Genomic DNA, 112,813 nt, shown 5'->3' with positions numbered 1-112,813 from the left:
GAGGTCACGAGCGGTCTCGTTGGCGTAGGAGATCGAGCCGGCCGACTCGAGTTCGGCGACCGCGTCGTCGATCTCGGCTTCGGTGACCGCGTCGACGTCGTCGGTGTCGACCAGGTCGTCGACGTCGACACCGCGCTCGCGGGCGTGGACGGTGATCAGCGTCTGTTTGTTCTCGACGAGATCGCTCCCCCGCTGTTTCCCGAGTTGCTCGCTTGGCACCGTCAGATCGAGGACGTCGTCCTGAATCTGGAAGGCCCGGCCGATATCGAGACCGTAGCCGTAGAGTGCGTCGATCGTTTCGTCGTCGGCTCCGAGCAGGATCGCCGGGAGACACGCCGAGGCGGCGTACAGCACGGCCGTCTTCTGTTCGACCATCTCCAGATACTCGTCGGGCGAGACATCGGTCCGTTCCTCGAAGGTGACGTCAAGCGATTGGCCCTCGCAGATCTTCGTACAGGTCGTCGCGAGCACGCCCAGGGCCTCGACGATGCGATCCGGCTTCGCTCCCGTCTCGAGCATGATCTCGAAGGCCTTCGAGTAGAGCGTGTCGCCGGCCAGAATCGCCGTCTCGAGGTCGTACTCCTTGTGGACGGCGGGGACCCCACGCCGGAGATCGTCGTCGTCCATGATGTCGTCGTGGATCAGCGTAAACGACTGGATGACCTCGACGCTGACGGCGGCTGCCATCATGTCGATCGGTCCGCTCTCGTCGAGCGCGGGAAACGAGCGGTACTCCGTCGACAGCGGCTCGGTGTCGGCGAGCGCCTCCGCAGTCGTCAACAGAACGGTCGGCCGCAGTCGTTTGCCACCCGCGTCCAGCAGGTATCGTGAGGCCTCGTAGAGCCGTTCCGGTCGCTTGATCGGCAGCTCGTCGGGAATCGCCTCGTTGACCTGCTCGCGGCGCTGTCGGACCGCCTCGAGTACCGCCTCTTCGCGTGCCTCGGGGCTCGTCATATCAGTCGACCAGCTGAATGAGGTTCCCGTTGCGCGTGACGTGGAGGTCTCGGCCCATCTTGTACCCCTCGCTCTCACAGAGGTTGACGTAGCTCGAGTAGCCGCTCATGTCCTGGTGTGCCGGGATGACGTGCTGGGGCTGGAGGGCGTCGAGCATCTCGTAGTGGCCTTCCTGGTTGAGGTGCCCCGAGACGTGGATGTCGTCGTAGACCCGTGCGCCCTGCATGCCGAGTAGTTTCTCGGCCTGATAGCGCTGGCCCTCGTTGGTCGGTTCCGGAATGACGCGAGCCGAGAAGACGACCTTGTCGCCGTCGTCGAGTTCGTAGGGGGTCTCGCCGCGGGCCATCCGGGTGAGCATCGCGCGGGGCTCGCCCTGGTGACCGGTGACGACGGGCAGGTACTTCTCTTTCCCCTCGTTCATGATGCGCTTGAAGGTGCGGTCGACGGACTTGCGGTGGCCGAACATCCCGAGATCCGCGGGGAAGTCGATGAAGTCCAGTCGTTCCGCGGTGCCGGAGTACTTCTCCATCGAGCGCCCGAGCAAGACGGGCTGGCGGCCGATGTCGTCCGCGAACTCGACCAGCGATTTCACGCGGGCGATGTGACTCGAGAAGGTGGTGGCGACGATGCCGCCGTCGTAGTCCTCCATGCTGTAGAGGACGTCCCGGAGGTGTTCGCGGGCGACGCTCTCGGAGGGCGTCCGCCCCTTCTTGTTGGCGTTGGTACAGTCCTCGATGTAACAGAGGACGCCCTCTCCCTCGCGGCCAATCTCGCGGAAGCGCTCCATATCGATCGGGTCGCCGATGACGGGTGTATGATCCATCCGCTTGTCCAGCCCGTAGACGATCGCCCCTTCGGGCGTGTGGAGGACGGGGTTGATCGCGTCGATGATCGAGTGGGTGACGTTGACGAACTCGAGTTCGTTGCGGTCACCGATCGACATCGTCTCGCCGGCCTCCATCTTGACGAGGTCGTTCTCGACGCCGAACTTCTGTTCGCCCTCGATCTGCTGTTTGACCAGCTCGATCGTAAACGGCGTCGCGACGACGGGGGCATCGTACCGGTGGGCCAGCTTGCTAATCGCGCCGATGTGGTCGAGGTGGCCGTGGGTCGGCACGATCGCTTTGACGTCGCCCTCGAGGTCGCTCATGACCCGATCGTCGGGAATAGCGCCCATGTCGATCAGATCGAGACTGTGCATCTGTTCGGTTTCGACGTTGTCGTGGATCAGGACCTGCGAGAGGTTCAGACCCATATCGAAGATGACGACGTCGTCGCCGGCGCGGACGGCAGTCATCTGCCGACCGACTTCTTCGTAGCCGCCGATGGTTGCGATTTCGATTTCCATGGTTCGTAGCACTGAAAGCCGCTGTCTGGACTCTCATCGAAACGGTCCGCGGACGCCTAGTCGTGTCCGGCCCCGGCGTCTTACAGCACGTCGGCCATCCCGCTATGCGCTCGGTGACGGCGGTTCCGTCGTCGGTAGCTCGCGACATCGCAAGCCCGAACGCACTTGCCCGCGGGTTTCGCTATGGCATCGTACACGCCCAGGTGTTAAAAACGCAGTGGGTTCACTCGCCGCCGGTGGCACCGCCTACCGGCCGATTATCGCATCTCGCCGGCAGGTCTGGTCGCTTCGGGACACCGCAATCCATTTGACGGTCGCACCAAAAGCGGCTCTCACTAACTATGCTTTCGGAGGGATCGTCATGTACGTAATCATCGTCGGTGCCGGCGAGGTCGGCCGCTCGATTGCCGCAAACCTGGAAGAGACCCACGACGTGGTCGTTGTCGATCAGGATGCCGACGTCGTCGATGAACTCACCTACTCGCTGGACGTGCTGACGATCCGGGGCGACGGGACGGACCTCGAGGTCCTGCGTGAGGCCGGGCTCGAGCAAGCGGGGCTCGTCATCGCCTGTACGGACAACGACGAGACGAACGCCGTCGTCTGTGGGGCGGCGAAGGCGACGGCCGAGGTGTTTACCATCGCCCGGGTTCGACGACGGACGCTGCTGGAAACCTGGCAGGGTTCACAGGGTGCCTTCGGCGTCGACTTCATGGTCTGTACCGACCTGCTGACTGCGCAGGCGATCTTTCGGATCTCCGGACTGCCGAGCGCACACGACGTCGATACGTTCGCCGGCGGCCTCATCCGTATGGCCGAGTTCGACATCCCCCCGGAGAGTCCGATCGCCGACCGGACCGTAAGCGACGCCGACTGCTACGATTCGCTCACCTTCGCCGCGATCTTTCGGGACAACGAGATGGTCGTCACGAGGGGTGACACGGTCATCCGGGCGGGCGACCGCGTCGTCGTCATCGGCAGCCCTGCCTCGATCAACGAGTTCGCCGACGAGGTCGCCACGATGCCCGAGGAGGCGGAAGAAGTCGTCATCGTCGGCGCGAGCGAAATCGGCTACCAGACCGCCCGCGAGTTCGAGGACCACGGCTTTCGACCGCGAATGATCGAACGCGACCACGACCGGGCCCGCGAGGTCGCCGAGTCGCTCCCGAACACGATGGTCATGGAAAGCGACGCGACCAATTCCGAGTTCCTCGCCCGCGAGCACGTCGGCGAGGCCGACGTCGTCGTCGCCGCCCTCGACAGCGACGAGAAGAACCTGCTCGTCTCCCTACTGGCCGACCGGCTCGGCGTCGACCGCACCGTCGCGATCATCGAGAACCCCGAGTACGCCGACCTCTTCGAGACCGTCGGTGTCGATGTCGCGATCAATCCCCGCGAGGAGACCGCCGAGGAGATCATCCGCTTTACCCGAACCGACCACACCGAGAAGGTGGCCATGCTCGAACACGACCTCGCGGAAGTCATCGAGATCGAGGTCGGCGAGGAGAGCGTCCTCGTCGGTCGGGAGATCGCCGAGGCGACCGACGACCTCCCCGAGGGCGTCGTCATCGGCGCGATCTCACGAAGCGGTGAACATATCACGCCGCGTGGCTCGACGGTCGTTCAGTCCGGCGATCACGTGATCGTCTTCGTCGACGCGGCCGTCCTCGACGAGGTCATCGAACTGATCTAGCCGACTCCGCCCGTTTCGCACTCTGCGCACCGTTGTCGTACCGAGTCGTCTCAGTGAGCGACGCGGTCGGTTCCGACTCGGTATCCGTGGCTCGTAGACACCGATCGAACATCGCTCCCGAACGCGATCGAACCCGCTTCAGGTTCGAACACCGCGGAAGAGGACGTACGCGGCGAAGAAACCGACGTAGGCGGCCGCGAGTCCGGTCGTGAGACGCGACCGACCGACGAGAGCAATGACGAGGATCAGGAGGGGACCGATCAGCAAGAGCGAATCGAAGACCCGATCTTCGGCACCCGCCTCGAGGAGTTCGCCCACGATCGGAACATCGCCGACGTTCATCGGTACAGCCCTCCGCGGTCGAAGACCGCTCGCAGCGTCACCAGGACGGGAATGATCTCGAGGCGGCCGATCCACATATTGAACAGGAACATGATCTTGCCGACCGTCGGCAGCGACTCGGGGCCAGTGATCCCCGCAGAGAGGCCGACGTTACCCTGTGCGCTCGCGACTTCGAAGATGACGTTCTCGAGCGTGTACTCGCCTTGCGGGAGTATCAGGAGGAGCACGAAGATCCCGATACCGAGGAAGAAGAACCAGAGAGCCGCGATAATCGCCGCCTCCTCGAACTCCTGGCGGACCTCCCGTTCGTCGAGGCGGCGACCGTTGATCTTCAGCCGGCGAACGGCCGTCTCGGGATAGAAGACGTCCCCAATACGGAATCGAATTCCCTTCAACAGGGTCAGCGCTCGGATCAGCTTGATCCCGCCGACCGTCGACCCGGCCGCGCCGCCGACCACCATTCCGAACACGACGGTGAGTTGGGCCTGTGCTGGCCAGCGACCCAGCGCGACGTTCGTCGTGTCGGCAGCGGTCTGGAAGCCAGCACAGGTCGCGGCGGAGACGAACTGGAACGAGCCATACCGGAACGCCGTAAACAGGGAGTCGTACGTGTCACCGACGTACACCAACACGGTGAGCAGGGCCGTCCCGATCCCCATGTAGATGAACACCCACCGGGTCTGCAGGTCGGTATAGAGGTTCCGCAAGTCGCCCTGGAGGATGAGATAGTGGACGGGGAACGCGATGCTGCCAAGCAGCATGATCGGGAGGAGCGCGAAGTCGATGGCCACGCTGTCGTAGGTGGCGATCGAGTTGTCGGTAATCGAGAACCCGCCGGTCGCCAGCCCCGTCATCGCGTGATTGATCGCCCCCCAGATCGGCATCCCGACGACCCACAGCAGCAGGATCGAAACGAACGTAAACAGGATGAAGATCCACCAGATCGTCTGTACCGTCGAGACGATGCTCGGATGGATCCGCTCGGAGCGGGCCTCGCTCTCGTAGAGGGTCAGCGAGCCGCTCCCCGGCCGGGCGAGGATCGCCGTCGTGAGGACGATCACGCCGACACCGCCGATCCACTCGATGAACGAGCGCCACCACTGGAGCGTCCGCGGTAAGACCTCCTCGTTGTCGGTCATCGTTAGCCCGGTCCCGGTAAAGCCGCTCATGCTCTCGAACAGCGCGTTGAGCGGCTGCGTAAACGCCGCGAGCGTCGGCGTCGACGCGCGTGACGCTTCCCCGAGGACCGGCGGCGCGAACTCGACCGTCCACGCGATGAGGTAGAAGGGCAGCGAGCCGAAGATCGCGACGCAGAACCACCCCACTGCGGCGATGATCATCCCGTGTAACTTTCCGGGTCTGGCCGCTTTCCGGAACCTCGTTCTGAAGGAGTAGCCGATAGCGAACGGGATCACTCCGGAGACGATCAGCGCCGGAATCGCGTAGTATTCGCCCCAGACGAGCGGAACGAGAATCGAGACGAACATGAGGCCGGCCAGCGCCTCGAGTATGCGCCCGAGGTCCCGGCCGATCGTTTCCGTTGCCCCATTCATCTGTTAGCCCCTGTCCAGTCCGGGCTCAAATACACGACGGAATCGTGACGAGACGCTCGCGGCCAGTCGGTAGAGGACGACCATCGTGGCTGCCCGACGTGGGGCTGCGATCCGTTGTGTGCGACCATCATTCTGCCCGGTCTTCTGGGTGGCCGAACACGTCCGTGAGGGTGGGTTCCGCTCCGAACGCCGAATAGACGGTGAGCAAATCGTCGGCCTCGATTCTCGTGTTCCCTCGCGGCGTGATCGGTGGATCCTCCCCTTCGCGTTCGATCGCAACGATCAGGACGTCCTCGGGGAGGAGGTCGTCGTCCGCTGCCTCGATGAGCGTCTTCCCGTCGATCGGCGCGTTTTCAGTGACGGTGATCTCGAATACCTCCGCCTTCTCGCCGATTCGCATGTAGTCGACGATCGCCGGGCGGGCGACCGCCCGGTAGAGGTATTCGGCGATGAGTTCCTGTGGGTTCTCCATCGTATTGACGCCGATCTGGCGGAACACGTTCATGTGTTCGGGGTCGTGAACGACCGAGACGATATTGGGAACCTCGTGTTCCTGCGCGAGCAAACAGACCATAATGTTGGTCGGATCTCGATCGGTCGTACTGATCAGCGCGTCCGTCTTCTCGATCCCGGCGTCCTGAAGCGTATCGTGAGCCGTCGCATCGTCGTTGAGGATCAGACAGTCGTATTGACCGGCGACTCGGTCCGCTCGCTCGGGGTCGTTCTCGATGACGACGACCTCGTTTCCCGACCGAGTTGCGATATCGATGAGCGGCATCCCGATATCGCCCGCGCCGACGATGACGATATACATTGCATCGGATTTCTTGCGAGACCATTGAAAATATATCGTTTTGGAGACCTCGATCGGCGGCGTCGACATCGCGTGAGACCCGAACGGTTCTCCACCTCGTCCCGTCGGCACGGATTCCAACGGAAACTACTGACGCGACGGCATCAGTTCCAGGGCGGATCCCGCCGTTGTGTTCTCGCTCGGTCTTTGGATTCCGCCAGAATCCGCTCGATCGCCCAGCCGGCCCACAGGAAGACGACCGTCATGAAGGCGGCCATCTCGAGCCGAACGACCGACCCGTATCGAACGGCGAGCACGAGGGCCATGATCGTCACCGCGGCGGCGACGACGCCGAACACGTCGTAAAACGAACGTGGGTGACGAACGCTTGGTAATCGAACGCTCATGGTCTGTAGTAACAACTGAAACGAGTTACACACTGATCGCAACGCTGTCGTGCGATCAGGTGTGCAATGACTTCCAGTTGCGACTATAGTATACGCACAGTTCGTATATAGATCCCCGTCCCACACCCGGGGAACGGTACTCGTTGCCCGGAACTGCCCGCGTTCCACCAGTAGTGATCCGTACGAGGGATCGGTCGCGACGGACGGCGACTTACGATGGATTAATGAGACCGAACCAAAATGCCGTTACATACCGTGTCCAGACGTGACTGCGCGAGTGGGGTGTACGATGCGGATCCGTACTGACTGGCGCGCCAGTGTCGCGCTCGTCGGAACCGTGCTCAAGTATCTCTCCGTCCCACTGGTGATTCCGATCGTCGTTGCGCTGATCTATAGCGACCCCGTGTTCCCGTTCGTCGCGACGATCGTCCTTACGATCGCCATCGGCCACGGCCTCGAGCAACTCAGTCCCGAGCCGGATCTACAGGTCCGGGAGGCCATGCTCTTCGTGGCGATCTCGTGGTTGGCCGTCGCGATGATCGGTGCAGTCCCCTACGTGATCGCGGGCTGGGGAACCGAATCGACGCTCGCTCATCCCGTCAACGCCCTGTTCGAGTCGATGTCGGGCTTTACGACGACCGGGGCGACGGTCCTCGGGAGCATCTCGCTCGAGGATCACTCCCACGCGATCATGATGTGGCGACAGCTCACCCAGTGGCTCGGCGGGATGGGGATCATCGTGTTGATGGTCGCGATCCTCCCCGAGCTGGCGGTCAGCGGGGCACAACTCGTCGAGTCGGAAGCGCCGGGACCGCAGTTACAGAAACTCACGCCGCGCATCGCCGAGACGGCGCGTATCCTCTGGCTCGTCTACTTCGCCTTTACCGTCGTCTACATTGCTATCCTCTACGGATTCAATTTGGCGGGGATGGCCGACAACATGACCCTCTACAACGCCATCGCCCACGGGTTCACGACGCTCCCGACGGGCGGGTTCTCACCGGAGGCCGACAGCGTCGCGGCGTTCTCCGCGATCGTCCAGTGGACCGCCATCCCGTTCATGATCGTCGCCGGGACCAACTTCGCCCTGTTCTGGCACGTCTTCAGCGGCGACGGTCATCGATTCGTCCGTAACTCCGAGTTCCGCGCCTACGTGAGCGCGATCGCCGGGCTGACGGTCCTCCTCGCCGGGATGCTCTACGTCGGTACCGCGCCGGCACTCGGGGATCTCGGCGGCGTGACGGAAGGCGTGGTCGAGAACTCGCTGCGACAGAGCGCCTTCCAGATCGCGTCACTGTTGACTTCGACCGGTTACGCGACCAGCGACTTCGCGGCGTGGTCCGGGACCGGCAAGGTCGTACTCCTGTTCGCGATGCTCGTCGGCGGCTGTGCGGGCTCGACCGGTGGCGGCGTCAAGGTCGTTCGATGGTTGATCGTCTTCAAGGTACTGCGCCGAGAGCTGTTCACGGCGTCCCATCCCGAGGTCGTCCGCCCGATTCGACTCGGCGGCAACGTCGTCGACGAGGACGCCATTCGCGGCGTCCTCGGATTCACGTTCATGTACCTCTTCATCTTCGCTCTCGCCACGCTGGTCATCATGCTCGACGCCAGCCGAATCGGTTACTCCCTCGAGCCACTCGAGGCGTTCAGCGCGAGCCTCGCGACGATCGGGAACATCGGCCCCGGGTTCGGTTCGCTGGGCCCCTTCGGGAGCTACCTCGAGTTCCCGTACAGTTCGAAACTCCTGATGGTCTTCCTGATGTGGATCGGCCGTCTGGAGATCATCCCCGTTCTGGTCCTCTTCACCGGCGGGTTCTGGACGCGTTGAGACGGTCTCGCCGCTTCTTCCCTCGTCTCCCGCGCTCGTTCTCAGTCGATCGTCGTCCCCGGATTCTCGCCCTCGAGGAACGACGCGAGCGACTCGAGGCCGAAGATCGACGCCGCAGCCTCGAGACCGAGCAGCGTCCGCACTTTGCCGGCCATCCCGCCGGTCACGTCGGTCGCCTCGCTGGTCCCGAGCACGTCGGCGACGGTCTCGAAGTCGTCGATCCGGTCGATCACGGCGTCCCCGTCGTCTAACACCCCAGGGACCGTCGAGCACAGCCCCACCCGATCGGCCGAGAGCGCTCGAGCGAGTTCCGCCACGAGTTCGTCGCCGCTGACGACGGTCGCACCCGCGCCGGCGTGGGCGATCACGTCGCCGTGGAGGACGGGGACGAACCCCTCCGCGAGCATCGTTTCGACCTGCCCGGTCGGCAAGTCGAGCTCCCCCTTGCTATCGCGGGCGGCTGCCGAAAAGGGATGGACCGGCACCGCCTCGACGTCGCGCTCGAGTAGTCGACGCAGGACGAACTGATTCAACGTCGTCATCGCGCCGTGGATGTCCAGCGCTGCCGACGCGTCGTGGGTCCCCTCGGTCGTGGTGACGCCGTGCTCGCTTGCGTTGTGGTGGCCGAAGCTCCCGCCGCCGTGGACGATCACGAGGTCCTCGGGACCGCTCTCTCGTGTCGCCGCGATCGCGTCGGCCGCGCGCTCGAGGGCGTCGCCGTCGAGGGTTTCCGGCCGGTCCTTCTCGGTGATGACGCTGCCGCCGAGTTTCAGAACGATCATTCGAGTCGCTCCACACCCGTTTCGGCGAGTTCCGCGCGGAAGGCATCTTCACAGCCCGGGGTAAAGGAGAGGGCCGTCTCGGTCTCCGGCGTCGGATCCAACGCGGCGATACAGCCACCCCCGCCAGCCCCGATGAGCTTCGCGCCGTACGCGCCCGCGTCGCGGGCCGCCCAGACCATCGTGTCCAGGGAGCGCGAGGAGACGCCCAGCGCCGAAAGCAGGCCGTGATTGAAGTTCATCAGTCGGCCGAGTTCCTCGAGATCACCGTCGGCAAGCGCCGCCTCGCCGTTGCGCACGACGTCGCCGATCGCCGCGATCGTGTCGGCAGCGAACCCGTACTCCTCGCGCAGGTCGCGGACGCCTGCAACCAGCTTGCCGGTGTCCCCCGCGCCGCCGTCGAACCCGATCACGATCGGTACCTCGGGTGCCTCGAGCGAGCGGCAGTCGTCACCCTCGACGCGGACCGCGCCGCCGGTCGCCGAACAGAACGTATCGGCCCGCGAGGCCTGGCCGTCCTGGACCTGGTACTCCGTCCGATAGGCCCGCTCGGCGAGTTCGTCGGTCTCGAGGGTGACACCGAGCTCGCGGGTGGCGGCGTCGATAGCCGCCACGACGACTGCGGCCGACGACCCGAGTCCCGCGCCCAGGGGGATGTCGCTCTCGATGGTCACGTCGAACCCGACCTCGTCGTTCCCGGTGACGTCCCGGACCTGCTCGATCGCGCCGTCGACGTACCCCATCGCGGCGTCGAGCAGCGATTCCGAGACATCGATGTCCGGCCCCTCGTCGGCCGTTCCGTCGTACTCGACCGTGAATCCGTCCAGACTGAGATCTTCGGCGTTGACTCGGAGTTTCCCGTCGTCGCGTCGCTGTACGCCGACCCGCGCCCGCTGCTCGATCGCACACAGGACAGTCGGCTCGCCGTAGACCACCGCGTGCTCCCCGAGTAGATACACCTTGCCGGGAGCGCTCGAAAGTGTCATGCCCGGCCGTTCGTCCGACGATGATTAATAGCTATCTTTGTCGCCGCCCGGTAGTCATCGGGCGGCCGTGATCGAATCGGGGGCGGACTTATGATCGTACAGTCGAACGTCGGTCGTATGTCGCTCGTCTTGCCCAGCGAACTCGTCGTCGATCGGTTCCTGCCGACGGTCCGGGCGATGCTGGCCGCGCGCCTCGCCGACCGCGGACTGACCCAACGGGAGATCGCCGCCGAACTCGGCGTGACCCAGGCCGCGGTCAGCAAGTACGTCGGGGGCGAGAGCGGCGGTGACGACTGGTTTCGGAACGACCCCGAAACCGTCGCCACCGTCGAACGCATCGCTGACGGACTGGCCGGCGGCGAGATGGACGGCTACGACGCGCTGGCCGAACTCCTCTCGCTCGTCCACAGCCTCGAGGATCGGGGCCCGATCTGTGAACTCCACGAGGAGGAGATGCCCGAACTGCGGGGGCTCGGCTGCGATCTGTGCGTTCGCGGCCTCGATCCCGACGTCCGCGCCGAACGGGACGTCCTCGCGAACGTCCGGACCGCCACACGCACGCTCGCCTCGATTCCCGGAATGGACGACGTCGTCCCGAACGTCGGAACCAACGTCGGAATGTCGCTTCCCGAACCAGGTGACGAAACCGACGTCGCCGCGGTCCCCGGCCGGATCTACGCCATGGGCGGCCGGATCGAAATCCCCGCGAATCCCGAGTTCGGCGCGTCGAAACACGTCGCGACGGCCGTCCTCGCCGCGAACGATACCGACTCCGAGATCCGGGCGGCGATCAACGTCGCCACCGACGACGGCCTGCTCGAGGCCGCTCGCGAGCGAGGACTCGAGCCACTCGAGTTCGACGCCGACTACGAGGACCGCGGCGAACACCTCCGCGAGCGGTTCGCCGCCCGCGGCACCGTCCCCGCCGTCGCCTACCACCAGGGCGCGTTCGGGATCGAACCCGTGAGCTACGTCTTCGGAACGACGGCAGTCGAGGCCGCCGAACTGCTCGAGGCGCTGCTCGAGACGATTTCGCCGTGAGGCTTGCGTCAGTACTCCCTGGCGGTTCATCGTGGAACCAACCGCCCAGTCACCGTTCACCTACGAAGTCCATACTCCGACCGCTCGTTCTCGCGTTCCTGCTCGAGCGTCTGACAGCCGACGACCAGCCGATCCGGGATCGCTTCGGTGTTCGCGTACAGACTCTCGAGGACGACGCTCGCGTCCTCGAAATTGCGGCCGCGATATGCTCGTAACGGCTCACGATCCCACTGTACAATGTGGCTCTCTGCTAACAGCGGGAGGTGGTGATGGCGCAATTCGAGCCGCAACCGATCGGGGTCACCACGTTCGGATTCAGTGCAACGTCCGGCAAGGGGACGGATTCACCGGGCGAGACGTCGATCAGGGCACCGATTATCTGTCGCCGCGGTTCGGCCGAGAGAACCTCGAATATTCGATTCCATCGACGGATGACCTCGGTGGGAACGCTCTGCATAGTAAATCGAACGATAACGTCCAACACAGTAAATATTGGGGCATGGTAACATGCCTATTGATCCATACTGGATCACCCTCTCCGTCGCTACTGAAGGTCAATGCACACCTGACCGAATACCGGCGTTGCGGTCAGTGTGGCAATCGTTCCAGTGGCTACTATAGCGACCGATACCCGCCCGAGCGCATTCGAGTCGCCGGCTCGCAACTCGGCCACGATCCGGCCGCTACCCGGCTATCGAACGACGAGAAAACGAACAGTGCCGAAATCGAACGGTTATACGGTACTTTCGAAGTCCTCGAGCGAGTAGGACGGCTCGGCACCGCGTCGGTCGAGGACCTCGTTGGCGAGCAGCCAGTAGACGACCGAGAGGGCCTTGCGACCCTTGTTGTTCGTCGGGACGACGAGGTCGACGTTACTGACCTGGTTGTTCGAGTCACACATCGCGATGACCGGGATGCCGACCGTGATGGCCTCCTTGACGGCCTGGGCGTCGCCGATCGGGTCGGTGACGACCAGTACGTCCGGCTCGATGTAGCCGTCGTACTTAGGGTTCGTCAGCGTCCCCGGGATGAAGCGACCGGTCCGGGCGCGAGCGCCGACGGCTTCGGCGAACTTCTCCGCCGGGAACCGACCGTACTGGCGACTCGAGGTGACGAGGATCTGCTCGGGGTCGTAGTTCGCGAGGAAGTCCGCGGCCGTACGGATACGGCCGTCGGTCTTCGAGACGTCGAGCACGTAGAGCCCGTCGGTTCGGACGCGGTGGATGAACCGCTCCATGTCCTGAGTCTTTTGCTGGGTCCCGATGTGGACGCCAGCGCCGAGGTAGTCCTCGACGGGGATGAGGAGGTCGGCCTCCTCGTCGGACATCACGTCGTCGTCGAGGGTCGGCCCGGCATCCTCGCTTTCGGCGTCGTCGGCTTGTTCTGCGTCGGCCGTGGGTGCTCCCTCGGCGTCGGCGGACTGTTCGTCTACTGGCTCGACGTCGTCGGCGTCGGCGGCGGGGCCAGCCCCTTCGGCTGGCTCCTCGTCGATCGCCTCCTCGGCGGCGTCGAGCCCTTCCTGGGTTGCATCGTTCTCTGTCATGTCGCGTCGTCTGCGATTCGAATGAGCTCGTTGAGCTTTGCAGTTCGCTCGCCGCCGACGGCACCCGTCTTGATGAAGGGGGCGTCGGTCGCAACAGCGAGGTGTGCGATCGTCGCGTCTTCGGTCTCGCCCGACCGATGGGAGACGACCGAATCGTAACCGTTCCGCGTCGCGAGTTCGATCGCGTCGAAGGCGTCCGTCAGCGTCCCGATCTGGTTTGGCTTGATCAGGATGCTGTTTGCCGCGCCGCGATCGATTCCCTCGACGAGACGCTCGGTGTTGGTGACGAACAGGTCGTCACCACAGACCAGCGTCTGATCGCCGACCTCGTCGGTGAGGTCGGCGAAGGCGTCGTAATCGTCCTCGTCGAGAGGATCCTCGACGTAGACCAGATCGTACTCCTCGACGAGTTCGGCGATGTAGGCGATCTGCTCGTCGGTGTCACGGCTGCGGTCGCTGTACTCGTACGTCCCGGAGTCGGAATCGTACAGTTCAGCGCCGGCCACGTCCAGCCCGAAGCCGATGTTGAAGCCGACCTCGTCGGCGACCATCGAGACCGCTTCGTCGACGACCTCGAAGGCCTCGCTGTCGTCGATCGACGGTGCCCACGCGCCCTCGTCGCCTTTCCCGCACGGAACGTCGCGTTCCTCGAGCAGGTCGGCGACGGCGGCGTGGACGGCCGCGTTGGCGAAGACGGCATCCGCGACGCTGGGTGCGCCGACGGGTGCAGCCAGGAACTCCTGAATGTCGGTCGCGTCGGCGGCGTGTTCGCCGCCACCGACGACGTTCCCGAGCGGAATCGGGGAGTTCTCGCCGCGGAACGTGCCACCGAGGTGCTGAAAGAGCGGTGCACCGAGCACGTCGGCACCGGCCTTCGCGGCGGCCATGGAGATCGCGACCGCGCTGTTGGCCCCGATCTCGGAGAAGTCGTCGGTCCCGTCGGCGGCGTGGAGCGCCGCGTCGACGTCACGCTGGTTGCCCGCGTAGACCTCGCCGACGAGTCGGGGAACGGCGTGTTCCCGGGCCGCGGCGATCGCCTCGTTTGGCGGCCGCTCGACGGCCTCGTACTCGCCGGTGCTGGCACCGCTTGGTGCTGCAGCGCGGCCGAAGCCGCCACTTTCCGTCAGGACGTCCGCTTCGACCGTCGGGTTCCCTCGCGAGTCGAGAATCCGGCGCAGCCGAACGTCGGTAATACGCGTCATTTCCGGTCGTACCCCCGCTTGACGGTAAAGGGAAGCACGTCGGCGTCGTACTCCTCGGCGGCGATGAGGATCGGTTCCGTCTGCTCGGTCTCGATCAACACCGGCGCACCGTAGGAGATCTGCAGCGCTCGAGCGCCGAGGATGCGTGCCTTCTCGTAGCGGTTGTGCTCTTGCTGTTGCATTGGCTTACTGGTACGGGGAGACGATATCGACGAGATCGGTGTGACTGACGAGCATGCGCCGACAGCAGTAGCGGTCGACGCCGAGTTCGTCGAGGACCTTCTCGGGGTCCTCGTCGCCCTCGTTGGCCCGCTCGTCGAACTCCTCCCAGTGTTCGGCGACGACGTTGCCACAGGTGAAACACCGGACCGGTACCATCATGCTTGAATCACCTTAGCGGTAGGACTTCTGGTAGCGCGCCCGAGCGCCCGGGCCGCCCCACTTCTTCGGTTCGGACTGGCGAACGTCGTTGACCAGCAGCGAGCGGTCGAACTCCATGAACGCGTCGCGGAGTTCCGCGTCGTTCGTCTGCTGGACGATCCCGCGTGCGATAGCGGTTCGGACGGCGTCTGCCTGGCCGCTGATGCCGCCGCCTTCGACGCGAACGTCGATATCCATCTCGCCGCGCAGGTCCTCGCCGACGATGCGGAACGGCTCGAGCATCTTGAGGCGAGAGGTCTCCGGTTCGACCAGCTCGACCGGTTGGGAATTGATTCGAACGCGACCCTCGCCTTCGCGCACCGTGGCGCGAGCGACGGCCGTCTTTTTCTTGCCACTCGTGTTGGTTACCATGTGACGTTAGCACCTAACTGTTCGGACACTTCGTGTAGGTGGACGAAGCGGATGTTCGACAGGCGATCCAGCGACGTTCCCTCGAGGACCTCCGACTCGGTGTCGTCGTTCTCGTAGGGGTTGCCGACGTAGACCCGGACGCTGTCGAGTGCCTCGCGGCCGCGAGGTTTCTTGTACGGCAACATCCCGCGAACGGACCGCTTGAAGATCGTGTCCGGTCGTTTGGGATAGTACGGCCCGCGGTCCGAGCCGAGCTGTCGCCGCGTACGGTACGTCTCGAAGACGTCTTCCTTGTCGCCGGTGATGACCGCGTCCTCGGCGTTGACGATCGCGACGCGTTCGCCGTCCAGCGCGCGCTGGGCGACCTCGCTCGCGACTCGACCGAGAATACAGTCCTGTGCGTCGACGACGAGATCCGCGTCGAACTCTGCGAGACTCATCGAATCACCCGGACATCGGAGCCGTCGGGGTTCTCTTCGAGCGCTTGCTCGAGCGGTACTGGGTCGCCGACCTGGTCGATCTTCGTCTCCGCGGACGAAGAGAAGTTGACGGCGGCGACGGTGACGTTCTTCTGTAGTGCGCCGGATCCCAGCACTTTGCCGGGGACGACGACAGTCTCTTCTTCGCGTGCGTATCGCTCGATGCGGCCCAGGTTCACCTCAGCGTGGGTGCGTCGGGGCTTCTCGAGTCGATCCGCAACGTCTCGCCAGACGTCGGCGTCCGCTTCGCGGGACGTCGACTTTAGCTCGGCGATGAGATCGTTGAGCCTCGGATTAGTCTTGCTACTCATTGGTATCCTCCAACTGCTAACTGATCGACGACGCGAGGAACCACGTCGTCGACTGTGGAATCGAAATCGTTGTACTGCCGACCGACACTCGAGGAGCGATCGTGATCGAAACACGATCGACTGCCCTTCGAGTGTCGGTCGGTCGTAGAGAAGTGATGCAGGGAGCAGGATTTGAACCTGCGGACTCCTACGAGACAGCGCCCTGAACGCTGCGCCGTTGGCCTAACTTGGCTATCCCTGCTCGCACTTCCGTCTACCCGTCGCCCCTTCAAACCCCTTTCGATTCCAGTGGAAACGCGATCGCCGGTCTCGTCGCTCACGGCGCCGGCGAGAAGCGTCTCCTGAGTGGGTTGGGGGCGTCGGTTCATATCTATAGCTGTACTGCGTCTTCGAGTTCGGTCGCACGCGCCTCGAGCGTCTCCGCGGCCCGCGTCACGAGCTCCTCGACGGGGAACGAGCCGTCCGTCTCCACGTGGAAGACGAACGCGTTTGGCACGTCCTCGACCCGGACCTCTTTGCCCGGATAGCGATTCGAGAGGTCGTGGTCGAACTCGCTCGTCGGAACGAGTTCGCCGTCGTCCTCGATGACGCCACGGATGATCTGACTCTCTTGGTCCTCGAACTCCGGCAGGTCACCGTCGACCGCCACGCGCTGGAGGTGTCGGTAGCCGACCGCGACCCCGCCCTGATGCTTGGCGTGGTCTTTGCCGCGGTCGATCACGGCGTCGGCCTCGGCCTCGAGGCGCTGGCCGTCCTTGAGTTCGATGATGGGAACGTTCTCGTCCGCGGGTTGGACGAGCTCGTCGCTGCTGACGAGATCGCCGGAGTAGGCGGTTGCCGGCCCTTCGACGTCGATCGAGAGCGTGACCGTATCGTCCTCGGTGAACTCGCCGACCGGCGGCGTCGTCAGCGGGACGAGCCCGAGACGGAGGGCGAGTTGCTCGTCGAACATGACCGACGAGTTCTCGACGAACCGAACGGTATCGACGGCCATCGTCGGCACGTCGGCGACCATCGCCCGACGGATGCCGTTTGCGAACCCGGGTGTCACGCCGCGAACGAGGAATCGTGCCTCACGATCCTCGCGTTCGACGAACTCGACGTCGTACGCTTCAGTCATGATCTAGTAGCCGCCCTTACCTTTCGGAGCGCGCGATCCGTCGTGTGGGATCGGCGTGACGTCCTCGATGCGCCCGATCTCGATGCCCGAGCGGGCGAGCGCGCGGATCGTCGCCTGCGCGCCGGGACCGGGGGACTTCTGGAGGTTTCCGCCGGGGCCACGCACGTGAACGTGCAGGCCCGTGATGCCGGCCGATTTGACCTCTTCGGCGACGGATTCGGCCATCTGCATGGCCGCGTACGGCGACGCTTCGTCGCGGTTCTGCTTGACCGCCGTCCCACCGGAGGACTTGGCGATCGTCTCCGCGCCCGTGAGGTCGGTCACGGTCATGACGGTGTTGTTGAACGATGCGTGCACGTGGGCGATGCCCCACTTTTCGTCGTTCTGGCTCATGTTACTGACCCTCCGCGCGTTCCGGATGCAGTTCGTCCGCGAGCGGACTGTTCTCGTCGAAGGCCACCAGATCCTCTTCGTCGATGTCGACGACGTAAGAGGGGACGAGGTGGCGCTGTCCGTCGACCACGATGTGGCCGTGGGTGATGAACTGGCGGGCCTGCTGGGCCGTGTTGGCCAGTCCGCTTCGATAGACGACCGTCTGCAGTCGACGCTCGAGGATGTCCTCGACCTCGAGCGACAGGATGTCGCCGAGTTCGTCGGTTTCGTCGAGGATGCCGACGCGTTTGAGCCGTCCGAGGAACTCCTCGGAGCGGCGGATGACGACGTCGTCGTCCTGGGCCTGGCCGAGCAGTTCGCGGGCCTCGCGCCGGTAGGAGCGAAGCTCGGACTGGGCTCGCCAGAGCTCTTCTTTGTTCTTGAGACCGTAGCGGTCGACGAGGGAGTGCTCGCTGGCGATGCGTTCACCCTGGTAGGGGTGGTTCGGCGTCTCGTATTGTTTGGTGTCAGTGCCGAGTGGCATTATTCACCCTCGTCCTCTTCTTCGGCGGCGGCCTCTTCGGCCTGTTCTTCGCGGATCTCTTCGACGTTGACTCCGATGGTGCCCTCCGTCCGGCCGGTGGACTTGGTTCGCTGGCCACGGACCTTCTGGCCGCGCTTGTGGCGAGTTCCCTTGTAGGAGTCGATCATCTTCATCCGGTTGATGTCGTGCTGTCGAGTCAACTGGAGATCGTTACCGATCTCGTGGGTCGTTTCGCCGCTGTAGAAGTCGTCCTGGCGGTTGTTGAGCCAGTCCGGAACTTCCGCAGCGTAGTTTTCGACGACCTCGACGACGGTCTCGATGACGTCGTCGTCGAGTCGACCGAACGTCGCCGTTCGGTCGACACCCGCTTCATCGGCGATGAGCCGGGCGGTTCGGCGACCGATCCCGTTCATCTCCGAAAGCGAGCGCTCGACGGACTTCGTCCCATCGAGGTCGGTTTGCCCGATGCGGACGAAGTATCGAAGATCTTCGTCGTCTTCTTGTTCTTGAGGTTCTTCGGCGCTCATATGTCGTGTATCTGTATCTGGTCTGCCTGCGTTGCAAATCGACTGGCGGGAAAGCGCCAGTGAAGTGTCCGACGTTGTGGCGGGGATTCGAACCCCGGAGGCTTGACGCCACATGGTTAGCAACCATGCGCCTTGGGCCGCTTGGCTACCACAACACCGTCGGTCTATCGTCGCCCTCGCGGACTCGGGGATCGCTCCCCTACACGTATTGCACCCGAACCTACCCCCGTCGACTACTTAAGGGCAACGAAAGGTGGCCAGACGGGTGTGAGTCACATACTCGCGGTAATCGCGCTCGCGTTTCGAAAACAGGAACAGAGAACCGGTCTCCGAACGACCGCAGACGGACTCCGGTCGATCAGTGCCGACCCAGCCGCGACCCGCCCTGGAAGTATGCCGGGACCCGGTGACAGCAGCCCGTCTCAAACGCCGGCGTACTCCTCGAGGTACTTTTCGTTGAGCTCCCACTCGCCGTCGGCGTTCTGGACCATGTACTCGCCGTAGTATGGGACCCGGTTCGCGACGACGTCGCGGAAGGCCTCGCGGATTTCCGGCTTCGTCATCTCGCCCATCGACTTGAGGTCGTCGTTGCGGTTGAGACACCCCTTCAGGTGCCCCTCGTGGGTCACGCGGACCCTGTGACAGTTCGCACAGAAAGTCGGGTTCTCGACGGGATCGACGATCTCCACCATCCCGCCATCGACCCAGTACCGCTTTCGGTCGTGCATCTCCCGGTGTTCGATCTCGTCGGCCTGCTCGGCCAGCCAGTCGTGGACCCGCCCGATGTCGATGTTCCACTCCGGCTTCCCCGTCAGCTCGGGCATGTACTCGATCAACTGGAGCTGGAGCCCGTCGTTTGCCGCGACGTGATCGACCATCTCCGGCACGTACCCCGCCGTGTGCTCGAAGACGACCATGTTGAGCTTGACCGGGTCCAGCCCCGCGTCCAGCGCCGCTTCGACTCCCTCGAGGACCTTTTCGTAGGCCCCGCTTTTCGTCACGGCGGCGAAGTCCTCCGGATCGAGCGCGTCCTGGGAGACGTTGACCCGCTCGAGGCCGGCGTCGACGAGATCCGCGGCGCGACCGGGGAGGAACGTCCCGTTGGTCGTCAGCGAGACCTCCATCTCGTCGGGCGTGCGTTCGATGATCTCCTCGAGATCCTGTCGGAGCATCGGCTCTCCACCCGTGAACTTGACCGCGTCGACGTCGAACTCCGCGGCGACCTCGAGGAACCGAACGACGTCGTCGGTCGACATCTCGTCGTCCTGTGGATCCATCGGTCCCCGGGTATCCCCCAGCCCTTCGTTGTGACAGTAGACACAGTCGAAATTACACCGATCGGTGAGGGAGACGCGAACCCCAGTAACCTCCCGACCGAATTCGTCGGCGAGCATGCCACCGAGTTGCATCCGGATCCGCTTAAACGCGCCGGGGATTTCGACGTCTCGTAACCGGTTTCGGTTCACAAATGGTGTCAGCCCGTTGGCTGGATCGGTGTCTCGCCCAGTCTGCTGCTCGTCGACGGGACGGTGGTCGAGACGGACACGGTCTTCGGCGGTTTCGATCGGCGGAAGAACTACCCCAATTCCGACCGAACGAGCGCCCATGGACGAGGACATGCTCGCCGACCAGCGTCGCCTCGTGGAACTCATCGAAGCGGAGGGCTGGGACGTCACCGACCTCGAGATTTCGGCCTACGACAGCCCGTGGGCCGACGAGGACGACCCGGAAGCGACCGTGACGATCACTGCTCGGAAACCGTACGAGGGCGACGACGACGGGACTGACGAAGACGACGAAAGTCCGTATCGGCTGAAGTGAGGAGCAAACGCACCGACGATCGGTCCAGTTCTTCTCCTTCGATCCGTTCGGAATAGTGCTGTCTTCCCAACTTAGCCCTTGATGTTACACACCGGGAACGTCCGCGCGACCTTGTCGCCGATGCCGAGTTCGTCCGAGACGCGGACGACCTCGTCGACGTCCTTGTAGACGCCCGGCGCTTCCTCGGCGATCGTGGCTCCGGACTGGGCCTTGACGTAGATCGCCTGCTGGTCCTCGAGGTCCTGCTGGACGTCGCCGCCCCAGAACTCGTTTTTCGCCTGGGTGCGGCTCATCAGCCGCCCCGCGCCGTGTGCGGTCGACCCGAAGGTGAGGTCCATCGAATTCTCCCCCCCGCGGAGGACGTAGCTGCCCGCGCCCATACTGCCGGGGATGATCACCGGCTGACCGACGTCGCGGTAGGCGTCGGGCACCTCGGGGTGGCCGGCGGGGAAGGCCCGCGTGGCACCCTTGCGGTGGACGTAGAGTTCGCGCTCCTCGCCGTCGACTCGCGGCTCGACGCCGCTCGCTCCGTCCGCGGAGTGCGGCTCCGCGCTCACCGTGTGCGTTTCCTTCTTCGCGATGTTGTGAGCCACGTCGTAGAGTAACTCCATCTCCATGGCCTCCCAGGAGCGATCGAACACGCGCTCGAAGACCTGCCGCGTGCGGTGCATGATCAGCTGTCGGTTGACCCACGCGAAGTTGATCGCCGCGTTCATCGCGCCGTAGTAGTCCTCGGCGAGTTGTGACCCCGCGGGCGCGGCCGCGAGTTCCCTGTCGGGCAGCCGGTCCAGCAGTCCCTTGTGTTGTTGCTCGATCTTCCGCAGGTAGTCGTTACAGGTCTGGTGGCCCAGTCCGCGGGAGCCACAGTGGATCAACACGACGATCTGGTCTTCCTCGAGCCCGTAGGCCTCGCCCACGCCCGAATCGAAGACGTCGGTCACGCGCTGGACCTCGAGGAAGTGGTTGCCCGACCCCAGCGAGCCGATCTGGTTCTTCCCGCGGTCTTTGGCTTTCTGGCTCACGTTGTCCGGCTCCGCGCCCTCGCGCCTCCCTTCGTCCTCGCAGTGGCGCAGGTCGTCTTCGACGGCGTGGCCGTTCTCGAGGGCCCAGTCGACCCCGCGCGCGAGGATCTCGTCGATGGTATCGACGCCGGCTTCGACGATCCCGCCGCCGCCGAGGCCCGATGGGATGTTGGCGAAGAGCGAATCGACGAGTTCCTCCTCGTGGCCCCGCACGTCGTCGTAGGTCAGGTTGGTCCGCATCATCCGGACGCCACAGTTCGAAACCACGAATCCGTCGGCGACGAAGTTGTGAGCGTCGTGTGTGACACCGATATCGTACACTGGCTGCTCGCCGAGAGGTTCGATCGATCTGATCCGGGTTCGAACGCTGCAGTCATCACGCACGGAGACTGACTCACAGTACTCCTCGAACCCGGGGAAATCGGCGGGTGGCCGCGGCCGGCCCGACCGTCCACTCCAGATACTGCGTTCGATGAATCGCTCGTTGATATCGAACTCGGCTTTGATCTCGGCTGGAGCCGTTCCGCCGTCGGCCATCGCTTTCGCTCGTTCGGAGATCGACAGTCGGCGGTCGATTACCGCTTCCTTTCGCTTGAGGTACTGCAGTGCCGCGATCGATTTGCGCTGCTTTTCGGCGTTGTACCGGTAGCCGACGGTCGAGAAGAACCGGATCAGGTTTTCGGAGTCGTTCTTGATCCCGAGACGGATCCGAACCGTCTCGTGGTCGCCGTTCGAATCAGTTTCGAAGCGTTCGATTTCGTTCGTTTCGATGTCGATGTCGCCGAGGAACGACGCCAGCTCCGTCATGAATTCCCGACCGGCGTCAGCCACATCAGCGGTCCGCGTCTGCGACACCTTTGGACAGTACAGGTTCTTGTCGTGCTGGGCAGCGGGCGTGTTCATCTCGGCACCGAAGTAGGCGGACGCGTACAACGCTTTTTGCCAGTCGGCTAGCCTGTTGAAATACCACGGTGTCGTGAAGTCGGACTCGATCTTCCGTCCGTCAGGTGCGCCGAGTTCCAGCAGCATCTTTTGGAACGCCTTCGACGTCGCACGAACGCTGTACTCCGTCGTCTCGAACGCGTTCCCGTCGATATCGTGAGATCGATCGCGTTCGTAAATCTTCGACGCGGTAAAGCCGATCGCTTCGATATCGTCTTGGATCGCCTCGAGATCCTCGGAATCCCCATAGAACCACGTCTGACCGTCGTTTCCGATCGCACCGTCACCAGTGTGAAATCCGACGAGTTTGAGGAATCGATTGAAGGCGTCATCCGTCGATTTCAGCGGAAGGAGATCACGCTCCGTAAGCGCGCGCAGGAGCTGTGAATTCTCGTCGGCGAAATCGTCTTTGCTAAGCACCGTAAATTCCGTCGGTTCCTCGTCCGGCAAGCCCTGAAACGGCTGGATAGCTACCTGATCACCTTCAGTGAGTTCTCCGAGCGGCCGCATTCCATCCGGGGTTCGGAAGGGATGATCCGCCGTCGCCTCGATTCGATCGCCTGTTTCCGTCTCGACTTCGTATACTGTCGCACCGTCACGCTCGGTGAATAGACGGATCGACGATGGCGTGAGTTCGTCATCAGCAACCATTACCTTTTCCTCCTCGAAGCGATTCTCGAGCTGTTCGATCGGAACCCGGCGGCCGTGCTCGAGGAGAACCTCCGTCTCCCCCGAGAGACAGTTGATGTCGTAGCCGACCGCGCCCGGCGAAATACAGCCGTTCTCGGCGTCGAGCGCCCCGACCCCGCCGACCGGGAAGCCGTAGCCCTGATGCCCGTCGGGCATGCAGATCGCGTGGTTCGTGATCCCCGGCAGGTGGGTCGTGTTCGTGATCTGCTCGAGCGTCTTGTCGTCTTTGATTTCCTCGAGCAGTGCTTCACTCGCCAGTACCCGCGCAGGGACGCGCATATCGCCTTCCTGTGGGATCTCCCAGACGTACTCGCGCACCCGCTCGAGCGTGATGCCGTTGGCGTCGAAGGTTGTCATACGCGGAACTCGGGTGGCAGCGATGAAAGATGTTCGTCTCTTCGGTCTCTCCGATAGTCACTGTCACTGTCACCGTCGGACCGCGAATCCGGTTCCGGCATCCGGGGCGCGGTCACACGTCGAAGACGACGTACGCCTCCCAGCCGCCGGTTTCGTTCCCGTCGGTCTCGACGGGCTCGAGTCGCATCTCGGAATACGTCACGGCCTTGATCTCGCGGGCGTCGATCTCGACGAGTCCGACGCCGCGGGCGCTGGCGTCGAGTTGCCACTCGTCGGATCCGTCGCCCGCCGCCCCACCACCGTCGGCCGAGCGATCGGGTGTCGACGGCGGCGCGATCGACTCGACGCGGTGGTCGACGGGGAGTTCCGCCCGGACGTCCCGCAGGTAGATCAGTTCGTCGAGGTAGTCGAACAGCAGCGCCTCGCGGCTCTCGGCTGTGACGGTGAGGGGAAACCGGTCGCCGGCGTCCGCCGGAATCCCGTCACACGATGCGGCCGCGAGGCCGTCGGCTACCGCCGCGAAGACCGCCTCGAGCGAGTCGCCGGTCGCCGACACCGCGATGTCGGCCGTGTGGTCACACAGGTCGAATCCCATCGTAGCGTCCCTTCGACGGCCGGTAACCTATGCTCGTTGTTTCGGCCGTCGGTTCGCTCCGATCGAACGGACAGCGCGGCGAACAGGTCGCCTCCGACGGTCGACGACATCGGCTGCCGGTGGAATTATATTGACGACGCTGGTAGTGTATGGTAGTGAGCGTCAACATCGACAGTCGGGTCGTCGCGCCGGGGAGCGACGACTTCGTCGACCAAGCCTGGCAGCTAAAGGAGGAGATCAACCGTCAGGAAGGTGTGCTCAAGCAGCGACACGACTTCTTTACTGACGCGTATCGCCGGTCGAAAGTACACTGTTACGTCCAGAAGGGGGACCTCATCGGCTTCGCCGCCGTTCGACGCGACGGCTACATTCTCTTTCTCGCGGTCGACCCCGAATTCCGCAGCGAAGGCGTCGGGAAACGCCTCGTCGCCCACGTCGCGGACGACCACGATACGATCACGTGTCACGCTCGGACGAGCAACGAGAACGCCCTCCAGTTCTACGAACATCTCGGCTTCGAGATCAAACGCCGGATCGACGGCTACTACGAGGACGGCGGCGACGCCTACTACCTGAAACTCGGGGCCGACGTCGGTATCGCCGACCGGATTTCCGATCTGATACGGCGTTAAAACGGGACGCTACTGATCGGCGAGACGACCATCGGCCGGACGGAACTACCGTACGGGGTCGTCTCGAAGGGTTCCCGCCACGAACGCCCGTCGAAGGATCGTCAACAGCAGGTACGTCTCGTACTTCTGGCTTCGACAGTGCTCACAGGGAGCCATCTCGTCGGCGATCCGATCCAACGTGTCGCCGTGGGTCGCCTCGAGGTCCGCGACGAGCGCTGCGATATCGGGTGCGAGCTCCTGGGCCATCGAGTCGACGTCCGCCCGTGCGTCCTCGGGCAGCGCGTACGAGAGGACGATCGTATTCGCGCGGTAGTACTTCGTCGTGCCGCCGTTTCGCTCCTCGAGGCGGGCGACCTCGACGAGGCCGGCATCGCGGAGTTCGTTGACGTGGTGGCGAACCGTATTGAGCGTCCGGTCGTACCCCCGTCCCGCGAGTGCCTCGTCGATCTCCGTCACGGAGCGTGTCGTGTCGGCGAGCATGTCGAGGATCATCGCACGGACCGGTTCGTCGACGGCGCTCGAGACGTTCGTATCCCGGACCGCGATGTCGTCGATCGTCACGTCCGACGTGAATTCGGGCATCGGTTACACGGTCGTTGGGTGGCGATCCGTATAAGTCGCTCAGGCCGCGCGACCGTCTAGACGAGTCGTTTCACCGGTGGAAACGACCGTGATAGAAGTCAAACAAGTCATTTGAGCTATATATTTACGGACGGGGTTCGTACGAGCATTCGAGCACCGATGACCCAGATCACCGAATACCGCGTCACCGACTTCGATTGTCCGACGTGTGCGAGCAACGTCGAACGAGCCCTGTCGAAAGCGGACGGCGTCGAGCGCGTCGAGGTCCACTACACGACCGGTCGCGTCGAAATCGAGTTCGACGAGACGGCCGTCGACGCCGATCGCCTCGAGCGAGCCATCACGAACCAGGGGTACACGCCCCGTCCCCGGTGACCGACCGTGAACGTCGAGCGATACGTCCGGACCCACCGAACGCCGATCGTCGTCGCGGCCAGCGGCCTGCTGCTCGCCGTCGGCTGGAGCGTCGGCACCGCCCACGACCTGCCCCGAGTGAGCGCGGCGCTGTTGCTCATCGCGGCAATCGTCGGCGGATACGACGTCGCCAAAACGGCCTACTACACGCTGCGTACCGGAACCGTCGGGATCAACACCCTCGTCACGCTTGCCGCGCTCGGGGCGATCGTCATCGGCGAGTACTGGGAGGCCGCCGCCGTCGTCTTCCTGTTCTCGCTGGGCAACTACCTCGAGGCACGGACGATGAACAAGACCCGGTCGGCACTCGAGGAGTTGCTCGAGATGACCCCGGACACGGCGATCGTCCGCCGCGATGGCGCAACCGAGGAAGTCCCCGCTCACGAGGTCGAACCCGGTGAGACCGTCATCGTCAAGCCGGGCGCGAAGATCCCCGTCGACGGCGAGGTCGTCGACGGCGAGCGCAGCGACGGGTCGGAGGCCCTTCGAGCGAACGGGGACCCCGTGAGCACGGTCGATCAGGCTCCCGTCACCGGCGAGAGCGCGCCCGTCCCCAAGGCCGCGGGCGACGAGGTGTACGCGGGGACGATCAACCAGGAGGGAGCCCTCGAGGTCGTCGCGACCGGCACCGGCCAGGATACGACCCTCGAGCGGATCATCCGCCGCGTCGAGGAGGCCCAGGAGGCGAAAGCGCCGGCGGAGACGATCATCGAGCGGTTCGCGGCCTACTACACGCCCGCGATCGTCGTGCTGGCGGTCGGGTCCTACGCGATCACCGGCAACGCCGTCACGGCGTTGACGCTGCTCGTCATCGGCTGTCCCGGCGCGCTTGTCATTGGGCCGCCGGTCAGCATCGTCAGCGCCATCGGGTCGGCGGCGCGCTCGGGCGTCCTGATGAAAGGCGGCGAACACCTCGAGACCGCCGGCAAGATCGACCTCGTCGCGTTCGACAAGACCGGAACGCTGACCGAGGGCGAGCCGACCGTCTCGAGCGTCACGGGCTTTGGCCTCGACGAGGACGCCGTGCTCCGCACCGGGGCCATCGCCGAGAAGAAGAGCGAACACCACCTCGCGGACGCGATCCTCGCGGCTGCCCGGGACCGTGATGGCTCTGGTCTCGCCACCGACGGCGGTGCCGTCGAATCCACTGCCGGTGGCGTCGACCTCGAGCGGGACGCGCCGCCGATTCCCGATCCCGACGAGTTCGAGGTCGTCGCGGGCAAGGGCGTCGTCGCGAGCCACGACGGGCGGCGGATCGTGGTCGGCAACCGCGCGCTCCTCGCCGAACGCGAGATCGACGTTGCGGACCGGATCGCCGCCCAGGTCCGCGAGTACGAGGAGCGCGGCGAGACGGCCGTCTCAGTCGCCCTCGGCGGCGATATCGTCGGCGTCATCTCGATCAGGGACGAACTCCGGCCCGCCGCAGCGGACGTCGTCGCGGCGCTGCAGAACGCCGGGAGACTCGATACGCCTCGTCCATCGAGCCCTGCGCTCACTACGTTCGCACAGGACGCCGGCGTCCGAACGGTGATGCTGACCGGCGACAACGAGCGGACCGCTCGCGCCGTCGCCGAGACGGTCGGAATAGACGACTACCGCGCGACGCTGCTCCCCGAGGAGAAACAGGCGGCGATCGAGTCGTTCCAGCGGGAGGGCCACGTCGTCGCGATGGTCGGCGACGGGATCAACGACGCGCCGTCGCTGGCGACCGCCGACGTCGGGATCGCGATGGGCGCGGCGGGGACCGACACCGCCATCGAGACTGCAGACATGGCGCTGATGGCCGACGAGTTGGCACGCATTCCCTACGCCGTCGGACTCAGCAAGGCGACCCGGTGGAACGTCACGGAGAACGTCGCCATCGCGGTCGCGACGGTCGGTCTACTGTTGGCCGGCGTCTTCGCCGGCTACGTCCACATGGCCAGCGGCATGCTCGTCCACATCGGCAGCGTCCTGCTGGTCATCCTCAACGGGATGCGGCTGTTGCGGTACTGACAGCTCCCCGATGCCGTCGCGAATCGAACCACACGAACGATCCACACAGCACATCGATCCATCCATGAGCAACTCCACCAACGAATCCGACCCCACGAACCGAGACCGAACCGACTGGAACGTCGACTACGATATCGATCCGATCCGACTGCGAGACCCCGCCGCCGAGGCCCTGGCCGTCCTCGAGCCCGGCGATCCGATCGTCATCACGTACGCGGACGTGGTGAAAGCGGCGGGCCACTCCTGTCCCACGGCGGCTGGCGCGTACCGGATCGCCAAGGCGGGCCTCGAGGCCCTCTACCCCGGCGACGAACTCCCGGTCCGCGGCGACGTCGAAGTACTCGCCGGCGGACCGCGGGACGACCCCGCCTACGGCGTCACCGCGCGCCTGATCTCGTACGTGACGGGTGCCGCGGGCGAGGACGGATTCGCCGGACTGGCCGGCGGCCACGGCGGCCGGAAGAACCTGCTTCACTACGGTGCCATCGGCACCGACGGCATCGCCTTCGAATTCACGCGCACGGACACGGACGAGACGGTTCGGGTAATCTACCACGTCGCGGACGTCCCATCCGGCGGCCCGGCCGTCGACAACCTGCCGAAACTGATCGACGGCACCGCGACCGACGCCGAACGCGAGGCCTTCGCCGAGGACTGGCACGGTCGCGTCGACGCGGTCCTCGATGGTGATCGGTACGTGACCGTCGATTCGCCGTCCAGTGACTAAGCGAGCGCGGCGCGAAGCAACACGGGACACGAGCCGCTCTCGATCGGTTCCCCTGTGTCGTCCCCCCACGAGGTCGAACATTCGGCAAGATTATACGCCCCCATCCACGACTACTCGAGTCGTATGGAGGAGCGAACGAGGGCCTATCTGCGGGGGCGATTCCGCGACCACTATCGACGGACGGAGATCACGCCGCCGCCCGCGGCCAACGAACGCGAGTGGGGGTACATCCCCTGGACCGAGGGGCCGGACACGACGATGGTCCGCCACCGTTCGCTGCTCGAGTTGGGCGATCTCTCCGAGTTTCTCGTCCGAAAGCGCCCGCGACACGTCTACTTCTCCGCGGGACGCTTTCGCGACCCCGGCGCGAGTTCGATGCACGAGAAAGACTGGCAGTCCGCCGATCTCGTCTTCGATCTCGACGCCGACCACCTGCCCAGCGTGACGCTGGGCGAGGACAGCTACGGGGAGATGCTCGCGAAGTGTCAGGACGCCCTGCGTCGGCTGCTCGAGTTTCTCGAGGACGACTTCGCGTTCGAGGACCTCGAGATCGTCTTCTCGGGCGGCCGGGGCTACCACGTCCACGTCCGCGACGAGAACGTCCTGCACCTCGAACGGGAACACCGCCGAGAAATCGTCGACTACGTTCGGGGCATCGGCCTCGAGTTCGAGGAACTGATCGAGACCGAGACCGTCGCCGGACTGGGACGGAAGACGCCGACGGAACGGCGCACCCTCCAGATCGAGGGGGGGTGGGGCGCTCGGACCCACGACCACTTCATGGGCTTCGTCGACGAGTTGCTCGAACTCGAGGAGGATGCCGCACTCGAGCGGCTCCAGTCGTTCGACGGCATCGGCGAGGGAAAGGCCCAGGCCACGCTGAACGCGGCCCGCAACAACCGGGAGCAACTCGAGGCGGGCAACGTCACCGTCCACACCGCCGTCGCGCAGTTGGCCGAGCGGTTCGCGAGCGAGGCCGTCGAGCAGGACAACGCTCCGATCGACGAACCGGTTACGACGGACACGAACCGGCTGATCCGGCTGCCGGGCAGCCTGCACGGCGGCAGCGGGCTGCAAACGGTCCGACTCGAGCGCGACGAGATCGCGGACTTCGATCCCCTCGTAGACGCCGTCCCGGAGACGTTCGTCGGCCACGAAATCACCGTCGACGTGAGCGATGGCGGCGAGGTCGAACTCGGAGGAGATACCTTTACGGTCTCGGAGGGTGACCAGTCACTACCCGAGTACGTCGCCGTGTTCCTCATGGCACGTGGCCGCGCCGAGAAGGAGAAAGAATGAATCTAGACGAACTGCGTTCGGTCCAGAGCAAGGAGCGCCAGAAGGACAGCCTCCAGAACCTGCGCCCTTCCTTCTACCAGGAGGTCGGCGAGTACATCGCCGACCTCGAGGACGAACGCGATCGCGTCGCCGAGCGGGCCGAGGACCCTTTCTCCTCGCCCGAAGTCGGTCGACTCACCGACGAGATCGAGACCGCCAAGGACGTCGTCGAAGCGATCTACGAGCGCCGGATGGGGAAACTCGTCAAGCAGGCCAGCCTCGCCGCGGCCGGAATGGCGGCCGACGACGAGGGATTGACCGCCGAAGAAGCGGCTCTCTTCGACGACCTCGTCGACCGCATCGGCGCGAACAAGAGCCGCGTGCTGGACGTCCTCGAGGGCACCGAGGAGCCGGCCGTCGCCCCCGACGCGGCCACCGACTCCGCGAGCGGCTCCGATCCCGCTGGGGCAGCTCCCCCCCACGATGGCGAGTCGCGATCCGAGACGCAGTCGCCACGCGACGCGACCGCGGACGACGTCCCGCCGGCTCCCCCCGAGGAACCACCGACGGACGTCGGCGCTGCAGCCGCCGACGGACCGAAAGCGGACGAGGCAAGCGGCGTCTCCCCCGCGGACGTCATGGGCGGGACCGGCCGTTCGATCGATCAGGCGGACGCGAGCGGCGGCGATCGGACCGACGCCGCCGGGGAGCCGACCGGACAGGCCGAACGGCCGTCGGAGCACGCACGGGACGACCGACCTGCAGATCCCGACGAGACACCGCCGCCGTCGGATCCGGAGGCAGCTCCCAGCGGGACGGCCGGCTCGAGCCCCACCGACGACACCGCCGACTCGAGTCCCACCGACGCTGCCGTCGACCGGACGACGGTCCGCATCACCAGCGATATCGGCGCGATTCTCGGCGTCGACGACCGGGAATACACCCTGACGACCGACGATGTCGTCACACTGCCCGAACAGAACGCCGCTCCCCTCGTCGATCGAGAGGCCGCCGAACGACTCGAGTGAGCGCCAGGTCCCTCCCCGGCCGGATCGCAGTCGGGTGTCGTGTGAAATCGTAACGCATACATTACCCCTCGCTAACTCGCATGCATGCTCGATGTCGGCGACGAGGCACCCGAGTTCGAACTGACAAATCAACACGGCGAGACCGTCACCCGCTCCGATTTCGAGGGGCAGCGACTCGTCGTGTACTTCTATCCCCGTGCTAACACGGAGGGCTGTACGACCGAGGCCTGCGGGTTCAACGACGCGCTCCCGCGCCTCGACGACCTCGACGTCGCAGTCGTCGGCATCAGTGACGATCCCGTCGACGATATCGCCGACTTCGCGGCCGATTACGCCCTCGAGTTCGATCTCCTGTCCGACGAGTTCGGCGAAGTCGCGACGCTCTACGACTCCTACGGTGAGAAGCGAATGTTCGGGAAGACGTTCGATGGCGTCTTCCGGAACACCTACGTCGTCGGTCCGGACGGGCGGATCGAGGCAGTTTACGAAGGCGTCTCTCCTGACGGCCACGCCGACGAGGTCCTCGCGGATCTCCAGCCGGCGGACATCGCACACTGACGGCGTTTGCGGGCGTTTCGTCTATCGTCCCAGTATACTACCAGTAGTGTTATTATCAATTCTCGTGAACAGTCCCGTTCGATGGGTGCAATTCGCGTAGACGGACTGCGGAAGTCATACGGAGCCGTCGAGGCAGTGGCCGGGATGAACGTCACCGTCGAACGGGGGGAGTTGTACGGCTTTCTGGGCCCAAACGGTGCCGGGAAGACCACGACGATTCGAATACTGACCGGCCAGATACGGCCGGATTCGGGTTCGGTACGCGTTCTCGAGACGGACCCGGTCACGGAGCCACTCGAGACGCGTCGGCAGGTCGGCATCCTGCCGGAACAGGGATCGCCGCCGAGCTTTCTCACGCCGCGTGAGTACCTCGAGTTCGTCGGCCAGGTGCGCGATCTCGAGCCCGACCGGGTCGCCGACCGAACCGCTGTCTGGGCCGAACGGCTCGGCTTCGAGAGCAAGCTCGATACGCTCCATACCGATCTCTCTCGGGGGCAACAACAGAAGGTCATGATCTCGCAGGCGTTTCTCCACGAACCCGACGTGGTCTTCATCGACGAGCCGCTGGCGAACCTCGACCCGCTCGTCCAGGAGCAAGTCAAGCGCTTTCTCGTCTCCTATGCGGCCGGCGACAACGCCGTCTTCGTCTCGACGCACAACATCGACGTCGCCGAGGAGATCTGCACCCGCGTCGGCATCGTCGCCGACGGCCAACTCGTCACGGAGCGGTCCGTAGAAGACGGCAGCGACGAATCGCTACTCGAGGTGTTCCTCGAGCGCGTCGACGGTGAAGACGTACGAGATACCCCGACGCTCGAGCGGATCGACCGATGAGCGGGATCGATACGACTGACCGGACGAGCACGACGGAGTCGAGCCGATCCGGATCGGGACTCTCGACCGCGCAGTTGCTCGCCGTCCTCTTCCGCGAGGAGTGGCGACTGCACACCCAGCTGTTCGGCGGCTGGCGCTTCGCCCTGTTCCCGTTCGTGATCGCACTGCTCACGGTCAGCGCGACGGTCGCGCTCGTCGAGACCGGTACCGCGCCGGCGACGGTCGTCGGCGGGCTCCACGTTCTCGCCGTCGGGTTCGGACTCTACAGCGGGACCGCGGGCTTTGCGGGCTCGGACATGCTCGAGAACGTCTTCGGAGAGCTGTCGCTGTTGCTCTCGTCGTCGACGACGCTTCCGCTCTCGCGGCGGCGATTACTGGGGGTGTTCCTCCTGAAGGACGGGCTGTTCTACGGCGTCGCGTTCGTGTTGCCGATGGCACTGGGCAGCGTCGCCGTCGACGGGGTGTCGGCGACGACGCCGCTTTCGATCCTCCTGTTCTGGCTCTCCCTCTGTCTCGTCTTCGCGGCCGGGATGGCAGTGACCGTCGCGGTGATCGCCGTTCGAACTCGCGGCGTGCCGTCGTGGGCGATCGGCCTGGTGCTCGGACTCGCCGTCGTCGGCGGCTGGACGACCGGCGGACTCGGGGCGCTTCGAAGCGTGCTCGTGCCGATCGGCGGGTCGGTGCTCCCCGCTGGCGGACTGGCCGTCGCGACCCTCCTCGTGGCGACGGGATCGCTCGCGATCTACGATCCGACGTACGGCCGTCCCTCGCGGACCGCGACCGATCGCTTCGCTCGGCTCAGCTCCGCCCTTCCGATCGACGACGCGCCGCTGGTCACGAAGTCGCTGCTCGATCTCGCGCGCTCCTCGGGAGGCGTCTGGAAGCCCTTCGTTTCCGCGAGCATCCTGCTCGCGCTCGTGGCCGCGCTCGTCGGCGTCGTCGACTCGATCACCGGTATCGAACCCGCACCGGGGATCTTCTTCGGCGGCGTGCTTGGCCTCTCGGCGTTTACGACGTACAACTGGCTGACCCAGTTCGATTCGCTCGAGGCCTACCTCGTCTACCCTGTCTCGGTCGAGGACGTCTTCCGGGCCAAACGGATCGCGTTCGTCCTGGTCGGCGCACCGACGGTTGCCCTACCATATCTCGCGGCCGTCCGTTGGTTCGACGCGACGCTCGTCGACGCCGCCGTCGGAGCCGTTCTGCTGGCGGGCTACGCGCTCTACTACTACGGCCTGACCGTCTACATCGCCGGCTTCGATCCCAACGAGTTCCTCTTCGACGCCGTCCGCTTTACGACGTTTACCGTCGGCGTCGCCGTCGCGCTCGTGCCGACGCTGGTCGCCGGATTCGTCGTCGTCCCGCCGTCGCTCGAACTCGCCGTCGGCCTCGGGCTCGCGGGGATCGGACTCGGTATCGTGGGGCTCGTCCTCTCGAGTCGGGCCGGGCCGCGTTGGGACGCTCGATATCGGGCAAAATAACCGGTCTGGAAGGGCTGCGATCCCGGCACGACTCTCTCGGTCGGGTCGTGGTGCGGTCTCGTACCGCTCGATTTCGTCGGTCCTTTCCATTCGTTCGGACGGACTCGAACGGCCTCGAGTTCCGCCGAAACCCGCGTACGACCGGAACCGATAGGACGATACGTCCGGCCCCACGACTACCGCCCAACGCGGATGACCAGAACCCTTCTCGTCGCCGGAACCGCGAGTCACGTCGGCAAGTCGACGGTCGCCGCCGGCCTCTGTCGGCTGCTCGCCGATCGGGGGATCGACGTCGCGCCGTTCAAGGGCCAGAACATGAGCAACAACGCTCGCGTCGTCGTGCGGCCGGACGTGGCCGACCAGGACGGCAGCGATTCCAACGACAGCACCGCCGACCGGTGGGGCGAAATCGGCGTCTCCCAGTTCGTCCAGGCTCGAGCGGCTCGAACCACCCCCACCACGGACTGCAATCCGGTCTTGCTCAAACCTCGCGGCGACGGGGAGAGCCAACTCGTGTTGCAGGGGACAGCCCACGATCACGTGCCCGCCGGGACCTACTACGAGGAGTACTGGGAACGGGCGTGCGAGGCCGCCGAAGCATCGTATCGCAGGCTGGCCGCCGACAACGACGTGATCGTCGCCGAGGGGGCGGGGAGCATCGGCGAGATCAACCTGCACGATCGTGACCTTGCAAACGTCGAAACCGCGCGGTTCGCGGACGCCGACGTTCTCCTGTTGGTCGACATCGAACGCGGTGGGGCCTTCGCCAGTCTCTACGGCACGATCGAACTCGTCCCCGATGCGCTCCGCGATCGGATCGTCGGCGCGCTCATCACGAAGTTTCGCGGCGACCGGTCCCTGCTCGAGCCCGGCATCGAGGAGATCGAATCGCGGACGGGGGTGCCGATCCTGGGCGTCCTCCCGTACGACGACCCCGGCCTTCCCGAGGAGGACAGCGTCGGGCTGCCCGGAAGCGAGGAGCGAGGCGTCGTCGGCGACGACGACGGCGTTGCAGCCGGCCGCCGGATTCGGATCGCCGTGCCGCGGCTTCCACGGATCTCGAACGCGACGGATCTCGAGGCCCTGGCCGACGAGTCGGGCGTCTCGGTGGTGTACGTGCCAGTCGACGGCAGTTCCGCTGGCCCCCTCGCGGGCGTCGACGCCGACGCGGTCGTCCTTCCGGGGACCAAGAACACGGTCGACGATCTGCTGGCGCTCCAGGAAGCCGGCTTCGCCGAGGCCCTCACAGCCTTCGACGGGCCGATCGTCGGCGTCTGCGGTGGGTATCAGATGCTCGGCGAGCGGATTACCAACGCCGCGCTCGAGGGGACAGGGGGCGACGACGTCGTCACAGGGCTGGGTCTGCTCCCGGTCGAGACCCGTTTCGAGGGTGACAAGCGCCTCGAGCAAACGGCGGTTCCGGTCGACGGGAGCGCATCACCGCTCCTCGAGGGGGCCGACGGCCCGGCGTCGGGCTACGAGATCCACGCCGGCCGGACGCGGGCGCTCGAGGACGTGACGCGGCCGCTGGGTGACTCGAGTGCGGCCCGCGGACGGGTACTGGGAACCTACCTCCACGGCCTGTTCGACAACGAATCGGTTCGAACGGCGTTTCTCGATGCCGTCGCGGCGACGGCAGGTGTCGACCGGCCGACGCCAGTCGCCACTGGTGGGTCGTCGTTGACCGAGGCGGCGGCCGACCGGACGCCGTACGATCGGGCAGCGCGACTCGTCCGCGAAAACGTCGATCTAGCGGCGCTTGGCGACCCCTTCGGCGAGTGAGATCGCAGGAGAAACGGTTGGGCCGATCGTCATCCGGTCGATCACGCTGACCCGTCGCGGTAGGTACCGAGCAACTCCTCGAGGATGATACACTCCTGGTCGGTCTCCTCGTAGTGGGTGTCGATGAACCGTTCGGCAGCCTCGTAGTTGCCGCGCAGCCCGTGTTTGCGGACGTTTATCACGGCATCGAGGAAGAAGGTTCCACCGTCGGCCCCGAGCGCTTCGGCGTGGTCGCGGTCGCTGATATCGAGTTCGGACCTGATCTCGTCGAAGTTGAACGTCTTGACCTCGTGCTCGTCGTCGATCAAGGTCAACACGTACTCCGCGGAGAACCGATAGAACTCGGATTTACTCTCGAACATACCGTCTTCGACGAGCGCGTCGATCTCCTCGACCACGTCGTCGGGATACCTGACGGTATCTTTCGCCATGTACCGATACTGTTCACTACTGACTAATTATTGTTTCTACTGTTCGAGGGAATCGACCGGCCGCCGTTCGTGTCTCCCCACGAGAGCGGAACCGGCGGCGGATGACGGACGGGAGCAGTTGCCCTTCGGATTTATTGTTTCGGGCCGAGAACGACGGCACGTAATGACGGACGAAGCCCACCTCCGAGAGCAACTGACCGAGGCGTTCGAGGACGCCGACTACCCGGTCTCAGGTCCGATGGAGCTCGTCCCGGCACTTCCGAACGGCCCCGGAACGAGGTTCGAATCCGGTGAGTTCTCGATGACCGTGATGGAACTTAACGCGAAGACCTCCGGCGGCGACTTCCCGTACGACGACGTCGAGTCGTTCGTCGACGCTCTCATCGAGGAGTTACAGGAACAGGGTGAGTTGTAAGCCGCTTGCACCCGATTAGTCGTGCCAATCGATCTCGCGTCGAAGGGGATACCAGCAGCCGACCAGCAAGCTTTTGTTCCCGAACTATCCTTGATAGAACAGTACCGAGTAGTGAGTAAAACGTGGATGGCTGTGTGGAATAAAAAGGAATGACCGATGTCCATCGATCGAAACCGATCGTCGTCGTAACGGGCCGTCGAGAGGAAGAGAGCGATCTTCGGACGCGACTCGACGACGCGATCGATCGTGACGTTCGAACGGTTTCCACAGCCGGAGGTCTCGAGGACGCCGTCGACCCGGTCTCCGACGGAGAGTCCGTACCGAAGACCCCGAGCGCTGTGGTCCTCGAAATCGACTGTCCGGGTGAAATACGAGCCGTTCTCCAGCGCGTCCACGCCAGATGGCCGGAGATCCCGACGATCGTTGCACCGCGCGAGGGCAGCGAACGGCTCGCGACCGTTGCACTCAGGGCGGATGCAACCGAATACGTCCCGACGGAGCGCGAGGAAAACCCCGTCGACCGGATCGTGTCGACAGTTCGGTCCATACCCGAGCCACCATCGGACGGCGACAGGGGACGACATAGCCGAATTCTCGCCAACGAACTGCCCGACGAAGCCTTCGTCATCGGCGAGGACGGCACCTATCTCGAGGCGAAGGTCCGGCCCAACTCGGCGAACCTGTACTCGATGGACGCCGACGAACTACCCGGAACGACGGTCGCGGACGCGTTCCCCGACCAGGTCGCGGCGAAACTCCAGGACTGCGTCGATCGGGCGATCAGAACTGACGACGTCCAGTCGGTCGAGTACGATACGGAGACAACCGACGGCCGCCGGCGATTCGAGGCCCGCGTCGTTCCGATCGGCCAGCGAGTCCAGGGTCGACGGGCCGTCGTCTGGCTGGCTCGAGACATCACGGAACGGGTCCGACGCGAACGACAACTCCGATCGAGACAGGATCAACTCGAGACGCTCAACCGGATCAATGCGGTCGTTCGACAGGTGATCGAGACGTTAGTCGAGGCACCGGCTCGGGATGCGATCGAGAGCGAAGTCTGTGCGCAGCTCGTCGATTCGGAGCTGTACTGTGGCTCGTGGATCGCCGAACGGACCGGCGACGGACGGCTGTCCTATCGAACCGGCGCGGGGGAGGCCGAGCGCTATCTCGAGCGCGTCCGTGGCCGCTCGAGCGATCACGAGCGACCGGTGACGAAGGCAGCACGAACCGGCGAGATTCGGACGACCAACCGCATTCTCGAGGACGAAACGCTCCCCGAGCCGCTCAGGGAAGCCGCCGACGAAGACGACGTCAGATCCGCGATCGCCGTCCCGATCACCCACGAAGACGCGACCTACGGCGTCCTCACCGTTCTGGCGAGCCGAGCCGATGCCTTCAGCGAGCGCGAACGAGCCGGATTCAGACTGCTCGGTGAGACGATCGGCTTCACCATCATGGCCGTCAAGAACCGCCAGCTGCTCTTTGCGGACACCGTCGTCGAACTCGAGTTTCGGATCGACGGCGGCGATACGTTCTCCTTCGACCTGTCCGAGGAGTACGGCTGTACCTGCTCGCTCGAGTGGGCTGGGACGACCGCGAACGGACGAACCTTCCAGTACGTGACGATCGACGGGATCGGCAGCGAGACGGTCCTCGAAGCGGCCAGGGACCACGACTCCATCGAGGAGTGTCGACTCATTCACGACGGCGAACGGCGCTGTACGCTCGAGGTGCGATTGACGAGGTCGGGCGTCCGAACGCTTGCGAATCACGGCGCAACGATCCGGGACGTGACAGTCGAATGCGGCGTCGGGACGTGCCTGGTCGAGGTGTCACAGGACGCCGACGTTCGAGAGATCGCGGAGGCACTGACCGTCGTCTACGAGAACACCGAACTCGTCGCCAAACGAGAGGTCGATCGACCGGTTCGAACGGCGGCCGAGCGGCGAAATCGAATCCTCGACGAACTCACCGACCGTCAACTCACGACGCTTCGGCTCGCCTACTACGGCGGCTTCTTCGACTGGCCACGGGAGAGCACGGGCGAGGAAATCGCCGAGGCGATGGATATCTCGCCGCCGACGATGCACCAACACCTTCGAAAGGGGCTCAGGGCGATCCTCGAGGAGTTCTTCGAGGACAGCAGACACAATTAGAGAACCGTTCGCTCCCTTGACAGTCGTCTTTTCTTAAACGTCGCCTATGTGAACCCCAGTGTGGATAGTCACGACGGCCGACCGGTCGGGTACGAATGACGATGCCCGGTTGGAAAAGACAGGCCCTCACTCGATGGCGGGCGGATGTCCCGTGATCGGGCGACCGTTTGGAACGCTCTTCGAAGGGGCAAACGGCCGGTACTACACCGGCTGGCAAGTCAGGAACCGGCTTCGAGCGGGCGTCTGGACGCTCTGCATTCGACAGCGAGAACCCCACAAGGTGCTGGTCGAAACCGAGGACGAAGCGCTTCTCCTGCTCACACCCATCGACCCGTCCGGGTTGCCCGCCGGCATCCACGTCCGCGTTTTCGATACTCGCGCCCGTGTCGTCGATACGCGGCGTGGAGCGCCACCGGGCGGGTCGATCGAGCCCGGAAGTCGGGTTCGTCGACGCCTGGGTCGTAATAGCCGTCCATGTTCACCCCTAGAATCTGGGACCCTCCCACACGACTTCGACCGTGAATCGTCGCGTGTTCCTGGGATCGGTCGGCTCGATAGCCTCGCTTGGGACGCTGGCATACGCGACACGTGACTCCCTCGAGACGCTCGCCGTTCGGATCTGGCTCTCCGAGCAGGCCGCCAGCTACGAGGGGGTGATCGACCGTATCTTCGACTATCTCGAGAACGTACTCGGGTTCGACCACTGGACGCTGGAGCTCTCCGTCGGCGGGACGGTCTCGGTCTCGACGGAAAACGCCGCTCGTCTCACCACTCGTGGGGAATGGCCGATGGCCGTCGCGGCGGGCGAACTCGGCCAGCGGAACCTCGAGCCAGTGTCGGACGTCAATCTGCTGGTGACCGATGGCGGAATGGAAGAGGCCCCCACCGGGTACGGCATTCCCCACATCGCCTCGGTCGGCGGAGCGCGACAGATCGCCGCTCTCGAGCCGTTCGACGAGCTGGTCGACGACGACTGGGTCGTTCCGAACACGACACCGGCACGAACGATACAGGTACTCGCCCACGAGATCGGCCACGCGCTCGGACTGGAACACGACCACGGGGTTGCGTTTCGCGATGGTGGAGCCGTGATCGCGACGCCGATGCTCAGCAGCTACGCGTGGGACCCGACCTACGATACTGATCGCTCTCGCTGTGGGACGATACGTCCGAGCACGGACGGTCTGGAACGAAAACTCAGCCTGGCGTTTTCGTCCTGTGCCCGTCGCGAACTCGAGTAAGGCGTGTTACTCGTCGTCTTCGCCGTCGTTCTCGCCGCGGGCGAAACTCGCCTGCGCGTCCCCGTCTTGGTCCGTGCCGGCGTTTGGCCCTTCGATGAGCGCCTCGAAGTCGTCGACCTCGTCGTACTGGTCACGGTAGACCAGCGCTGCTTTTCCCGTCGAAGAGATCTCGTAGAGACCGGACCGTTCGGCGGGCCCGATCTTGTGGACGAGACCGTAATCTTCGAGCACCGGGAGTCTGGTGTTGATGTTCTTTCGGCTCTTTCCCGTGTGTGCGGCTAGGTTCGTTGCGACGTTTCGTCCCGTATCCTCGAGTGCCTCGAGGATCAGGAAATCAGTTGGTTGTCGGAGTTTCACTCTCGTTCACTCTCGTACCGGACTATATTTCCAGTGGTAACTAATACTTTCGGCTCGAGACCCGATGTTTGTTGTGGTAATTTGTATCGGTGTCGTTAAGTGGGAGGCGACAAAACGACCCGAATGGGTGGGCCGAGCGACCCCAGACGGACTCCCCCTACACCGCCTCAGCCGACCGAGCGCGGGTCTGGAGTCCCCCTCTCCGACCCGTGGTCGGTCGTCTCCTGCCGCTACTCGGCACCCACCCGCTCCCCATCCCCCCATCCCCTTTCCGGACGACCGGCGAACGGAGCCGACAGCGTCGATACCACTCCTGGATAGTCCCGGGCGCGTCTGTGGCGTCGAAGCCGTCCGGCTATCGGATCGACACCAGTCAACGCCTGAAGAACGAGGAGACGCTACCGCGGCCGGTTCTCGGGGCGATGTCCCGGCGCGGACTCCGATCGAGCAGCCGCGTCGCTCGCGAGCGAGTCGAGCCACGAGAGAACCGATGCGACGCCGGCGGGTGACTCGACCCGGGCGGACGCACTCGAGGGCTCGTCGCCACCGACCCGAATCCCGATCCCGTCGGACTCGGCGACTCGAAACGCCGATTCGTCGGTCACGTCGTCGCCGATATAGACGACCGGTGTCCCCGGTGGCTCGTCGGCGGCGATCAACTCGACCGCGTTTCCCTTCCCCCAGCGGAAGTCCGGCCCGATCTCGAGGATCCGCTTGCCGGTCGAAATCTCGAGTTCGTCCCCGCCGAACCGATCGACGGTCCGGCGGGTGATCCGTCGTGCGATCGGTTCGGCGGCCGCCGGAACGGCTCTGAGATGGACCGTCCCGGTCAGCCGCTTGTTCTCGATCCGGCAGTTCGGGACGGAGGCGAGGGCCGTCTCGAGGAGCGAACAGATCCGTTCGATTCGAGCAGCGCGTTTTCGTGCGACAGGGTGGACGGCGATCGATCCGTGGCGCGCGAGTTCCAGTCCGTGGTTGCCGGCGTAAATCGATGGCCCGTCGACGCGTTCGCGGACATCGGTCAACGCACGGCCACTGACGATCGCCGTGGTCACGTCGGGCCGTTCCGCGAGCCTGGCCACGGCGTTCCGATTCCGCGCGGTCGCTGTTGCGGCGTCCGGATCCTCGACGATCGGTGCGAGCGTGCCGTCGAAATCCAGACAGACGAGCAGCCGGGCAGCGTCCTCGAGTTTCGCCCGGACCGCCGGGAGACGCGCCGCAAGCCGTAGTGGCGGTGACTCGCTCTCCATGATCGGCTACACGATCGAGGTCGATTCCCGGGAATCGGAATCACGGTCCGTTTCGTCCCGCCGGTCGTCGTGGACGCGTCGTATCCAGTCGAACTGCGTCTCCATCCAGGACTCGATGTCCCCGTTGCAGACGCGCTGGCGAAGGGTGTTCATTCGTCGCTTTCGTTCGTACGGCGACATCGAGAGCGCGGTCTCGAGTTGGGCCGCCACGCCGACCGCGTCGGTCGGATCGATCGTCAGAGCGTGTGAGCCGAGACGCTCGTGTGCGCCGATCCGATCGCTCAACAACAGTGTGGCGTCGCCGTCCACGCTGGCGGCGACGTACTCCTGTGCGACCAGGTTCATGCCGTCAGCCAGCGGACTCACGACCATCACGTCCGCACACCGATAGAGGGCACAGAGTTGCTCCTTCGGGAGGACGTCCTCCGTGTAGACGATCGGCCGCCACTCGGCGGTCCCGAAGCGACGGTTGATCCGCCGGACCTCGCTGCGGACGAGTTCGCCGTACTGCTCGTAGGTCTCGATCTCCGTCCGCGAGGGGGTTGCCTTCTGGACGAACGTGAACTCGCCACGCCAGTCGGGATTGCGCTCGAAGAACCGCTCGAGCGCGGTCAGGCGTTCGGGGATCCCCTTGGTGTAATCGAGGCGGTCGAGGCCGAGTCCGATCGTCACGTCCCGGGGGATGCCATACGTTTCGAACAACGTCGAGAGTTGATCCGGATCGATCGACCGGGCCTCACGGGCGTACGATTCGGCGTCGACCCCCATCGGTGTCGCCACGACGCGAGTCGTCCGGCCATCGTACCGGACCGTTCGACTCGCGTGATCGACGGTCGCTTCCGGCAGGAATCGATCGACACACGCCAGGAACTGATCGGCGTACCGGGTGACGTGAAAGCCGAGCAGATCGTTTCCGAGCAGTCCCTCGAGGAGTTGCCTGCGGCCGGGACACTGCCGGAACCTCGCCGGCGTCGGCCACGGGATATGCCAGAACTGGGCGACCGTCGCGCCTGCGGGGACCGCGTCCCGAATCAGCCGCGGCGCGAGCGCGAGATGGTAGTCCTGCAGCCAGATCACCGAGTCGTTCGTGGCGTGATCGGCGACCGCCTCGGCGAAGCGCTCGTTGACCGTCCGGTACCACTCGAAGTCGTTCGGTCGGTTCTCGATCAAGTCCGAAAAGCCGTGACAGAGCGGCCAGAGGACGCGGTTGCTGAACCCGTAGTAGTAGGAGTCGATCGCCTCCTCGGAGAGGTCGAGCCGGTGTAGCGTGTAGGCCTCGTCGTCGGGTGGAACGGCGACACAGTTTCGCTCGTCCGTGACCGCGAAGTCGGCGTCGCCGTCTCCCCAGGCGATCCAGGTCCCGTCGGTCCGCTGAACCACGGGATCGAGGCCGGCGGTCAAGCCGCCAGTCGGCTCGTCGACCGTGATGGATCGCGTCTCGGCCGTCGAGCGAGCCCCGCCGTCGGTCCCCGTCGGTGGGCTGGCGTCCCCGGTAGTACTCGCGGAGCCGCCCGCTGGCTCCGCGGACTCGTCTTCGTACTCGTGACGATACGGTTGCCGGTTCGAGACAACGATCAACGAACCGGGACAGCTGGGACCGTCGGACGCGAACGCCTCGTCCGTCCGTCCGCGCCCATCCGCCAGTCGCTGTCGATTACGTACAGTCGTCGACGACAACCGCTCGGTAACTCGCATTCGCTGAAATAGCACAGCATCCCGCCTGGTTGCTTCGCGGCCTGCGACCGCCGGGGGGTTAATACGTTCCCACTAGTAATCGCGGCCGGCGGACTGTCCGTTCACGGCGACAGTCACCGCTCCGAACCCGTTACCTCCCTTCGACGTCTCGAGCGATCGACGGAGCGGTGGCGTATCTGTCGAGCGACCGAACGATAGTGAGGGCCCCGAGCAAACTGTCGAGGGCTCCGAGTCACTCACCAACGGGCAACCAAACCTTGATTTCTCGCTCGGGTGAACGATCTCCCATGCAAACGCCCTTCGAGCGCCGGATCGCGGCCTGTCAGCGACGGCTCGCGGAGACGGGAGCCGACCTCGCGGTCTGCTTCCCGGGCCCGAACCTCACCTATCTGACCGGCTTCGAGGAGTCGCCGTCCGAACGCCACCTGCTGTTGTTCGTCCCCGAACGCGGCGATCCCGCACTGGTCGCGCCGGCGATGTACGCGGAACAACTGTCGGCCCTTCCGATCGCGGCCCTGCAACTGCGACTCTGGGACGACGCGGACGATCCACTCGAACACGTCGTGGACGTCCTCGAGGAGTATTCGGTCGGCGGATCCGAGCCGGCGACCGTCCTCGTCGACGACCGGATGTGGGCGACGTTCACGCAGGACCTCCGGGACCTGCTTCCCGACGCCGAGTTCGACCTCGCGAGTGCCGTCCTCGAGGGGCTCCGACTGCGAAAGGACGAGGTCGAACGCGAGGCGCTCCGGCGGGCCGGCGAGATCGCGGATCGCGTTTCGCTCGAGGTTCGAGCGCGTGGGACCGACCTGGTCGGCACGACCGAATCGGAACTCGCGAGCGAGATCGACCGACTGCTGGCAGCGGCGGGCGGGGAGGAGCCGGCGTTCGACACGATCGTCGCCGCCGGGCCGAACAGCGCACGGCCCCACCACCACAGCGGCGCGCGGGAGATCGCGGCCGGCGATCCGATCGTGCTGGATTTCGGCGCGTTCGTGCCCGCCGATCTCGAGGCCGGAACGAGCCGGTATCCGGGCGATCAGACGCGGACGATCGTCGTCGGGGAGCCAGCGGCCGAGTACGCACGAATTCACGAGATCGTCAGGGAGGCACAACGGGCCGCGATCGATGCCGTCGAGCCCGGCGCGACCGCGGGTTCGATCGACCACGCGGCGCGCTCGGTCGTCGCCGAGGCCGGCTACGGCGACGCGTTCGTCCACCGGACCGGCCACGGCGTCGGTCTCGAGGTCCACGAACCGCCCTACATCGTCGAGGGGAACGATCGTGAACTCGAGCCCGGAATGGTCTTCAGCGTCGAACCGGGGATCTACTTCGAGGGCGAATTCGGGGTCAGGATCGAGGACCTCGTCGTGGTGACCGAGGACGGAGCAACGCGGCTGAACGAGACGCCACGTGGCTGGGAGACCGACCTCGAGCGGGACGACGGAGTGAACGACCCGACCCAGTGAAGCGGGACACCGTCGAACAGGGGACACCGGATTTCCGATGAAATGTCGGCGTGTTGGCGGCTGAGAGGACTGGCTGACACGACACCAGGAGACGAGTACCGTGACGCACCAGGAGAGGGACTGTGACGGCTACGGATCACCAGTCTCCACGAGGACCGTCCGGACGACCTCCGGGTCCTCGAGCAGTTGGTGTTCGGTATAGCTTCCCTCCGCGCTCCCGCCGCTCCGGCGGGTCTGCTCCAAGATGTCGAGAAACGCGTGTTCTTTCAAGAGGTCCCGGACCCGTCGCAGGGAGAGCGGGTCGGAGCTCTCCTGGCGGCAGATCTCCTCGTAGACGTCGTAGATCTTCGTCGTTCGGAACCCGTCCTCCTCGGCCGCGTTGAGCGAAAGGACGGCAAGTGCCTGCAAGACGTACCGAGAGTGGGGCGTCGAGCCACGAATGAGTTCCCGGAACCGGTCGGTTTCGGCCCGCTCGCGGGCCTGGACCACGAAGTCCTCTCGAACCGTCTCGCTCCCCTTCGACTGGGCGATCTCCCCGGCGTACCGGAGGATATCGATCGCCTTCCGCGCGTCGCCGTGTTCGCGGGCCGCGAGTGCGGCGGCACGGGGTATCACTGACGGCTCGAGGACGCCGTCCTTGAACGCGTCGCTGCGAGCCTGCATGATGTCCCGGAGCTGGTTCGCGTCGTAGGGCGGAAAGACGAACTCCCGTTCACAGAGGCTGGACTTGACCCGTTCGTCCAACCGATCCTTGTACTTGATCTTGTTGCTGATCCCGATGACGCCGATCTTGCACGACTCGAGTTTGCCGGCTTCGCCCGCCCGCGACAGTTGCATGAGGATGTCGTCGTCGTCGAGTTTGTCGACCTCGTCTAAGATAACGAGGACGACGTCGTACTGGGAGTCGAGCACCGTCCAGAGGCGCTTGTAGTACGTCGAGGTGCTGAGTCCCTTGTCGGGGATGCGAACGTCGGTGACGGACGGCTCGTTGAGCGTGTGTGCGATCGTCTGGACGGCCTGTGTCTCCGTGTTGTCCTGTGCACAGTCGACGTACGCAAACGCCGCGGTGATCTCCTCGTCGCCAGCGACGCGGACGGCCCGCTCCGAGATGTACTTCGCACAGAGGGACTTTCCCGTCCCCGTCTTGCCGTAGATGAGGAGATTACTCGGGCTCTGACCGAAGATTGCCGGGTTGACCGCGTTCGCGAGCTCCGAAATCTCGTCGTCCCGACCGACGATTCGTCCCTCCGCGGGGAGATGGTTGATCTCGAGCAGTTCCTTGTTCTCGAAGATCGGATCGTCGCGGGTAAACAGATCGTCGCCGGAACTCGACATAATCGAACACCGTGTTTCCGGTGAAATAGCTGTTCCGTTTGCTCTCCTGGTCCGTCGTCGAGACGGACTGCGCTCCGAACGGGCTCGAGCGGCGGTAGAACCGGTCGGTTCGCGCGTTCGGTCGATAGAACTCGGTTCGCGCTCTGTGGTTCGTTGGAAGATCGGATCGGGGTGGACACACACCGTGTTTCCGGTGAAATGAAGTGAGACGGCGTGGCGGGTGGAGTTGAAACGGGGGTTGGGTTCACCGGAAACGTGGTCGGGATCGCGTTGAGCGCAGCCGAGATCGGAGATCGGACGGCTCCCCCATCGAAATCACCGCACCTGTGACCGAAGCCACCGCTCTCGATCGAAATGGAAGCAACCCTTGAATCGAGTGCGGTCGATTACTGACCAGAATTCAAACAGCGAGCTGATCCAGCCAATGGACTATAGTCATAAGTACTACTTATAGATTACCAACTTTGAGAGGGCGTCCTTCCAAACAGTCCCTCTAAACAGTCCCTTCAAACAGTACCCCAAACGGTAGTCCGAGACCTTCACCGGAAACACGGTGTGTCCCTGTAGCACTGATCCGGATACGTCCCCTGCCATCACGGGAACACGTCGTTGTCCGTCCTGACTGCTTTCACAACCGTGGTCGTGAGGTTTACCGGAGCCCACTAACACCCTTCACAGGGAACACTGGCGTTTCACTGGAAACCCGGTGTGGGATGAGCAGTCCTAGCATTATTGTTAGACCGACAGTTCGTGGTTCGTGTACTCTCCCACGCAGCGGTCCGTATCGATTCACCGGAAACACGGTGTGTGAATCCGAAACGCCCGTTCTCAGGTCCGGTATGGCACGACTCACTGCAGTACGATCAGGATAGGCCGGACAGTTGACGTCACGTCTTCTCCTCTCCCGTGAACGCTTCGACAAGCGCTGCTCGAGTTCGATCGGACGACCGAACGAGATCCTACTTCACCGGAAACACGGTGTCCGTGCCCCCGGACCGGTCGGACCGAACGCACGGGAATTCACCGGCAAACCGTACGGCGGTCCATCGACAAACCGTACGGCGGTCCACCGGCAAAACGCACGGCAATCCGCCGGCAAGGCGACGCCGCTTCACCGGAAACCCGGTGTGTCCGACGAAAACCGGATCACCAGCCGGATGCTGCCGGACGGATTTCACCGGAAACCCGGTGTGGGAACCGGACTCGCCTCTCGCGTTCGTCTCGAGGGTCCAACTCGCTTCCGTCCCTGGATGCGTCCAGCAGGGTTCGAGACGGTCCGTTACCAACTTCACCACGGACGGCGTTTAGACCGACAGGAAGCCGGCTCGACGTCGTGAGACCGCCTGTGAATTGTGAGGGGAGTAAAACCGGTCGGACGCCGAGTACAGAAGGTCAATAATAGTAGAGTTCGAGTTCGTGGCCGCAGTTCCGACACTGGGTCTCACTGCCTAGCAGTTGGTTCGAGTCGCGCTCCGGATGGATCCCAGGGCCTGGCGGGAGGGACGCACTGACGGTGGCATCACACTCCGGACAGCCGATATCCATATCCGTGTTTCCTGTCCGAGACATGGACCCATGTGTATTCGATGATCGGTGATTGTTATCCCAGCCATACGGCACCGCTGGCAGTTCCATCTGATCGTTCAGTTCGGATAGAGTCCGATTTACCCGCGAAACGCCCGGCCCGAATGCCGGCGACTCGATCCCCCTCTCCCCCTACCGAACCGACTCCCGAGCCGGCTTCTCGAATCGGCTCTCGAATCGGTTAGACGGTGTAAGTGACGGCTTCGAACTCGAAAAACGCCGTCTCGTAGCCGTCGTGGCGGGATACCTGTGGCGGAGAGTCGACGGTGATCGTCACACGATCCCCCTCGCGCACGTCGTCGACCGCGAGCCCGTAGTGATACCCGAACTCGTCGTCGAGCGTCGCCGTGAGTGAGCCGTCGTCGCGGCGCTCTCCCTCGCGGTCGATGGCTGCCGACAGGGACGTAAACGGGAGTATAACGTCGTTGTACGGCGTTCTGGGAGAGACGGCCAGGTACGCTCCGTCGTCGGTAAACCGATCGGCATCGGTCACGACTACGGGGAAGCTCGCGTCACCGGTGCGCTCGGTCCCGAGTAGCTCGCCGGGGAGTTCGTCGACCGACGGCCCCTGTCCCATCGGCGGACCGGAGCCCTGACCGTCGGATCCTGCTTCACCGTCGCTCCCCTCCTCCCCGTGAGTCATCAGTGACAGCGCATCGCGGCTTCCCCACCGATCCTCGTCGATCGTCTCGAACGAGAGGCCGTTGATGTCGGATCGGGCGTACTCGAAGTCGACCTCGAGCGATGCCGGTTCGTCCAGTCGCCCCTCGAACGCGCCGGTTCGAGCGGTGCCCGTGAGGGGGTCTGCTCGAACGCGGACCGTGTACTCGCCTTCGCCGGGGAGCCGGACGTTGTCGCCGTAGTGAAAGCCCATCCGCTGGGAGATCATGGGCCACGGCGAGAAGACCCCGTCGTCGATCGGCGATCCCTCCTGTCGGATCTCGAGGCGCATGTCCACCGGAAGGACGGTGTGCGTCTCGCGATCCCAGAGGGTGACCATGAGATGGAGGCTATCGTCGGTGTTGACTTCGACTAGCTCCTTGCCGCCGCTGACGATCCAGAACCGGTGTGGAAACGTATAGGAGAGCGCCACGGCGTAGTCGCCGTCGGTCGCCGTGCCGTACATCGCCATCTCCTCTCTCGAGGACGGGAGATAGACGGCGTCGGGCCGATTCTCGACGAGCGGCGGATTCGCCCAGGCGGACTCCTCCTCGAACCCCAGTTGCTCGAGACAGCCGGCGATGCCGGCGATCCCGACGGTTCCGATCCCGGTCGTTCCACGGAGGAAACCCCGACGATTCATTGGCCATCGCTTGGAACGCAGCGAGGAAACGCCTGTTGGTTCGCGGGTCGAACGGGCCGAGGCAGCCACGGTGTGCTCCACCGTGTCCATCCGGCCAGCAGTCAGCGGGATCCGCTCGACCAGCGGTCGTCGACTCCATCCGGACGGTCGTTAGCGTCAGCCCGCCAGCAGTCCGTTGGTTTCGGTATACCGTCCGTCTTCGTGAACCGAACCAACGAACCTTTGATCGGTGGTTCCTACGATTTATACATGGACCGGCGGACATACCTCGGCTCGGCTGGTGTTGCAGGACTCACAAGCGTCGCCGGCTGTCTCGGCGGAGCGCTCAAGAGCATCAGGGGTGACGACGACACCGTGCTCGGACCGCCAGAGACGGACCTAAGCGAAGCGACGCATCCGAGCTACGGTGACGAATACCCGGCAGTCAGCGTGCCGGATCCCCTGTCGGGTGAGACGATCTCGACCGATCAGTTCGAGGGAGACCGCACGGTGTTGATGACCTTTCTCTATACCAACTGTCCCGACGGAATGTGTCCCGCACTGACCCTCCGGTTGCGACGCGCACAGGAGGTCGCCGCCGAGAACGGGTACGGTGACGAGGCCGCGTTCCTCGCGATGACGTTCGATCCCGAGCGCGATACCGCTGAGACGCTGCGCACCTTCGGCGAAGAACGCGGCGTCGATCTCGACGCCGGGAACTGGCACTTCCTGCGGCCCGAACGGTACGAGGACGCACAGTCGATCATCAGTGACACGTACGGACTGCCGGAGGGGAGCCTCGAGAAGCAGTACGACAACGAATACGAACTCGAGTACACGTTCCCGCATCTCCCCTACATTTTCCTCGTGAACGAAAAGGGGATCGTCGAACGGGTCTACGTCAGAGGACACACCGTGGACGTCTCACGGCTCGTCGACGACTTCGAAACGGTGGTGACGGGGTAGATGCGCAGGCGGGATCTCCTCGCTGGCGTCGGCAGCCTGGCCGTGATCGGGAGCGCAGGCGCGGTGGCGATACAGGGGATGCCGTCGTTTCTCGAGGGAGACAACGGGAAGCCAATTGCCGATCCCTACACCATCGAGACGATCAACGCACGGGGCAGCGAGGCCGGCGAGGTACGCGTCCCGGCGACCGACCGCCCGACGTTCGTCGATTTCTTCGGGACGTGGTGTGCACCCTGTGCCAAGCAGATGCCCGCCCTCGTCGAGGCCCACGACCGTCTCGGCGACGACGTGTTGTTCATGTCGGTCACGAACGAGAACGTCGGGGGATCGGTGACGGAAGCCGAGGTCGCCGACTGGTGGGCCGACCACGACGGGAACTGGACAGTCGGCATCGATCCGACCGCCGAACTGAGCGCCGAGTACTCCATCGGCGGGGTCCCCTACGCGGTCGCGATCGACGCCGACGGACGCATCCAGTGGTCGGAAGGCGGTCGGAAGTCCGCCGACGAACTCGTCGACGGCATCGAACGGGCCCTCGAGGCCGACGGAATCGGGAGCCAGGCCGAGGCGGAGTAAAAATGGTCGACGCTCCGCTCGTGGCGACGATCACGTTCGGACTGATATCCGGGGTTGGGACGTTTTTCTCCCCGTGTTCGTATCCCCTCCTGCCGGGGTACGTCGGCTTTTACGTCAGTCAAACCGACGGCGAGCAGGCGTCACTCGGCGGAGCATTGAGTCGGGGGCTCGTCGCCGGTATCGGCGGCCTCGTCACGCTCGCCGTGTTGCTCGGAGCGACGTTCTGGGTCGGCTACTCGACGCTATCGAACATCACGTGGTTCGAGGTGGTCGCCGGGCTCGTCCTGATCGCCTTCGGCCTGCTACTCGTCTTCGATCGGGCTCCGTCGCCGTCGATCGCGCTCCCCAAACGCCGTTCGAGCGTGCTCGGCTTTGGCGTGTTCGGCGTCGGCTACGCCCTGGCAGCGGCGGGCTGTGTCGCACCGGTCTTCTTCGGCGTCGTCACCCGCGCGCTCTCCTTGCCGACGACCGCGGCGGCGATCCTCCTCGCGACGTACGTCGGGAGCTTCGTCGTGCTCATGGTCTCGTTGACCGTCGCAACGGGGATGGGACTGAGCGCCGGTGCCAGCCGGCTTTCGGCCTACACGGGACAGCTCAAGCGCCTCGCGGGCGCAGTCATGATACTCGCGGGGATCGGACAGCTCTATCTCGCGATCGTCGTTCTCGAGGTCCTCTGATTGGGTCGGCCGGGCCACCCGGCAGGCAACGGCAGGTCCGGGAGCTATCCCGCCGTCTCCCGAACGGGCGTGCAAACGATGTATCAGGATTTGCTGCTCGCGACTGACGGGAGCGACGCCGCCCGTCGAGCGACCGATCACGGCATCGAACTCGCGAGTAAACTCGAGGCGACTCTGCACGTGCTATCGGTGTCCGAAGCGGGCCCCCAGGCGACCGAGAAACAGGACCGACTCCGGTCGGATCCCGAAGACGAAGCCGTCTCGGCAGCCGAACGCGCCAGGGAGGCGGCGGATCAGGAAGGCGTCGACGTGACGACGGATATCCGTCAGGGCGTCCCCCAGGAGCAGATCGTCGACTACGCGGAGACGAACCCGATCGACATGGTCATCGTCGGAACGGCCGGCCGATCCGGCCTCGACCATCTGATCTCGGGCAGCGTCGCCGAGGAGATCGTCCGGAACGCGCCGGTCCCCGTCCTCACCGTTCGCGAACGGACCTGATGGGCCAGAGCGCTCGTCCACGCCAGGACGCCACATCGGTGGCTCGAGTGCCGAATCCTGCGGTCGGCGCGAAGGCGAGACCGATACCTAGCGTCCCGATCCGATGAGCGACGGCACCGCAACCGTTCTCGGGGACGTCTCGTGCGTGCTGGTCGTCGGCGACTCCCAATCGGCCGACGACGCGATGGCGGCGCTCGCGACACGGTTCGACCGCGTCTCGCTCCTCAGGGAGCGAACGCTCGAGGGGGCGCTCGAGCGACTCGACGACCGAGAGGTTCACTGTCTCGTCTGTCCGTTCCCAGTCGCCGACGGATCGGGAGCGCCCGACTCGATACTGGCGGCGCTCGCTGCCCGAACCGATGAGCGGCCGATACTCGCCGTGGTCGACGACGAGAACGCCGACCGAGCGCTCGAGGCCGGGGCGACCGACGTCGTCGATCGGGACGCATCGGCGGCGGTACTGACCGCCCGCGTCAGAAACGCCGCCCAGCGGGAACGGTACCGGCTGGCCGCGGCGAACGCGGACCGACAGCCCGGGTCGATCCTCGAGCACGCCACGGCGGTGGTCTGGGTCCTCGATACCGACGGCGACATCGAGTACGCGAGCCCGGCGGTCGAGTCGCGGATGGGGTATACCCCGACGGAACTCGAGCGGACGGCGATGAGCCGTCTCGTCCACCCGGACGACCGCGAGACGGCCCGCGAGACGCGTTCGTCCGTCGCCGCCGCCCCGCTCGGGACGACCGAGCGCGTGACCGTCCGACTGGGCCACGGCGACGGGAGCTGGCACGTCTCGGAGCTTACCTACACCAATCGACTCGCGGACCCGTCAGTCGAGGGCATCGTCGTCACCCGGACCGGCGTCTCAGGGTCCGAGTCGGATACTCCCGCTCGAGCGGGGGTCGACCGGCTCGCAGACGCCTTCATCGCGGTCGGCCCGCGGGGGGAAGTTCAGTACGCAAACGAGGCGGCAGAAGGGTTGTTTTCCGACGACCGAGGGAATGGCGACCGCTCGAGCGGGACGATCGTCTGGGATCGCTTCCCGGCGGAGTTCGGCGAAACGGTCGCCGACCGGATTCACGAGGCGCGGGCGACGGACTCCGTCGTCGAGTTCGAGACGACCGTTCCCGCACTCGAGGGAGCGCTCTCCGTCTCCGTCCATCCTGGCGACGACGGCGTCACCCTCACTGCGAGACAGCGACCGACCGATGCGACGGCTACCGATCGCTCGACGGACCGGGATCGCCTCGAGCTCTACCGGTCCATCGTCGACGCGTTGGACGACGGTATCGCCGTCCTCGAGGGGGAGACGATCCGACTGGCGAACCCCGCTTTGCTGGCACTCACCGAGACGGACGCACTCGCCGGTCGGGACCTCGAGTCGGTGTTCGACGAGGATCTCGCGGCGGCGGTTCGCGAACGGGCACGGTCGCCGGTCGTCAGGTGGGTCGAACCCGCGACGGGCGAACTCGCGACCGACGCGAGCCGACCGGTCGACGTGTTCGTCGCACCGTTGTCGGCTCCCGATCGAACGCTCTGTCTCGTCCGCGACAGACGTGGCTCCCGTGGTGCCGCGCTGTCGACGCTGCAGGAAACGGTCGCGATGCTTCGCCGTGTGGACACGCCGACCCCCGTCCGGGAGACCGTCGCCAGCGCCATCCGCGAGTGTGTCGATGCCGATGCCGCCATCTGGTTTCTCGTCGACGACGGCCGCCTTCGCCCCGCGACAGTGACGGCGGCGACGGACGGACGGTCGGCCAGCGACCGGACATCGTTCGATCCGCCCCCGATCGATATCGACGACACCCCACTGGCGACCACCCTCGAGAGCGAGGAGCCGACCGTTTACGAGTGGACGAGCCTCGAGGACGTGCTCGCTCGGATGGGGCTCCGTGCCGAACGGGTCCTGGCCGTCCCGATCGCAGACCGAGGCATCGTCCTCGCGACCAGCGGGGACCCGATGGCGTTCGACGGGATCGATCTGGGGCCAGTCGAGACGCTGTCGGACGCGGCGGCGATGGCCCTCGAGAGTCTCGAACACGCCGTGGCTCGCAGAACGTGTCGACAGGAGGCCGATCGACTTCGGACGACCGTCGCGCGGACCCAGCGAGCCTGGGAGACGACGCGATCGCTGCTGAACGCGCCCACGCGTGACGCGGTCGAAAGACGGCTTTGCGAGGGGATCGTCTCGTTGACCCCGTCAGAATCGGCCGCCGGAATCGACCTCGCCTGGGTCGGTCGGGTAGAAGACGGGCGCGAGCGGATCCGTCCCCAGACGTGGGCCGGCCGTAACGGGGACGTCCTCGAGTCGGTGTCACTGTCGCTGGAGCGGAGCGACTTCCCGGCCGGAAACGCGGCTGCGACCGGCGAGTCGGTCGTTCTCGACCGTCTCGATACGGACGGTGCCATCGGCAACGACGGCACGGACGAGGCGCATGCGTGGCGGGAGCGCCTCCTGGATCGAGGATTTCGGTCCGCACTGAGCGTCCCGCTCGAGGCGGGCGAGTTCCGCTACGGCACGCTCACTGCGTACGCGGAGGAGCCGGCCGCGTTCGACGACACGACCCGACGAGCCTGCGAACGCCTCGCGTCGATCGCCGGCGAGTCGATCGGCGCGATCGAGCGGCGAGACGCGCTCCTCGCCGATCGGGTCACGGAACTCGAGGTCGTCGTTCGGGGCGATGCCTCGGAGCCGCTTTCGTCGATCGCCCATCGGCTCGGTCATCCCATCGAGTTTCGCGCCGTGATCCCCCGTTCGTCCGGTGGGTCGACGGTGTTTTGCTCGGTTCCGGACGATGCGGACGCGGTTCGGGTGACGATCGAGTCGGTGGCTGCAGTCGATTCGGTCTCGGTCGTCGGCCACGGGAACGGCGAAACCGTCCTCGAGATCGGGCTCCGCGAGTCCGACGACCCGCCCATCGCGCGGACGATCGCGGACAACGGTGGCGTCCTCCGATCGCTGACCCCCGTCGACGATCGGAGCAGGCTCGAGATCGACCTCGGGAATCCGATCGACGTCCGGTCGTTCCTCCGGACACTCGAGACCGTCCATTCGAAAACCGAGCTGGTCGCCCGACGAGACCGGGACCGGCCGCCGCGAACGGCGCGCTCGTTCGCCGACCCGATCGCGGCGCTGTCGGAGCGACAGCGGCGGACGCTCGAGGCGGCCTACTATAGCGGCTTCTTCGAGTGGCCCCGCGAGCACACCGGCGAGGAGGTCGCCGACTCCCTCGGGATCTCACAGCCGACGTTCAGCCGCCATCTCCGAGTCGCCCAGCGAAAGCTATTCGAGTCGTTGTTCGACGACCGACTCGCGGAGTGAGGCGATCGGCTATCCGACCAGCTAGCACCGGCCAGTAGCACGGATTTACCTCGACTCGTCCGGAGGAAATAATGCCTTTCCGCGCCGGCGACCGGCGACGCCGAACGGCCGGATGAATATGTATTGACGGCGATCCCGGCTCGGGTTGGGTGTATAGCGTCTACAATCATAACCTCGGCTCCTAATATGGCATTCAATGAGTGCGTTCGAGGTAAGTGACGATTACGGCGGTCATCTCCCCGGATGGCGGATGGACCCGTGAGTATCGATATCGCCGATACCGAGGACGTCGCCGATACCGGGGATGTGACCGAAGACGCCGGGGCCGCCGAGAGCGCCACCGACGCTGCAGCGCCAGCCGAGACCGACCAGCCCGGAGTCCCATCGACGGCAGATGGCGGCATCGTCGCCCAGCTTCGCCTCGAGCATCCGAACCTGTTCTTGGGTCCGACGCTCCGAAACGCTCCGGCCGTTACCGTCCAGCCCGACTACTGGACGACCGTCGAACCGGACCGAACGCTCGTGTTCGTCACCGTGTATGGCACCACGTTCGAGGCGTTCGAAACCGCTCTCGGGACGGACCCGACCGTCGCCGATCCGGTTCTCGTGGATCGCTACCCGGACAGACGGGTCTACCGCGTCGAGCGCACCGACCGTGCGCTCCCGTTTACCGCCAAAACCGCCGCGGTCGGCGGCCGAGTGCTCGAGTACTCGAGCACTCGAGACGGCTGGCTCGTCCAGCTTCGGTTCCCCGACCGGGACCGTCTCGTCGCGTTCAACGACTACTGTCGGGACATCGATATCTCAGTCACTGTCGACCACCTTCGCGTCTCCGACGAGGAGGACGACGGCGTCGTCGCCCTCACCGACAAACAACAGGAGCTGCTCGCGGTCGCCCACGAGGAAGGGTATTTCGACGTCCCGCGGGGTATTTCGCAGGACGAACTCGCGGATCGACTCGACGTCTCGAAGTCGGCCGTCTCCCAGCGGCTCCGACGGGCGATCGGCGAACTCTGTGCCGCAAAGCTCACCCATCGGAGCCACTGAACCGATTCACACATTGATCGCAACACCGTCATGCGATCGGGTGTCCATCGACTTTCGGTGGCTCCGATAGACCCGACGTTCTCCGGGTGAGCCGATGTTCTCCGCCGGATTCGACCGTGTAGCAGCGACCGCCCTACGGGTGGGTGCTATCTCGTGAGTCCGTGGCGTTCGCCGGAGTCGTATCGGTCGATACGTGTCGAGTCGAGCGCGAGAAAAGGCAAATCGGCGGGATTTACCGGTCAGCGACGGACTGCGGTGGCTTACTCTTCGTCGTCGTCTTTCATCGACCCGAGCTGGTCGACCAGCTCGTCCGTCGAGACGTCGGACTCGAACGACATTTCGCCGTCGTGATCGTTTTCGTGGACGTTAACCGCATCGACGTCCTCGTCGTTGGTCGTCTGCTCTTTTTGTTCGGATTCGTCGTAGCTACCAAAACCCATACTCCTAGGTCCCTCGCCACCGCAAAAGGTGTGCCGGTTTGGTCCATCTCCGTCGCTCGTTCCCGGTCGATACGCGACGATTACCTGACATGACACGGCCGACTCGAGGACCGCCGGTAACCGTTCCGAGCGGCTTCTCGTTCCCGTCTCGGTCCGCGTGGGAGGGCGGTACGTTGGGCCTGCAGTCGACGCCTGGCAACTGCGTACTCGTGTCCGGCAATCACCCGCTCGTATCCGACAGTATCGGTCCCAGTCGGTGCCGACTAGTCGCGTTCGTACCGATCGGGAATCAGCTGTTCGTTTGGCATACGTTTCAACTGATGACAACAACCGACGATAAAGCGCCGCGGGAACGGATCTCACCGAACAGTCGTTGGAAATTACGGATCGCCGCGGAGTTCGGCCACGACGGTCGTCCGCGGCGATACCGTCAGTCAGCGCCGGGGTACCCGGAGACTACGCGATTCAGTAGTCCGTCTATAGTAATGGGTTCGGGAGGGTTGAACACCGTGTATGGCTGCGTACTTCCCATCGTTTCGACCGAGCACCGGGGGTCGGCAGGCGACCACGCCGTCCCTCCGACCGCGGTCCAGGCATCGTCGCGTCGACGGAGCGTCGACTGGAATCGATACCGTGTCCGGGCCACACGACCACACCGAACGGCCCGACGGTCGGTGAGTGGCCGATGTGTGGAATCATCGGCCGCGTCGGCGACGGCAACGCCCTCGAGCCGCTGTTGCGGGGGCTGGAAAACCTCGAGTATCGCGGCTACGATTCGGCCGGCGTCGCCGTCCAGAACGGGAGCGGCATCAACGTCGAAAAGCGCTCCGGGAAGGTCGAGGAACTGAAAGAGTCGATCGGCGAGCCCCTCCAGGGTGACGTCGGGATCGGGCATACCCGCTGGAGTACCCACGGCCCGCCGACCGACGCCAATGCCCATCCTCACACGGACGAAAGCGAGGACGTGGCGGTCGTCCACAACGGGATCGTCGAGAACTACGCCGAACTCAGGGAGCGGCTGGCGGCCAACGGCTACGCGTTCACGAGCGACACCGACACCGAAGTCATTCCGCATCTCGTACAGTACTACCTCGACGCGGGCTTCGACAGCGAGCGGGCGTTCCGACAGGCGATCGACGAACTCGAGGGTAGCTACGCCGTCACCGCGATGGTCTCCGGCGAGCACGTCCTCTATGCGGCCCGTCAGGGCTCGCCGCTCGTCGTCGGGATCGAAGACGGCGAGTACTTCCTCGCGAGCGACGTGCCGGCCTTCCTCGAGTACACCGACAACGTGGTGTATCTCGAGGACGGGGACGTCGTCATCGTCGACGAGGACGGCGTCGAGTTCACCGATCTCGACGGGGAACCGATCACGCGCACGACGGAGACGGTCGACTGGGACCCCGAACAGGCGGGGAAAGGCGAGTACGACCACTTCATGCTCAAGGAGATCACCGAGCAGCCGACCGCGCTGGCGCAGGCGATCGAGGGTCGGATCGATGCCACGAGCGGCCGGATCGGACTGTCCGCGTTCGAACCGGGTAGCTTCGAGGCGATCGACAGCGTCCAGTTCGTCGCCTGCGGGACCTCCTATCACGCCGCGCTGTACGGCTCGCTCGCGTTGAACCAGGCGGGCGTGCAGGCGACGGCCTTGCTGGCGAACGAGTACAGCGTCGCCGCGCCCCCGGTCGACGAGACGACGCTGGTGATCGCAGTCACGCAAAGCGGCGAGACGGCCGACACCCTCAACGCACTCCGGCAGGCCACTGCCGAGGGTGCTCGCACGCTCACCGTGACCAACGTCGTCGGCTCGACGGCCGCCCGTGAGGCCGACGACGCGCTCTTCATCCGCGCGGGACCGGAGATCGGCGTCGCTGCAACGAAGACGTTCTCCTCACAGGCGGTCATACTCACCCTGCTCGGTCAACGCATCGCCACCGACCTCCGCGGGGAGCCGTCGGCCGACCTCGAGTCGTTGCTGCCGGCACTGGAGTCGATGCCGAGTCGGATCCACGAATTGCTCGAACACTCCAACGCCGAAGCGATCGCCGAGCAGTACAGGGACAGCCAATCGTACTTCTTCATCGGCCGGGGCCTGGGCTACCCCGTGGCGCTCGAGGGGGCGCTGAAGTTCAAGGAGATTACCTACGAACACGCCGAAGGGTTCGCCGCGGGTGAGCTCAAACACGGTCCGCTGGCGCTGGTGACCCCCGAGACACCGGTGTTCGCGATCTTTACCGGCCAGGAAGACGAGAAGACGCTGAAGAACGCGGAGGAAGCCCGGACCCGTGGCGCGCCCGTCATCGCGGTCTGTCCCGACGGCCATCCGGCCGTCGAGGCCGCCGACGAGCACCTCGCGATCCCGGAGACCGATTCCGACCTCGCCGGTCTGTTCGCGAACGTCCAGCTCCAGTTGCTCTCTTACCACGCCGCCGACCTCCTCGATCGTCCGATCGACAAACCGCGAAACCTCGCCAAGAGCGTCACCGTCGAGTGACGCCGGGTTCTCCGTCCGTTCCAGCGCGGTCGACCTCGAGTCGCCGGGGCCACCGAAACTGTCGGCTCGATCCGTTTTCGCGGGCACCCCCAGCGATCGCCGCCGCGGGTGCAGCCGGGCCGACCCCAGCACCTCCGTGAGACGCTCTCGGGGACACACGTCTCTCTCGCGTGCCGCTCAGACAGTGTTCGAGGACTCCCACTGTTCGCGACACTCGTCGGTACAGAAGTGTCGATACACGGTCGTTCCGTCCTCGACGGTCGTGATGACGCGCTGTTCGGAAGACGGTCCTACGGGAGTGCCACACTGTCGACACGCTGGTGAGTCCTCGTCGGTCGAGTCAGTCATCGGTTGACAGGTAGAACGAGACCCACTTGAACGAATCCATTGCGGCGGATTCGGCCAGACCGGACGAAGTTGTTCGTGCTTGCCTCTGACGGCCTCCAGAAGGAGGGTACTCGAGCCCGTAGTACGTGACATGAGCCACGGGACAGCACACCCCCCGACTCGTCTCGGAATCGTCGGACTCGGCTACATCGGGACGACCGTCGGCAGCCAGTTCCACCGCCACCCGAACGCAACCGTCGAGGCGATTTGCGATCTCGATGCTGACCGCCTCGAGGGGGTCGGCCGGACCCTCGACGTTCCCGACGACCGCCGGTACGCCGACTACACGGCGATGCTCGAGGACGCGTCGGTCGACGCGGTCCTCGTGGGGACACCCCACACGCTGCATTACGACCAGGTCGTCGCCGCCCTCGAGCGGGGCTGTCACGTCTACTGTGACAAGCCGCTGACGACCGACCTCGAGCGCGCCCGTGATCTCGCCCGGCGAGCCGACCGGACCGACCTGACGGTGATGGTCGGCTATCAGCGACACCTACAAGCCGCGTTTCGGACGGCCCGCGAGCGGTTTCTCGAGCACGAGCCACGGTGGCTGACCGCGTCGATCACACAGGACTGGATCGACGACTCGCGGGGAACCTGGCGGCTCGAGCCGGAGCTGTCGGGCGGGGGGTTCCTGTACGATACGGGGAGTCACGTCCTCGACGGTGTCCTCTGGACGACCGGTCTCGAGCCGGCGTCCGTCGCCGCGAGCATGGACTTTCACGACGACGACGGGCGGATCGACCGTCGTGCCCACCTCGACGTCGAGTTCGCGAACGGCGCGACCGGCACGTTCTCGTTTCACGGTGACGTGCCGTCGGTGCGTGAACACGTCCACCTGTGGGACCAGCAGGGTGCGGTCTATCTCGAGGGGATCCAGTGGGGGTCTCGAACCGTCCTCGAGATCGATTCCGACGCCGGCGAGTACGCCCCGTATATCGATCCCCACGGCGAGCCGTCCCGCGCCGACGCCTTCCTCGAGAGCGTCAGGCAGGGGACCGAACCGCCGGCGACGGTCCGCGACGCCCTCCGGGTGACGGCACTGACCGAAGCGGCATACGAGGCAGCGAGGACGGGAAAGCGAATCACCATCGATCCGCTAGACTCGTCGGTCACGGACGGCGACTGAGGGTGCCGGCCACGAGCCGATCGACGCCACCGTCCCAGCGCGATCGCACCGACCCTCGCTCCCCTGACGCCGCCACTGGCAGGGTCCGTGGTCGTGTCCGCCAGTATGTGCGTGGATCTAACAACGTATTTCATCGAGAAAAATCGGTTTTCGTTAGGGAAACGCGACGTCGAACCGTCGTCGTCGATGCCGACGCTGTCACGCGGTTATGTAGTTATTACTCGCGAGGTTTCGGGCTCGAGCCGCCGTGGATCGTCTCCGGACCCGCCGATCGCCAGCGAAGCGATCGACGTCCCGGTAAGAACGTGATAGTCTCCCGCTCCTTTCGGTTACAAGCCGGATAACTACAACCGGTGACGGCTATCGAACGGGTATGATCACCTGCACTAACTGCGAGACCCCTCAGTTCTTGCAGATCACGCAGAGTCGCGTCTACTTCGAGGACGGCGAGATGATCAACGAGATCTCCGAGACCTACGAGTGTACCCTCTGTGGGGCGACCGGTCAGTACGTCTACGACGACGACAGCGACGAGGAGACCGTCACGGGCGACGTCGAACAAACGACGGAACGCCCGAAGTACGCCTGACGGTCGGCCCCCGTTCGGGGGCGTGGCCGACCCGTTCGCTCTCCCGAATCGAAGACAGGTGTGATTCTCGCCGCTCGAGTTCTCCGTCAGTTCTCCGATTCGTCGCCCGCTTCGACACCGTCGTGAGTACTGCCGATACCGAGCTCGGTCGGGTCGTCGAATGCCCCGTTCTGCTCGCGGTCGTCGTTCTGACGGCGGCTGATTCCCGCTAGTCGTCGATCGGTGTCCCACTCCTCGAAGAGGCCGTACTCGTTCATCGTCTCCATGCCGGCGATCGCCGCCGTGAGTTTGAGTCCCAGCAGCGGGATATCGGCAACTGAGACGATGACGTCCGCTCGGAGGATCGCACCGTCTCTGAGCAACACGTCGAGGACGTCGACGAGCGCCTCGTCGTCCCGTCGCGGTCTCATGGCTGTGGGTTCGCGTGGTCGGTCGGGGACGCGTCCCCGTCGTCGTCACCGCCCAGTTCCGGCGCGAAGGTATACGGCGGCCACGGTCCCGTAAACCGAACCTCGAGGCCCTCGTTTGCGGCCACGTCGTCGAGTATCGAGCCGATCGCTTCCTCGTCGTCCTCGTGGGCCAACAGCGTGAGCCGACAGAGGGTCTCGCCGTCGTCGGCGTCAGTTTCCGAACCGCTACCGGCCACGTCGTTCGAGAGTTTCGCACTCGGTGACCGCTCGAGCGCGTGGACTTCGCGCGCCTCGGTGGCCAACCGCCGTTCGAGGTCCGCGGTCAGTGACTCCCGTCGAGCAGCCCGGAGTTCCGTCAACCGCTGCTCGAATTGCTTTTCGAGCAGGAACGCGGTCCCCTCCTGAGAGTCGCCGATCTGCTCGTCGAGTTCGCGCAAGCGGTCGTCGCGTTCGATCAGCGCCTCGTCACTGATCGGGTCGACTTCGACGACCTCGACGCGATATTCCCAGTGGCCGGCCAGTTCGGAGAGGGCCCGCTCGAGGGTGTCCGACTCCTCGCGGAGCCACTCGCGGACGCCGTCGTCGTCACCCCGGAGGATCGTGTCGAACTGGAACGGGATCGGGGTCCCGAATGCCCGCCCGGCGTCGTCGACGACCGTCTGGTGGCGGACGAGCCACCGCCTGATCTGTGCGAGATCCGCCGAGTCGTAGAGCCCGTCACACGCGTGGACGACCGCGCCGATGTCGCCCTCGACGACGATCGAGACGGGTTCGTCGTCGACGCCGGTCGTCTCGAGGGCGGTCGCCTCGTCGGCCCGGACGATACAGTAGAGGTAGCGCCCCTCGTCGATCGTCGGTGCGTCGGTCGGCTCGTCGGTCGCCTGGTCCTCGAGTGCCCCGAGGCGTTCGCCAGGAGCGTCGGAGCCGTGGTCGCTCACTCGTCGTCACCTCCGAACACGGAGTAGCCGGGTTGTTGCACGCTCGTCGGTTCGCCCTGGAGCTGTTCGATCGCGTCGTTGACCAGGCCGTCCAGATCGCTCCGGAGATCGTCGACGCCGCTTTCGATCCCCTCGTCGGCTTTGAGCCGGTCGATTTCGGCCTCGATCCTCGCGAGTTGCGTGCCGAGTCGCTCGATCTCCTCCTCGGAGAGGTTCCCCGACTCCATGCGGCGAACCGCCTCCCGCTCGAGGGCTTCGATCAGGATCTCGACGACGGCGACGACCAGCGTCATCAGCCCGTCGCGTGCGTCCTCGCCGTCGCCGACGTCGATCGCCGTCACGGCTCCTCGTCCTCCGATTCCGCCGCTGCTTCCGGCGCTCCCTCGCCGGTTTCGGACTCGTCGGGCGATTCCGCCCCGTCGTCGCTCGAGTCGGTCTCCGATCCCGCCTCGTCACCCGATTCCGCGTCGGACCCCGACTCGTCACTGAGTAGCTCGAAGCCGCCGCTGGTGGGACGGTCCGGATTCGGTCTGGCACCGAGGTGCGCGCTCACCCGCTCCTCGTCACCGACAGCCGAGCTACGCCCGCTGGAATCCGTCGAACCGTCGTCGCTCTCGCTCGCGTCACTCCGCTTACGATCCGTCTCCGACTCGTCGGCCGTGACGTTGACGCCTCTCGTCGGGTCGATCACCGGGTTCGGCCGGTCCACTTCGGCGAGTTCGGGATCCCCGGCTGCTTCGGCGACCCGGCGCATGTCCGTTCCCTCGGGGAACTCGAGGCCGTACTTCGCCGCCGTCTCGAAGGAGGCGATCGCGGCCCGAACCTGGACGCCGAGCAGTTGCGTGTCGCCGATCGAGACGGCGATGTCGGCGTTGATGACGATCCCCTTGTCCAGCAGCATTTCGACCACTTCCGCGAGGTCGGTCTTCTGGCGGCTGGGCTGGAAGTCATGTACCATCGGGCTCACCTCCGGTGTCGGGTACTCCTCGCTCCGAGTCGGTCGTCGGGCTCACCTCGCGGCCGCGTACGCGTCGGTTCAGTAGATCGGTCATGGTGGTAGCTCAGTCGTTTCGCCGCTGTCGCTCTCGCTCGAGTTCGAACCGACGGCCGTAGATCCGCGTCCGGCTAGGGGCCGTCGAGAGCTTGACGTCCTGGGGGACCGTCGAGTAGCGGGCTCCGCCGCCGAGATCGCGTCGGTCGGTGGGGATCGTCGACGACGCCGTCGGGTTCCGCGAGTTCGTGCTCGTGTCCTCGGTCCGCATCTTCTCGCGGTTGAACTCGTAGAGTCGCTCGAACGTTTCGTGGGTCTCGAGCAGCGCCGTCCGGAAGGCGTCGATTCCGCGCATCGCCTGCTGCTGGATGGCGACCTGATAGGCCTCCGGATCCTCGGCGACGTCGACGTCGCCCAGCGCCTCTTTGGCTGCGGAGCCGGCGTCCATTCCAGTGCCGAGGACCCCGTCCTCGTCGTCGCCGACCAGTCCGCCACCGTCCTCGTCGCCGGTCACGACGTCCGAGACCGCGTCTTCGACCATCCCGGCGTCGTCACCGTCCTCGAGGTCGTCCAGCGCGTCCTCGAGCTCGCCTTTCTCCTGCCAGATGTCGCCCAGGTCCGCGGCGTTCCAGGCGTTTAGCAGGTCGATCGCGTCGAACAGCGCCGTGACGTCGGCGAGATCGCTCACGCCCTCGTCCTCGTTCGCCAGCACGTCCGGAATCTCGCCGAGTTCGATCGCCTCGAGGAGTTCGTCCCCGTCGACCGCGTCCGGCAGCTCGCTCAGATCCATCACCTCCAGCAGTTCGACGGTCTCCTCGGCGACCCGCACGAGGGTCTCGACGTCGCCCACGACGGTCTCGAGGGTCTCGTCGTCGAGGTCACCGATCACCTCGTTCTCGCCGAGGGCCGTTTCGAGTCGGTCGAGGCCCGCTTCGGCGTCCTCGAGCAACGCGTCGAACCTGTCCCCGGGCTCGGCGTCGCTCACGGTTCGTCCTCCGTGGTTTCGTCCGCCCCTGTTTCCGCCGTCTCGTCACCGTCCTCGCTCTCCGCCGTCCCCGGCCTGACCCGGACGGTGAGCACGCCGTTTTTCATCATCGCCTCCGAGGAGTTCTCTCGCCAGGGGATCTCGATACGATCGAGTTCGCGTCCCTCGACGGCGATGACCAGCATCGACTCGTCGAAGCCGACCGTCACGTCGTCCGGATCGGCACCGGCGACATCCGCGGTGACGACCAGTTCGTCGTCGTAGCGACGGGTCGACACGGTGTGGTCGCTCGAGGGGCCCGACGATCGGATGCGGCGCGTTCGCGACCGATCGCCGTCACGGCCTCGTCGCTCTTCGCCACCGGACGGGGTGCTACCGAGTGGCGAGTCGTCCGCCGAAAGGTCGTCACCGGAGCGAATCGAGATGTCGTAATCGAAGATCGCCCGATCGCCCCGCCGACGCCCCGAGGTCGATGTCGACCCGCTCTCGAGCGATTCGAGCGCGGACAGCAGGCTCGAGAGCCAGTGCTCGTCGTCGTCGATCCGACTGTCGTCGGATCGGTGGTCGTCGTCCGATTCGTCGCGGTCGTCCGGCGGGACCCTATCGCTCATTATCGTTTTACCTCCACGCGGCCACTCGAGAGCCGCTCGTGGACGTCACGGGCGATCTCGAGTTCCGCCTCGAGTTCCTCCTTGCGGCGGCGATACTCCGCCTCGGAGCGTTCGCCGAGTTCGTACAACAGCTGGTTCTCCTTGAGTTCGTCCTCGAGGGCGTCCACGTCGTACAGCTCGTCGAGCGCGATCGTGTGAAGCGCGTCGATGATACCGACGAACGGTCGAAACAGGAGGTCGTCGAGGACGAACATGGTTATTGCTGGGCTCCGATTTTCACGTCGACGAAACTGTACGGCGCGAACGGACCCGTGTACTTGACCATGAGGTCGTCGTGCTCGTCCTCGAAGCGGGCGATCGCGTCGTCGAAGCGTTCACGGTCGGATTCCGCGACGAGATACGAGCGGTTCAGGACGAGCCGATCGCTGAACAGATCGTTCGCGACCGACTGTGTCGCGATCGGCTCGAGCAGGTCGGCGACCGCCGTCTCGATCGCCTCGCGGTCGACGTCGGCGTCGGCCTCGCACACGAGTTTGAGGCCGAGTTCGATCTTCCCCTCGATGTCGTTCATCGCGCGCCTGAACGCCGGCCTCGCACCGCGCAAGACGTTCTTCAGCGCCCGGTCGCTCTCGAAGGCCATGCCGAACTGCATCGGAACGACGGTCGTCCCGCCGTCGTAATCCATGATCTCCCGGAGGACGTCGTCGTGACGCTGGGCGTCCTCGTCCGTCTCTTCCGGATCGGTGGTGTCGATATCCGAGACGACGGCACCGAGTCGGCGGTGGGAAATCGTGTACACGCGCTCGGCCCCGGCGACGGCGTCCGTCTCGAACTCGACCGTGTCGCCGTCGACGATACCGTAGACGTATCGGTTGGCCGCCGTCATTGTCCGCTCACGCTCCGCTCTCGGCTTCGGGCTTGTGTGCGAGACGCTACGTCTAGATACGAGCCGCCGCCTGCGTTGCGATCGATCGCCGTCCCGCTCGACCGACCGTCAGGCGGTTGTGTTCGGGGACGCGGGAACGGCTTCGATCGACGGCGAGTACGTGGGCGTATCATGGCATCGGTAGTCGCTCTCGAGTTGCCCGGCAACTATCGACACTCGCCTCGCAGACGAGGTGCCTGTGAGAGTATTCGCGGGGACTCGAGAACACGTCACGTGACGTTCGCTGGCCCGACGCCTCATCGTGTTGCTTGCAGTCGCAGCGTTTGCCACACGTGTCCTCGACGAGAGCGCCGACATCGCGGTGTCGCCACGCGGCAACCTCTCCTGTTGTACCGCGGGAGTAGTCCCCACCGGTCGGACATTGGTCGTGGTAACTCGATCGTTCCATCCGACAGTATCACCGAGCCGAGTCGCCGAAATCCGAAAACGGCTGGGGACGCTCGAGTGCGGTTCCAGCACTGACGGCTCATCTTTCAGTCCGGAGAGTTTCCGTCCCTGAAACTGTGGAGCGACGTATACCACTATCTGCAACGTCGACGTGAGTACAAGTGCAGCCGAATACGTCGCTGAGATCGATCGTCCGAAGAGTGCTTCGTGGAACGACTGACAGCCGCGTGCGTGCCTCATGGCGTCTCCTTCTGGGCACTGTCTTGACGGTCGGCAGTAGCCTTGTGGGTGCATTGGCCGTCCAACGGGCGTCGATTCCTCCGGTCTTCGAGCCGTTAGTGGGCCACGCTTTGGCTGTTATCGCCGTCCTGATGACGATCAGTATCCTGGCTCGATACGTTGACCGGCGACACGTGTCGGACTACGGCTTTTCGCTGTCCCCGACCTGGACAGTCGATGTCATCGCCGGGACCGGCCTCGGTATTCTCCTCGTCGGCATCGCGTTTGGCGTTGCCTCTCAGCGAGGGACGATAACGATCGTCGAGACCCTGTCCAGCGGGGCGTTCGATTCGTTCGTGGTCGGCATGGGAGTCGCGGTCGCCGGCTGGGTTCTCGTCGGGTTCTGGGAAGAGACGCTGTTTCGGGGCGTGTTTATCACAAACGCCGCCGAGGGGTTGGCCGCTCGCGGACTCCCACCGTCTTTCGTGCTCATCGGTGCGTGGGCAAGCAGTTCGGCCGTCTATGGGGCTTTCCACGGTCCGTTGGGGTCCCAGCCGGACGGAGTTGGGCTCGTATACGCCCTCGCGATGACCGCCGTCATGGGCGGATTGTTCGGGCTCGCGTACGTGTTGTCCGGCGAGTTGGCGTTTCCTATCGGACTTCACGTCGGAATCAACTTTGCGGAGGTGACGCTCTTTTTCGGCGAACCTGGCGGCGTCATCGCATCACTCCTCCGCGTTGAACGGACGGCGACCGCATCGGCCGTGCAGTTCCAGTCGCTCGATCCGATGGTCATCTTCCCGGTCTTTCTGCTCGGCTACGTCGCCGTCGTCGGCTGGTTTTATCGTCGAGGCCGGACGCTTTCGATCGCCGTCTTGTCGGACAGCAGCGACCCCCATCGACCGGCGTCACAGGAACGCTAACTGACCGCCGATGACCGACGTGCTTGCAGTCGCAGTCCAAGTCGTGTTACGAACTGCCAGTCAACGTCCGTTGCATGGCGCAACCACAACGAAGACCCGACTCCTCGAGTCTCGCGGAGGTACTGGACCGCGTCCTCGACAAGGGCGTCGTTATCGACATCTGGGCGCGAATCTCGGTCGTCGGGATCGAACTCATAACGATCGAGGCCCGCGTCGTGGTCGCCTCGGTCGACACCTTCCTCCACTACGCGGAGGAAATCGCGAAAATAGAGCAAGCCACCGCGGAAGGTGACCTCGAGGAACTCGAGGAGCTCGAGGTCGAACCCCGCGCGGAATCGTCCCCGAAATCCGCGGAGTAACTCCCCATGGCTGACGACGCCTCGCGCAAGCGCAAGGTCCGCGGAAAGAAGATCAGGGCCAGCCGCGAGCAGAAGGAAGGCCGCAGAGCGAAGAAAGAGCTCGCGCGAACGGCAGCGAACGTCGGCGAACGGCACGATGACAGCCCCCTCGCCGATCCCGAAACGGTCGTGCCCGAGCCGTTCGTCGAGACCGACGCCGTCCGGACCCTCCAAGAGCGGATCACGGGCTGGCTCGAGGCGGATCAGCCGATTCACCTGATCGGGCCGACGGGCTGTGGCAAGACGGCGCTCGCGCTGTCGGCCGCCGCCGAACGCGGTCGGCCGGTCGTCTGGCTCAACGGTGACGAGGCAGTCGACACCGCCGCACTCGTGGGCACCCACGCCGGCGGCGAACGCTACGAAGAACACGACCGATACGTCGGCGGCGTCGACAAGAAGACCCAGATCGTCCGCGAGCGGTGGGTGGACAACCCGCTGTCTGTCGCCGTCCGGGAGGGCGCGACGCTCGTCTACAACGAGTTCTCGCGAAGCGATCCCGCCGCTCACAACGTCTTGCTGTCGGTGTTCGAGGAGGGCGTTCTGGAGCGACCCGGCAAACGCGGCGAGGACCGGACGATCGACATCCATCCGGAATTCCGGGCGATCCTCACGTCGAACGACGCCGAGTACGCCGGCGTCCACGAACAACAGGACGCGCTGCTCGACCGGTTCGTCGGCGTCCACGTCGACTACTACGACGCGGAAACCGAACGCGAGATCGTCGCCACACACGTCGACCTCTCCGCGGACGACATCGCGAGCGTCGTCGAAACGACGCGAGCGCTTCGGGACGAACTCGAGATCGTGGTCGGGACCCGTGCCGCGATCACCGCCGCGAAAGGGCTTGCCGTCTTCGACGGCCAGGGCGAGCCCCGGGAGGCCGGGGAGTTCGGCGACGAGACGCTGACCAACGTCTTCACCGACGTGCTCGCACCGAAGATGGCAGGGGACGGCGAGGGCGACATCGACGAGCTGCGAACGCAGATCGCCGAGACGATCTGAGCGACGCAAAGCGACGGAACCGACCCACACGGTCCATCGGCGACCGAGTCCGACGACACGGAGCACGAATTCAGACCAATGGCCGAAGCCGACACGCAATCACAGGAGCAGTGCAAGGCCCTCACCACGGACGGCGAGCGCTGCTCGCGGCCGGCGCGAGAGGACGGCTTCTGCTACCAACACGACGAGAGTGATCCAACAGTGAGCGACAGTCAGGCAGCCCAAGAGGAGGAACAGGCGGACGAACAGGCCGAATCCGGCGACATCGAGGAGCCGCGATCCCGCGGGACGGCTACCATGACCGCCGAGGAGATGACCGACCCCGACGAGGTCGACGCCGACGTCGATACCGATCGGGAAGAGATCGCCGGCGTGCTCGCGGTCCGACAGACGGTCCAGTCGACGGCGAGTCAGCTCATCGGCCACGAGTTCGACGGCGTCAGCGAAATCTCGCCGACAGACGACGGCTGGCGGTCCGTCGTCGAAGTCGTCGAACGCCGAGCCGTTCCCGACACCCAGGACATCATCGGGCGCTACGAGATCGAACTCGACACCGACGCAACCGTCCACGGCTATCGGCGGGTCGACCGGTACCGGCGGGGCGACACCGCCCAGTTCGAGTGAGCCTCGAGCGAGTCGCTCTCGAGGGGACTCGAGTGACAACGGTATCCGGCCTGTCGCTCACTACCGTCCGCTCGATCCCTCAGCACAATGACTGTTATCTCGAGTTCGTACGAGTCCGCCCGTCCTCAGCCGCCGGTGCAACAGGGAGACTCAGTTGCCGGTTCGCAAGTGGTGGAAGACGTACGTCTGGGCGTAGCCGGCGTGCTCGTTCCCGAAGCGCTCGCGAATCGCCCGCGACGTTTCGGCGTAGGAGCCCCGATCGCAGTCCGGATAGTACTCCTCGATCGCGGACTTGATCCAGGTATCCAGCGGCACGGCCTCGTCGAACCCGAGCGAAAAGAGGAGGACACAGTCGGCGACCTTGTCACCGACGCCGACGAACTGGGTCAGATACTCCCGAGCCGACTCGTACTCGAGGTCCCGTGCGTCGGCCGGATCGGCGTCGCCGCTGGCAACCATCTCGGCGGTCCGGACGACGTAGGGGGCCCGATAGCCGAGGCCCAGCTCGCGGAGGTCGCTTTCGGTCGCGGTCGCGAGTTGCGCCGGCGTCGGGAACGCGCGATAGGTCCGACCGTCGAACGCGATCTCGTCGCCGTACTCGCGGGCCAGCGTCGACACCATCGTGTGAATGCGACCGACTCGCATCTGTGCCGAACAGATGAACGAGATCAACGTCCCGAAGGGCGGATCCTGAACGATTCGCATCCCCCGATGGGCCTCGTAGGCCTCCGCGAGCAGGGGATCGTCCGGTCCGGCCGCGACGATCGCCTCGAGGTCGTCGTCGAGACCCAACAGCCTGCGCACGGTCGGCTCGGCGTCGGCCGTCGACTCCCACTCGAGGCGACCATCGCGAGTCCGGACCCGGATCACCGCCCCGTCGACGACCGTCGAATACCACGTTCCGGGGGCCGGCGTATCGGTGTACATGTCGCCGTCCTCCCGTCGCCACAGGTAGCTCTGCCCGCTCTCGAGCGTTCGATACAGATCGAGTCCGCCGGCGAGTTCGTCGAGTGGGATCGTCCCGGTTGCCATTCGCTTGCCCCTTCGACGGGGTGGGCTTTTGCCTTTCGGACCGGGCGAGCGAGACGACGCTGTCGGGCGTCCACGGGAGCCAGAGCGGGCGTGCAGCCGTTGGGGCGAACCTTCTTACTGGAGGCGATACAATGATTATGTATGAATTGCAGGGTCGTCGTCGAAGCTGCCGTGCCGGTATTCGACGTTGAAACGGAAGACGAAGCGATCCGTATTGCCATTTCGAAGACCGGCGAAATGTTGAACCCTGACCTCAACTACGTCGAAATCAACATGGGCGAGCGGACGTCCCCATCGGGTGAGGAGCTCCCACCGGCGTTTATCGCGGCCGACGAAGCGCTCGTCGCGCTCGAACTGGAGATGACCGTCTTCAACGTCGAGCGGGAGGAGCACGCCTCGCGTATCGCACGCAAAGAGATCGGGCAACGCCTCGAGAACATCCCGCTCGAAGTCACGCAGATCGACATCCTCGAAGACGAAGACGCCGACGACGAAACGGACGAGACCGACGAGTCGTCGGATACCGACCGGACGGAGACGACTCCCACCCCAGACGCCAGTGACGACGACGCCGACGACGAGGAGATCCTCCCCGAGTTCGAAGACCTCGTCGAATAATCAGTAGCCGTTCGTCTTTCTTGGCACCCGTGATGTGAGAAGGGACTGCCGTTGACTCGTGGCTCCGTGTATCGGACGCAGTCTCGCCAGTTGTCGTGTCGATCTATCCGAGGATACGACGAGAATCTCAGTCCGCGGTGGCGGGGACTGCTTCCTGCTCTTCTTCGCGCATGTTCTTCGTGATCCCGCCAGCGAGTGCAAAAACAGCGGCTTTGTGGTCGGTTTTCGACTTGTGAATGGATGTCGGCCGGATCCCCTTCGATTCGTACGTTTCGAGGTCGATCTGACAATCGTCCCACTCGGCACACTGATTGGATACCTCCGCAAGAAGGCCGTGAAGGTGAATGAGCTCCTGTTTCTTCATAACCATGCAATCCTATCCACTGCAGGGTTATATTATTATCTTGAGTCGCGTTAACACGCTGTCCCGCCCTGCTGACCGGAGTATCATCGATCGAAACGATTCGAACGCCCCTCCTACGTGAAGAAAACAGTATCATAACAGCGTGTTACGATCGTATTTACCACAGTAACCAGCTCTTTCAGACACCATCCGAACACGCTCCCTCCGGGGACCGAAACTGTAGGTACTGCGAGAACGACGGGTTCAAAACGCTGCTATCGGAACTGCCCTCGAAATCGAGACAGCAGCCTATCCGAGTTGTTTCAGCGTCTGTAGATCGCGATCCGTTCGCATGAATTCCGCGGTCCGACGAGAGGCATGACAGTTCGGGCAGTGAAACATTTCGGCGGCCGCGGGGAGTTCGTCCGGAGACACCTGCCAGTCTTTCGCACACTCTGGACACAACAGTTGGACGGTCGTCTGGTCCATGGCACTCCCTTTCACACGAGACATGAAAAGCTTTGTCGCAGTTCCGTTCGACCGGAAACGCCACCCGCGTTTGCGGACCGACAGATGTCGACGCGACGGTAGTTCCTCGTTTACGCGGGTGCAGCCGTGTCCGATGCCTCGAGCAGTTCCTTGTACCGGTTTCGGATGGTGACTTCGGAGATGCTCGCGACGTCGCTGACCTCGTTTTGGGTGACTTTCTCGTTGGTCAAGAGCGCGGCGGCGTACACTGCCGCGGCAGCGAGGCCGACCGGCGACTTGCCGCTGTGGACGCCCTCCTGACGGGCCGACTCGAGCAGGTCGCGGGCCATCCGCTCGGTCTCGTCGGAGAGATCGAGGTCGCTGACGAACCGGGGAACGTAGTGTTCGGGGTCTGCCGGCTTGACTTCGAGGCCGAGTTCCCGGATGATGTAGCGGTACGTACGGGTCAACTCCATCTTCTCGACGCGGGAGACGGCCGAGATCTCGTCGAGGCTACGCGGGGTCCCGGCCTGGCGGGCGGCGGCATACAGCGACGCGGTCGCGACGCCTTCGATCGAACGGCCTGGCAGCAGATCCTCCTCGAGTGCGCGACGGTAGATGACCGACGCGGTCTCGCGGACGTTCTCGGGGAGCCCGAGCGCGGAGGCCATCCGGTCGATCTCGCCGAGTGCCTGCTTCAGGTTGCGTTCCTTGGAGTCGCGAGTGCGGAATCGCTCGTTCCAGGTGCGCAGGCGCTGCATCTTCTGGCGCTGGCGGCTCGAGAGCGAGCGGCCGTAGGCGTCCTTGTCCTGCCAGCCGATGTTCGTCGAGAGCCCCTGGTCGTGCATCATGTTCGTCGTCGGCGCACCGACGCGGGACTTTTCGTCCTTTTCGGCGGCGTCGAACGCTCGCCATTCGGGGCCACGATCGATCTCGTCTTCCTCGACGACGAGTCCACAGTCCGTACAGACCGTTTCGGCGTGTTCGTCGTCGGAGATCAGTCGGCCGCCACATTCCGGACAGTGCTCTTGCTCGTCGGTCACCGACGTCGTTTCGTCTTCGGTTTCCGTCTCGGTCTCTCGTTCGTTCGTGTAGGTTCGGATGCTCGTATCTGTCATTGTGTCGGGTGGGTTACTCGGGGCTCCCGGGTGGGGTAATCCAGAAGAAACCCGGTCGCCTCGGCTAACATAGGGTAAGGTCGTAAAGCATATAAACGTTTCGCCTACTTTATAAACTAACTGGATTTGCTATTATATAGGTTCCGGTTACATAGTGATTAATCGTTTGGAATCTGCGGGAGAGGAGGCGGGATCGATCCGACACGCCGTCCAACTCACTCGACAGTAAAGAGGTGACCCTCTCTCGGCACATCGAACAGCCCGACTCGGGCCCCGGCGTCGAGCCACGCGTGCCCGTACGAAAACGATGCGAGTGCATTGACCAAGTCGGCTTGCTCCCGGAAGTGATTCCCATCCTCTAGATACGACGACGCCATCTCGTAGCAGTCGGCGGCCGCTTCGGCCATCGGCGTCCCCTCAGGAGGCGCTATCGTGGCCGCCTCAAGCGCCTCCGCGAGCAGTTCGCCATAGCGGTCCGTCTTTTCCTCGAGATCCGCTGCCATGGTCGATCCAGGTCGTTCGCGTTCGTAAGTGCGTCGTCTCGGCTGCTTCTCGTCGTCGCTGGTCGGGGCCGACTCGTCCCCGCTGACTGCCAGCCAGCTCGTACACTCTCCGATCCGATTCGGATCGGAGCAAAACGTCGTGCTCGAATTCGCTCGAGCAACCCCGCTATAGTAGCCACTGAAAGTCATTGCACTCCTGGTCGCACGACAGCGTTGCGATCAGTGTGTAAATCGGTTCAGTTGCTACTAGATACTGACCGAATCGAGAACGGACGGCCGTCCTCGCGAGGGGGAGCGATTGCTGAGAACACAAGGGGTTTAGTCGCTCTCTCCCAAACGTGACCCATGACCGATCAGCCACGCGTCGAAATCTATACTAAAACGGACTGTCCGTATTGCGAGAAGGCCAAGGACCTCTTCGACAGCAAGGCAGTCGAGTACGAGACGTACAACGTCACCGGCGACGACGAACGCTTCGAGGAGATGGTCGAGCGCGCGGACGGTCGCCAGACCGCCCCCGAAGTGTTCATCGACGACGAGCTGATCGGCGGCTGGGACGACACCGCCGCGCTGAACGAGACGGGCGAACTCGACGAGAAACTCGGCATCGCCACGGAAACCGACGAGGAAATCGTCGAGCATCGCAAACTGATCATCGCCGGCACCGGCATCGCCGGTCTGACCGCCGCTATCTACGCCGGCCGATCGAACAACGAGCCCCTGGTCATCGAAGGCGACGAACCCGGCGGCCAACTTACCCTGACCACCGACGTCGCTAACTACCCAGGTTTCCCCGACGGCATCGGCGGTCCGGAGCTGGTCAACAACATGAAAGAGCAGGCCAAACAGTTCGGCGCGGAGCTACAAAACGGCATCATCGAGTCGGTCGATGACTCGAGTCGGCCGTTCCGCGTCGAACTCACGAACGGCGACGTCTACACCGCCGACGCCGTCATCGCGGCCTCGGGTGCCAGCGCCCGAACTCTCGGTATCCCCGGCGAGGACGAACTCATGGGCTACGGTCTCTCGACGTGTGCGACCTGTGACGGCGCGTTCTTCCGCGGCGAGGACATGCTCGTTGTCGGCGGCGGCGACGCCGCCATGGAGGAAGCAACCTTCCTCACGAAGTTCGCCGATACCGTCTACATCGCCCACCGCCGCGAGGAGTTCCGCGCGGAGGACTACTGGATCGACCGCGTCCACGAGAAGGTCGAAAGCGGCGAGATCGAGATCATGAAGAACACCGAACTGATCGAGATCCACGGCTCCCAGGCGGAGGGCGTCGACCACGTCACCCTCGTCGAAAACGAGCAGGGCCACCCCACCGACCGCCTCGACGACCCCGAAACCGAGGAGTTCGAGTTCGACGTCGGCGCGGTCTTCTTCGCGATCGGCCACACGCCCAACACCGACTATCTCGAGGGCACCGGCGTCGAAACCGACGCCGACGGCTACCTGAAGACCACGGGCGGCGAGGGTGGCGGCCAGACCGAAACCGACGTCCCCGGCATCTTCGGCGCTGGCGACGTCGTCGACTATCACTACCAGCAGGCCGTGACCGCCGCCGGGATGGGGTCGAAAGCCGCACTGGACGCCGACGAATACCTCGAGAACCTCGAGCGAGCCGACTCGAGCGTCGCGGACGCGGAAGCCGCTGCCGCAGACGACTAACTCTTCTCCGCTATCGCCGCGCGCTCGAGCGTGTGGGTCGGGGTTCTACGGTCCGCCGTCGCGTTCGGACGCTCCGGAGAACTGGGCGCTCCCGAAGACCGTAGCTCGCGAACGACCACTACACCGGATCGTGAGTCCGGATCCACGGACCTCTATTCGTCGCACGGTACTAGTCCACACCTCGGTGTGCTCGCAAGACCGACCGGCCTCCGTACGGAGGCGACGACTCCACTACCGAGCGCGTCCCGTTTGAGCACTCGACTCCGTACTCATCGATTGACTCATCGTACAGCCCACCCGTGATCCACGGGCTGCGGACGGCAGTGACCGTGTTTCGAACCAGACCTCGTCAACGGTCGACTCGATCGGGAGACCTGCCGGTAATCGTGTAACGGTCGATAAAAGAAAACCGCGAATATCAGGGCCGGCGTGAGCCGGTAGTGTTACGACTTAGTTCTGACGGCGGAGTGCCAGCATGGCAGCGCCGAGCAGCGCGACGAGAGCGACGCCGACACCGAAGCCGGGCGTCGTGTCGTCGCCGGAGTCGTCCGAGCCGGAGTCGTCCGAGCCGGAGTCGTCCGAGCCGGAGTCGTCCGAGCCAGAGTCGTCCGAGCCGGAGTCGTCCGAGCCGGAGTCGCTCGAGCCGGAATCGTCCTTGCCGGAGTCTTCGGCGACCGTCAGCGTACCGTCCTGCTGGGTTTCGCCGTCGACGATCAGTTCCCACTCGTAGTCGTCAGCCGAAGCGTTTTCGAGGAGGGTTGCGTCGACGATCGTCTCGGAGGCACCGCCCTCGAGTTCGACGGTGTCGTTGTACAGTTCGTCGCCGTCGAAGACGAACTGGACGTTCTCGGAGACGGTGTCGTTGTTGGTGTTCTCAGCAGTGACCGTACCGCTCACGTCGTCACCAGCCACGGGTTCGGCCGGGTCGGTGGCGACGTCGTAGTTGAACGGCTGCGGTTCGGTCGCCGCGATGAGGACCGAGTCGATTTCGTTCTCGCCAGCGCCGTTGTTCGAGACAACGTCGCTTGCGCGGAGCGTGAACTCAGTCCCGGGCTCGTAGTCGCCGAAGTCGTATTCGGCGACGAAGTGCCGGTCACCGTCATCGCTCATGACCATTCCGTCAGCGGTGTCGGTGAAGGTCCCTTCCGCACGGACACGCGTTCGCAGTTCCGTGCCGGGGGCGACGTTCGTGTCACCCTCGATGGTTGCACCATCGGTTGCGGGCACTTCTTCAGCGCTGTCGGTCCACTCGATGTTACGCTCTTCGAGCGTGACCGTGGTTTCCGAGGAGACTTCGTCGTCCTCGTCGTCGATGTACGGGTTGTCCTCGGTGACGGTGAGGTTCGCGATGTAATCCTCGTCGTCCCACATGAGGTTGTTACCAGCGTCCTCGACGACGAGGATGAGCTGGCTGCCGTTGTAATCCGTGGAGTCACCGTTGACCGCGACGACGTCGAGCTGGTCGGCGTCGTCATCGCCCGTGAGGTTCAGGATCTGTGGATCCCGGTTCGTACCGGGGTCTTCCTGCTCCATCTCGAAGGAGACGCCTGCGTTGGCGAGCTCCTCGGTGACGTCGTCGCCGTTATTCGTGTCAGCGAAGACGCCGGTCATGCCGAGATCCTCGACCGTCACGAGGAGGTGGTCCTCCTGCGCGATGGTCGACGTCTGCGTGACCGTCGTGTCTTCGTCCTCGAAGTCTTCGAGGTTGTCTACGGAGTCACTGTTCGGTGCGGTGTGAGTCGCGATCTCGCCGGGTGCGGTTCGCTCGTTGAGGAACACGAAGCCGGTGTCCTGTTCGTCGTCGATTTCAGCGTGGTTGTCTTCGGGGGTGGACTCCCAGTCGTTACCGATGTTGACCAGGTAGTCACCGTCGCCGAGACGGTCGCTGAGCGGACCGTCACCGTCGTCGGTGATGTTCGTGTACGCGACTTCGACGTCGACGTCGTCGATGGTCTCACCTGCGTCCTCGCCCTCGAGGTAGATCGGGTTGAAGACGTTCGCTTCGTCGTCACCGAGCTCGTCGGTGCCAGCGAAGTAGGTGTTCATCGAGATACCGAACTGGTCCTCGTCGTGGTCCGAGGAGTCGATGTCGAGACCGACTTCGTAGTTGTTGTCCACGTGGTCACCGACCTGCATGACGCTGGCGTCGGTACCGTCAGTGTCGATCGGGATGACGACGTTGTCACCCTGGACACCGGTCGGGTTGCCCTCGATCGAGCGGTCGGCACCATCACTTTCGGTGACGTTGACCGTGTCCGAGGCTTCGGCGGTCGAGTCGGTCACTTCGAAGTCGAAGGTGTACTCGTCGTCGTCGATGTTCGTGAAGTTCGTCTCGTACGTGTCGTCCTCGACGCCTTCGAGCGTGACGATCTCGTCATCGTCGTACGTCTCCGAGACATCGAAGTCGTCTCCGAAGATGTGCTCGAGTTCATCGACGTCGAGACCGTCGGCAGAGACGTTGATGTTGTAGGCAGCACGCCGGGACTCGAACTCGAGTTCGAAGTCGTCGGTCGTGTCGTCGACGGTGTCAGCCTCGAATTCGGCGGTGTCGAACTCCTGGACCAGGATGTCGAACATGTTGTCCCGGTCGTTGATGAAGTACTGACCCGTGTCCTCGCCGCTGGTGTCGAACGTGATATAGCCGTCCTCGTCAGCAGTCAGCTGGTTTGCTGGGTCGGAGGAGCTGTCACCAGTGCTCTGTCGGAGCACGACGGTGTCGCCAGCGTCGAAGCCGCCAACGCGGACTTCCTGACCGCTCCAGACGAGGTCACCGGCGAGGTCGGACGTGTCCTCGAAGGACACGTCGTAATCGTCGGAGTCATTCTCGTCGGAGTCGTCGCCGTCGTCGCCGTCGTCGCCGTCGTCGCCGTCGTCACTGCTGTCGACGGTGATCGTGACGGTCGAGTCATCGCTCGAGTCCGGCGTCACGAAGCCGTTTGCAGCGATGTCGTAGTCTCCGTCAGCAGCGTTGTCGTCAACGGTAACCGTTGCGGAGACCTCGTAGGACTCGCCAGCGGCGACCGTTTCGGACGTGCTGAGCCACGACTGGGAACCGCTCTGCCAGTCGCTGCTGTCAGACGTCACGTCCCAATCGGAGGGAAGCTCGCTCAGTTCGATACCAGTTGCCGTTCCGTCCTCATCCCCAGTATTCTCCAGGGTATAGGTAATCTCTACTTCTTCGCCAGGGGCCACAGTCGCATCATCGACTGACGCGTCGAGAGATGCATTCGCGCCCGACTCCTGTGCCGAAACCGGCACAGCAGCGAACACGGATAGCACCATCATCAGCGACAGTGTGATCCCGATAAGTTGTTTTCTTGTAGTTGTCATGCTACTCCAGACGTTGGTTGCGCACCATCTATTAAATGCTTTGTGTTCCCCTGTTATGTTTATAAATAGATCATTCACCGAGCGGTAGAGAGGTATTAATAACTGGTGTAGACGCACAGTATAGCGCCTCTTAGTAACAGTTGGTGAAAGCGGGGGGTTAATAACGTATTTCGAACGCCAATATGTAGTCGCCGGAGTGAATAGCAATTGACTTATAAGTAGTCGTTCAGCGGCCGTCAAAAAATAAGCTAGATTTCAATTCGCGAGCCGACTGGAGAGTCTGAGCGATTTCAGACTTCCTGGTCGGTGTTGTACGCCTGAAGGACGGTCAGCACGTCGGTCGTGCCGATGTCACCGTTGTTGTTGTCCTGAATTGCGGTAAGGACTTCGTTGATATCGATCTGGCCGTTATCGTTCGTGTCGTACTGCGACACGTCGAAGTCGTTATTACCGTCGTTTTCAGTGACAGTCAGCGTAGCAGTCTGGTCGTTGAGCGACGTCGAGACGCCGTGCTCGTAGTCACCAGCTTCGGCGTCGACGGTGTACTCGAACTCGACCGTGGTACTCTCTCCAGCATCGAGCGTGACATCGGTGGAGTCCACGACTGCACCGTCGAACGTGTAGTCGACCGTGTTGGTGGAACTCTCGGCACCGGTGTTAGTGACGTTCGCCGTCACCGTGATCGTGTCGCCCTGGGCTGCGTCCGCAGGTGCAGCCAGATCGGAGACTGCGAAGCCTTCGGGGGCCTCGACACCCTCGATCACGATGTCAGCGTTAGTCGTCCCGAGCGGGAGGTTCTCGTCGATCGTGTAACCAGTCTGTCCGTTGAACGTTGCTTCAGTGCGGTAGTCCATACCGGTTCGGAGGTCCGTGAACGCGTACGAACCAGTGGCACCAGTTTCACGCTCGCCAACGAGGTCGTACTCCTGACTGGTTGCGTTCCAGACGTAGAGTTCGACGTTTGCACCGGGGATGTTGTTGTCGTCTGCGTCAACAACGTCGCCAGTGATCTGACCGACGCCGAAGACTTCGACTTCGGCGTTCTGGTTCTCGTCGGTGGTGAACTCCGTGTCTTCGGAGTTCTCGGTAGTGGCGTTGATGTCAGTGACGCCCGTGTTCGGGCCACCGACGAACGTCGTCATCGCCGTACCGTTATCGTCGGTCGTGAGGTTGGTGGCGTCGAGTGCGCCGACGGTACCGTCGTCGGTGGTAAGCTCAACGTCCTGACCCGGAGCGGGGCTCCACTCGTCGTCGCCAGTCTGTGGGTTGCGCTCGGTCACGATCTGAACGTTGGTCGTATCGTCGAGCGGCAGGGACGTTGCGTTCACCCATTCGCCATCCTCTTCGACGTACACGTTCGTACGGTAGTCGAAGACGACGTCTTCCTGGAAGATAGCGACGTCTTGCGTCACCTGGTCGTTTGGATCGCCAGTGTTCAGGTTCTGGTCCGTACCAGCGACGAACTGACCGGCTGCCTCAGAGGACAGGTTGATCTGGTCGTACTGGTCGTTGTAGGACACGTAGAGGTTGAAGTCCGTTTGCTCACCGGCGAGACCGCTGACGACGTAAGCGCCGTCCTCGTTGGTCTCGGCAGTCAGGAAGGAGTCTCCCTCATCGTTAACGAAGGTTTCGTTAATGTAATCGTAGGACTGGTCGACCTGTCCGTCGTAGGCGACCCAGACGTTAGCGTCTTCGATCGGCTCCTGGGTTTCGCCGTCGCGGATCTCACCGGTGACGACTTCGTCGCCCTCGAGGACGTACGTGACGTTAGCCGCAGCACTCGAGTCGTCTGCAGTGGCGTCATCGTCGAGGCCGGAGACTGCTTCGCCGTCGATGAGGTTTTTGACGATCGGCTGGATGTCGCCGTCCGTCATGTTGCTCTCGTTGGCGTAGTCAGCACTCACGTCGAACGTTTCGTACGACCAGTTGCCCGTCGCGGCATTGTCGTCGATGTTGCCTTCGGGGCTGTCGGGACTGATCGTGACGGTCAGGTCCTTCGTGGAGTCACCCTGCGCATCGAGGAAGCTAGCGATGTCGAAGCCAGCAGGTTCGAGTTCAGCAGTGCTGAGGTCGACCGTAACGTCGCGGTTCACAGCGCGGTCGTCGTCGTTCTGTGTCTGCGAGTAGACGACGTACGTCTGCGTGTTGTCGAGTTCTCCGTCTGCGAGGAGCGTCGTCTCGTTACTGACGATTTCCTGCTCTTCTTCGTCGAAGACGCCAATGCCGATCTCCTGTGGCGCTTCGTCGCTCTCGAGTTCGACTTCGACGCTGTCACCAGTTTGACCCGGCGTGTAGAGCGAAGCCGTACGGGTGTTCGAGACGAGGAGGTCGCTCCCTTCTGCTTCAACGACGTAGTCGTACGAACTACCCTGATCAGGACCAACAGCGAGGCCCTCGAAGCGGACGAATCCGTCGTCGTTAGTCGTGAGAGTGTCGAGCGGAACTGCAGTGGACGGGTCCGCGTTGTAGTCGTCAGCATCGTAGATGTTGACGGTAGTATCCGCGACGGGTTCACGGGTGTCAGCATTGACGACGTCAGTGCTCACGGTCCCGCTGTTGTCCGTTGCGATCGTCAGGTCTGTTCCAGCGTTGTCGTCGTCCGTGGCGACACCGTGACCGTAGTCGTTGTTGGCGTCAGTCTCAGCGCCACTGAAGACGGCATCGTCTCCCGTGTTCGGCACGAACTCAACGTTCGCCTCTTCGCCAGGCGAGATCACGACGTTGCTCTGGGAGTCCTTCTCGTCATCTTGATTGAAGGTAAGGGCTCCTGCACCGTTTCCTTCACCAGTTACGTGGTAGGAGACCGTCTGATCTCCTTCGAGGTCACCGGTGTTCTCGATCGTCGCGTTGACCGTGATGTCCGCACCGTACGGTGCGTACGGTGGTGCATCGATGTTCGAAACCTCGTAGTTGGCTGCCTCGACGGTCAGTTCGTCGACGTTCTCGACGTCGGACCAGTCCGTATCGAGACTGTCACCATCGCCTGGTTCGGCAGTAGCACTCGAGCTACCCGAAACCGCGTAGACGTTGTAGTCGTCTGCAGCAAGACTAGTGATGTCTACGTTTTCGAAGGTGGTTTCGCCGGAGCTATCTGCCGATGCGCTGGCGTAGAGGTCGGTACCAGCGTCGTAAGTGGCGTCGGCACTCACCACGTATGCTACGTTCGAGTCACTCGCGTCGTGAGTGACCGTAATATCCGATTCGCCTGAGGCTGTATCGTCCGAATTAACCGCGGTCGCTGCCGCCGCCGCCCCGCCCGCAAACGCTGCGGACATGGCGACAACGGACAGTACCATCATCACGGTCAGGAACACTGCACGTCCCTTCTCGCGATAGGTTGGTTTGTCGTTTCTTGTCATATGTTATGTTAGTTGGGTTGCTTCTCCTGAGTGGCCACGCTTGCGTTCCGATCGTGAGTCCGGGTAATCGAACGTTGAGTGCGGTCCGAAAGACGCCGTCCGATCCTACTAGCTTGCATGACCATGGGTAGGGGTACGGACGATATTTCATAGGCGTGTCTTAAATACTTTGTTGTACGTCACGACAGATGAGTATACTCTATGACATACAGGAACAGTCGTGTGTCTCTTATTATGCCACGGATAATATCTCCGATTATACCCGTATCAAACCGTTCAACCCGCTACTTGGCCGAAATCGATACCCGGACCAGACCTATGTCACGAATTCGGTAGGAAATACTTATTTAGAGGTCTGTTCCGGATTGTGTAATTATCGAGACTGTCGGTATCACCATTATGACTACTGAAAAAGAGTTAGTAGAGTACGGTAAGACGGTATTACGACCGCGATCCCCACCGCTCGAGCGGAGATCCCTCCAGGCGAGTGTCGTGCACCCACGTACCATACGTAAGAACGCGGAGTTCAGGAAGCAGTAATTGTGCCGCGGAGACACAATTACTCCGATGACAAGAAACGACGGTTGGCTGCACCGAAAGTCGGATGGTTGGTGATACACACCCTGGTACCCCTACCCACAGGGCGGGATCGATCGAGTGTGGGTGAGCAGGGTGAGATCCCATCCGTCCCCGCCACCGGAAGCTATCGACTCGCCGCTTATCAACTTGTCTTATGCCTTACCATGACTATCATAGGTTACAACGATAACGTAACCGAAGGGAAATGCTACTCGGTCTCGGTATCGCTGGACGAAAACGGCGGTCGAATCGGTCGTCGTTCCTGGAGAAGTGTCGACGTTCAGTCTATCGTCGAAGAGATACGGATCTGATTACTGTTTGAGCGGACCAGTACAGTCCGTTTGAAGCGCTCGATTTCGATCGAGACGCTGCTCAAACGGTTTTCCCTGTGTTGTAGGCGTCAATAACGGCTAGTACTCCCTGAAAATCGATCCGGTTGGTATTGTACTCCGCTACTGCCCGGAGGGCCTCGGTGAATTCGATCCGGCCACTATCGTTCGTGTCGTACTGTCTGATATCGGCCGTATCGCTGTCCTCGTTAGTTATCGTCACGTCGGCGGTATCGGTGACGGATTCGCCGTCAACGTCGACAGTAGCACCGAACTGATCCTCCCCGCGAGCGTACTGTAGACGCCCTGTTACTGCTTGGCTCTCCTCGAGTGGCGACTCGAGCGATACCGACAGGTCTTCGACTGTGTCGCCGGCTGGGACCACGTCACTGTGGCCAACCACGTCGCCGGATTCGGTTTCGATGGTGATCACGGTGTCGGCCGCATTATAAAACGCTACTCCGACGGTAACTGACTCGCCAGTCGACTCTTGATCGTCCATAAAGATATCGCCGACAGCAGTCGGAAAGGCGTCAGCGATCGACGCCGGGCACCCGTCAGGAACGGCTGCATGTGGATTATTACCGCTGTACTCACTGAACGTGATCGCCCCTCCCGAGCGGATATCCCACCCGCCGTGAAATTCGTCATCCCACTCGGTGTCCGAGATTCGAAGGTGACTCGCGTCGTCGTTCGCGCCGACAACGAACGAGTAGTGGCGACCGTTCATCGCGAACTCGCAGTCGGCTACGGATACCGGTCCGGGTGCCCACGCCCAGACGCCGCGGCCGTCGTACCCGCGTTCGGTGAGTTCGACGCTCGAGTTGGTGATGATATCGTCGTCGCCGCCGACGCGATAGTGGGAGATTCCACAGTTCGCCGCGTAACAGCCGTCGATGTGAATCGATCCGTCGCCGTCCGTCGCCGGGGCGGAGGCGTAGATGCCGTTGTTGGGGAACTCCTGGACGTTGACGTTCCTGAACTCGATGGTTCCGTTGTGCTCCGGGCCGACGAAGATGCCCCCGGGGCCGTGCGGTGAGTCACCGACAGCGTCCGATCCGTCGCCGAGATAGACGTTTTCGACGGTGCTCGTTCCGTTGCCGGTATCGGAGAGACCGAACACGGTTCTGGAAGCGCGCTTTCGCCCTCTGAATCCGATGTTTCTGATCGTCCAGTTGGTCGAGTCCCTGGCGTCGATCGTACAGCCTTCACCGGTCGTGTAATCGATCAGTTTGTTCGCGAACGTCTCGCCGTCGTCGATCCATATCGTCTGACCGCGAGCATCGATGACTTCGTACGCCCCGTCGTCCGACGCGCCTGCTACAGACATCGGCGAGATGGCAGCTGGAACCGCTATCCCTGCCAGTTTCAGATACGACCGCCGGTCGAGTCCGCTCGTGGTTCGCGTCCGTTCCGTACTCATCTCTCTCGTGCCGACAGTTCACGAGCGACGTATAGTATATACTGATAGTCATCAATCCGTGAATTCCATTTTCCTCTCAACCGTAGGCTCGTCGCCCCTCGTGTGAGTTAGCGAACGCTAGCGCGTCGAAATCCGGACGAGTCGATTACTCTCTGACAGAATCGTTTTCGGTCGCGTACACGCGCGTCCGAAGATAATTGTTTAGTTCGTCGTGAACCCCTCCGAGCCAGTCGTCGCCCTCCGTACTCGAGCGGCGCAACACCGTCCCGAGAACCGTCGTCTGGAGCGTCTCGGCGACGGCCTCGGGATCGCACTCGCGGAAGGCCCCGTCGTCGATACCCGCCTGGAGCACCGCCGTGATCGACTCGCTGAACAGCCGATCGCTCCGGGTGAAGTGCTCCCGATAGGCCGGGTCGTGGACCGCCTGGCTTCGGAGTTCGAGAATCGTCGTTACGAACGCGCCCCACTCCTCCTCTTGGTCCATCGCGAACCACCACTCGAGGAGTTCCTCGAGTCGCGCCCGCGGCTCGTCGACGCTGCCCTGCCCGAGTTCGTCCTGGAAGTACTCGAGGAGGTATTCTAGGCACGCGAGTACCAGCGCGTCCTTGTCCTCGTAGTGGTGGTAGATCAGCGACGGGCTCCGGTCGAGTTTCTCGCCGATCGTCTGTATCGTCAGCCCGGCGTAACCGTGGTCCCTGAGGCTGTGATAGGTCGCTGCCAGGATCTCTTCGCGGGTATCCGCCGGGTCGTCGAACACGTCGATCGTCACGGTGGGCCACCTCTGAACCGCGCCGGTCCGCCCGCCCGTCCCCGGGCGAGTCTCGACGCCGCGACCCGATCGAAGGGTTGCATCTAGTGACAGCACAGCGTCGGACACCATAACCGGTTTGATTGAACGTTCATTCAAAAGAGTTATAGCCCGCCCCTCCCGGACATCTGACAATGAGCGAAAGTAACACCGCCGAACATGTATCGGGGGCGACGACGTCGCCGCGCGACGCGTCACCCGCTCGCGAAACACCCACTAGGTGGTTCCCGTGAGCCGCCGTCGGCGTCTCGCCCTGGCCCTCGCTGCGATCACCGTCGTCGGATTCCTCGCCCCGCTTGGCGCGACCGCAACGCTGGCACAACAGGCACCACAGCAGTCCGGCAACGATTTGACCCGCGGTGAACCGGAACTCGAGGTCGTCAACTCGAACCCCGAAGTGACGCCGGGTACCGAGACTACCCTCGACGTCCAAATCAAAAACGACGGAGACCTCAAAACCGGCTCACAGGCCGATCGGGTCCTGACGGCCCGCGGCGTCACCGCCGAGATTGAGGACGCCGGTCCCTTCGAATCCGGCTCCGGCGAGGTCGCCGTCGGTCCGATCCAGGACGGGACGATCGCGACTGCGCCGCTCGAACTCGAGGTTCCCGAGGATGTCGAGCCCGGCAAATACGAAGTCGACGTTAAAGTCAGGTACGCCTACACGAACCGCGTGTCGGAGTCCCAACAGCGATTCACGACGACGGAAACGCTCGAGCTAGACATCGTCGTTCCCGACGAACCGCGGTTTTCGATCTCGAACGTCGAGACCGACGTCGCGCCCGGCGAAAACGGCGATATGACGCTCGAGATCGAAAACACGGGAACGGAACCCGCGAACGAAACCCGCGTCTCCGTGACCGGGTCCGGTGGCGTCACGATCGATGGCGGGGCGAGCGAGAACGCCATCGGCGATCTCGCACCCAACGAGTCGACGACGACGACGGTCGAGGCGGCGATCGCCGACTCGACGAGTGAGACGGCCAAGTCGATCGAGGCGACGTTCACGTACGAAGACGGGTCGGGAATCGAACGGATGTCGACCCCCACGCGATCGACGTTTACGCCCGCGGACGAGCAGTCGTTCTCGATTCGAACGCTCGAGGACACCCTCTCGGTCGGCTACGAGGGAGAGGTGACCGGCGAAGTCGTCAACGACGGGCCACGACCCGTCGACGACGCAGTGCTGATCGTCGAGCCGATGAGCGATTCGCTGTTCGTCGAGGATACCCGCTACGCGCTGCCCGAACTGAAATCGGGTGAAGCCGCGACGTTCCGGTATCCGACCGACGTCAGCGGAGACGCCGATGCAGGTGCACGACAGCTTCGGTTTACCGTCGAATACACCGGGAGCGGCGATACGACGCTCCAAGACGGTCCGATCTCCGAGCGAGTCGTCGTCGACGAGCGCACCGACGAGTTCTCGATCAGCGACGACGGCGTCTCCGTCCGTCAAGGCGAAACCAGCGATCTCGTGCTCGAGATCACGAACGAGCGCGCGGAGACGCTGTCGAACATCGACGCCAGACTCTACACCGAGGGTGATCTCGACGCCCCCGACGACGAGGCGTTCGTCGACGAACTCGAGCCCGGCGAGTCGGCGGAGCTTCCGTTCGAAGTCTCGGCAGGGGACGGTGCACGCGTCGAGACCCACCCCGTCGAACTCGACTTCGAGTACGACACCGAGCGCGGGGAGACGGTCCTCTCGGACGTCTACCAGCATCCCATCGAGGTCGAGCCCGGGGAGGACGACGGGGGCGGGTTCCCGTCGACCATCGTCGGAATCCTGGGTGCACTCGCCGTCACCGGACTCGGCGTCGGCCTCTGGTTGCGACGGAGCTAACGGATGAGGGACCTCGAGAAACGCCCTGAAGGTAGCGGTTCGAGCGGGGACGATCTCGATCTCGCCGATCGAGTCAACGCGTTGATCACCGACCACCCCTGGCGGATCGTCCTCGCGTTCGTCGTGGTGACCGGCCTGTTCATCGGTGGCATCGGTGGCGGTGGCGAGCAAGAGGCCGGAACCGACCAGTTCACCGAGGGTCTAGAGGAACAGGAAGCCCTCGAGGACATGCAGGACGACTTCGAACGCGGGGATCGTGACGACGGCGGATCGACCGCGAACCTGTTTATCACTGACGAGCACAACACCCTCTCGAAGCCGAGTCTCCTTCGGATGCTCGAGTTTCAGGAGCGTGCGGAAAACGAAGACGGGCTCCGGGTCGTCTCCTCGACGAGTCCGGCCTCGCTCGTCGCACAGCAACTCGATCCGGAGGCCGACACGGCCGAAACGCAACGACGCGCCATCGAGCGGGCCTCCCAAGGAGAACTGGAGGCGGCGATCGCAGATGCCGACGAGAGTATGGGGCTGCCGGTAAGCACGGACTTTACTCGTGAGTCGGCACAGGCGGACGTCGCTCAGATCGCCGTCACCTACGATACGCCGCCGAACGCGGACGATACCGACAAGGCCGCACTACAGACGCGAACGGCCGAACTGGCCGGCGAGATCGATGGCTACGAGACGGGCGAGAACGTCGAGGTCTTCGGCAACGCGCTCATCCAGGAAGAGACGGTGCAGTTGCTCGGAGACACCGCGATCGTCGTGTTCCCGGCGGCGCTCGTCTTGATCATGTTCTTCCTGCTCGTCGCCTATCGCGACCCGATCGACCTCTCGCTTGGGTTGCTGGCGCTGGTGATGACGCTGGTCTGGACGTTCGGGTTCATGGGGTATGCGGGGATCCCGTTCTCGGATTCGCTCGTCACGGTGTTTCCGCTGTTGCTCGCCGTCGGAATCGACTTCGGCATACACATCATCAACCGGTATCGCGAGGAACGAGCGACGGGAGCGGCGATCGGCGACGCGATGGGCATCACGACGCGCCAGCTTTCCGGTGCGTTCCTGATCGTCACGATCACGACCGTCATCGGATTCGCCGCGAACCTGACGAGTTCGCTCTCCCAGCTGCGTGACTTCGGTATCGTCGCCGCCGTCGGTATCATCTTCACGTTCCTCATCTTCGGGGTCTTCCTGCCGGCCGGGAAGGTCGGGCTGGATCGACTTCGGGAGGGAACGCGAATCCCGAACTTCGGATCTGCACCGCTCGGAAACGAGGACTCGGTTCTCGGGTACGTCCTTCCCGTGGGAGCGAAGCTCGCACGGATCGCGCCCGCCGTCGTGCTCGTGAGCGCGCTCGTCTTCGGTGGGGCAGCGGCAGCCTACGGGACGGGCGTGGATACGGAGTTCTCACAGGAGGCGTTCTTCCCGGACGAGGACCGGATCGCCCAGTACGAACGGCTTCCCGAGCCGTTCGCACCCAGCGATTACACGTTCATGGCCGTCCTCGACTACCTCGAGGAGGATTTCGATCAGGGATTCGTGGGGTCGGTCACCGTCTACGTCGAGGATCCGGACGTCAGATCGGACACCGCGTTTCGGGACGTCGACCGTGCGATCAGGGATCCCCCCGACGCGTTCAAAGAAACCGACCGCCGCGCGGAAGCCGATAGCATGATCAGCGCGATGGAGCAACGCAAGGAGACCGATCCCGAGTTCGCGGCAACGGTCCGGCGGAGCGATTCGAACGATGACGGACTTCCGGACCGGGACGTCGACCGGGTCTACGACGAACTGCTCGAGGAAGACGCGGCTCGGCAGTACGTCACGAGCGACCGAAGCGCGACCCGAATCGTGTATCAGGTAGACGTCGACGCGGACCAGACGGAGGCGACGAACGCCGCCGAAGCGGTCGCGGACGACATGAAGATGGACGCGACGGCGACGGGCAGTCTGGTGGTCAACCAGGCCCTCATCGACCGCATCAGCGACTCGGCGATCAGGAGTCTGATCGTCGCGTTCATCCTCACCGCCGTCTTCCTGATGCTGTCCTACTGGTGGCTCGAGGGACGGATGATCTACGGCGTGATCAACCTCGTCCCGGTCCTCGTGACCGTCGCGATGCTGGCGGGGTCGATGCGGCTCTTCGACGTTCCGCTCTCCCCGTTCAATGCCCCCATTCTGTCGGTCTCGATCGGGCTCGGCGTCGACTACACCGTCCACTTCATGCATCGGTTCGTCGACGAGTACGAGCGGGGAGCCGACGTTCACGATGCGCTCGCGGTTACGGTTCGTGGAACCGGCGGTGCCCTGACCGGCAGTATGCTCACGACCGTCTGCGGGCTCGGCGTGTTGTACCTAGCCTTGATCCCGCTGATCATGGAGTTCGGGCTCCTGCTCGCGCTTGGAGTCTTCTATGCCTACCTCACGTCGATCCTCCTGCTTCCGTCGACGATCGTCGTCTGGGACCGCCTCGAGCGGCGGTTCGGGACGATCGGTGACCTGCAGTGGCGGGAATCGGCTCGCGCCTTGACCGGACGGAAGTAGCGTCTCTCGAAGGCGTCACACACCGATCTCCCGCGTACCGATCTCGCTGGGTCGTTGCAAGCCAGTCCCGATTCCCGTCACAGTCGACTGGCGACCGCAGTCAGTACGTCAACGGTTCTGATTCCTCCCTGACGTGAGTCACACGGAAGGTCGGTCCGCTCGGGCTCTCCACGTCGCGTGTCGTAGATTGCGTGTGACCGGAACGCGTGACGTACTCGCTCGGTCAGTTCGTTCGGCCGGGCGTCCAACTCGGGAAAGGACCGCTCAGTTGACCGATTTCGAAAGCTCGGCGCCGGCCTTGAACTTCACGTCGTTCGAGGCCTCGGCAGCCGCGAGATGGACGACTGGCGCATCCAGCGCCATCACGAGCATCTCGGCTGCGTCGCCGTCATCGGTAGCGTCATCACCCGCCTGCTCTCCGCGTGTTCGGCCCGGCTTTTTGCGAACGACCCGGTCGTTGCCTTCTCGCAACGCGTTCAGCCCGTCTGCTCCGTCCTCGGTCCGGAGTGCCGCCGGCAGGTAGTCGGCGTCCCGGTCGTGCCCACCGCTGAGCATCGTCGTTCCGTAGCGACTGCGGGGACGCGAGAGGCGGCCGGTGACGAGGTCGCCGTAGCCGTCGCCGTCGACGTCGGCCGCGGAAACGGCGACGACCTCCGTCGGGCCCTCGCTGGCCAGGAGGGTCATGGTGTTCTCGTAGAGTGCGCCGTCGTCGATCAGCCACCCGCCGGTGAATAGGTACTGCTCGTCATGCTTACAGCGCCGAACGTAGAACAGCGCGGGCATCGGGCACGGGCAATCCGCCGGCGTCGCCAGCACGGGACAGACCAGCGTCGGCGTCACGGCGACGCCATCTGCCACCGTTTCCTCTCCCCACTCATCGAGAGAGTCGGGCGCGTACGCGACGCCCTGGTACAGCTTCGGCGTCGTCCTGTCCTCCGTGACGTACAGCATCGTTTCGGCACCGTCGGCGTCCGGGAGGACGCCCGTGACGCAGACGCCACCGCGTGTCGTGAACGCAGCGACGCCCCGGCTGCCCTTGGAGGACTGTTCGTCGAGCGTTGCCGACAGGAGGTCACGGCACGCGATATCTCGGTGGATTCTGGCAGCCCCCTCGCGTCCGTTCGCTTCGCATCGCTCGCCGTTTGGCTCGCCGGTAAAGTACTCGATCACCCGTCGTGGCGTGAGTTCGTCGGCCAGCGCGCCGCGGTCGGCCGGCAGACGGGCGTCGGGGAGACAGACGGTGAACCGCTCGCCGATGGTCGGGTCGTCGGCGAGGTAGTCGTACAGCGCCGCGACGACGTCGGGAATGCCGTCGCCGTCGTCGTCCGTGTCGTCGATCCAGTCCGGAGTCCCGACCGCCGATCCGTTACTTCGCGTGTCGTTGGCACGGGCATCCTCCAACCGCGTGATGTCTCCCTCGACGACGCCCCGAACCTCCTCGAGCAGTCCGTCTGCCTCGTCCCAGTCTTCGGCATCGACGGCGTCCATCGCGGCACGAACGCCCTTTACTCGACCGTCGGAACTCTCCCGGACGGCCGAACAGACGTCGCTGGTACAGCGGTCGAGTTCGGGCCTGAGCGACGTGGTCGTGGCGTCGATGAACGCGTCGAGTGCCTCCCTGCTATCGGCTTTCGATCGTCGGCTCACGGCGTCCAGCGCCGAATCGACGTGGCCTAACAGCTCCCGTTCGACCTCGAGTACCGTAGCGTGGCTGTCGTCGTTGGCGTCGTCGCTGTCGTCGGACTGGCCCCACCACTCGCTGCGCGGTTTGTTCGACCGCGAGGAGTTGTAGTCCTGTGCGCTCGTGGCGGCGCTGGTGCTCCAGCCCTCGAGGTCGACCTCGCCGGAGAGGAAGCCGGCACCGCCCCGAATCGTGGCCGGCACGTACCGGACGTCCGTCTGACCTGCCCCGTACGCGCGGATCGCCTCGGTACCCGACGTCGCGCGTGTGGCGTCGCCGTCCCAGTACGCGGCCGGTGAGGCCCCGGTGTTCGTCGCCGCGCCCGCAGCCCGATCGAGACACCCGCTTAGCCCGCTTACGGCGAGAAGCCCACCGGCTGCGAGCAACCCTCGGCGCGTCACAGTCGGGTTTCGATCGTCTATCGGAGTCTCGATGCGCTGCGTATTCTTCATAAACGATGTATATATGTTTCGGAAGGTATTAAACGTGTGTGTCTTTGACGAGCGTGATTGTATTCCGCTCGAGAACGCATTCGTGTGAGCGGCTTCGGCTCTACTCGTTCGTTCCCTGCAGTACGAGTCGTGCCGTCGCAAGGTCCCGTTCTGAGGCCCTGAGGAATCCCTTCGTGAAGCCCGCACCGAACATCGCGTCGACGAGAGCATCACCCGTCTCGGGCGCTTCCTCACGGTCCACGACAGTGGCGAAGCGAAAGATGTGGGAGTTCCCCGTCGCGGTGTCAAACGTTAGATGCCACCGGTACCGCCTCGTCGACCGATCGGTGCCCAAGTAAAGGTTCGAGTCGGCATTGCCATCGTCAGCCGGAACAACGTCTCCAGAGTGAGAGACGAGCGAACCCGAATCCCAGCCGTGTTCGACTGTCAGCGAGGCAGTTTTCCACTCGGTCCTCGCCTCATAGTTCGATCCTGGGATAAGTTGATACTTGGTGACGAGGGCATAGTGACCGGTCGGTTCGAGGTCGAGAACCGATGCGGACTGTCGAACGGTACCGTACGTCTTTCGTCCCGCCGTCGTCGTGTCGGTAGCTACGACGGGGCTGTTCCGTTGACCCATTGAAGCTACTGGCTCCTCGGGGTACGTGGCTGGTGGAATGGAGGGCTTGTCGGCACCCCCGGCTTTGGTCCCGAGGACGCCGACGACACCGGCGCTGGCGGCCAGTCCAAGAAGCGTTCGTCGCTCCATTGTTTCGAGGAGATCCATCTGAGATAGAATATCTGTCGATAGTATCTATGGACACCTGCGTATTAAAGAGTCCAGAAGGTACGACGCGCTCGATACGCAGGTCTACTGATCGACCAATTCAGCGCGGATCGCACGGAACAAACGAAGTCGGTCTGCTAAACTCATGCTCTGTATGCAGCACGCGACTCCTATCGACTGAAGGATTCGAGGAAGCTGATTTCCGTGACACATCGACCAGATAGCGATTCCTACCAATAGACGGACTCGTGAGCGGATGCCCTCGAATAGTTCGTCAGTCGCCGCAAGGTTACTCTTCGATCCAGTGCCCGAGGTGACTACGAAACTGTGTTATCGGTCACCGATCGAGAAACGAAAGAGCAACTGCCGGAAGATTATTTGACTAATCGACCGGGGATAGAAGCACTGTAGCGCCCGAATTCGGCTACCTATTTTCTCGCTGCTCGACCTTGTTCAGTTCGATCAACAGCCGGAAGATCGCCTTGACGAGGTTCGCGTCCACGTCGAACTGTTCGGCGTTGTCGCCCGCTCGCTCCATGACCTGCTGTTCCTGTTTCTCGTCGGTCGTCGGCAGCCCCTGTTCGTCTTTGACCGCCGCGATCGTGTCCGCGACGTACGTCCGCTGGGCGATCAACTCGACGATCTCCTGATCGATCGTCCGGATCTCCTCGCGGAGTTCGTCGAGGTCCATCTCCTCGGGCGTGCGTTCCTCGTCGTCGATTCCACCGTCGGTCACCGTGTCCGTTGGCTCTCGAGTCATGTCGTTCGTGTTCCGTCCGTTCGCGTCTCCAGTAATCGTGTCGTTCCCTTTCGCTCGTCCCACCGGCGTTGGACCGCCTCGAGCGTCTCCCGCTCCCCGACGGCGACGTAGCTCGGCCCCGTTCCGGACAGCGAGACGCCGGCGACATCGGGCAAGGCGTCGATCATCGGTCCCGTCGAGAACTCGAGTGCAGCCGAGAACGCGAAGCCGTTGACCGTCATCGCCTCGCCGTACCGGCCCTCGAGTGCGAGTTCTTCGACGAGTTGGGCCATCGGCGCGATGCGCTCGCAGGCCGAGACGTCGGCATCGGCGCTGTAGGACTGTTCGGGCGGGGTGTAGACCAGTGCGTGCCAGTCGACTTCCTCGCGGGCGAGCAACGCATCGGCCGTGTTGTCGGTTACCGTCACGCCGCCGAGCATGCTCGCGCTGGCGTCGTCGAACGCGCCGGTGACCGTCACGCCGGCGTCGCGAGCCGCCCGAACGCCGAGGCGACAGGCGTCGATTCGCTCGACCGAATCGGCGACCGCGAGGGCGTCGAGCGTCGCGAGTACCGTCGCGTTGGCCGCGGCGCTGGAACTCTTCAACCCGGACGCCATCGGGACCTCGCTGTCGGTCCGGACACGAGCGCCGACGGTCGACTCGTCCAGCCCGGCCTGCTCGGCGTAGTCGTCGATCGTCATCGTCGCACAGCGTTCGACGAGCGTCGTGTCGGCCTCGGGCTGGCCGGCGACCTCGCCGACGACATCCCCGTCTTCGGTGAGTTCGACGGTCGCCGTCGTCTCGAGGTCGATCGCGAACGCCGAGCCGGTCCCGGTCGCGAGCGCGTTGAGTACCGTTCCGGCTGCGGGAGCGACAGCACGGCCATCCATACACGGACTCTCTCAGAGGGCGTACTTACGGCTAACGATCCGCGGAAGTCGCACCCGGTGGCGTCGACCGGGTGCAGAACTCGGTGGCGAGGATCCCCGGAGCGGACGGCACTCACGCGCCGTCGACGCACACAGCTTCCGCCAACACAGCCCGGCAAGGAGAGCGGGCGCTTGGCCCCACGAACGACGGAGCACACCGTTTTTCCCTCCGCCAATCCAAGACGTGACAATGAGCGCACGCAACAACGTCCCCCCCAGTACGATCGGCGTCGACCTCGTCGACGGTGGCGTGGTCGTCGAGTACCACGACGGTCGAGAGGTGTTCTACCACGGCCCCCCCGAGCCCGTCGAGGGGCCGCTGACGACCCCGCCGGGGAAGGAGGTCCACGTCCTCGTCACCGACCCCGACGGCGTCGAGGGTGTCATGACGTACATTAACGACCGCAACACCCACGACGACATCCTCGAGACCACGGGGGTCGGCCGCGTGATGCTCGAGCGCGACGACGAGGAAGAGCTGTTCCCCGGCGTCACCGTCGCGACGGAGGCCTACTCGGTCCGCGTCGAGGCGGATCTCTCGGTCGTCGACGGCCGCGTGTTCGTCTTCGCCGAGGACGAGATGAGCGAACACGCCTACGAACTCGTCGAGAGCGCCGACTGATGCCGTTGCAAAAACCCTGGCGCGACCTCGAGCGGGAGACGGTCGCCGCCGCGCCGGATCGACCCGGCGTCTACGAACTCGGCGACGATTCGGGAACGGTGCTGGCGGTCGACCACGGCGTCCTCCGAGACGAACTCAAGACCGCGCTGGCCTACGGCGACGGCGACCGCGTCCGCTGGACGGAGACCCACACGCTCGATGGGGCCGGCGAACTCACAGCCGAGCACCGCGAACGCCTCGAGTAGCGTTACTGGATGTAGGACGGATCGCTCTCGTCGCAGCGCTTCTCGTGTTCCGTCGCGTCCGACTTCTCGTCGAACAGCAGGCCACAGGTTTCACACTCGTACCAGGTGGTGTCGTCGCGCTCTGTCTGGACGACCATAGTACCTGCTGGGACACGAACGACAAAAGGCGTTTCTCCGGCCCCGGCGGCCCGCGAACTACACTCCGAGCGGTCGATCCTGCGATCAGGCCTCGAGTTCGGTCAGTTCGTCGACGTCCGGGATCTTCTCGCTCGCGGAGGTGATCTGTTGCATCCGTTGTTCGTGTTTCGTGTACGCGTAGTCGGCCAGATCGGCGGGACTCGGGCCGGGACCCGATTCGGAACTCGCTCCGTCGTCGCCCGCCAGACTCTCCTGAACCAGCGGCACCAGTTCGTCGACCGTCTCTCGGAGGAGGTCGGGTTCGACCGCGCCCTCGCTCACGAGCGACTTGAGTTTCGCCATCCCGAAGCCGACGTGGCGACCCTCGTCGCTGCGGACCAGTTTGAGTCCCTCGACGAGTCCCGGCAGGTCCGGCAGTTCGGGCTCGTTCTCGCCGTACGCGAGGGTGAGTCCGTAGTAGCCGGTCTGGGCCAGAATCCCTTCGATCGTCAGGTGGTAGTGACAGTGGGCCCTCGCACGGTTTTCGGGCGTATCGTCCTCGAGGAGTCGAGCCATGGCCCGCTCGTTGCGCTCGAACAGTTCGTCGTAGGGCTCGTTGAACCACTTCTCGTCGGTCGGCGACGAGAGTTCCTGCCCGCGGCGCTCCTCTTCGGTGTGGATCACTTCGCGCCAGTAGCGATCGAAGAAGTCCGTGTGTTTGGACTCCTCGTAGAGTTGCGTGGTGAGGAACATCTGGTCGCCGATGTCCTCGAGGACGACCGCCAGCGGCGCGAGGTCTTCGGTCACCGACTCCTCGCCCGCTCCGAACAGCGCGAGGGACTGTTTGAGTCCGACAAACGCCGGTTCGGGGAGTTCGGCGGCCCCCTCGAGGTCGGCCTCGAGATCGATCTCGTGGGGGTCCCAGTGTTTCTCGACGGCGTTTCGGTAGTAGTTGTGCGATCGAGTGCCCGTACTGAGTTGCATCGCGGGATCTTCGCTGCTGGCCATTGTCAGCCGAACATATGCGTCGTCGTCCGATCAACCTGTATCTCATAGGTTAGGGCATTTAAGTACTATCGGACGAACGTGGTCGTATGGGCCTGATCGCGGAGTTCCAACTCAATTCGTCGGATCTGCCGTTGACGGACGCAGTCGCGGCCGTTCCGGACATCACGCTCTATATCGAACGGATCCTCGTCGTCGACCCCGACCGACCGATCGTCCTCTGTCGGGCTGTCGAGGCGAGCGACGACTTTGCCGAGGCGCTTGCGCACGATCCGACGGTCGACGCGTACACGATGCTCGACGCGCGGGAGGGCGGTGACATGTATCGAATCAGGTTACGGGATCCCCCGCTTCCGATCTACCGGAAGTACGTCGAACTGGGGACCACGCCGCTGGGGGGGATCGTGACCGTCGACGGCTGGTGGGGGCGAGCACGGTTCCCCGACAGGGAAGCACTCGCGGAGTACCGGCGCTTCTGTACGGACCGTGGTGCAACCTTCAAGCTCGAGCGACTCACCCGAGAGTCGTCGACGGACGACCCACCGTTTGGCCTCACTCGGGAACAACACCAGGCGCTGCTCGTCGCCCGCGAGGAGGGGTACTTCGCGGTCCCGCGCGAGGCGTCGACCGAGGACGTCGGCGATCGGCTGGGGATCTCGGCACCGTCGGCCTCCGAGCGACTGCGCCGAGGTATCGATCGGCTCCTCGAGAGCGCGCTGTGATGGGACAATTCTCAAGGGAACTGGCCCGAAAGGAACAGGTATGAGCTCGTCGGAATCGGACGATGTGACGCTGTCCGTTCGCGCTGCTGAGAAAGGGGACGCCGGCCGGGGCGTCGCTCGAATACCGGAGCCCGTGCGGCGACGGCTCGGGGTTCTCAGTGGCGATGCCGTCGTCATCGAGGGCGACGAGACGACCGTCGCCAAGATGTGGCCCGCCGATCAGTCGGTCCCGGACGACGCGATTCAGATCGACGGAGACACTCGTGCGAACGCCGGCGTCCACGTCGGCGAGACGGTTGCGGTCCGGGCCAAAGACAAGTCCACGATCACCGACGCCAGGCGAGTCACGCTGGCCGCGCCGTCGGCACTCCCCGAGCGCCAGCGTCGAGCCGCGGAACGCGAAGCCACGGAGAAGCTCCGCAATCGGCCGGTCCGAGCCGGCGAACAGATCAGAATCGGGGGAGTCGACCAGCAGCCGTTCAGCGTCACCGATACGGACCCCGCCGGCGACGTTCGAATCACCGAAGCGACGACGATCCGGATCGTCGACACCGAGGGCAGGCCGAGTGGCTCCCCACGCTCGGCGGGATCCGGACAATCCAGCCGTGACCCCACCGCCGAGTCGACGGACGCCGCGGTCGGCGACCCCGGTTCCGACGGCGATGCCGACGCTCCGACGCCGAGTTCCGGCGTTACCTACGAAGACATCGGCGGGTTAGACGAGGAACTCGAGCTCGTCCGCGAGATGATCGAGCTCCCGCTGTCGGAGCCCGAGTTGTTCCGTCGACTCGGCGTCGAACCGCCCTCCGGCGTCCTCCTGTATGGCCCGCCGGGCACCGGGAAGACGCTGATCGCCCGCGCCGTCGCCAACGAGGTCGACGCGAACTTCGAGACGATCTCCGGGCCGGAGATCATGTCGAAGTACAAAGGCGAGAGCGAGGAACGGCTCCGCGAAGTGTTCGAGCGCGCCGAGGCGAACGCGCCGACGATCGTCTTCTTCGACGAGATCGACTCGATCGCCGGCCAGCGCGACGACGACGGCGACGCCGAAAACCGGATCGTCGGCCAGCTGTTGACCCTGATGGACGGCCTCGACGCCCGCGGCGAGGTGATCGTCATCGGCGCGACCAACCGCGTCGATACGATCGATCCCGCGCTCCGGCGGGGCGGTCGCTTCGACCGCGAGATCCAGATCGGCGTCCCCGACGAGGAAGGTCGCCGCGAGATCCTCGAGGTCCACACACGGGGCATGCCCCTGGCCGACGACGTCGACGTCGACGGGATCGCGCGGCGGACCCACGGGTTCGTCGGGGCGGACTTAGACGCCGTCGCGAGCGAGGCCGCGATGGCCGCGATCCGCGATCGGCCGACCGACACGGACGAGCGTCGCGACTGGAACCGGAACCCGACGGTACGAAAGGCCCACTTCGACGCCGCGCTCGCGTCCGTCGAACCGTCCGCGATGCGCGAGTACGTCGCCGAATCGCCGACCACCGACTTCGCGGACGTCGGCGGCCTCGAGGCGGCGAAACAGACGCTCCGCGAGTCGGTCGAGTGGCCACTGACCTACGATCGACTCTTCGAGGAGACGAACACCGCCCCACCGTCGGGCGTCCTGTTGTACGGCCCACCGGGCACCGGGAAGACGCTGCTCGCTCGCGCGCTGGCGGGTGAAACCGACGTCAACTTCGTCCGCGTCGATGGCCCCGAAATCATCGACCGGTACGTCGGCGAATCGGAGAAGGCGATCCGTGAGGTGTTCGAACGCGCTCGCCAGTCGGCCCCGTCGATCGTCTTCTTCGACGAGATCGACGCGATCACGGCCGCCCGCGGCGAGGGCCACGAGGTCACCGAGCGCGTCGTCTCACAGCTGTTGACCGAACTCGACGGGATGAGGGAGAACCCCAACCTCGTGGTGCTGGCCGCGACCAACCGCAAGGACCAGATCGACCCGGCACTGCTTCGACCCGGCCGACTCGACACGCACGTCTTCGTCGGCGAACCCGACCTGGAAGCTCGAGAGAAGATCCTCGCGGTCCACACGGAGGGCAAACCGCTGGCCGACGACGTCGACGTCTCCGAACTCGCCGCCGAACTCGAGGGGTACACCGGTGCCGACCTCGAGGCGCTGGTCAGGAACGCCTCGATGCGGGCGATCCGCGAGGTCGCCGACGAGTACGGTCCCGAAGCGGCGAACGAGCGAGCCTCCGAGGTCGTCGTCGAACGCCGCCATCTCGAGACTGCTCGCGAGGAGACGGACGTCTCGTAATACGGTTTGCTGTCCCGATTTCCCGGTGGGACCGCAGGGCGGTCCCGGTCCCGCCGGCACTGACGGACAGGAGACCGTCTCAGTCGAACGGTAGCCGCCGATCCGCCGTGCTCTCCGTCCGAGAGTGCTCACCGAACGCAGACCCGAAAAAACCGCGCTGAAATCCCGCCGACGGCGACGGTCGGCTTATTGGAAGCCGATCCGGCTGCCGCGACGCCCCGTCGGATCGGGGCCGCTCGTGCCGCCCTGGAACTCCTCTTCGATCTGCTCGTAGTAGTCGAGGATGTCGTCGGTGATCGTCGGCCGGACGTTCTCCATGGCCTGTCGGAAGTGGCGCATCTCGACGATGTCCGCGTCCTCGTCCTCACGGAGAGCCTCGATGGCCGCCTCGCGGGCGATCGACTCGAGGTCGCTGCCGACGTAACCGTCCGTGATCTCGGCGATCTCGCGCAGGGTGACGTCGGCGGCCAGTGGCGTGTCCTCGGTGTGGATCTCGAGGATGCGTTCGCGACCGTCGACGTCGGGTTCGCCGATCATGACCAGCCGGTCGAACCGCCCCGAGCGAAGCAGTGCGGGGTCGATCATGTCCGGCCGGTTGGTCGCGCCGATGACCATGACGTTGCCCATCTCCTCTAACCCGTCGAGTTCGGTCAGCAGCTGGTTGACGACGCGTTCGGAGACGTTCGAGCCGACTTCACCGCCTCGACCCGGCGCGAGCGCGTCGAGTTCGTCGAAGAAGATGACCGTCGGGGAAACCTGGCGGGCCTTGCGGAAGGTCTGTCGGATGGCCTTCTCCGATTCGCCGACCCACTTCGAGAGGAGTTGCGGCCCACGCACGGAGATGAAGTTCGCGTTGGTCTCGTTGGCGACGGCTTTCGCCATGAGCGTCTTCCCCGTGCCGGGTGGGCCGTACAGCAAGACGCCGGCCGGCGGATCGATCCCCAGCCGCTCGAACCGTTCGGGCGTCGAGAGGGGCCACTCGACGGACTCCTGGACCTGATCCTTGGCGTCCTGGAGGCCGCCGACGTCCTCCCAGGAGATCTTCGGGAGTTCGACCAGGACTTCCCGCATCGCGGAGGGTTCGACCTCGTTCAACGCGCCCCGGAAGTCCTCGCGCTTGACGATCATCCGGTCGATCAGGCTCGGCGGGATGTCCTCCTCGTCGAGATCGATCTCGGGGAGGTAGCGCCGGAGCGCCTTCATCGCAGCCTCTTTGGTCAGGCTCTCGATGTCGGCACCGACGAAGCCGTGGGTCTCGTCGGCCAGATGCCCGAGACTGACGTCGTCGGAGAGGGGCATCCCGCGGGTGTGGATCTGCAGGATCTCCTCGCGGCCCGTCTCGTCGGGGACGCCGATCTCGATCTCGCGGTCGAAGCGGCCGGGTCGGCGCAGTGCTGGGTCGACCGAGTCGACCCGGTTGGTCGCCGCGATGACGATGACCTGGCCACGGGACTCGAGGCCGTCCATCATCGTCAACAGCTGGGCGACGACCCGGCGCTCGACCTCGCCGGTGACGTCTTCGCGTTTCGGGGCGATGGAGTCGAGTTCGTCGATGAAGATGATCGACGGCGACTCCTCGGTCGCGTCCTCGAAGATCTCCCTGAGTTGTTGTTCGGATTCGCCGTAGTACTTCGAGATGATCTCCGGACCGGCGATAGAGAAGAAACTGGCGGAGGTCTCGTTGGCGACGGCCTTGGCGAGCAAGGTCTTCCCGGTGCCCGGCGGGCCATGCAGGAGGACGCCCTGTGGCGGCTCGATACCGAGTTTCTTGAAGATCTGCGGGTGCTTCATCGGGAGTTCGACCATCTCCCGGACCCGCTGGATCTCGCCTTGCAGGCCGCCGATGTCCTCGTAGGTGATCCCGCCGCCGGTCTTCTCGAAGCCCGAGATCGGCTCCTCCCGGAGTTCGACGTCGGTGTCTTCGGTGACGAGGACGACGCCTTCGGGTTCGGTCTCGACGGCGATCAGCGGGATCGCTTGCCCCGGCGACCGCATGAACGGATGATTCGTCGAGGACATCACCGGGACGATGTCGCGACCGACGACCGGGCGCTTGAGGATCTGGCGTTTCACCATGCCCGCAGCGTCGGACCCAAACTGGACCGACGCCTCCTCGGGCGGTGCGAGCACCAACTTCTCGGCTTTCGTCGCTTCGGCCTTCCGGATCGTTACCCGCTCGCCGATACCGACGTCGGCGTTCTGACGGGTGAAGCCGTCGATACGGACGGTATCCGTGTTCCAGTCTTGCCGATCCGCACGCCAGACCTTCGCCGCAGTCGTATCCGCACCCTCGATCTCGATGATGTCGCCCGGACTGAGCTTCAGATGCAACAGCGTGTCCGGGTCGAGTCGGGCGATACCACGACCCGAGTCGTTCGGGTACGCCTTCGCAACCTCCAATTGGACTTCGTTCATGATTTAGGAACCGCGATGTCAGTGACTCCGATTCGTGACCGGATAGGTTTTTTGCTAGCGCAAGTCATTTCCTGAGCTAATTCTGTGCTAATTGCTACCATACCTACTTGGGCTGGACGCTACAAAGATGTACCGGCATCGGTTGGTTTTGGCCCCTCTCAATCCCGCTCGGGACGGAGACGGATGGCTTTTTGCCGCTTGCGTTCCGAACGTAGCCATGCGTATTCTCGCCTTCGACGGCCACATGGGAGCCAGCGGCGACATGATCCTCGCCACGCTCCTCGATGCCGGCGGCGACCCCGACGTCCTCGAGCCCGTCACCGACCGACTCGACGTAGAGTACCGGATCGACGAGGCCGACAAGAGCGGTATCGCCGCGACGGCGGTCGACGTGCTCCTGACGGACACGGCGTCCCCTGCCGACGACGATCACGGCCACGACACCGCCCACGACGATTCGGACCCCGATCACGGCGACCCGGATCACGACGGCCACGGCCCACACGACGGCCACACGCACGACCACGGACACGACGACAGCCACGCCGAAGGCCACGGCCCCCATCGCAGCTATCTCGAGGTCCGCGAGATCGTCGCCGACATGGACCTCGAGCCGGCGGTCGAACGCGACGCCCTCGCGATCTTCGAGTTGCTCGGCGAGGCGGAAGCAAGCGTTCACGGCGAGGATCTCGAGGAGATCCACTTCCACGAGGTCGGGGCCGACGACGCGATCGCGGACGTGGTCGGTGCCGCGGCCTTGCTCCACGACCTCGAACCCGACCGCGTCGTGACGACGCCGCTGGCGACCGGCGGCGGAACGGTCTCGATGAGCCACGGCGAGTATCCCGTGCCGACGCCGGCAGTCGTCGAAATCGCACAGCGGGCCGACTGGTCGCTTCGCGGCGGGCCCGTCGACGCGGAACTCCTCACCCCGACCGGCGCGGCGATCCTGGGCCACGTCGCCGAGGGCGTCGATTCGGTGCCCGCCCTCTCGGTCGACGCCGCGGGGTATGGCGCGGGCGGCTACGACCTCGATCCGCACCCGAACGTGCTTCGGGTGCTGGTCGGCGACGGTAACGGCCGGGGCGAACTCGTCAAAGACGACATCGCGGTCCTCGAGACGAACCTCGACGACGCACCGCCCGAAGTACTGGGCGGGCTCCAGGAAACGCTCACTGCCGCGGGCGCACGCGACGTCTCGATCCTCCCCGCGACGATGAAGAAGTCCCGACCCGGCCATCTGGTGAAGGTCATTTGCAAGCCCGCGGATCGGGAGCGCGTCGCCCGGAAACTGGCCGACGAGACCGGCACGCTCGGCGTTCGGGATGCGGGAGTCACCCACCGATGGATCGCGAATCGGCAGTTCGAGACGGCCTCCCTCGAGATCGACGGCGACGAGTACGCGGTCAGCGTCAAGATCGCGAGCGACGCCGACGGCGAGGTCTACGACGTCAGCGCGGAGTACGACGACGCGCTGGCAGTCGCGGGCCAGACCTCCCTCCCGGTTCGAGCCGTGATGGAGCGAGCGGAAGCGGCCGTCCGAGCCGAGCACGGGACCGAGTAGCTGATGTGCGGTGGCGCGCGCTGTCGACTGTCCGAGGGATACCGAGGGCAGTCGACGACAGTGTGCGAGGTCTTCGCGAACGCTGTGAGCGAAGGCGTGGAAGACGCGTCGCGTCTTCCAATGGATGAACGAGCGACCAAAGGGAGCGAGCGAATCGGCTGGGGAGGGTGTGGTTACTCCCTGTTGCCACGAGAGCAGGACGCTTCGTTCCGGTTATCCCGATCGAACACCGCGCTCGAGACACCGGAATCTCGCTCACGCGATTCACTGCTGATTCCCCCGTGGCAGACAGTGTACCGATCCGATCTGACTGGACTCGAGGCCCGGTTCCGAGCCGACCGGCCGCCGATCGTGTCGACGGCGAGGCATCAATCGAGTGGTGGTGTCGACGGCAGGGTGGTGTGTCGTCCGTTCGACGCGCACCGCCGACCGGTCGGCTACCCGGCGGGGCTCGAGCGCCGAGCGCCGCGTTACTCGTCGGTCCCGTCGTCGTGCTCGCGATGGACGCTGCTGTCGCGCTCGCGGTGGATGCCGCCGTCGGCCTCGCGGTGGACCAGCCCAGGGGCGACCGAACAGCCACAGGGCCTGACGACGCCGGTGTGGGGCCCGGTCGACGTCAGCCCAGTAATGGGCTGGCCGCAACTGGGACACGAGAGCAGCGCGGAGTCGTCCGCTCGTCGATCGTCGCCATCCCCCGTCTCGTCGCTACACATCGCGAACACACCTCCCGATCGAGCGCGGCGTCGACACTGGTCTCGTCTGGCGATTCTGTCGTCGTGCGGGACGTTTATATCCCGGTAGAATCAACGTAATCATGCTTCGAAACCCTCCCGGGTTTGGAAGCCACGTCTCGGGTGACCTGACCACCCGGGGCATTTCGATACAGCCCCCTGTCGCTGGAGACCGGCTTCCGGTTTTCAGTTTAATGTATTGCAACTTATATCTACTGCTAACACTTCGTAATGATCTCGCCTCGAGCGGTGGGGCTCGCGCCGGGATCGACGCCGACTCGAGAACAGGCTCCGAAACCCGTCGCTGTGATCGCACCCACCGCGAGCGATCGTTCGATGCGACTCTCGTAAAAGCGAGCGCGGAATCCGGAGTCGCCGTTACTCAGCCTCGAGTCGGTCACGAATTCGTGGTCGAGACGGTCGCGTGATCGACTCGAGCACAGCGCACAAAAAATCGAAAGTGGAATCGTCCGGAGAGTGACCGTCTCAGCCGGAGATCATCGCGGCCAGATCGCCACTGAAGGCGTTCGCGCTGGCGCTCTGCGTGTTCGAGTTCGACGCGTCGGCGTTCTGCTCGACTAGCTGGTTGACGGTCTGGTTACCGACGGATCCTTCGATGCCATCGGTGACGTCGCCGTTGTCGCCGTTGTCGCCACCGTTGTCACCGTTGCCACCGTTGCCACCGTTGTCCGGCTCACATGCTTCAACACTCCCTTCCAGTTGGGCGTCTCCATACTCGAAGGTACACGTCGTCCCATCAGAATTGGTCACAAGGGCCCGGACCGGCGTTTGGGCTTCGCTCGCGCCCGGTGGGTCGAAGGTCCAGGTAGCGTCCAGCGGATTGCCGTCACTGGCACGTGCTTCCCCAGGGGTTAGGTCGATGTTATCTCCCTGACCCATACTAGATTCTAGATCGAACTCATCGTCATCACCATCCCATTCGAACGTAGCGTAGGGTTGATTGCCTTCTTCGCGAATGAACGTCACGGTCTGGATTCCGGTTTGGGTATCCTCACCGTCGTCGACACCGTTCTCACCGTCATCGCCATCAGTACCATCATCGCCATCGTCCATGACGTCCTCGAGGTCGATGTCGACCCCGGTCGCGTCCTGACTGGCGAACTGGCTGGCGTTCTGTTCGATCACGTTCGTCTGCGATACGGTCTGTGACTGACTGACGCTCGAGGCCGCAAGGCTATCGTCGCCGCTGTCGTCGGCCTTGTCATCGTGGTGGCCGCCACCTGCAGCAGCCATTCCTGCAAAGCCCACGAAGGCCATGCTTCCGACGAGAGCGAGCGTCATCAGTACCGTTAGTGTCCGTCTCATAGTTTGGTAGATCGTTGTTTGTCCGGGTGGGCACACACGTGTCATGCGGGATTTCCGATAGGACACCGGCCGTCGCAACACACGACACCGTGTACCGACCGCGTCTCGGTCTCTTCCCACATCATCGTGGTGCCTCGCCCGGTCAGATCGGACCATAGCAGCCCATATGAAGGCAAATCACTGTTCACGGTGCTATCCGAGTCCTACATTGTACAGGACCGTATATTATCTAAAATTACAGAATAGCTTCACCGCCTGTATTTCGAGAGCGGAATAGTGTTTGGGATCAGTCATAGTGCGTCGGACGGGAGTAGAAACCGATACAGATGGCGACTCGAGTCCCTAGCGGCTGGTATCGAAATCAGGGTCACGCTATCGATCGCTATCCGACTGCTACAGACGGCCCCCTCGCGAGTCGACTCGGAGTCGGGAGATTCGAGACCGGTCGGTCGAACGGCTCCGGTTTCCATCCCGCTTCGATAAAAAAGTACTATCCCGAATCGATCGGCGAGTCGTGTCGTTAGAAGTCGAAGTTGGCAGCGGACGCAGTGCCGACCTGTGAGTTCGTGTTGGACGCCTCGGCCGACTGGCTGATGTCCTGCTCTACCGTCTGGTCACCAGTGGTGCCGATCTCGAGGTTGAATCCGTCTCCATCATCCTCATGGTCGTTGAGGGTTTCGAGCTGGTCTCCGGAGGGCGTAGCGTCATTACCGGTTTCATCGTCGTCGTCTCCGATTTCGACGTCGACCTCGAGTCCAGTTGCCTCCTGCTCGGCAGTCTGGTCGGCGTTCTGGTCGATGTCGTTAACCTGAGCGACCTCTTGGTTCTGGACGACAGCTGCTGCCGCGACCTGCTCATCGTCATCGTCATCGTCGTCGACGTCTGCTGTCTCGGCCGTATCGGCGGTACCACCTGCTGCTGCCGTTCCGGCGAAGCCAACCATCAGCAGGCTGGCGACGAGTACGAGCGTCAGGATCGTGTTCCGTGTCACATTCATAGTTGGAATCTTGGTATCGCTTCGAGAGACACGTAACGCTACCGAGCCGGCATGCGACGGATAGCTGCCGCTCGTCGGCTGTAGCCGCCGTTAACCTCCCGTTCGCTGCGTGTCTCCCGACTAAGCCTCACTTCGGAGATCCATATGAAGACGGGGCATGGTTTCGTTCCATAGCAACGGTTGACCGCACCGTTTCAATACCTATCTCGAATTGACCGATCGTTTCAGCGCAGACTCGAAATTCGAGACTATCGATCGCGTATGGCGTCCGTACCAGATACCGAAGTTGGGACTCGTACCGACCCTGGGGAGGGGTGTTTTCCGGCTCGAGAGGGGGTTTTCCGGCGGTATACTCGATCTCTCGCCGATCCCAACCCGAACTTTCCGCTCCGTAACGGCTACTCGAGTTACCGATCAAATACTCCGACAGTCTCGGCGTCGCGACGGTCCCGCAGAAACGATGCTTCCGGGGTTTCGATCGGACCTGGGTTTGCTGTGGTGCCGGGAGGGTCTCAGCGAGTGTGCCGGCGGTCGCGTTTCGGGCCACTCTCGAGACTGATCGCGTAAGGCCCCCCTTCAGTTCGGTATCAGTCTTCTTCGCCGCGGAAATATACAGATAACAAAGTCTGTAATCGGGATAGGAGGGTTTGCGACGCACAGACCTAGCAAGAAATCACAATCACGACACAAATCAAACGATCAATGAGAAACAAGACAACGAGACGCTCACGAACTACGACACTCCTTATCGCCTGTATGGTCGCCTTGTCGATGGTAGCGGCCGGTGTGCCGACGGCCGCTGCGGGGGGCGACGGCGACCTCGAGAACGGAACGGTCCACGCGCTCGAGGACGGCGAGGAGCTGTACCTGGTTTTCGGGGCGGACCTCGGTGAGCAGTCGCTCGAAGACTATATCGACGAGCACGCGGAGGGCGAAGCCGACTCCGCGGCCGAAGTCATCCAGTATCAGGACGTCGATCAGGTCAACATCAACGAGCAAGGCTCGGCGGTGTCGATCTCGATCGACGGTGGCGATGCAACCGCCATTCAGGAGGCAAACCAGTACAACGACAACGAACAGCGCGGGTCGGCCAACGCCGAGAGTCGCCTGCAGAGCGCACAAACACAGTTCGAAGACGTCGGCGACGTCAACATCATCATCGGTAACGGCGGCGACCAACAGTTCGACGGCTGGGGGGTCAAAGACAAGAAGGGTGACGACGAGACGATCACCCAGGAGGCCCTCGCTTCCGTGACCCAGTCACAGGAGGTCGCTCAGGTCAACTACAACAACCAGAGTACCGCCTTCGCCCTCGCCGTCGACGACAGCGAGGCGACCGCCGTCCAGCAGTCCTACCAGCGCAACGAGAACCTCCAGGAGGGGGTCGCCAACGCGTCCAACGTCTACCTCGGCGACGGCGAGTTCGGCCACAAGAAGGACAAGTCGGGTGATCACGGTCCGTCCACCGGCCAGGACGCTGACGCGACGGTTACGCAACAACAGGACGTCGAGCAGGCGAACCTCAACGAACAGCGCGGTGCCGTCGCCATCGCGGTCGGCGAGAACAGCACCGCCACGGCGATTCAGTTCACCGACCAGAGCAACCTCAACGAACAGCTCGGAAGTGCCGACGCCACGAATCTGCTGGCCTCGAGCGCCGGGATGAACATCGCGACCGCGGGTAACGTGAGCAGTGACGTCCTCTCGACGCACACCGACACGCACAAACCCGACAAGAAAAGCGACGACGGGGGTGAGCAGACGGCGACCGCCGGCGTGGCCCAAGAGCAGGAGGTCGAGCAGCAAAACATCAACCTGCAAAACAGCGCCATGGCGATCGCACAGAACGGCAGCGATGCCACGGCCGTCCAGATGGCCTACCAGCAAAACTACAACGCTCAGATCGCCTACGCCGACGCACTCAACGTCTACGCGAGTCCGGGCTACGTCTCCGACGACATCACCCGAACCTCGAGTACGACGGCGACGATCGACGGCAATGCGGGCGACTCCAACCCCGGCATGTCGTACGATTACGCCGGCAACGCCACGCAGACGAACGACGGCGATCAGACGGCGAGCGCGGCGATCGTACAACACCAGTTCATCGCCCAGGAGAACGTCAACGAGCAACACACCTCCGTCGCGGTCGCCGAAGACGGAGAGAGTGCCGGCAGCTCGCAGATCACCATGCAGGAGAACGAGAACATCCAGTTCACGTCCGTCGCCTCGACGAACGCCTGGGTCGGCGCATAATTACAGTCCGTCACACGGTCGGTTTTCGACCGACGTGACCGACAGTTTCCGTTTCTTTCGGCGACTCCCTCGGGAGCTCTGCTCGGCGATCGGGGACGCCGTTCCACGTGCGTTCAGCTCGGACCGACGAACCGCAGTTCGACGGGGTGGCTACGCTCCGTCGGAGCCGTCCGTTTCTGCCGTCTCCGTCGCGGCGTCGTCGTCGCGATGCTCGGCGAGTGCCTCGTCGATGGTCAACTCGCCGGCAGCGACTCGACGGGCGAGTAGCTCGTCGATCGCCCGATTGTGCTCGCTCTCCTCGCGGGAGCGGTCCTTGATCACCTGAATCTCGCCGTCCGTCGGTTCGATCTCGCGTGCATCGACGACGTTCCCCTCGAGTCGGGCGATGTTGACCGCGGCGAGGACGTCTCCCATCCCTCGGGCACCCGTCCCGAGATACGGGGTCGTCCCGGTTTCGTCGACGAGTTCGACCGTCACGTCGTCGAGTTCGTTGACGAGCTTCGCGCTCTCGAGGCGGGAGCCGTCGCCGATCCGGACGATCGGCGACGGGGCGTCGGCGGCCTCGCGTTGGATCACGTCGACGGCGTCGCCCAGCGGGACCTGAAAGGCGGCGACGATCGTCTCGCCAGCGAGCACGGCGATGCCGGGTCGTTGGCCCGGATCGACGCCGATGACCGTCCGACCGCCGTTGCCCCGAACCGCGGCCAGCGCCTGATCGACCGCACGCCGTGGCTCGGCCGGATCGGCGACGATCGTCGTCGCGTCCGCGAACGTCTCGGCGTTGTCGGCCCCGGTGACGACGACGGTGGCTCGCTCGGGCAGCGCTTCGTCGGGCTCGAGGGTCGTAAACGCCGTTCCGCGCTCGCGAAGCTCGTTGACGACGCCGTGGTACACCTCGAAGTCCGTCGTGGCGACGACGATCACGGGCTGGACTTCGCTCCCGTGACGAATAAACGTACGCGATCCCTCGGATTTCACCGTGGGAACACGGCGTCTCCACCAGTTATATCGGACTGACATCCATCGTCGACTCGAGTCTCGATCTCGAGCCTCGTGGAACTCATCGGCCCGTTCCGGGGCCTTTTTGCGCGTCCCCCGCCAACTCGAACCGTGACCGACGAGGGGATTTCAACCGGCTGTGGCCCGGTCGACGAGTTGCTCGGTGGCGGGTTCGAACGCGGTACCGTCACGCAGTTGTACGGCCCGCCGGCCGCCGGGAAGACGAATCTCGCGCTGTCGGCCGCCGTCGAGACGGCCGTCGACGGCGGCACGGCGGTCTACATCGATACCGAGGGCGTCTCGCTCGACCGCTTCCAGCAGCTGCTCGAGGCCGCGGTCGACGGACCGGCTCGCGATCGGACCGGGGCACCGCGAGACGGCGAGGCCGACGACGTCGAGGCCGTCGCCTCGCGGATCGTCATCGAGGACGCGCTGGATTTCGAGGAACAGGCCGAGGCCGTCCGCGACGCCGAGGAGTTCGCCGAGCGCGCCGAACTCATCGTCCTCGACAGCGCGACCGGCTTCTATCGCCTCGAGCGAACGGCCGACGGCGACGAGGGCGAGGCACTGCGCAGCGTCACCAGACAGGTGACGCATCTCCTCTCACTGGCCCGAAAACACGACCTCGCGGTCGTCCTGACGAACCAGGTCTTCGCCGATCCCGACTCCGACCGGACCCGCGGGCTGGGTGGCAATACCTTGGAACACTGGACCGGAGCCGTCGTCCGCCTCGAACGGTTTCGCGGTGGCAAACGACGTGCGACCCTCGAGAAACACCGCTCGAAACCCGCCGGTGAATCGGTCCAGTTCCGAATCACGGATGCGGGACTCGAGGGCGGAGACGAGACGGGGCGGCCCTGAACCGTGTCCACTGGGCAGTAGTCGGGTCGAATTCCCCGTCGGTGAACAAATACGATCGGGAGCGGTCGGTCAGCGCCGCCGGACCGTTAGATCTGGTTGAGCTTCCGCAGGAGCTGGCCGCGGTACTCCTCGTCGCTGGTGACGCCTTTGAGTTCCAAGACGTTGCGCTCGAGTTTGTCCAGCGCGACCCGGAACGCGTTCTCCGAGCCGTAGCCTTCGCCGGTGCCGGCGACCTGGTCTTTGTTGGTTCGCAGGCGGATCTGACACTGCACGAGCGGGGTGCCACGGAGTTTCTCGTTGTGCTCGTGGAACCGAACGTGGGCGTGCATCACCTGCATGTCGGCGTACTTGTCGGCGACGCCCTCGATGTCCTGGACGATCGATTCACGGGTGATGGTGTCGAGCATCGAGATGTTGGTGATCTGAACGTCCATGTGTTCCTCCTCCGTGAACGTCAGCGCGCGCAGGACGTCCGTCTTGGTGATGACGCCGATGACGAGCCGATCGTCGTCCTCGGGCGTGACCATCAACCCCGCGTAGTCGTCCTCGAGCATCGCTTCGACGGCTTCCTTGGCAGTCGCGTCGAGCGTCGTCGTCTCGACGGGGCTGGTCATGAGGTCGTAGACCGGCACGTCGAGCAGGCGCTGGCTGTCGCCGACCCGGTCGCCGGTCGTCGTCGTGTGGTTCTCCCGGATGACGAAGTCCGCAATGTCGTGAGTCGTCACGACCCCCGAGAGGTAGCCGTTCTCGTTGAGAATCGGCAGCCGGGAGATACCGTGTTCGCGCAGGAGGTTGATCGCCTTCCCGATTCCGTCGTCCTCGGTCAGCGTGACCGGATCGTCGGTGTAGATGTCCGCGACGGTCAGCGTATCGAGGTTCTCGAGGACGGCCTCGAGGATGGCGTCGTCGGTGATGACGCCCCAGAGGTCGCCGTTCTCGAAGACCGGCGCGACCTTCGCGTTGCTCTCGACGAGGACGCGTGCGGTCTCTCGGACGTCCTCCTGGCGGTCGACCTTGGGCGAGGGCGTGCTCCGGCTGGGTTTCGTGAGCGCCGCCACCTTGGCGTCGTCCTCGACGTGGGACTGGAGGACCTCTCGCTCGCTGATGACGCCCTCGTACTCCCCGTCGTTGGTGACGATGATCCCCTTGGGGTTGCCGTTCTCGAACATCGAACGGACCTTCCCCATGCGCGTTCCAACATCGACTTCGATAAACTCCGTGGTAGCAATATCAGCGATATTCATCCTTCTACATGAGCGTAGAGCCGCCGGGGTATTTAACATACTGCCCGTTTTATATGGGTGGCTCTAGACCTGAGACTTTTTATAGACGCCGTTGAATCGGCGGCTAATGCTCGACATCAGCGTTTTCGGTCGCTACACCTACCTCGTCACCGAAATCGTGTGGGGAACCGTCGCCGCCCTGTTGCTCCGGCGGGCACACGCCTGCCGGAAGGCCGCGATCACCATCCTCGCGCTCTACCCGATCGCCTACGCCTGGGATCGATATACGCTCGCCGTCGGCGTCTTCGATATCAAACTCCGGACTGGGATCGATATCGCCGGGATCCCGCTCGAGGAACACCTCTTCATGGCGGTCGTCCCCGGACTCGTCGTCGGGGTCCACGAGACGATTTTCGGAGACGACTGAGACGGGCTGTTGTCCCGACGTCCCGGCGCACCCCCAGGGCGGGTCGCGGCTGGGCCGGCACTGACCGCGGATATCTTATTCACACGTCGACTGGATGGTCGCTCCCCCACGCCGACCAGGATCGATCCCCGACGGCGGCGCGCCAGCCAACCAGCCGTCTCTCACTGAGTGGGACCGTCCGCGACTATCTTGTGTCGACAGACCAAAACGTAATTCGATGGACGGCCGGCGATCCGAGACGACAGCGATCGATACTGACGGTCCCCCCGACCGTGGCCTCCTGCGGGGACTGGTAACAGTCTTCCTCGGGGCTCTCATCGTCTGCTCGCTCGTGCTCGGTATCACACTGGTTGCACCTCAACTCGTCGACGGGATCGAACTCGGGAGCAGTGCCGAACCCAGTCCCGAGCCGCCACCGGCCGGCGAGCGCAACCCCGCGGTAACCGATCCAAGCGATCCCGGCAACTCGAGTTACGAAACCGACGTCGAGACGGTCACCTCCTCGGCCGTCGAGGACTTCGTCCACGCCGAGATCAACGAGCGCCGGGCCGAGCACGGCCTCGAGCCCCTCGAGTGGGACGGGACGGTCGCGTCCGTCGCACGCGCCCACAGTTACGAGATGGCCCAGGAAGACTACTTCGCGCACACGAACCCCGACGGAGAGCAGCCCTACGACCGATTCCGGAGCGTCGACGACTACTGCCGGGGATACGGCGAGAACATCGCCAGGACGTGGGTCGATCGGCGCGTCGAGCGCTCCAGCGGCGACGTCGTCCGCTACCGAACCGCCGACGCCCTCGCGACCGGGCTGGTCAACCAGTGGATGAACTCCACGGCCCACCGGGAAGCGATCCTCGAGACTGGCGAGACGCCTCACTGGGATCGAGCGGGCGTCGGCGTCTACATCGGCCCGGACGGCTCGGTTTACGCCGGTCAGAACTTCTGTCACGAGCGGTGATGCAGTCGCTGTCGACGGTCCGGAACGCGCTCACTCGAGCGGGGACGGGGTGACTGGACCGAGGACTGGCGTGACCGGACTGGGGACGGGCGTGATCGGACCGGGGACTGGCTCACGCAGGAACTGCGAACGACTTACACGTTATTGGACCTGACCGTCGGAGTGACTGTATGGAACTCCCCGAGTCACTCACGCTGATCTATCGGACGGCGAGCGACCGCGATCTGACCTTTCTCGCGGCCGGGTTCGCCTACTACGCGTTCGTCTCGCTGATCCCGCTGGTCTTGCTCGCGCTCGTGGTCGGCTCGCTGCTGGGTGGTGAGCAAACGGCCCAGCGGCTGATCAGGGTCGCCGGCGACTTCCTTCCGGCAGCGGGCGAGCAACTGGTCGCCGACGCGCTGACGACCGAGTC

General features: G+C 64.2%; 106 protein-coding genes and 2 tRNA genes (2 of these 108 only partly in view). 45 read left to right on the top strand and 63 right to left on the bottom strand.

All coding sequences use genetic code 11. The features are described 5' to 3' along the window. Window positions 1-954 carry the 5' portion of a geranylfarnesyl diphosphate synthase gene (gene idsA3, locus J0X27_RS14685; RefSeq protein WP_207269905.1) on the bottom strand. 99 nt of this gene lie to the left of the window's left edge, so the window shows 954 of its 1,053 coding nt (coding positions 1-954); it begins with the start codon at window positions 952-954; its stop codon lies off the left edge, out of view. 1 nt (window position 955) lies between these two features. Next, window positions 956-2,302, bottom strand: a complete 1,347-nt coding sequence (locus tag J0X27_RS14680; RefSeq protein WP_207269904.1) for a ribonuclease J — start codon at window positions 2,300-2,302, stop codon at window positions 956-958. A gap of 361 nt (window positions 2,303-2,663) precedes the next feature. On the opposite strand from J0X27_RS14680, the gene trkA reads away from it, so the two are divergent. After that, window positions 2,664-3,995 carry a Trk system potassium transporter TrkA gene (trkA, locus tag J0X27_RS14675; RefSeq protein WP_207269903.1) on the top strand — a complete coding sequence of 444 codons (1,332 nt, stop codon included), beginning with the start codon at window positions 2,664-2,666 and terminating at the stop codon, window positions 3,993-3,995. Between the two features lie 138 nt (window positions 3,996-4,133). On the opposite strand, the gene J0X27_RS14670 is transcribed toward trkA, so the two are convergent. The 4 genes from J0X27_RS14670 to J0X27_RS14655 all read right to left on the bottom strand — a co-directional run bounded on the left by J0X27_RS14670 (window position 4,134) and on the right by J0X27_RS14655 (window position 7,090). Next, on the bottom strand, window positions 4,134-4,337 hold the full coding sequence (locus J0X27_RS14670; protein ID WP_207269902.1) for a hypothetical protein: 204 nt from the start codon (window positions 4,335-4,337) through the stop codon (window positions 4,134-4,136). Further along, window positions 4,334-5,890: a TrkH family potassium uptake protein gene (locus J0X27_RS14665; protein ID WP_207269901.1), complete on the bottom strand. Its 1,557-nt coding sequence runs from the start codon at window positions 5,888-5,890 to the stop codon at window positions 4,334-4,336. The genes J0X27_RS14670 and J0X27_RS14665 overlap by 4 nt, the downstream gene beginning before the upstream one ends. A gap of 127 nt (window positions 5,891-6,017) precedes the next feature. After that, window positions 6,018-6,704 (bottom strand): potassium channel family protein, encoded by a 687-nt coding sequence (locus J0X27_RS14660; protein WP_207269900.1) that lies wholly within the window; start codon window positions 6,702-6,704, stop codon window positions 6,018-6,020. A gap of 143 nt (window positions 6,705-6,847) precedes the next feature. Further along, on the bottom strand, window positions 6,848-7,090 hold the full coding sequence (locus J0X27_RS14655; protein ID WP_207269899.1) for a hypothetical protein: 243 nt from the start codon (window positions 7,088-7,090) through the stop codon (window positions 6,848-6,850). A gap of 289 nt (window positions 7,091-7,379) precedes the next feature. Here J0X27_RS14655 and J0X27_RS14650 point away from each other — a divergent pair, with 289 nt between their 5' ends. Then, on the top strand, window positions 7,380-8,918 hold the full coding sequence (locus J0X27_RS14650; protein ID WP_207269898.1) for a TrkH family potassium uptake protein: 1,539 nt from the start codon (window positions 7,380-7,382) through the stop codon (window positions 8,916-8,918). A 41-nt stretch (window positions 8,919-8,959) separates the two neighbouring features. Here J0X27_RS14650 and J0X27_RS14645 read toward each other — a convergent pair whose 3' ends face one another. Both J0X27_RS14645 and mvk read right to left on the bottom strand, forming a co-directional pair. After that, on the bottom strand, window positions 8,960-9,700 hold the full coding sequence (locus J0X27_RS14645) for an isopentenyl phosphate kinase (RefSeq protein ID WP_207269897.1): 741 nt from the start codon (window positions 9,698-9,700) through the stop codon (window positions 8,960-8,962). After that, window positions 9,697-10,683 carry a mevalonate kinase gene (gene mvk / locus J0X27_RS14640; protein ID WP_207269896.1) on the bottom strand — a complete coding sequence of 329 codons (987 nt, stop codon included), beginning with the start codon at window positions 10,681-10,683 and terminating at the stop codon, window positions 9,697-9,699. Before mvk ends, J0X27_RS14645 begins: the two co-directional genes overlap by 4 nt. A 117-nt stretch (window positions 10,684-10,800) precedes the next feature. Here mvk and J0X27_RS14635 point away from each other — a divergent pair, with 117 nt between their 5' ends. Beyond that, the gene (locus tag J0X27_RS14635) at window positions 10,801-11,724 is read left to right on the top strand and encodes a thiamine-phosphate synthase family protein (protein ID WP_207269895.1); all 924 of its coding nucleotides are present in this window, start codon (window positions 10,801-10,803) and stop codon (window positions 11,722-11,724) included. A gap of 56 nt (window positions 11,725-11,780) precedes the next feature. Here the strand turns inward: J0X27_RS14635 and J0X27_RS18170 are convergent, their stop codons facing one another. The 15 genes from J0X27_RS18170 to moaA form a co-directional block, all read right to left on the bottom strand. After that, the gene (locus J0X27_RS18170; protein WP_338088541.1) at window positions 11,781-12,014 is read right to left on the bottom strand and encodes a hypothetical protein; all 234 of its coding nucleotides are present in this window, start codon (window positions 12,012-12,014) and stop codon (window positions 11,781-11,783) included. A gap of 443 nt (window positions 12,015-12,457) precedes the next feature. Beyond that, window positions 12,458-13,267 (bottom strand): 30S ribosomal protein S2, encoded by an 810-nt coding sequence (gene rpsB / locus J0X27_RS14625; protein WP_207269894.1) that lies wholly within the window; start codon window positions 13,265-13,267, stop codon window positions 12,458-12,460. Further along, entirely contained in the window at window positions 13,264-14,469 is a 1,206-nt protein-coding gene (gene eno, locus J0X27_RS14620; RefSeq protein ID WP_207269893.1) for a phosphopyruvate hydratase, read from the bottom strand. The genes rpsB and eno overlap by 4 nt, the downstream gene beginning before the upstream one ends. After that, the gene (locus J0X27_RS14615; RefSeq protein ID WP_097379966.1) at window positions 14,466-14,651 is read right to left on the bottom strand and encodes a DNA-directed RNA polymerase subunit K; all 186 of its coding nucleotides are present in this window, start codon (window positions 14,649-14,651) and stop codon (window positions 14,466-14,468) included. Before J0X27_RS14615 ends, eno begins: the two co-directional genes overlap by 4 nt. 4 nt (window positions 14,652-14,655) lie before the next feature. Then, window positions 14,656-14,850: a DNA-directed RNA polymerase subunit N gene (locus J0X27_RS14610; protein ID WP_207269892.1), complete on the bottom strand. Its 195-nt coding sequence runs from the start codon at window positions 14,848-14,850 to the stop codon at window positions 14,656-14,658. 12 nt (window positions 14,851-14,862) lie between these two features. Beyond that, window positions 14,863-15,261 carry a 30S ribosomal protein S9 gene (locus tag J0X27_RS14605; protein ID WP_207269891.1) on the bottom strand — a complete coding sequence of 133 codons (399 nt, stop codon included), beginning with the start codon at window positions 15,259-15,261 and terminating at the stop codon, window positions 14,863-14,865. Beyond that, window positions 15,255-15,701, bottom strand: coding sequence for a 50S ribosomal protein L13 (locus tag J0X27_RS14600; protein WP_207269890.1), 447 nt, complete (start codon window positions 15,699-15,701; stop codon window positions 15,255-15,257). The genes J0X27_RS14605 and J0X27_RS14600 overlap by 7 nt, the downstream gene beginning before the upstream one ends. Then, complete coding sequence (locus J0X27_RS14595; protein WP_207269889.1) at window positions 15,698-16,051, bottom strand: 50S ribosomal protein L18e; 354 nt, start codon at window positions 16,049-16,051, stop codon at window positions 15,698-15,700. Before J0X27_RS14595 ends, J0X27_RS14600 begins: the two co-directional genes overlap by 4 nt. 156 nt (window positions 16,052-16,207) lie before the next feature. After that, window positions 16,208-16,292: transfer RNA gene (locus J0X27_RS14590), tRNA-Leu, on the bottom strand. Between the two features lie 129 nt (window positions 16,293-16,421). Next, window positions 16,422-17,171, bottom strand: coding sequence for a DNA-directed RNA polymerase subunit D (locus tag J0X27_RS14585; RefSeq protein WP_207269888.1), 750 nt, complete (start codon window positions 17,169-17,171; stop codon window positions 16,422-16,424). A 3-nt stretch (window positions 17,172-17,174) separates the two neighbouring features. Next, complete coding sequence (locus J0X27_RS14580; RefSeq protein WP_097379971.1) at window positions 17,175-17,564, bottom strand: 30S ribosomal protein S11; 390 nt, start codon at window positions 17,562-17,564, stop codon at window positions 17,175-17,177. A gap of 1 nt (window position 17,565) precedes the next feature. Next, complete coding sequence (locus tag J0X27_RS14575; RefSeq protein WP_207269887.1) at window positions 17,566-18,087, bottom strand: 30S ribosomal protein S4; 522 nt, start codon at window positions 18,085-18,087, stop codon at window positions 17,566-17,568. Beyond that, a complete protein-coding gene (locus tag J0X27_RS14570) occupies window positions 18,087-18,614 on the bottom strand; it encodes a 30S ribosomal protein S13 (protein ID WP_097379973.1) in 528 nt (175 codons plus the stop codon). The genes J0X27_RS14575 and J0X27_RS14570 overlap by 1 nt, the downstream gene beginning before the upstream one ends. 72 nt (window positions 18,615-18,686) lie before the next feature. Further along, a tRNA-Ser gene (locus tag J0X27_RS14565) sits at window positions 18,687-18,769 on the bottom strand. 267 nt (window positions 18,770-19,036) lie between these two features. Next, window positions 19,037-20,008, bottom strand: coding sequence for a GTP 3',8-cyclase MoaA (gene moaA, locus J0X27_RS14560; RefSeq protein WP_207269886.1), 972 nt, complete (start codon window positions 20,006-20,008; stop codon window positions 19,037-19,039). A gap of 211 nt (window positions 20,009-20,219) precedes the next feature. Here moaA and J0X27_RS14555 point away from each other — a divergent pair, with 211 nt between their 5' ends. Continuing rightward, window positions 20,220-20,435, top strand: coding sequence for a hypothetical protein (locus J0X27_RS14555; RefSeq protein ID WP_207269885.1), 216 nt, complete (start codon window positions 20,220-20,222; stop codon window positions 20,433-20,435). A 71-nt stretch (window positions 20,436-20,506) separates the two neighbouring features. Here the strand turns inward: J0X27_RS14555 and J0X27_RS14550 are convergent, their stop codons facing one another. Further along, complete coding sequence (locus tag J0X27_RS14550; protein WP_207269884.1) at window positions 20,507-23,446, bottom strand: RtcB family protein; 2,940 nt, start codon at window positions 23,444-23,446, stop codon at window positions 20,507-20,509. Between the two features lie 112 nt (window positions 23,447-23,558). After that, window positions 23,559-24,041, bottom strand: a complete 483-nt coding sequence (locus tag J0X27_RS14545; RefSeq protein WP_207269883.1) for an archease — start codon at window positions 24,039-24,041, stop codon at window positions 23,559-23,561. A 155-nt stretch (window positions 24,042-24,196) separates the two neighbouring features. On the opposite strand from J0X27_RS14545, the gene J0X27_RS14540 reads away from it, so the two are divergent. After that, window positions 24,197-24,673, top strand: a complete 477-nt coding sequence (locus J0X27_RS14540; RefSeq protein ID WP_207269882.1) for a GNAT family N-acetyltransferase — start codon at window positions 24,197-24,199, stop codon at window positions 24,671-24,673. Window positions 24,674-24,718: 45 nt separating this feature from the next. Here J0X27_RS14540 and J0X27_RS14535 read toward each other — a convergent pair whose 3' ends face one another. After that, entirely contained in the window at window positions 24,719-25,255 is a 537-nt protein-coding gene (locus J0X27_RS14535) for a winged helix-turn-helix domain-containing protein (RefSeq protein ID WP_207269881.1), read from the bottom strand. Between the two features lie 159 nt (window positions 25,256-25,414). Between J0X27_RS14535 and J0X27_RS14530 the strand changes: the two genes are divergently transcribed. From J0X27_RS14530 to J0X27_RS14490, 9 genes are all read left to right on the top strand, one after another. Then, on the top strand, window positions 25,415-25,630 hold the full coding sequence (locus tag J0X27_RS14530) for a heavy-metal-associated domain-containing protein (RefSeq protein ID WP_207269880.1): 216 nt from the start codon (window positions 25,415-25,417) through the stop codon (window positions 25,628-25,630). A 6-nt stretch (window positions 25,631-25,636) separates the two neighbouring features. Continuing rightward, window positions 25,637-27,664, top strand: a complete 2,028-nt coding sequence (locus J0X27_RS14525; RefSeq protein ID WP_207269879.1) for a heavy metal translocating P-type ATPase — start codon at window positions 25,637-25,639, stop codon at window positions 27,662-27,664. Between the two features lie 64 nt (window positions 27,665-27,728). Beyond that, window positions 27,729-28,391, top strand: coding sequence for an FmdE family protein (locus J0X27_RS14520; RefSeq protein ID WP_207269878.1), 663 nt, complete (start codon window positions 27,729-27,731; stop codon window positions 28,389-28,391). Window positions 28,392-28,514: 123 nt separating this feature from the next. Further along, window positions 28,515-29,690: a DNA primase small subunit PriS gene (gene priS / locus J0X27_RS14515; protein WP_207269877.1), complete on the top strand. Its 1,176-nt coding sequence runs from the start codon at window positions 28,515-28,517 to the stop codon at window positions 29,688-29,690. Beyond that, window positions 29,687-30,697 carry a DNA replication complex subunit Gins51 gene (locus J0X27_RS14510; RefSeq protein ID WP_207269876.1) on the top strand — a complete coding sequence of 337 codons (1,011 nt, stop codon included), beginning with the start codon at window positions 29,687-29,689 and terminating at the stop codon, window positions 30,695-30,697. Before priS ends, J0X27_RS14510 begins: the two co-directional genes overlap by 4 nt. Before the next feature lie 84 nt (window positions 30,698-30,781). Next, window positions 30,782-31,255 carry a thioredoxin-dependent thiol peroxidase gene (gene bcp / locus J0X27_RS14505; protein ID WP_207269875.1) on the top strand — a complete coding sequence of 158 codons (474 nt, stop codon included), beginning with the start codon at window positions 30,782-30,784 and terminating at the stop codon, window positions 31,253-31,255. A gap of 81 nt (window positions 31,256-31,336) precedes the next feature. Beyond that, window positions 31,337-32,089, top strand: a complete 753-nt coding sequence (locus J0X27_RS14500; protein ID WP_207269874.1) for an ABC transporter ATP-binding protein — start codon at window positions 31,337-31,339, stop codon at window positions 32,087-32,089. After that, entirely contained in the window at window positions 32,086-33,570 is a 1,485-nt protein-coding gene (locus tag J0X27_RS14495) for a hypothetical protein (protein ID WP_207269873.1), read from the top strand. Before J0X27_RS14500 ends, J0X27_RS14495 begins: the two co-directional genes overlap by 4 nt. A 192-nt stretch (window positions 33,571-33,762) precedes the next feature. Further along, window positions 33,763-35,352: a cobyric acid synthase gene (locus J0X27_RS14490; protein ID WP_207269872.1), complete on the top strand. Its 1,590-nt coding sequence runs from the start codon at window positions 33,763-33,765 to the stop codon at window positions 35,350-35,352. Window positions 35,353-35,393: 41 nt separating this feature from the next. Here the strand turns inward: J0X27_RS14490 and J0X27_RS14485 are convergent, their stop codons facing one another. Then, the gene (locus J0X27_RS14485) at window positions 35,394-35,783 is read right to left on the bottom strand and encodes a ribbon-helix-helix domain-containing protein (protein WP_207269871.1); all 390 of its coding nucleotides are present in this window, start codon (window positions 35,781-35,783) and stop codon (window positions 35,394-35,396) included. 163 nt (window positions 35,784-35,946) lie between these two features. Here J0X27_RS14485 and J0X27_RS14480 point away from each other — a divergent pair, with 163 nt between their 5' ends. From J0X27_RS14480 to J0X27_RS14470, 3 genes are all read left to right on the top strand, one after another. Then, a complete protein-coding gene (locus J0X27_RS14480) occupies window positions 35,947-36,198 on the top strand; it encodes an MTH865 family protein (RefSeq protein WP_207269870.1) in 252 nt (83 codons plus the stop codon). Window positions 36,199-36,347: 149 nt separating this feature from the next. Further along, the gene (locus J0X27_RS14475; protein WP_207269869.1) at window positions 36,348-38,354 is read left to right on the top strand and encodes a bacterio-opsin activator domain-containing protein; all 2,007 of its coding nucleotides are present in this window, start codon (window positions 36,348-36,350) and stop codon (window positions 38,352-38,354) included. 518 nt (window positions 38,355-38,872) lie between these two features. Further along, window positions 38,873-39,595 (top strand): M10 family metallopeptidase domain-containing protein, encoded by a 723-nt coding sequence (locus J0X27_RS14470; protein WP_207269868.1) that lies wholly within the window; start codon window positions 38,873-38,875, stop codon window positions 39,593-39,595. 6 nt (window positions 39,596-39,601) lie between these two features. Here J0X27_RS14470 and J0X27_RS14465 read toward each other — a convergent pair whose 3' ends face one another. The 3 genes from J0X27_RS14465 to J0X27_RS14455 all read right to left on the bottom strand — a co-directional run bounded on the left by J0X27_RS14465 (window position 39,602) and on the right by J0X27_RS14455 (window position 42,897). Then, window positions 39,602-39,952 (bottom strand): winged helix-turn-helix domain-containing protein, encoded by a 351-nt coding sequence (locus J0X27_RS14465; protein ID WP_207269867.1) that lies wholly within the window; start codon window positions 39,950-39,952, stop codon window positions 39,602-39,604. Window positions 39,953-40,350: 398 nt separating this feature from the next. Further along, a complete protein-coding gene (gene otsB / locus J0X27_RS14460; protein ID WP_207269866.1) occupies window positions 40,351-41,202 on the bottom strand; it encodes a trehalose-phosphatase in 852 nt (283 codons plus the stop codon). 6 nt (window positions 41,203-41,208) lie between these two features. Next, window positions 41,209-42,897 carry an alpha,alpha-trehalose-phosphate synthase (UDP-forming) gene (locus J0X27_RS14455; RefSeq protein WP_207269865.1) on the bottom strand — a complete coding sequence of 563 codons (1,689 nt, stop codon included), beginning with the start codon at window positions 42,895-42,897 and terminating at the stop codon, window positions 41,209-41,211. 287 nt (window positions 42,898-43,184) lie between these two features. Here J0X27_RS14455 and J0X27_RS14450 point away from each other — a divergent pair, with 287 nt between their 5' ends. Continuing rightward, a complete protein-coding gene (locus tag J0X27_RS14450; protein WP_207269864.1) occupies window positions 43,185-44,366 on the top strand; it encodes a M24 family metallopeptidase in 1,182 nt (393 codons plus the stop codon). A 129-nt stretch (window positions 44,367-44,495) separates the two neighbouring features. Here J0X27_RS14450 and J0X27_RS14445 read toward each other — a convergent pair whose 3' ends face one another. Continuing rightward, window positions 44,496-45,701: an orc1/cdc6 family replication initiation protein gene (locus J0X27_RS14445; RefSeq protein WP_097379996.1), complete on the bottom strand. Its 1,206-nt coding sequence runs from the start codon at window positions 45,699-45,701 to the stop codon at window positions 44,496-44,498. Window positions 45,702-47,466: 1,765 nt separating this feature from the next. Further along, a complete protein-coding gene (locus J0X27_RS14440; protein ID WP_207269863.1) occupies window positions 47,467-48,588 on the bottom strand; it encodes an iron transporter in 1,122 nt (373 codons plus the stop codon). Between the two features lie 249 nt (window positions 48,589-48,837). On the opposite strand from J0X27_RS14440, the gene J0X27_RS14435 reads away from it, so the two are divergent. From J0X27_RS14435 to J0X27_RS14410, 6 genes are all read left to right on the top strand, one after another. Continuing rightward, on the top strand, window positions 48,838-49,533 hold the full coding sequence (locus J0X27_RS14435) for an SCO family protein (protein ID WP_207269862.1): 696 nt from the start codon (window positions 48,838-48,840) through the stop codon (window positions 49,531-49,533). Next, the gene (locus J0X27_RS14430) at window positions 49,534-50,109 is read left to right on the top strand and encodes a TlpA family protein disulfide reductase (protein ID WP_207269861.1); all 576 of its coding nucleotides are present in this window, start codon (window positions 49,534-49,536) and stop codon (window positions 50,107-50,109) included. 2 nt (window positions 50,110-50,111) lie between these two features. After that, window positions 50,112-50,786, top strand: a complete 675-nt coding sequence (locus J0X27_RS14425; RefSeq protein WP_207269860.1) for a cytochrome c biogenesis CcdA family protein — start codon at window positions 50,112-50,114, stop codon at window positions 50,784-50,786. Window positions 50,787-50,864: 78 nt separating this feature from the next. Next, window positions 50,865-51,287, top strand: coding sequence for a universal stress protein (locus J0X27_RS14420; protein ID WP_207269859.1), 423 nt, complete (start codon window positions 50,865-50,867; stop codon window positions 51,285-51,287). A 103-nt stretch (window positions 51,288-51,390) separates the two neighbouring features. Beyond that, entirely contained in the window at window positions 51,391-54,609 is a 3,219-nt protein-coding gene (locus tag J0X27_RS14415; RefSeq protein WP_207269858.1) for a bacterio-opsin activator domain-containing protein, read from the top strand. A 243-nt stretch (window positions 54,610-54,852) separates the two neighbouring features. Next, on the top strand, window positions 54,853-55,656 hold the full coding sequence (locus J0X27_RS14410) for a helix-turn-helix domain-containing protein (RefSeq protein WP_207269857.1): 804 nt from the start codon (window positions 54,853-54,855) through the stop codon (window positions 55,654-55,656). 260 nt (window positions 55,657-55,916) lie between these two features. Here J0X27_RS14410 and J0X27_RS14405 read toward each other — a convergent pair whose 3' ends face one another. Next, on the bottom strand, window positions 55,917-56,096 hold the full coding sequence (locus J0X27_RS14405) for a DUF5786 family protein (RefSeq protein WP_207269856.1): 180 nt from the start codon (window positions 56,094-56,096) through the stop codon (window positions 55,917-55,919). A gap of 685 nt (window positions 56,097-56,781) precedes the next feature. On the opposite strand from J0X27_RS14405, the gene glmS reads away from it, so the two are divergent. After that, window positions 56,782-58,593 (top strand): glutamine--fructose-6-phosphate transaminase (isomerizing), encoded by a 1,812-nt coding sequence (gene glmS, locus J0X27_RS14400; RefSeq protein ID WP_207269855.1) that lies wholly within the window; start codon window positions 56,782-56,784, stop codon window positions 58,591-58,593. A gap of 177 nt (window positions 58,594-58,770) precedes the next feature. Here glmS and J0X27_RS14395 read toward each other — a convergent pair whose 3' ends face one another. Further along, window positions 58,771-58,941 (bottom strand): DUF7576 family protein, encoded by a 171-nt coding sequence (locus J0X27_RS14395; protein ID WP_207269854.1) that lies wholly within the window; start codon window positions 58,939-58,941, stop codon window positions 58,771-58,773. Between the two features lie 130 nt (window positions 58,942-59,071). Between J0X27_RS14395 and J0X27_RS14390 the strand changes: the two genes are divergently transcribed. Continuing rightward, complete coding sequence (locus J0X27_RS14390; RefSeq protein ID WP_207269853.1) at window positions 59,072-60,109, top strand: Gfo/Idh/MocA family protein; 1,038 nt, start codon at window positions 59,072-59,074, stop codon at window positions 60,107-60,109. A 373-nt stretch (window positions 60,110-60,482) separates the two neighbouring features. Beyond that, complete coding sequence (locus J0X27_RS14385) at window positions 60,483-60,698, top strand: hypothetical protein (protein ID WP_207269852.1); 216 nt, start codon at window positions 60,483-60,485, stop codon at window positions 60,696-60,698. Between the two features lie 86 nt (window positions 60,699-60,784). Here the strand turns inward: J0X27_RS14385 and gvpM are convergent, their stop codons facing one another. The 8 genes from gvpM to J0X27_RS14345 all read right to left on the bottom strand — a co-directional run bounded on the left by gvpM (window position 60,785) and on the right by J0X27_RS14345 (window position 65,519). Further along, on the bottom strand, window positions 60,785-61,108 hold the full coding sequence (gene gvpM / locus J0X27_RS14380) for a gas vesicle protein GvpM (protein WP_207269851.1): 324 nt from the start codon (window positions 61,106-61,108) through the stop codon (window positions 60,785-60,787). Next, complete coding sequence (gene gvpL, locus J0X27_RS14375) at window positions 61,105-62,046, bottom strand: gas vesicle protein GvpL (RefSeq protein WP_207269850.1); 942 nt, start codon at window positions 62,044-62,046, stop codon at window positions 61,105-61,107. The genes gvpM and gvpL overlap by 4 nt, the downstream gene beginning before the upstream one ends. Continuing rightward, complete coding sequence (locus J0X27_RS14370) at window positions 62,043-62,387, bottom strand: gas vesicle protein K (protein ID WP_207269849.1); 345 nt, start codon at window positions 62,385-62,387, stop codon at window positions 62,043-62,045. Before J0X27_RS14370 ends, gvpL begins: the two co-directional genes overlap by 4 nt. Continuing rightward, entirely contained in the window at window positions 62,384-63,004 is a 621-nt protein-coding gene (gvpJ, locus tag J0X27_RS14365; RefSeq protein WP_207269848.1) for a gas vesicle protein GvpJ, read from the bottom strand. Before gvpJ ends, J0X27_RS14370 begins: the two co-directional genes overlap by 4 nt. Window positions 63,005-63,107: 103 nt before the next feature. Then, the gene (locus J0X27_RS14360) at window positions 63,108-64,022 is read right to left on the bottom strand and encodes a hypothetical protein (RefSeq protein WP_207269847.1); all 915 of its coding nucleotides are present in this window, start codon (window positions 64,020-64,022) and stop codon (window positions 63,108-63,110) included. Then, window positions 64,019-64,633, bottom strand: a complete 615-nt coding sequence (locus J0X27_RS14355) for an Hsp20/alpha crystallin family protein (RefSeq protein ID WP_207269846.1) — start codon at window positions 64,631-64,633, stop codon at window positions 64,019-64,021. The genes J0X27_RS14360 and J0X27_RS14355 overlap by 4 nt, the downstream gene beginning before the upstream one ends. Beyond that, window positions 64,633-64,887 (bottom strand): gas vesicle protein GvpF, encoded by a 255-nt coding sequence (gvpF, locus tag J0X27_RS14350; protein ID WP_207269845.1) that lies wholly within the window; start codon window positions 64,885-64,887, stop codon window positions 64,633-64,635. Before gvpF ends, J0X27_RS14355 begins: the two co-directional genes overlap by 1 nt. 2 nt (window positions 64,888-64,889) lie before the next feature. Continuing rightward, window positions 64,890-65,519 (bottom strand): GvpL/GvpF family gas vesicle protein, encoded by a 630-nt coding sequence (locus J0X27_RS14345; RefSeq protein ID WP_207269844.1) that lies wholly within the window; start codon window positions 65,517-65,519, stop codon window positions 64,890-64,892. An 818-nt stretch (window positions 65,520-66,337) separates the two neighbouring features. Between J0X27_RS14345 and J0X27_RS14340 the strand changes: the two genes are divergently transcribed. The 4 genes from J0X27_RS14340 (at window position 66,338) to gvpO (ending at window position 69,132) form a co-directional block, all read left to right on the top strand. Continuing rightward, the gene (locus J0X27_RS14340) at window positions 66,338-67,108 is read left to right on the top strand and encodes a CPBP family intramembrane glutamic endopeptidase (protein WP_207269843.1); all 771 of its coding nucleotides are present in this window, start codon (window positions 66,338-66,340) and stop codon (window positions 67,106-67,108) included. Between the two features lie 74 nt (window positions 67,109-67,182). Next, entirely contained in the window at window positions 67,183-67,467 is a 285-nt protein-coding gene (gene gvpA, locus J0X27_RS14335; RefSeq protein ID WP_207269842.1) for a gas vesicle protein GvpA, read from the top strand. 6 nt (window positions 67,468-67,473) lie between these two features. Beyond that, window positions 67,474-68,508 (top strand): gas vesicle protein GvpN, encoded by a 1,035-nt coding sequence (gene gvpN, locus J0X27_RS14330; protein ID WP_207269841.1) that lies wholly within the window; start codon window positions 67,474-67,476, stop codon window positions 68,506-68,508. 78 nt (window positions 68,509-68,586) lie between these two features. Further along, the gene (gene gvpO, locus J0X27_RS17985) at window positions 68,587-69,132 is read left to right on the top strand and encodes a gas vesicle protein GvpO, halophile-type (protein WP_224214558.1); all 546 of its coding nucleotides are present in this window, start codon (window positions 68,587-68,589) and stop codon (window positions 69,130-69,132) included. Between the two features lie 150 nt (window positions 69,133-69,282). On the opposite strand, the gene J0X27_RS14320 is transcribed toward gvpO, so the two are convergent. Further along, window positions 69,283-70,164 carry a DNA-3-methyladenine glycosylase family protein gene (locus J0X27_RS14320; protein WP_207269840.1) on the bottom strand — a complete coding sequence of 294 codons (882 nt, stop codon included), beginning with the start codon at window positions 70,162-70,164 and terminating at the stop codon, window positions 69,283-69,285. 141 nt (window positions 70,165-70,305) lie between these two features. Between J0X27_RS14320 and J0X27_RS14315 the strand changes: the two genes are divergently transcribed. Continuing rightward, a complete protein-coding gene (locus tag J0X27_RS14315) occupies window positions 70,306-70,782 on the top strand; it encodes a DUF555 domain-containing protein (protein ID WP_207269839.1) in 477 nt (158 codons plus the stop codon). A 127-nt stretch (window positions 70,783-70,909) separates the two neighbouring features. Here J0X27_RS14315 and J0X27_RS14310 read toward each other — a convergent pair whose 3' ends face one another. The 4 genes from J0X27_RS14310 to J0X27_RS14295 form a co-directional block, all read right to left on the bottom strand. Next, window positions 70,910-71,146, bottom strand: coding sequence for a UPF0058 family protein (locus tag J0X27_RS14310; RefSeq protein WP_097381615.1), 237 nt, complete (start codon window positions 71,144-71,146; stop codon window positions 70,910-70,912). Window positions 71,147-71,434: 288 nt separating this feature from the next. Continuing rightward, window positions 71,435-71,614, bottom strand: a complete 180-nt coding sequence (locus tag J0X27_RS14305) for a DUF7836 family putative zinc-binding protein (protein ID WP_097380021.1) — start codon at window positions 71,612-71,614, stop codon at window positions 71,435-71,437. Window positions 71,615-71,724: 110 nt separating this feature from the next. Continuing rightward, the gene (locus J0X27_RS14300; RefSeq protein WP_207269838.1) at window positions 71,725-72,711 is read right to left on the bottom strand and encodes a transcription initiation factor IIB; all 987 of its coding nucleotides are present in this window, start codon (window positions 72,709-72,711) and stop codon (window positions 71,725-71,727) included. A gap of 215 nt (window positions 72,712-72,926) precedes the next feature. Beyond that, window positions 72,927-73,214: a DUF357 domain-containing protein gene (locus J0X27_RS14295; protein WP_207269837.1), complete on the bottom strand. Its 288-nt coding sequence runs from the start codon at window positions 73,212-73,214 to the stop codon at window positions 72,927-72,929. A gap of 345 nt (window positions 73,215-73,559) precedes the next feature. Here J0X27_RS14295 and J0X27_RS14290 point away from each other — a divergent pair, with 345 nt between their 5' ends. After that, the gene (locus J0X27_RS14290) at window positions 73,560-74,885 is read left to right on the top strand and encodes an FAD-dependent oxidoreductase (protein WP_207269836.1); all 1,326 of its coding nucleotides are present in this window, start codon (window positions 73,560-73,562) and stop codon (window positions 74,883-74,885) included. 450 nt (window positions 74,886-75,335) lie between these two features. Here J0X27_RS14290 and J0X27_RS14285 read toward each other — a convergent pair whose 3' ends face one another. The 4 genes from J0X27_RS14285 to J0X27_RS14270 form a co-directional block, all read right to left on the bottom strand. After that, complete coding sequence (locus J0X27_RS14285; protein WP_242634246.1) at window positions 75,336-78,167, bottom strand: COG1470 family protein; 2,832 nt, start codon at window positions 78,165-78,167, stop codon at window positions 75,336-75,338. Between the two features lie 338 nt (window positions 78,168-78,505). Next, a complete protein-coding gene (locus J0X27_RS14280; protein WP_207269834.1) occupies window positions 78,506-81,574 on the bottom strand; it encodes a surface glycoprotein in 3,069 nt (1,022 codons plus the stop codon). Window positions 81,575-82,525: 951 nt separating this feature from the next. Further along, entirely contained in the window at window positions 82,526-83,905 is a 1,380-nt protein-coding gene (locus tag J0X27_RS14275) for a hypothetical protein (RefSeq protein WP_207269833.1), read from the bottom strand. Between the two features lie 145 nt (window positions 83,906-84,050). Continuing rightward, window positions 84,051-84,674: a TetR/AcrR family transcriptional regulator gene (locus tag J0X27_RS14270; protein ID WP_207269832.1), complete on the bottom strand. Its 624-nt coding sequence runs from the start codon at window positions 84,672-84,674 to the stop codon at window positions 84,051-84,053. A gap of 268 nt (window positions 84,675-84,942) precedes the next feature. Here J0X27_RS14270 and J0X27_RS14265 point away from each other — a divergent pair, with 268 nt between their 5' ends. Both J0X27_RS14265 and J0X27_RS14260 read left to right on the top strand, forming a co-directional pair. Continuing rightward, on the top strand, window positions 84,943-86,556 hold the full coding sequence (locus J0X27_RS14265) for a COG1361 S-layer family protein (RefSeq protein ID WP_425491921.1): 1,614 nt from the start codon (window positions 84,943-84,945) through the stop codon (window positions 86,554-86,556). 3 nt (window positions 86,557-86,559) lie between these two features. Then, window positions 86,560-89,097, top strand: coding sequence for an efflux RND transporter permease subunit (locus tag J0X27_RS14260; RefSeq protein ID WP_207269830.1), 2,538 nt, complete (start codon window positions 86,560-86,562; stop codon window positions 89,095-89,097). 264 nt (window positions 89,098-89,361) lie between these two features. Here the strand turns inward: J0X27_RS14260 and J0X27_RS14255 are convergent, their stop codons facing one another. The 4 genes from J0X27_RS14255 to J0X27_RS14240 form a co-directional block, all read right to left on the bottom strand. Further along, window positions 89,362-91,230, bottom strand: coding sequence for an FG-GAP repeat protein (locus J0X27_RS14255; RefSeq protein WP_207269829.1), 1,869 nt, complete (start codon window positions 91,228-91,230; stop codon window positions 89,362-89,364). 100 nt (window positions 91,231-91,330) lie between these two features. Further along, window positions 91,331-91,996 carry a hypothetical protein gene (locus J0X27_RS14250; RefSeq protein WP_224214560.1) on the bottom strand — a complete coding sequence of 222 codons (666 nt, stop codon included), beginning with the start codon at window positions 91,994-91,996 and terminating at the stop codon, window positions 91,331-91,333. Window positions 91,997-92,420: 424 nt separating this feature from the next. Continuing rightward, window positions 92,421-92,756, bottom strand: a complete 336-nt coding sequence (locus J0X27_RS14245; protein ID WP_097380037.1) for a chorismate mutase — start codon at window positions 92,754-92,756, stop codon at window positions 92,421-92,423. Beyond that, complete coding sequence (locus J0X27_RS14240; protein WP_207269828.1) at window positions 92,753-93,625, bottom strand: shikimate kinase; 873 nt, start codon at window positions 93,623-93,625, stop codon at window positions 92,753-92,755. Before J0X27_RS14240 ends, J0X27_RS14245 begins: the two co-directional genes overlap by 4 nt. 229 nt (window positions 93,626-93,854) lie before the next feature. Between J0X27_RS14240 and J0X27_RS14235 the strand changes: the two genes are divergently transcribed. Together J0X27_RS14235 and J0X27_RS14230 are read left to right on the top strand one after the other, a co-directional pair. Beyond that, complete coding sequence (locus J0X27_RS14235) at window positions 93,855-94,286, top strand: DUF5796 family protein (protein WP_207269827.1); 432 nt, start codon at window positions 93,855-93,857, stop codon at window positions 94,284-94,286. Then, entirely contained in the window at window positions 94,286-94,531 is a 246-nt protein-coding gene (locus J0X27_RS14230; protein ID WP_207269826.1) for a DUF7508 domain-containing protein, read from the top strand. Before J0X27_RS14235 ends, J0X27_RS14230 begins: the two co-directional genes overlap by 1 nt. Window positions 94,532-94,533: 2 nt before the next feature. Here the strand turns inward: J0X27_RS14230 and J0X27_RS18135 are convergent, their stop codons facing one another. Then, complete coding sequence (locus J0X27_RS18135) at window positions 94,534-94,668, bottom strand: DUF7128 family protein (RefSeq protein WP_277410040.1); 135 nt, start codon at window positions 94,666-94,668, stop codon at window positions 94,534-94,536. Between the two features lie 85 nt (window positions 94,669-94,753). Further along, on the bottom strand, window positions 94,754-95,656 hold the full coding sequence (locus J0X27_RS14225; RefSeq protein ID WP_207269825.1) for a ribonucleotide-diphosphate reductase subunit beta: 903 nt from the start codon (window positions 95,654-95,656) through the stop codon (window positions 94,754-94,756). Window positions 95,657-95,742: 86 nt separating this feature from the next. On the opposite strand from J0X27_RS14225, the gene J0X27_RS14220 reads away from it, so the two are divergent. Further along, window positions 95,743-96,375: a helix-turn-helix domain-containing protein gene (locus J0X27_RS14220; protein ID WP_207269824.1), complete on the top strand. Its 633-nt coding sequence runs from the start codon at window positions 95,743-95,745 to the stop codon at window positions 96,373-96,375. 40 nt (window positions 96,376-96,415) lie between these two features. Continuing rightward, complete coding sequence (locus J0X27_RS14215; RefSeq protein ID WP_207269823.1) at window positions 96,416-98,644, top strand: AAA family ATPase; 2,229 nt, start codon at window positions 96,416-96,418, stop codon at window positions 98,642-98,644. A 186-nt stretch (window positions 98,645-98,830) separates the two neighbouring features. Here the strand turns inward: J0X27_RS14215 and J0X27_RS14210 are convergent, their stop codons facing one another. Further along, window positions 98,831-101,059: a CDC48 family AAA ATPase gene (locus tag J0X27_RS14210; protein WP_207269822.1), complete on the bottom strand. Its 2,229-nt coding sequence runs from the start codon at window positions 101,057-101,059 to the stop codon at window positions 98,831-98,833. A gap of 217 nt (window positions 101,060-101,276) precedes the next feature. On the opposite strand from J0X27_RS14210, the gene larC reads away from it, so the two are divergent. Next, a complete protein-coding gene (gene larC, locus J0X27_RS14205) occupies window positions 101,277-102,623 on the top strand; it encodes a nickel pincer cofactor biosynthesis protein LarC (RefSeq protein ID WP_207269821.1) in 1,347 nt (448 codons plus the stop codon). 470 nt (window positions 102,624-103,093) lie between these two features. Here the strand turns inward: larC and J0X27_RS14200 are convergent, their stop codons facing one another. From J0X27_RS14200 to J0X27_RS14190, 3 genes are all read right to left on the bottom strand, one after another. Continuing rightward, window positions 103,094-103,336 carry a hypothetical protein gene (locus J0X27_RS14200; protein WP_207269820.1) on the bottom strand — a complete coding sequence of 81 codons (243 nt, stop codon included), beginning with the start codon at window positions 103,334-103,336 and terminating at the stop codon, window positions 103,094-103,096. A 504-nt stretch (window positions 103,337-103,840) separates the two neighbouring features. Then, a complete protein-coding gene (locus J0X27_RS14195; RefSeq protein ID WP_224214561.1) occupies window positions 103,841-104,680 on the bottom strand; it encodes a hypothetical protein in 840 nt (279 codons plus the stop codon). Window positions 104,681-105,200: 520 nt separating this feature from the next. After that, window positions 105,201-105,677 (bottom strand): hypothetical protein, encoded by a 477-nt coding sequence (locus tag J0X27_RS14190; RefSeq protein ID WP_224214562.1) that lies wholly within the window; start codon window positions 105,675-105,677, stop codon window positions 105,201-105,203. 756 nt (window positions 105,678-106,433) lie between these two features. On the opposite strand from J0X27_RS14190, the gene J0X27_RS14185 reads away from it, so the two are divergent. Further along, on the top strand, window positions 106,434-107,933 hold the full coding sequence (locus tag J0X27_RS14185) for a hypothetical protein (RefSeq protein WP_207269819.1): 1,500 nt from the start codon (window positions 106,434-106,436) through the stop codon (window positions 107,931-107,933). 150 nt (window positions 107,934-108,083) lie between these two features. On the opposite strand, the gene J0X27_RS14180 is transcribed toward J0X27_RS14185, so the two are convergent. Continuing rightward, window positions 108,084-108,857 (bottom strand): hypothetical protein, encoded by a 774-nt coding sequence (locus J0X27_RS14180; RefSeq protein ID WP_207269818.1) that lies wholly within the window; start codon window positions 108,855-108,857, stop codon window positions 108,084-108,086. A gap of 186 nt (window positions 108,858-109,043) precedes the next feature. Between J0X27_RS14180 and radB the strand changes: the two genes are divergently transcribed. After that, window positions 109,044-109,793 (top strand): DNA repair and recombination protein RadB, encoded by a 750-nt coding sequence (gene radB, locus J0X27_RS14175; protein WP_207269817.1) that lies wholly within the window; start codon window positions 109,044-109,046, stop codon window positions 109,791-109,793. A gap of 86 nt (window positions 109,794-109,879) precedes the next feature. Here the strand turns inward: radB and J0X27_RS14170 are convergent, their stop codons facing one another. After that, on the bottom strand, window positions 109,880-111,037 hold the full coding sequence (locus J0X27_RS14170; RefSeq protein WP_207269816.1) for a CBS domain-containing protein: 1,158 nt from the start codon (window positions 111,035-111,037) through the stop codon (window positions 109,880-109,882). Between the two features lie 106 nt (window positions 111,038-111,143). Between J0X27_RS14170 and J0X27_RS14165 the strand changes: the two genes are divergently transcribed. The 3 genes from J0X27_RS14165 to J0X27_RS14155 all read left to right on the top strand — a co-directional run. Continuing rightward, window positions 111,144-111,443, top strand: coding sequence for a lycopene cyclase domain-containing protein (locus J0X27_RS14165; protein ID WP_207269815.1), 300 nt, complete (start codon window positions 111,144-111,146; stop codon window positions 111,441-111,443). A gap of 217 nt (window positions 111,444-111,660) precedes the next feature. Continuing rightward, complete coding sequence (locus J0X27_RS14160) at window positions 111,661-112,401, top strand: CAP domain-containing protein (RefSeq protein WP_207269814.1); 741 nt, start codon at window positions 111,661-111,663, stop codon at window positions 112,399-112,401. A 170-nt stretch (window positions 112,402-112,571) separates the two neighbouring features. Beyond that, on the top strand, window positions 112,572-112,813 hold the start of the coding sequence (locus J0X27_RS14155; RefSeq protein WP_207269813.1) for a YihY/virulence factor BrkB family protein. The gene runs 541 nt beyond the window's last position; the window shows 242 of its 783 coding nt (coding positions 1-242); it begins with the start codon at window positions 112,572-112,574; the stop codon falls past the right edge of the window.

This window comes from Natrinema longum (assembly GCF_017352095.1).
Classification (GTDB): Archaea; Halobacteriota; Halobacteria; order Halobacteriales; family Natrialbaceae; genus Natrinema; species Natrinema longum.
The sequence above is the reverse complement of the archived record's forward strand: the minus strand, read 5'-3'. Positions and strand labels throughout refer to the sequence as shown.

What these genes read in the sequence shown, in the direction of transcription:
- J0X27_RS14680 (WP_207269904.1), bottom strand. Translation starts at nt 2,302, where the DNA reads ATGGAAATCGAAATCGCAACCATCGGCGGCTACGAAGAAGTCGGTCGG.
- trkA (WP_207269903.1), top strand. Translation starts at nt 2,664, where the DNA reads ATGTACGTAATCATCGTCGGTGCCGGCGAGGTCGGCCGCTCGATTGCC.
- J0X27_RS14670 (WP_207269902.1), bottom strand. Translation starts at nt 4,337, where the DNA reads ATGAACGTCGGCGATGTTCCGATCGTGGGCGAACTCCTCGAGGCGGGT.
- J0X27_RS14665 (WP_207269901.1), bottom strand. Translation starts at nt 5,890, where the DNA reads ATGAATGGGGCAACGGAAACGATCGGCCGGGACCTCGGGCGCATACTC.
- J0X27_RS14660 (WP_207269900.1), bottom strand. Translation starts at nt 6,704, where the DNA reads ATGTATATCGTCATCGTCGGCGCGGGCGATATCGGGATGCCGCTCATC.
- J0X27_RS14655 (WP_207269899.1), bottom strand. Translation starts at nt 7,090, where the DNA reads ATGAGCGTTCGATTACCAAGCGTTCGTCACCCACGTTCGTTTTACGAC.
- J0X27_RS14650 (WP_207269898.1), top strand. Translation starts at nt 7,380, where the DNA reads ATGCGGATCCGTACTGACTGGCGCGCCAGTGTCGCGCTCGTCGGAACC.
- J0X27_RS14645 (WP_207269897.1), bottom strand. Translation starts at nt 9,700, where the DNA reads ATGATCGTTCTGAAACTCGGCGGCAGCGTCATCACCGAGAAGGACCGG.
- mvk (WP_207269896.1), bottom strand. Translation starts at nt 10,683, where the DNA reads ATGACACTTTCGAGCGCTCCCGGCAAGGTGTATCTACTCGGGGAGCAC.
- J0X27_RS14635 (WP_207269895.1), top strand. Translation starts at nt 10,801, where the DNA reads ATGTCGCTCGTCTTGCCCAGCGAACTCGTCGTCGATCGGTTCCTGCCG.
- rpsB (WP_207269894.1), bottom strand. Translation starts at nt 13,267, where the DNA reads ATGACAGAGAACGATGCAACCCAGGAAGGGCTCGACGCCGCCGAGGAG.
- eno (WP_207269893.1), bottom strand. Translation starts at nt 14,469, where the DNA reads ATGACGCGTATTACCGACGTTCGGCTGCGCCGGATTCTCGACTCGCGA.
- J0X27_RS14615 (WP_097379966.1), bottom strand. Translation starts at nt 14,651, where the DNA reads ATGCAACAGCAAGAGCACAACCGCTACGAGAAGGCACGCATCCTCGGC.
- J0X27_RS14610 (WP_207269892.1), bottom strand. Translation starts at nt 14,850, where the DNA reads ATGATGGTACCGGTCCGGTGTTTCACCTGTGGCAACGTCGTCGCCGAA.
- J0X27_RS14605 (WP_207269891.1), bottom strand. Translation starts at nt 15,261, where the DNA reads ATGGTAACCAACACGAGTGGCAAGAAAAAGACGGCCGTCGCTCGCGCC.
- J0X27_RS14600 (WP_207269890.1), bottom strand. Translation starts at nt 15,701, where the DNA reads ATGAGTCTCGCAGAGTTCGACGCGGATCTCGTCGTCGACGCACAGGAC.
- J0X27_RS14595 (WP_207269889.1), bottom strand. Translation starts at nt 16,051, where the DNA reads ATGAGTAGCAAGACTAATCCGAGGCTCAACGATCTCATCGCCGAGCTA.
- J0X27_RS14585 (WP_207269888.1), bottom strand. Translation starts at nt 17,171, where the DNA reads ATGACTGAAGCGTACGACGTCGAGTTCGTCGAACGCGAGGATCGTGAG.
- J0X27_RS14580 (WP_097379971.1), bottom strand. Translation starts at nt 17,564, where the DNA reads ATGAGCCAGAACGACGAAAAGTGGGGCATCGCCCACGTGCACGCATCG.
- J0X27_RS14575 (WP_207269887.1), bottom strand. Translation starts at nt 18,087, where the DNA reads ATGCCACTCGGCACTGACACCAAACAATACGAGACGCCGAACCACCCC.
- J0X27_RS14570 (WP_097379973.1), bottom strand. Translation starts at nt 18,614, where the DNA reads ATGAGCGCCGAAGAACCTCAAGAACAAGAAGACGACGAAGATCTTCGA.
- moaA (WP_207269886.1), bottom strand. Translation starts at nt 20,008, where the DNA reads ATGCTCGCCGACGAATTCGGTCGGGAGGTTACTGGGGTTCGCGTCTCC.
- J0X27_RS14555 (WP_207269885.1), top strand. Translation starts at nt 20,220, where the DNA reads ATGGACGAGGACATGCTCGCCGACCAGCGTCGCCTCGTGGAACTCATC.
- J0X27_RS14550 (WP_207269884.1), bottom strand. Translation starts at nt 23,446, where the DNA reads ATGACAACCTTCGACGCCAACGGCATCACGCTCGAGCGGGTGCGCGAG.
- J0X27_RS14545 (WP_207269883.1), bottom strand. Translation starts at nt 24,041, where the DNA reads ATGGGATTCGACCTGTGTGACCACACGGCCGACATCGCGGTGTCGGCG.
- J0X27_RS14535 (WP_207269881.1), bottom strand. Translation starts at nt 25,255, where the DNA reads ATGCCCGAATTCACGTCGGACGTGACGATCGACGACATCGCGGTCCGG.
- J0X27_RS14530 (WP_207269880.1), top strand. Translation starts at nt 25,415, where the DNA reads ATGACCCAGATCACCGAATACCGCGTCACCGACTTCGATTGTCCGACG.
- J0X27_RS14520 (WP_207269878.1), top strand. Translation starts at nt 27,729, where the DNA reads ATGAGCAACTCCACCAACGAATCCGACCCCACGAACCGAGACCGAACC.
- priS (WP_207269877.1), top strand. Translation starts at nt 28,515, where the DNA reads ATGGAGGAGCGAACGAGGGCCTATCTGCGGGGGCGATTCCGCGACCAC.
- J0X27_RS14510 (WP_207269876.1), top strand. Translation starts at nt 29,687, where the DNA reads ATGAATCTAGACGAACTGCGTTCGGTCCAGAGCAAGGAGCGCCAGAAG.
- bcp (WP_207269875.1), top strand. Translation starts at nt 30,782, where the DNA reads ATGCTCGATGTCGGCGACGAGGCACCCGAGTTCGAACTGACAAATCAA.
- J0X27_RS14500 (WP_207269874.1), top strand. Translation starts at nt 31,337, where the DNA reads ATGGGTGCAATTCGCGTAGACGGACTGCGGAAGTCATACGGAGCCGTC.
- J0X27_RS14495 (WP_207269873.1), top strand. Translation starts at nt 32,086, where the DNA reads ATGAGCGGGATCGATACGACTGACCGGACGAGCACGACGGAGTCGAGC.
- J0X27_RS14490 (WP_207269872.1), top strand. Translation starts at nt 33,763, where the DNA reads ATGACCAGAACCCTTCTCGTCGCCGGAACCGCGAGTCACGTCGGCAAG.
- J0X27_RS14485 (WP_207269871.1), bottom strand. Translation starts at nt 35,783, where the DNA reads ATGGCGAAAGATACCGTCAGGTATCCCGACGACGTGGTCGAGGAGATC.
- J0X27_RS14480 (WP_207269870.1), top strand. Translation starts at nt 35,947, where the DNA reads ATGACGGACGAAGCCCACCTCCGAGAGCAACTGACCGAGGCGTTCGAG.
- J0X27_RS14475 (WP_207269869.1), top strand. Translation starts at nt 36,348, where the DNA reads ATGACCGATGTCCATCGATCGAAACCGATCGTCGTCGTAACGGGCCGT.
- otsB (WP_207269866.1), bottom strand. Translation starts at nt 41,202, where the DNA reads ATGGAGAGCGAGTCACCGCCACTACGGCTTGCGGCGCGTCTCCCGGCG.
- J0X27_RS14455 (WP_207269865.1), bottom strand. Translation starts at nt 42,897, where the DNA reads ATGCGAGTTACCGAGCGGTTGTCGTCGACGACTGTACGTAATCGACAG.
- J0X27_RS14450 (WP_207269864.1), top strand. Translation starts at nt 43,185, where the DNA reads ATGCAAACGCCCTTCGAGCGCCGGATCGCGGCCTGTCAGCGACGGCTC.
- J0X27_RS14445 (WP_097379996.1), bottom strand. Translation starts at nt 45,701, where the DNA reads ATGTCGAGTTCCGGCGACGATCTGTTTACCCGCGACGATCCGATCTTC.
- J0X27_RS14440 (WP_207269863.1), bottom strand. Translation starts at nt 48,588, where the DNA reads ATGAATCGTCGGGGTTTCCTCCGTGGAACGACCGGGATCGGAACCGTC.
- J0X27_RS14435 (WP_207269862.1), top strand. Translation starts at nt 48,838, where the DNA reads ATGGACCGGCGGACATACCTCGGCTCGGCTGGTGTTGCAGGACTCACA.
- J0X27_RS14430 (WP_207269861.1), top strand. Translation starts at nt 49,534, where the DNA reads ATGCGCAGGCGGGATCTCCTCGCTGGCGTCGGCAGCCTGGCCGTGATC.
- J0X27_RS14425 (WP_207269860.1), top strand. Translation starts at nt 50,112, where the DNA reads ATGGTCGACGCTCCGCTCGTGGCGACGATCACGTTCGGACTGATATCC.
- J0X27_RS14420 (WP_207269859.1), top strand. Translation starts at nt 50,865, where the DNA reads ATGTATCAGGATTTGCTGCTCGCGACTGACGGGAGCGACGCCGCCCGT.
- J0X27_RS14415 (WP_207269858.1), top strand. Translation starts at nt 51,391, where the DNA reads ATGAGCGACGGCACCGCAACCGTTCTCGGGGACGTCTCGTGCGTGCTG.
- J0X27_RS14410 (WP_207269857.1), top strand. Translation starts at nt 54,853, where the DNA reads ATGGCGGATGGACCCGTGAGTATCGATATCGCCGATACCGAGGACGTC.
- J0X27_RS14405 (WP_207269856.1), bottom strand. Translation starts at nt 56,096, where the DNA reads ATGGGTTTTGGTAGCTACGACGAATCCGAACAAAAAGAGCAGACGACC.
- glmS (WP_207269855.1), top strand. Translation starts at nt 56,782, where the DNA reads ATGTGTGGAATCATCGGCCGCGTCGGCGACGGCAACGCCCTCGAGCCG.
- J0X27_RS14395 (WP_207269854.1), bottom strand. Translation starts at nt 58,941, where the DNA reads ATGACTGACTCGACCGACGAGGACTCACCAGCGTGTCGACAGTGTGGC.
- J0X27_RS14390 (WP_207269853.1), top strand. Translation starts at nt 59,072, where the DNA reads ATGAGCCACGGGACAGCACACCCCCCGACTCGTCTCGGAATCGTCGGA.
- J0X27_RS14385 (WP_207269852.1), top strand. Translation starts at nt 60,483, where the DNA reads ATGATCACCTGCACTAACTGCGAGACCCCTCAGTTCTTGCAGATCACG.
- gvpM (WP_207269851.1), bottom strand. Translation starts at nt 61,108, where the DNA reads ATGAGACCGCGACGGGACGACGAGGCGCTCGTCGACGTCCTCGACGTG.
- gvpJ (WP_207269848.1), bottom strand. Translation starts at nt 63,004, where the DNA reads ATGGTACATGACTTCCAGCCCAGCCGCCAGAAGACCGACCTCGCGGAA.
- J0X27_RS14355 (WP_207269846.1), bottom strand. Translation starts at nt 64,633, where the DNA reads ATGAGCGATAGGGTCCCGCCGGACGACCGCGACGAATCGGACGACGAC.
- gvpF (WP_207269845.1), bottom strand. Translation starts at nt 64,887, where the DNA reads ATGTTCGTCCTCGACGACCTCCTGTTTCGACCGTTCGTCGGTATCATC.
- J0X27_RS14345 (WP_207269844.1), bottom strand. Translation starts at nt 65,519, where the DNA reads ATGACGGCGGCCAACCGATACGTCTACGGTATCGTCGACGGCGACACG.
- J0X27_RS14340 (WP_207269843.1), top strand. Translation starts at nt 66,338, where the DNA reads ATGACGATCAGTATCCTGGCTCGATACGTTGACCGGCGACACGTGTCG.
- gvpA (WP_207269842.1), top strand. Translation starts at nt 67,183, where the DNA reads ATGGCGCAACCACAACGAAGACCCGACTCCTCGAGTCTCGCGGAGGTA.
- gvpN (WP_207269841.1), top strand. Translation starts at nt 67,474, where the DNA reads ATGGCTGACGACGCCTCGCGCAAGCGCAAGGTCCGCGGAAAGAAGATC.
- gvpO (WP_224214558.1), top strand. Translation starts at nt 68,587, where the DNA reads ATGGCCGAAGCCGACACGCAATCACAGGAGCAGTGCAAGGCCCTCACC.
- J0X27_RS14320 (WP_207269840.1), bottom strand. Translation starts at nt 70,164, where the DNA reads ATGGCAACCGGGACGATCCCACTCGACGAACTCGCCGGCGGACTCGAT.
- J0X27_RS14315 (WP_207269839.1), top strand. Translation starts at nt 70,306, where the DNA reads ATGAATTGCAGGGTCGTCGTCGAAGCTGCCGTGCCGGTATTCGACGTT.
- J0X27_RS14310 (WP_097381615.1), bottom strand. Translation starts at nt 71,146, where the DNA reads ATGAAGAAACAGGAGCTCATTCACCTTCACGGCCTTCTTGCGGAGGTA.
- J0X27_RS14305 (WP_097380021.1), bottom strand. Translation starts at nt 71,614, where the DNA reads ATGGACCAGACGACCGTCCAACTGTTGTGTCCAGAGTGTGCGAAAGAC.
- J0X27_RS14300 (WP_207269838.1), bottom strand. Translation starts at nt 72,711, where the DNA reads ATGACAGATACGAGCATCCGAACCTACACGAACGAACGAGAGACCGAG.
- J0X27_RS14295 (WP_207269837.1), bottom strand. Translation starts at nt 73,214, where the DNA reads ATGGCAGCGGATCTCGAGGAAAAGACGGACCGCTATGGCGAACTGCTC.
- J0X27_RS14290 (WP_207269836.1), top strand. Translation starts at nt 73,560, where the DNA reads ATGACCGATCAGCCACGCGTCGAAATCTATACTAAAACGGACTGTCCG.
- J0X27_RS14285 (WP_242634246.1), bottom strand. Translation starts at nt 78,167, where the DNA reads ATGGTGCTATCCGTGTTCGCTGCTGTGCCGGTTTCGGCACAGGAGTCG.
- J0X27_RS14280 (WP_207269834.1), bottom strand. Translation starts at nt 81,574, where the DNA reads ATGACAAGAAACGACAAACCAACCTATCGCGAGAAGGGACGTGCAGTG.
- J0X27_RS14275 (WP_207269833.1), bottom strand. Translation starts at nt 83,905, where the DNA reads ATGAGTACGGAACGGACGCGAACCACGAGCGGACTCGACCGGCGGTCG.
- J0X27_RS14260 (WP_207269830.1), top strand. Translation starts at nt 86,560, where the DNA reads ATGAGGGACCTCGAGAAACGCCCTGAAGGTAGCGGTTCGAGCGGGGAC.
- J0X27_RS14255 (WP_207269829.1), bottom strand. Translation starts at nt 91,230, where the DNA reads ATGAAGAATACGCAGCGCATCGAGACTCCGATAGACGATCGAAACCCG.
- J0X27_RS14250 (WP_224214560.1), bottom strand. Translation starts at nt 91,996, where the DNA reads ATGGATCTCCTCGAAACAATGGAGCGACGAACGCTTCTTGGACTGGCC.
- J0X27_RS14245 (WP_097380037.1), bottom strand. Translation starts at nt 92,756, where the DNA reads ATGACTCGAGAGCCAACGGACACGGTGACCGACGGTGGAATCGACGAC.
- J0X27_RS14240 (WP_207269828.1), bottom strand. Translation starts at nt 93,625, where the DNA reads ATGGATGGCCGTGCTGTCGCTCCCGCAGCCGGAACGGTACTCAACGCG.
- J0X27_RS14235 (WP_207269827.1), top strand. Translation starts at nt 93,855, where the DNA reads ATGAGCGCACGCAACAACGTCCCCCCCAGTACGATCGGCGTCGACCTC.
- J0X27_RS14230 (WP_207269826.1), top strand. Translation starts at nt 94,286, where the DNA reads ATGCCGTTGCAAAAACCCTGGCGCGACCTCGAGCGGGAGACGGTCGCC.
- J0X27_RS18135 (WP_277410040.1), bottom strand. Translation starts at nt 94,668, where the DNA reads ATGGTCGTCCAGACAGAGCGCGACGACACCACCTGGTACGAGTGTGAA.
- J0X27_RS14225 (WP_207269825.1), bottom strand. Translation starts at nt 95,656, where the DNA reads ATGGCCAGCAGCGAAGATCCCGCGATGCAACTCAGTACGGGCACTCGA.
- J0X27_RS14220 (WP_207269824.1), top strand. Translation starts at nt 95,743, where the DNA reads ATGGGCCTGATCGCGGAGTTCCAACTCAATTCGTCGGATCTGCCGTTG.
- J0X27_RS14215 (WP_207269823.1), top strand. Translation starts at nt 96,416, where the DNA reads ATGAGCTCGTCGGAATCGGACGATGTGACGCTGTCCGTTCGCGCTGCT.
- J0X27_RS14210 (WP_207269822.1), bottom strand. Translation starts at nt 101,059, where the DNA reads ATGAACGAAGTCCAATTGGAGGTTGCGAAGGCGTACCCGAACGACTCG.
- larC (WP_207269821.1), top strand. Translation starts at nt 101,277, where the DNA reads ATGCGTATTCTCGCCTTCGACGGCCACATGGGAGCCAGCGGCGACATG.
- J0X27_RS14200 (WP_207269820.1), bottom strand. Translation starts at nt 103,336, where the DNA reads ATGTGTAGCGACGAGACGGGGGATGGCGACGATCGACGAGCGGACGAC.
- J0X27_RS14195 (WP_224214561.1), bottom strand. Translation starts at nt 104,680, where the DNA reads ATGAGACGGACACTAACGGTACTGATGACGCTCGCTCTCGTCGGAAGC.
- J0X27_RS14190 (WP_224214562.1), bottom strand. Translation starts at nt 105,677, where the DNA reads ATGAATGTGACACGGAACACGATCCTGACGCTCGTACTCGTCGCCAGC.
- J0X27_RS14185 (WP_207269819.1), top strand. Translation starts at nt 106,434, where the DNA reads ATGGTCGCCTTGTCGATGGTAGCGGCCGGTGTGCCGACGGCCGCTGCG.
- J0X27_RS14170 (WP_207269816.1), bottom strand. Translation starts at nt 111,037, where the DNA reads ATGAATATCGCTGATATTGCTACCACGGAGTTTATCGAAGTCGATGTT.
- J0X27_RS14165 (WP_207269815.1), top strand. Translation starts at nt 111,144, where the DNA reads ATGCTCGACATCAGCGTTTTCGGTCGCTACACCTACCTCGTCACCGAA.
- J0X27_RS14160 (WP_207269814.1), top strand. Translation starts at nt 111,661, where the DNA reads ATGGACGGCCGGCGATCCGAGACGACAGCGATCGATACTGACGGTCCC.